The sequence below is a fragment of the Microcoleus sp. Pol12B3 genome, assembly GCF_036701355.1.
Taxonomy (GTDB): domain Bacteria; phylum Cyanobacteriota; class Cyanobacteriia; order Cyanobacteriales; family Microcoleaceae; genus Microcoleus.
Genome location: NZ_JAUBQS010000007.1, coordinates 57,672 through 167,995, shown reverse-complemented (window position 1 = coordinate 167,995; position 110,324 = coordinate 57,672). Strand labels below are relative to the sequence as shown.

General features: G+C 45.7%; 84 protein-coding genes, 2 tRNA genes, 3 pseudogenes and 1 other annotated feature (1 of these 90 only partly in view). Of the genes and pseudogenes, 31 read left to right on the top strand and 58 right to left on the bottom strand.

Annotated elements, in window-relative coordinates; translation table 11 throughout:
• Window positions 1-163, bottom strand: a pseudogene (locus QUA53_RS05770) (IS701 family transposase); the annotation flags it as partial.
• Window positions 164-346: 183 nt separating this feature from the next.
• Between QUA53_RS05770 and QUA53_RS05765 the strand changes: the two are divergent.
• Window positions 347-1,447 (top strand): precorrin-8X methylmutase, encoded by a 1,101-nt coding sequence (locus QUA53_RS05765; protein WP_333095428.1) that lies wholly within the window; start codon window positions 347-349, stop codon window positions 1,445-1,447.
• Between the two features lie 332 nt (window positions 1,448-1,779).
• Here the strand turns inward: QUA53_RS05765 and QUA53_RS05760 are convergent, their stop codons facing one another.
• From QUA53_RS05760 to QUA53_RS05730, 7 genes are all read right to left on the bottom strand, one after another.
• The gene (locus tag QUA53_RS05760) at window positions 1,780-2,316 is read right to left on the bottom strand and encodes an MgtC/SapB family protein (RefSeq protein WP_333095429.1); all 537 of its coding nucleotides are present in this window, start codon (window positions 2,314-2,316) and stop codon (window positions 1,780-1,782) included.
• A gap of 268 nt (window positions 2,317-2,584) precedes the next feature.
• A complete protein-coding gene (locus QUA53_RS05755; RefSeq protein ID WP_333095430.1) occupies window positions 2,585-4,702 on the bottom strand; it encodes a DNA-binding protein in 2,118 nt (705 codons plus the stop codon).
• Between the two features lie 264 nt (window positions 4,703-4,966).
• On the bottom strand, window positions 4,967-6,736 hold the full coding sequence (locus tag QUA53_RS05750; RefSeq protein ID WP_333095431.1) for an NACHT C-terminal helical domain 2-containing protein: 1,770 nt from the start codon (window positions 6,734-6,736) through the stop codon (window positions 4,967-4,969).
• A gap of 349 nt (window positions 6,737-7,085) precedes the next feature.
• Window positions 7,086-7,778: a hypothetical protein gene (locus QUA53_RS05745; protein ID WP_333095432.1), complete on the bottom strand. Its 693-nt coding sequence runs from the start codon at window positions 7,776-7,778 to the stop codon at window positions 7,086-7,088.
• A gap of 149 nt (window positions 7,779-7,927) precedes the next feature.
• Window positions 7,928-8,599 carry a hypothetical protein gene (locus tag QUA53_RS05740; RefSeq protein ID WP_333095433.1) on the bottom strand — a complete coding sequence of 224 codons (672 nt, stop codon included), beginning with the start codon at window positions 8,597-8,599 and terminating at the stop codon, window positions 7,928-7,930.
• Window positions 8,600-8,773: 174 nt separating this feature from the next.
• Window positions 8,774-9,541 carry a PP2C family serine/threonine-protein phosphatase gene (locus tag QUA53_RS05735; protein ID WP_333095435.1) on the bottom strand — a complete coding sequence of 256 codons (768 nt, stop codon included), beginning with the start codon at window positions 9,539-9,541 and terminating at the stop codon, window positions 8,774-8,776.
• A 175-nt stretch (window positions 9,542-9,716) separates the two neighbouring features.
• Complete coding sequence (locus tag QUA53_RS05730) at window positions 9,717-10,379, bottom strand: VWA domain-containing protein (protein ID WP_333095436.1); 663 nt, start codon at window positions 10,377-10,379, stop codon at window positions 9,717-9,719.
• A 244-nt stretch (window positions 10,380-10,623) separates the two neighbouring features.
• Here QUA53_RS05730 and QUA53_RS05725 point away from each other — a divergent pair, with 244 nt between their 5' ends.
• Window positions 10,624-11,226 carry a Uma2 family endonuclease gene (locus QUA53_RS05725; protein WP_333095437.1) on the top strand — a complete coding sequence of 201 codons (603 nt, stop codon included), beginning with the start codon at window positions 10,624-10,626 and terminating at the stop codon, window positions 11,224-11,226.
• 52 nt (window positions 11,227-11,278) lie between these two features.
• Complete coding sequence (locus tag QUA53_RS05720) at window positions 11,279-11,533, top strand: DUF6737 family protein (RefSeq protein ID WP_333095439.1); 255 nt, start codon at window positions 11,279-11,281, stop codon at window positions 11,531-11,533.
• 100 nt (window positions 11,534-11,633) lie between these two features.
• On the opposite strand, the gene carB is transcribed toward QUA53_RS05720, so the two are convergent.
• From carB to QUA53_RS05705, 3 genes are all read right to left on the bottom strand, one after another.
• Window positions 11,634-14,945 carry a carbamoyl-phosphate synthase large subunit gene (carB, locus tag QUA53_RS05715; protein ID WP_333095440.1) on the bottom strand — a complete coding sequence of 1,104 codons (3,312 nt, stop codon included), beginning with the start codon at window positions 14,943-14,945 and terminating at the stop codon, window positions 11,634-11,636.
• A gap of 650 nt (window positions 14,946-15,595) precedes the next feature.
• The gene (locus QUA53_RS05710) at window positions 15,596-16,435 is read right to left on the bottom strand and encodes a glycosyltransferase (protein WP_333095442.1); all 840 of its coding nucleotides are present in this window, start codon (window positions 16,433-16,435) and stop codon (window positions 15,596-15,598) included.
• Window positions 16,436-16,615: 180 nt separating this feature from the next.
• Complete coding sequence (locus QUA53_RS05705; protein WP_333095443.1) at window positions 16,616-16,855, bottom strand: hypothetical protein; 240 nt, start codon at window positions 16,853-16,855, stop codon at window positions 16,616-16,618.
• Window positions 16,856-17,405: 550 nt separating this feature from the next.
• Here QUA53_RS05705 and QUA53_RS05700 point away from each other — a divergent pair.
• The 4 genes from QUA53_RS05700 to QUA53_RS05685 all read left to right on the top strand — a co-directional run bounded on the left by QUA53_RS05700 (window position 17,406) and on the right by QUA53_RS05685 (window position 20,849).
• Entirely contained in the window at window positions 17,406-17,663 is a 258-nt protein-coding gene (locus tag QUA53_RS05700; RefSeq protein WP_172192361.1) for a hypothetical protein, read from the top strand.
• A gap of 13 nt (window positions 17,664-17,676) precedes the next feature.
• Complete coding sequence (gene mltA / locus QUA53_RS05695) at window positions 17,677-18,879, top strand: murein transglycosylase A (RefSeq protein WP_445304916.1); 1,203 nt, start codon at window positions 17,677-17,679, stop codon at window positions 18,877-18,879.
• Window positions 18,880-19,032: 153 nt separating this feature from the next.
• Complete coding sequence (locus tag QUA53_RS05690; protein WP_333095447.1) at window positions 19,033-19,737, top strand: tetratricopeptide repeat protein; 705 nt, start codon at window positions 19,033-19,035, stop codon at window positions 19,735-19,737.
• A gap of 224 nt (window positions 19,738-19,961) precedes the next feature.
• Window positions 19,962-20,849 carry an ROK family protein gene (locus QUA53_RS05685; RefSeq protein WP_333095448.1) on the top strand — a complete coding sequence of 296 codons (888 nt, stop codon included), beginning with the start codon at window positions 19,962-19,964 and terminating at the stop codon, window positions 20,847-20,849.
• 190 nt (window positions 20,850-21,039) lie between these two features.
• On the opposite strand, the gene QUA53_RS05680 is transcribed toward QUA53_RS05685, so the two are convergent.
• From QUA53_RS05680 to QUA53_RS05665, 4 genes and pseudogenes are all read right to left on the bottom strand, one after another.
• Window positions 21,040-21,462, bottom strand: coding sequence for a hypothetical protein (locus tag QUA53_RS05680; RefSeq protein ID WP_333095449.1), 423 nt, complete (start codon window positions 21,460-21,462; stop codon window positions 21,040-21,042).
• 456 nt (window positions 21,463-21,918) lie between these two features.
• Complete coding sequence (locus QUA53_RS05675; protein ID WP_333095452.1) at window positions 21,919-23,577, bottom strand: CTP synthase; 1,659 nt, start codon at window positions 23,575-23,577, stop codon at window positions 21,919-21,921.
• 106 nt (window positions 23,578-23,683) lie between these two features.
• Window positions 23,684-23,875, bottom strand: a complete 192-nt coding sequence (locus QUA53_RS05670) for a DUF4351 domain-containing protein (RefSeq protein ID WP_333248736.1) — start codon at window positions 23,873-23,875, stop codon at window positions 23,684-23,686.
• Window positions 23,876-23,950: 75 nt separating this feature from the next.
• A pseudogene (locus tag QUA53_RS05665) lies at window positions 23,951-24,595 on the bottom strand (Rpn family recombination-promoting nuclease/putative transposase); the annotation flags it as partial.
• Between the two features lie 371 nt (window positions 24,596-24,966).
• Between QUA53_RS05665 and QUA53_RS05660 the strand changes: the two are divergent.
• The 3 genes from QUA53_RS05660 (at window position 24,967) to cutA (ending at window position 29,223) form a co-directional block, all read left to right on the top strand.
• Entirely contained in the window at window positions 24,967-27,477 is a 2,511-nt protein-coding gene (locus QUA53_RS05660; RefSeq protein ID WP_333095453.1) for a VIT domain-containing protein, read from the top strand.
• 252 nt (window positions 27,478-27,729) lie between these two features.
• Window positions 27,730-28,629 carry a pentapeptide repeat-containing protein gene (locus QUA53_RS05655; RefSeq protein ID WP_333095454.1) on the top strand — a complete coding sequence of 300 codons (900 nt, stop codon included), beginning with the start codon at window positions 27,730-27,732 and terminating at the stop codon, window positions 28,627-28,629.
• A 273-nt stretch (window positions 28,630-28,902) separates the two neighbouring features.
• A complete protein-coding gene (gene cutA, locus QUA53_RS05650; RefSeq protein ID WP_333095455.1) occupies window positions 28,903-29,223 on the top strand; it encodes a divalent-cation tolerance protein CutA in 321 nt (106 codons plus the stop codon).
• Window positions 29,224-29,290: 67 nt separating this feature from the next.
• Here the strand turns inward: cutA and QUA53_RS05645 are convergent, their stop codons facing one another.
• Window positions 29,291-29,830: a DUF2231 domain-containing protein gene (locus QUA53_RS05645; RefSeq protein ID WP_333070813.1), complete on the bottom strand. Its 540-nt coding sequence runs from the start codon at window positions 29,828-29,830 to the stop codon at window positions 29,291-29,293.
• A 51-nt stretch (window positions 29,831-29,881) separates the two neighbouring features.
• Complete coding sequence (locus tag QUA53_RS05640; protein ID WP_333070811.1) at window positions 29,882-30,160, bottom strand: hypothetical protein; 279 nt, start codon at window positions 30,158-30,160, stop codon at window positions 29,882-29,884.
• Window positions 30,161-30,372: 212 nt separating this feature from the next.
• Here QUA53_RS05640 and QUA53_RS05635 point away from each other — a divergent pair, with 212 nt between their 5' ends.
• Window positions 30,373-31,572, top strand: coding sequence for an FAD-binding oxidoreductase (locus tag QUA53_RS05635; RefSeq protein ID WP_333095456.1), 1,200 nt, complete (start codon window positions 30,373-30,375; stop codon window positions 31,570-31,572).
• Window positions 31,573-31,586: 14 nt separating this feature from the next.
• Here QUA53_RS05635 and QUA53_RS05630 read toward each other — a convergent pair whose 3' ends face one another.
• The 7 genes from QUA53_RS05630 to QUA53_RS05600 form a co-directional block, all read right to left on the bottom strand.
• Window positions 31,587-32,705: an ATP-binding protein gene (locus QUA53_RS05630; RefSeq protein ID WP_333095457.1), complete on the bottom strand. Its 1,119-nt coding sequence runs from the start codon at window positions 32,703-32,705 to the stop codon at window positions 31,587-31,589.
• Between the two features lie 4 nt (window positions 32,706-32,709).
• On the bottom strand, window positions 32,710-36,417 hold the full coding sequence (locus QUA53_RS05625) for a PAS domain S-box protein (protein WP_333095458.1): 3,708 nt from the start codon (window positions 36,415-36,417) through the stop codon (window positions 32,710-32,712).
• Between the two features lie 83 nt (window positions 36,418-36,500).
• Window positions 36,501-39,287, bottom strand: coding sequence for an adenylate/guanylate cyclase domain-containing protein (locus tag QUA53_RS05620; RefSeq protein WP_333095459.1), 2,787 nt, complete (start codon window positions 39,285-39,287; stop codon window positions 36,501-36,503).
• A 57-nt stretch (window positions 39,288-39,344) separates the two neighbouring features.
• Window positions 39,345-40,901 (bottom strand): PAS domain-containing sensor histidine kinase, encoded by a 1,557-nt coding sequence (locus QUA53_RS05615; protein WP_333095460.1) that lies wholly within the window; start codon window positions 40,899-40,901, stop codon window positions 39,345-39,347.
• Entirely contained in the window at window positions 40,898-41,434 is a 537-nt protein-coding gene (locus QUA53_RS05610) for a Rab family GTPase (RefSeq protein ID WP_333095461.1), read from the bottom strand. The genes QUA53_RS05615 and QUA53_RS05610 overlap by 4 nt, the downstream gene beginning before the upstream one ends.
• A gap of 2 nt (window positions 41,435-41,436) precedes the next feature.
• Window positions 41,437-44,154: an OmpA family protein gene (locus QUA53_RS05605; RefSeq protein ID WP_333095462.1), complete on the bottom strand. Its 2,718-nt coding sequence runs from the start codon at window positions 44,152-44,154 to the stop codon at window positions 41,437-41,439.
• Window positions 44,155-44,160: 6 nt separating this feature from the next.
• Complete coding sequence (locus QUA53_RS05600; protein WP_333095463.1) at window positions 44,161-44,769, bottom strand: hypothetical protein; 609 nt, start codon at window positions 44,767-44,769, stop codon at window positions 44,161-44,163.
• A gap of 1,121 nt (window positions 44,770-45,890) precedes the next feature.
• Between QUA53_RS05600 and alaS the strand changes: the two genes are divergently transcribed.
• Window positions 45,891-48,542: an alanine--tRNA ligase gene (gene alaS, locus QUA53_RS05595; RefSeq protein ID WP_333095465.1), complete on the top strand. Its 2,652-nt coding sequence runs from the start codon at window positions 45,891-45,893 to the stop codon at window positions 48,540-48,542.
• Between the two features lie 213 nt (window positions 48,543-48,755).
• Here the strand turns inward: alaS and moeB are convergent, their stop codons facing one another.
• The 8 genes from moeB to QUA53_RS05555 all read right to left on the bottom strand — a co-directional run bounded on the left by moeB (window position 48,756) and on the right by QUA53_RS05555 (window position 55,827).
• Complete coding sequence (gene moeB / locus QUA53_RS05590; RefSeq protein ID WP_190743852.1) at window positions 48,756-49,928, bottom strand: molybdopterin-synthase adenylyltransferase MoeB; 1,173 nt, start codon at window positions 49,926-49,928, stop codon at window positions 48,756-48,758.
• Between the two features lie 79 nt (window positions 49,929-50,007).
• Window positions 50,008-50,487: a M67 family metallopeptidase gene (locus QUA53_RS05585; protein WP_333095468.1), complete on the bottom strand. Its 480-nt coding sequence runs from the start codon at window positions 50,485-50,487 to the stop codon at window positions 50,008-50,010.
• Window positions 50,488-50,815: 328 nt separating this feature from the next.
• Entirely contained in the window at window positions 50,816-51,043 is a 228-nt protein-coding gene (locus QUA53_RS05580) for an indolepyruvate ferredoxin oxidoreductase subunit alpha (protein ID WP_015174956.1), read from the bottom strand.
• Window positions 51,044-51,187: 144 nt separating this feature from the next.
• Window positions 51,188-52,423, bottom strand: a complete 1,236-nt coding sequence (locus tag QUA53_RS05575) for an ATP phosphoribosyltransferase regulatory subunit (protein WP_333095469.1) — start codon at window positions 52,421-52,423, stop codon at window positions 51,188-51,190.
• A gap of 442 nt (window positions 52,424-52,865) precedes the next feature.
• Window positions 52,866-53,783: a tetratricopeptide repeat protein gene (locus QUA53_RS05570; RefSeq protein WP_333095470.1), complete on the bottom strand. Its 918-nt coding sequence runs from the start codon at window positions 53,781-53,783 to the stop codon at window positions 52,866-52,868.
• Between the two features lie 101 nt (window positions 53,784-53,884).
• Window positions 53,885-54,700 carry an inositol monophosphatase family protein gene (locus tag QUA53_RS05565; RefSeq protein WP_333095471.1) on the bottom strand — a complete coding sequence of 272 codons (816 nt, stop codon included), beginning with the start codon at window positions 54,698-54,700 and terminating at the stop codon, window positions 53,885-53,887.
• A gap of 208 nt (window positions 54,701-54,908) precedes the next feature.
• Complete coding sequence (locus tag QUA53_RS05560; protein WP_333095472.1) at window positions 54,909-55,424, bottom strand: thermonuclease family protein; 516 nt, start codon at window positions 55,422-55,424, stop codon at window positions 54,909-54,911.
• 34 nt (window positions 55,425-55,458) lie between these two features.
• Complete coding sequence (locus tag QUA53_RS05555) at window positions 55,459-55,827, bottom strand: 2Fe-2S iron-sulfur cluster-binding protein (RefSeq protein WP_333040827.1); 369 nt, start codon at window positions 55,825-55,827, stop codon at window positions 55,459-55,461.
• Between the two features lie 217 nt (window positions 55,828-56,044).
• Between QUA53_RS05555 and QUA53_RS05550 the strand changes: the two genes are divergently transcribed.
• A tRNA-Ser gene (locus tag QUA53_RS05550) sits at window positions 56,045-56,129 on the top strand.
• A 463-nt stretch (window positions 56,130-56,592) separates the two neighbouring features.
• Here the strand turns inward: QUA53_RS05550 and QUA53_RS05545 are convergent.
• The 3 genes from QUA53_RS05545 to QUA53_RS05535 all read right to left on the bottom strand — a co-directional run bounded on the left by QUA53_RS05545 (window position 56,593) and on the right by QUA53_RS05535 (window position 57,603).
• Window positions 56,593-56,991 carry a transcriptional regulator gene (locus QUA53_RS05545; RefSeq protein ID WP_333095473.1) on the bottom strand — a complete coding sequence of 133 codons (399 nt, stop codon included), beginning with the start codon at window positions 56,989-56,991 and terminating at the stop codon, window positions 56,593-56,595.
• Window positions 56,975-57,274 carry a type II toxin-antitoxin system HigB family toxin gene (locus QUA53_RS05540; RefSeq protein WP_333095474.1) on the bottom strand — a complete coding sequence of 100 codons (300 nt, stop codon included), beginning with the start codon at window positions 57,272-57,274 and terminating at the stop codon, window positions 56,975-56,977. Before QUA53_RS05540 ends, QUA53_RS05545 begins: the two co-directional genes overlap by 17 nt.
• Window positions 57,275-57,480: 206 nt before the next feature.
• Complete coding sequence (locus QUA53_RS05535) at window positions 57,481-57,603, bottom strand: hypothetical protein (RefSeq protein WP_333095475.1); 123 nt, start codon at window positions 57,601-57,603, stop codon at window positions 57,481-57,483.
• Window positions 57,604-57,877: 274 nt separating this feature from the next.
• Here QUA53_RS05535 and QUA53_RS05530 point away from each other — a divergent pair, with 274 nt between their 5' ends.
• Together QUA53_RS05530 and QUA53_RS05525 are read left to right on the top strand one after the other, a co-directional pair.
• Window positions 57,878-59,545 (top strand): ribbon-helix-helix protein, CopG family, encoded by a 1,668-nt coding sequence (locus QUA53_RS05530; protein WP_333248731.1) that lies wholly within the window; start codon window positions 57,878-57,880, stop codon window positions 59,543-59,545.
• Between the two features lie 179 nt (window positions 59,546-59,724).
• On the top strand, window positions 59,725-61,341 hold the full coding sequence (locus QUA53_RS05525) for an NAD(P)-binding protein (RefSeq protein WP_333095479.1): 1,617 nt from the start codon (window positions 59,725-59,727) through the stop codon (window positions 61,339-61,341).
• Window positions 61,342-61,502: 161 nt separating this feature from the next.
• Here QUA53_RS05525 and rplL read toward each other — a convergent pair whose 3' ends face one another.
• The 6 genes from rplL to secE form a co-directional block, all read right to left on the bottom strand.
• Window positions 61,503-61,895 (bottom strand): 50S ribosomal protein L7/L12, encoded by a 393-nt coding sequence (gene rplL, locus QUA53_RS05520; RefSeq protein WP_333037133.1) that lies wholly within the window; start codon window positions 61,893-61,895, stop codon window positions 61,503-61,505.
• 138 nt (window positions 61,896-62,033) lie between these two features.
• The gene (gene rplJ / locus QUA53_RS05515; protein ID WP_333095480.1) at window positions 62,034-62,630 is read right to left on the bottom strand and encodes a 50S ribosomal protein L10; all 597 of its coding nucleotides are present in this window, start codon (window positions 62,628-62,630) and stop codon (window positions 62,034-62,036) included.
• Between the two features lie 29 nt (window positions 62,631-62,659).
• Window positions 62,660-62,832: a sequence feature (ribosomal protein L10 leader region), on the bottom strand.
• A 110-nt stretch (window positions 62,833-62,942) separates the two neighbouring features.
• Window positions 62,943-63,656 carry a 50S ribosomal protein L1 gene (rplA, locus tag QUA53_RS05510; protein ID WP_333095482.1) on the bottom strand — a complete coding sequence of 238 codons (714 nt, stop codon included), beginning with the start codon at window positions 63,654-63,656 and terminating at the stop codon, window positions 62,943-62,945.
• A gap of 225 nt (window positions 63,657-63,881) precedes the next feature.
• Window positions 63,882-64,307: a 50S ribosomal protein L11 gene (rplK, locus tag QUA53_RS05505; protein WP_194061482.1), complete on the bottom strand. Its 426-nt coding sequence runs from the start codon at window positions 64,305-64,307 to the stop codon at window positions 63,882-63,884.
• Between the two features lie 3 nt (window positions 64,308-64,310).
• Window positions 64,311-64,949 (bottom strand): transcription termination/antitermination protein NusG, encoded by a 639-nt coding sequence (gene nusG, locus QUA53_RS05500; protein ID WP_333070762.1) that lies wholly within the window; start codon window positions 64,947-64,949, stop codon window positions 64,311-64,313.
• Window positions 64,946-65,179: a preprotein translocase subunit SecE gene (gene secE / locus QUA53_RS05495; RefSeq protein ID WP_333095484.1), complete on the bottom strand. Its 234-nt coding sequence runs from the start codon at window positions 65,177-65,179 to the stop codon at window positions 64,946-64,948. Before secE ends, nusG begins: the two co-directional genes overlap by 4 nt.
• Window positions 65,180-65,250: 71 nt before the next feature.
• Between secE and QUA53_RS05490 the strand changes: the two genes are divergently transcribed.
• Window positions 65,251-65,445, top strand: a complete 195-nt coding sequence (locus tag QUA53_RS05490; protein ID WP_333070757.1) for a hypothetical protein — start codon at window positions 65,251-65,253, stop codon at window positions 65,443-65,445.
• 58 nt (window positions 65,446-65,503) lie between these two features.
• On the opposite strand, the gene QUA53_RS05485 is transcribed toward QUA53_RS05490, so the two are convergent.
• Window positions 65,504-65,576: transfer RNA gene (locus QUA53_RS05485), tRNA-Trp, on the bottom strand.
• A 133-nt stretch (window positions 65,577-65,709) separates the two neighbouring features.
• The gene (gene rplS, locus QUA53_RS05480) at window positions 65,710-66,093 is read right to left on the bottom strand and encodes a 50S ribosomal protein L19 (RefSeq protein WP_333037136.1); all 384 of its coding nucleotides are present in this window, start codon (window positions 66,091-66,093) and stop codon (window positions 65,710-65,712) included.
• A gap of 40 nt (window positions 66,094-66,133) precedes the next feature.
• On the opposite strand from rplS, the gene QUA53_RS05475 reads away from it, so the two are divergent.
• The 3 genes from QUA53_RS05475 (at window position 66,134) to QUA53_RS05465 (ending at window position 69,831) form a co-directional block, all read left to right on the top strand.
• The gene (locus QUA53_RS05475) at window positions 66,134-67,513 is read left to right on the top strand and encodes an inorganic phosphate transporter (protein ID WP_445304917.1); all 1,380 of its coding nucleotides are present in this window, start codon (window positions 66,134-66,136) and stop codon (window positions 67,511-67,513) included.
• A 525-nt stretch (window positions 67,514-68,038) separates the two neighbouring features.
• The gene (locus QUA53_RS05470) at window positions 68,039-69,100 is read left to right on the top strand and encodes an IS630 family transposase (RefSeq protein WP_333095486.1); all 1,062 of its coding nucleotides are present in this window, start codon (window positions 68,039-68,041) and stop codon (window positions 69,098-69,100) included.
• 95 nt (window positions 69,101-69,195) lie between these two features.
• Window positions 69,196-69,831, top strand: a complete 636-nt coding sequence (locus QUA53_RS05465) for a hypothetical protein (RefSeq protein WP_333095487.1) — start codon at window positions 69,196-69,198, stop codon at window positions 69,829-69,831.
• Between the two features lie 465 nt (window positions 69,832-70,296).
• Here the strand turns inward: QUA53_RS05465 and QUA53_RS05460 are convergent, their stop codons facing one another.
• Window positions 70,297-74,403, bottom strand: a complete 4,107-nt coding sequence (locus QUA53_RS05460; protein ID WP_333095488.1) for an amino acid adenylation domain-containing protein — start codon at window positions 74,401-74,403, stop codon at window positions 70,297-70,299.
• A gap of 118 nt (window positions 74,404-74,521) precedes the next feature.
• Window positions 74,522-79,321: an amino acid adenylation domain-containing protein gene (locus QUA53_RS05455; RefSeq protein WP_333095490.1), complete on the bottom strand. Its 4,800-nt coding sequence runs from the start codon at window positions 79,319-79,321 to the stop codon at window positions 74,522-74,524.
• Window positions 79,322-79,484: 163 nt separating this feature from the next.
• Here QUA53_RS05455 and QUA53_RS05450 point away from each other — a divergent pair, with 163 nt between their 5' ends.
• Window positions 79,485-80,585 (top strand): alpha/beta hydrolase, encoded by a 1,101-nt coding sequence (locus tag QUA53_RS05450; protein ID WP_333248728.1) that lies wholly within the window; start codon window positions 79,485-79,487, stop codon window positions 80,583-80,585.
• 148 nt (window positions 80,586-80,733) lie between these two features.
• Here QUA53_RS05450 and QUA53_RS05445 read toward each other — a convergent pair whose 3' ends face one another.
• Window positions 80,734-84,069, bottom strand: coding sequence for a non-ribosomal peptide synthetase (locus QUA53_RS05445; protein WP_445304920.1), 3,336 nt, complete (start codon window positions 84,067-84,069; stop codon window positions 80,734-80,736).
• A 538-nt stretch (window positions 84,070-84,607) separates the two neighbouring features.
• Between QUA53_RS05445 and QUA53_RS05440 the strand changes: the two genes are divergently transcribed.
• Window positions 84,608-86,386, top strand: a complete 1,779-nt coding sequence (locus QUA53_RS05440; protein ID WP_333095493.1) for an EamA family transporter — start codon at window positions 84,608-84,610, stop codon at window positions 86,384-86,386.
• Window positions 86,387-86,549: 163 nt separating this feature from the next.
• Here QUA53_RS05440 and QUA53_RS05435 read toward each other — a convergent pair whose 3' ends face one another.
• From QUA53_RS05435 to QUA53_RS05425, 3 genes are all read right to left on the bottom strand, one after another.
• Window positions 86,550-88,580: a bifunctional serine/threonine-protein kinase/formylglycine-generating enzyme family protein gene (locus QUA53_RS05435; RefSeq protein WP_333095494.1), complete on the bottom strand. Its 2,031-nt coding sequence runs from the start codon at window positions 88,578-88,580 to the stop codon at window positions 86,550-86,552.
• A gap of 640 nt (window positions 88,581-89,220) precedes the next feature.
• Window positions 89,221-89,649 carry an MAPEG family protein gene (locus QUA53_RS05430; protein ID WP_333095495.1) on the bottom strand — a complete coding sequence of 143 codons (429 nt, stop codon included), beginning with the start codon at window positions 89,647-89,649 and terminating at the stop codon, window positions 89,221-89,223.
• The gene (locus QUA53_RS05425) at window positions 89,650-90,081 is read right to left on the bottom strand and encodes a DUF6220 domain-containing protein (RefSeq protein ID WP_333095496.1); all 432 of its coding nucleotides are present in this window, start codon (window positions 90,079-90,081) and stop codon (window positions 89,650-89,652) included.
• A 92-nt stretch (window positions 90,082-90,173) separates the two neighbouring features.
• Between QUA53_RS05425 and QUA53_RS05420 the strand changes: the two genes are divergently transcribed.
• Window positions 90,174-90,920 carry a LuxR C-terminal-related transcriptional regulator gene (locus tag QUA53_RS05420; RefSeq protein ID WP_333219198.1) on the top strand — a complete coding sequence of 249 codons (747 nt, stop codon included), beginning with the start codon at window positions 90,174-90,176 and terminating at the stop codon, window positions 90,918-90,920.
• A 107-nt stretch (window positions 90,921-91,027) separates the two neighbouring features.
• Here QUA53_RS05420 and QUA53_RS05415 read toward each other — a convergent pair whose 3' ends face one another.
• From QUA53_RS05415 to QUA53_RS05405, 3 genes are all read right to left on the bottom strand, one after another.
• Window positions 91,028-92,101 (bottom strand): M14 family metallopeptidase, encoded by a 1,074-nt coding sequence (locus QUA53_RS05415; RefSeq protein ID WP_333095499.1) that lies wholly within the window; start codon window positions 92,099-92,101, stop codon window positions 91,028-91,030.
• A gap of 260 nt (window positions 92,102-92,361) precedes the next feature.
• Window positions 92,362-92,685, bottom strand: a complete 324-nt coding sequence (locus QUA53_RS05410) for a hypothetical protein (protein WP_333146484.1) — start codon at window positions 92,683-92,685, stop codon at window positions 92,362-92,364.
• Window positions 92,686-93,342: 657 nt separating this feature from the next.
• Window positions 93,343-93,513 (bottom strand): hypothetical protein, encoded by a 171-nt coding sequence (locus tag QUA53_RS05405; protein WP_333095502.1) that lies wholly within the window; start codon window positions 93,511-93,513, stop codon window positions 93,343-93,345.
• A gap of 886 nt (window positions 93,514-94,399) precedes the next feature.
• Here QUA53_RS05405 and QUA53_RS05400 point away from each other — a divergent pair.
• On the top strand, window positions 94,400-100,090 hold the full coding sequence (locus tag QUA53_RS05400) for an AAA family ATPase (RefSeq protein WP_333095503.1): 5,691 nt from the start codon (window positions 94,400-94,402) through the stop codon (window positions 100,088-100,090).
• A 209-nt stretch (window positions 100,091-100,299) separates the two neighbouring features.
• Here the strand turns inward: QUA53_RS05400 and QUA53_RS05395 are convergent, their stop codons facing one another.
• From QUA53_RS05395 to cpeB, 6 genes are all read right to left on the bottom strand, one after another.
• Window positions 100,300-100,782, bottom strand: a complete 483-nt coding sequence (locus QUA53_RS05395) for a quercetin 2,3-dioxygenase (protein ID WP_333095504.1) — start codon at window positions 100,780-100,782, stop codon at window positions 100,300-100,302.
• A gap of 173 nt (window positions 100,783-100,955) precedes the next feature.
• The gene (locus QUA53_RS05390) at window positions 100,956-101,435 is read right to left on the bottom strand and encodes a GNAT family N-acetyltransferase (RefSeq protein WP_333095505.1); all 480 of its coding nucleotides are present in this window, start codon (window positions 101,433-101,435) and stop codon (window positions 100,956-100,958) included.
• 190 nt (window positions 101,436-101,625) lie between these two features.
• Complete coding sequence (locus QUA53_RS05385) at window positions 101,626-102,240, bottom strand: HEAT repeat domain-containing protein (protein WP_333095507.1); 615 nt, start codon at window positions 102,238-102,240, stop codon at window positions 101,626-101,628.
• Window positions 102,241-102,358: 118 nt separating this feature from the next.
• Entirely contained in the window at window positions 102,359-103,639 is a 1,281-nt protein-coding gene (locus QUA53_RS05380; protein WP_333095509.1) for a HEAT repeat domain-containing protein, read from the bottom strand.
• 172 nt (window positions 103,640-103,811) lie between these two features.
• Entirely contained in the window at window positions 103,812-104,306 is a 495-nt protein-coding gene (locus QUA53_RS05375; RefSeq protein ID WP_333067109.1) for a bleomycin hydrolase, read from the bottom strand.
• Between the two features lie 79 nt (window positions 104,307-104,385).
• Window positions 104,386-104,940, bottom strand: coding sequence for a C-phycoerythrin subunit beta (gene cpeB / locus QUA53_RS05370; protein WP_333067110.1), 555 nt, complete (start codon window positions 104,938-104,940; stop codon window positions 104,386-104,388).
• A gap of 234 nt (window positions 104,941-105,174) precedes the next feature.
• On the opposite strand from cpeB, the gene QUA53_RS05365 reads away from it, so the two are divergent.
• From QUA53_RS05365 to QUA53_RS05330, 8 genes and pseudogenes are all read left to right on the top strand, one after another.
• On the top strand, window positions 105,175-105,711 hold the full coding sequence (locus QUA53_RS05365) for a phycobiliprotein lyase (RefSeq protein WP_333095511.1): 537 nt from the start codon (window positions 105,175-105,177) through the stop codon (window positions 105,709-105,711).
• 50 nt (window positions 105,712-105,761) lie between these two features.
• On the top strand, window positions 105,762-106,364 hold the full coding sequence (locus QUA53_RS05360; RefSeq protein WP_333095512.1) for a chromophore lyase CpcT/CpeT: 603 nt from the start codon (window positions 105,762-105,764) through the stop codon (window positions 106,362-106,364).
• 226 nt (window positions 106,365-106,590) lie between these two features.
• Window positions 106,591-107,475 carry a phycobilisome linker polypeptide gene (locus tag QUA53_RS05355; protein ID WP_333067113.1) on the top strand — a complete coding sequence of 295 codons (885 nt, stop codon included), beginning with the start codon at window positions 106,591-106,593 and terminating at the stop codon, window positions 107,473-107,475.
• Window positions 107,476-107,586: 111 nt separating this feature from the next.
• Window positions 107,587-108,354, top strand: a complete 768-nt coding sequence (locus QUA53_RS05350; protein ID WP_333067114.1) for a phycobilisome rod-core linker polypeptide — start codon at window positions 107,587-107,589, stop codon at window positions 108,352-108,354.
• Window positions 108,355-108,710: 356 nt separating this feature from the next.
• Window positions 108,711-108,947, top strand: a pseudogene (locus QUA53_RS05345) (phycobilisome rod-core linker polypeptide); the annotation flags it as partial.
• 45 nt (window positions 108,948-108,992) lie between these two features.
• On the top strand, window positions 108,993-109,259 hold the full coding sequence (locus QUA53_RS05340) for a hypothetical protein (RefSeq protein WP_333095569.1): 267 nt from the start codon (window positions 108,993-108,995) through the stop codon (window positions 109,257-109,259).
• Window positions 109,260-109,275: 16 nt separating this feature from the next.
• Complete coding sequence (locus QUA53_RS05335) at window positions 109,276-109,344, top strand: phycobilisome linker polypeptide (RefSeq protein WP_333095563.1); 69 nt, start codon at window positions 109,276-109,278, stop codon at window positions 109,342-109,344.
• Window positions 109,345-109,898: 554 nt separating this feature from the next.
• Window positions 109,899-110,324 carry the 5' portion of a HEAT repeat domain-containing protein gene (locus tag QUA53_RS05330; RefSeq protein ID WP_333095515.1) on the top strand. The gene runs 231 nt beyond the window's last position, so 426 of the gene's 657 nt are visible here — the first part of the coding sequence; its start codon is at window positions 109,899-109,901; its stop codon lies off the right edge, out of view.

The following is a 110,324-nucleotide window of genomic DNA, read 5'->3' as shown; positions in this document are numbered from 1 at the left end:
TCGCGCTGGCACTTACTGTTTGAGAGAGAAACGGTAAACTTTGTCCTGTTGCTTCCAGAAATAGACCTAGCAAGGCTCGCAGACTTTTTTGTTGATATTTGCTTGGCATTAAATCCATCAAGGTATAGACTAATGCTTGAGCGTAATTAAGGATGGTTAACATTAACTTATTACATTGTTTATACGTCCTTTTTTTCACATTTTGGCACCAAATGCAAGGGCTAATTGAGAATGGTGCAAGATCTCAGTTTTAACCGACTTCTGCTATGAGACGGGAATTGATTCACTCCTAAGACTCTGGGTGAATCAGAAACCCAAATATACAATCCCAAAATCCCAAAATCCCATGCAACAATACCTGACAATCAAACAACTTACAGAAGCGGTAAAAGGCACAATTACCCCTCGGATGGTGCGGCATTATCACGCTTTGGGGCTGCTATCTCCGGCGGTGCGATCGACCTCTAACTACAGATTGTATACCCGCAGCGACGTGCAAAGACTCCAAAGAATAGTCGCACTCAAGCAGCAAGGCTTTCAACTGTCTCACATCCGCAAACTGTTAGAAAATGACGCGGATGCTTCCCCTGACGCGCTGATGGCGACTCTGCAACGGCAATATCTATCGGTTATTCAGCAAATTGTTCGCCTCCGAGAAACGGCTTCGGCGCTGGAAGGATTGCTGGGACGGGATATTTCCTGTCAAGCTGTGCAAGCCGACGCCCTGGCGCAATTAAGGCTGTTGCAGGCGGAAACTGAGGGGGGGTTGGATGAGTTGGAACAACTTTGGGAGGGTTGGGATGCGGGGGCCCACACTCACCCGGAGGATTTTGGGGAGTCGTTGCAGCATTTGTTGCCGGATTTGGCCGATCGCTCGGAAATTGAGGTAGACTTGCTTTCTAAACTGGTGTTAGCTTGCGGTGATTGTTCTCTGCTGCCGTTTGTGAAGTTGAGCGAAACGGCGATTAAATCGGCGCGGGAAGCTTTGAAAAATCAGTGTCAAATTGTGGCTGATGTGGCTCCTGTTTTTGCGGCTTTGGATCAAACTAGATTGGCGTATTTGGGAACAAGTATTGCAACTTTAATTGATGACCCGCACATCAATGCTGCGGCAGAAGCAGAACAGGAATTCTGGCAGCAGAGTGAGTGGTTTGATAAGTTGTTGAAACTGGAAAAAGGATGTATATTGGTGATAGGATATGCGCCGTCTGTGCTGATGGCGGTTTGCGATGCGATCGAGAATCGGCAACTACAACCGGCTTTGGTAGTTGGAATGCCGATCGGTTTTAGTCATTCTCCGGTGGCGAAACGGCGGTTAGTGCGATCGGGCGTTGCTTATATTACAACTGTGGGAACTTTTGGCGGCGGGTTGTTGGCGGCGGTTGCTTTGAATGCTTTGGTTGAGTCTTTGATTGAAAAGCCGAATTGTCACTGTCATCTCAAGTAAAAATTGGCTTGAGAAAAGCGTACAAATCAAATTCTCCTTTATCGGGATTTTTTGAGAGCGCAATTCTGGCTTAAAGCTTTGTTTAAAGAGTATGGCAAAAAGAAGTTTTTATATTCTAAGTATTACTCCGATTTCTCGGGGTTTAAGACAGCAATATCTGACTTAATTACTCAGGCTCCTATCACCCACAAACAACATTTAGATTCTCTTTTAACCTAAAAATTTCCGAGCTTAAAGCCAGAGCAATTAACCGCAAAAAGTCCTCAGCTACTCAGGATTGTGTTTGGCCGTGGTGAGTATATCTTGTACTTTTTGAAAGGGAAGTTTAGTTATTATGGCTGCCGATCTCGCGCTGAGGCTGCATCTTTGAGTAGTCTTTTTGGTTGGCTGTTAGCATAAGGACGAATCAAGGCGGACTTCTTAAGCCGTTTGACGCCACTCAAAACCAAGAGTGCAAACAGCGTTCCTATCAAACTCATCACCCACAAACCGCAGCCTGCCGCTGCACCTAATCCGGCAGCCAACCAAATAGTTGCTGCGGAAGTTAATCCTTTTACTTCAGCTTTACCCACTGGGTATTTAGTTTGTTGCAGAATGATTCCGCCCCCCAGAAAGCCTACCCCTGTGGCAACTCCTTGGATAGTTCGGCTCAAAGCATTGGAAGAGGAAAAGGTGCTGTCGCCATCCATCTGCAAAGGAATCATTACAAAGATAGCTGCGCCTAGACTCACAATCATAAAGGTTCTTAAACCTGCCGGTCTACCTGGCTGCTGGCGGTTCATGCCGATCGCGAAGCCTACCAGTAGTGCAGCCGTCAGCCTAAAGGTGACTGTTTGCCAATCGTTGGGGCTGAAAAAGATAGAACTCATTGCCTTTACTCCTACTTGAACTGGCTCTTCACGCGCACGCATTCCCAGGCGTGGCAGGCTGACTCAATGTAACTCCGGTTAGTCGCTAGATTTACTAGGGAATCTGGTTAATTTTAAGTTAAGACTAAGTTAAATTCAAGTAGAGATTCGGCTCGATGTGGGGCCCGGAAACGTCAAACGCTGGAACTCGCAAGCTTTGTTGAGGCGCTTGGCTAATAGCTTGCAGAGAAATATCTGCTGTTGCAAATTTACATCATTGCTTCTTCCTTCACCACTTCCCCAAAGCCCCCCAAACAGTACCCGAAACCACCCCCCAAATTGCCCCCAAACCAGCCCCCACGATCGCCCCCGCCACAGGTCCCAACTCCACCGGCACCCCAGCGCTAACAGCCGGAAACATCGCCGACACCAACGCCCCCAACACAGCACCCGCAAAAGTACCCAAAAAACTGCCCCAAATCGCCCCCAAAGCCCCACCCTTCACCCCCGAAGGCTGAAACGAAATCGGCAGCTTCGGCGAAAACCCGCACAAACCCAACAAACCCCCAGAAAGCACACCCCCAACAGAACCCACACCAGCCGCCACGATCGCCACACCCAGCAGCAAACCCGCAAACTCATCCACCGGCCGCATCTGGACATTGTACTGCTGCCAAACCACTAACCCAGACCCCAACAAAACACCAGCCAGAGTCCCCACAAACGAGCCCCAGACGGCCCCCAAATACGCTCCCCGCCGGCCCCACACCCTCCCCACAGGCAGCGCCAGAGGAGGCCGAAAACTCGCCCAAACACAGCCCCAGACAGCCCCAACCCCCGCCCCAGCCAAAATCCTCTCGCCGATTCCCGGATTGCTATTAATTGCCCCAAACACCGCACCGCCGATCGCCGCCAACAAAAAAGCCCCCCAAGCCGCCCCCACCAAAACTCCGCCCCACTTCCGCCAAATCTGATTCGGCGCCAAAGTAAAAACGCCCCACATCATCCCAAAAAAACAGCCCCAAATCGTACCAACAAAAATCGCCCCCAAAATAGCGGCGCCGCCCTCAGCTATTACCGAATAAATCCCCCCGATCGCCGCCAAACACAAACTGCCCCAAACACCTCCCCAAGCAGCATCCTGAAAAATGCGCTCAAACTTGCCCACAGGAACCCGAGGCGCCGGAGTCCGACTCCGAGAAGACATCGGCATAGGCAGCAGCGGCACTGCGTACTGGCCGAGGGGGCGCGGCAGCCCCGTGGAGGGCTGTTGCCGGCGCACTGCGGGCTGCATCGCGACGGGCGGCGGTTGGGGCTTTTTACGCTTGGTTTTCGCGGGCTGCAAGTGCAATCCGTTGCTGACTGCTTGCCGCGAAGGAAACGGATCGCGCCCTTTCAGGAGTTTTGCCCGATCGCACCAAGGGCACCGACTGAGGTGATTTCCGTATTTATGCTGACTGTTTTTGCTGCAAGTTATCAAAGCATCTTCCGCTTCCCGAATCGCATTCACCCAAGTTTTCGCATCCGGGCGCGCCGAAGGATTGCCGTGCCCTTCCTCAAAACAGCGGATGAACATCTGCCGCAGCCGCGGATGCAGCATCTCAAAAGGAGGCGCAGCCGGCATGGGGCGGTAGGGAATCCGCTTCGTACCTGTAGGGAAATGGCCCGATCGAATTCTCGCTTCCAAAGACGGCGGTTCATCGCTACCGAGATAAACTCCCGAAAACGGGTGCGTACCTTCCATCAGCAATTGAAAAATTAATACCGCTAAACCGAACAAATCGTGTTCTGGAGATCGATCGATATCGCGGAAAGTCTGCCCCTGCAACTCTGGCGGCGTAAACTCCGGTTTCCCCACGGGACACCGATAAACGTAACCCGTATAAGGATCGCGGACTTGAAACGAATCCGTGTCTACCAGCGTTACCAACGCCGTATCCGTCACCAGAATGTTCGACTCGTTTACGTCGCCGATGACGTAACCCCTGACGTGGAGGGCATTTACAGCCGAGGCAAGGTTTCTGGCGGTACGGTGGAGGTAAAGATAGCTAAATAGAGGTTTTTGTTCGCGCCTGGTTTTGGGAGTGTAGAAAGTGTGTACCGGCATCACTTTGTTGACGCGCGGCATCACAAAACCGACAATTTTTTCTCGCCCGCCCACAGTATGCAGCAAATCGATCGGCCAAGCAATGGAAGCGTGCCCGGGTTCCGCGATCGGCGCATCCGGCGGCATACTGAACATGACTGTGAGTTTGTCGCCGTCTTCGTCTGTCGGTTTGTGGTAGATTTTGGCTACAAGGGACGAGTCTTGGGCGATCGGGTAGATGCGACCTTCACCCCCACTGGCGATCGCAGTTTTGGTGTCGATCGCAATCAGTTGTCCGCTAAATTGGCGCTGCAACTGCATAGAATTCCGTTATGGGATACAGGATTTGGAAGCCATGACTCAATAAACTTGACTTGCCCATTAAATCTTACCTTTGTTATGACTTAGGCACCGGTGAGGAGAGACCGGGTTTTTCACCAAAAGACGTGTTGCCGACCGCAGATTCGGTAAAAAACCCGATGTCTTGGGGGGAAGTGGTTAAGCCCTTTTGATGTTAGTGGGATGGGCATCCCGCCCGTCCATCGATTAGTGGAATGGGCGTCTCGCCCGTCCGCGCTATCAAAATTAGATGTGAACCAGCTTCAAATCCACCGACAATAACAACATTTTATCCTCAATTTTTTGTCTGACGGCCGGTGTCACCTGACAATTATCGCTGTTGAGGCATTCCACCAGCAAGTTGTGGGCATAGTAATACTGTTTCAGCAGAGTTTTCTGTTGGGGGCGAAAGTCTCGATTGTAGTCCATCGCAGTTTTGAATTTTGCCAGCCAACAGCTACCGCACTCTTTGCGCCACTTTTTCCAGTTTTGCAAATCAGGCATCTCAGTCTGAAATTGTGCCAGCAGTTGTTTGAGTTCGGGTTCAATATCCAGGGCCCAAATGCCAACTAAAATACCCGCCACATCATTATTATCAAAAGCCAATTTCAGAGACTCGTTAACATCTGCAAATTCTACATTTTTTCCCGCCTTTACCAAACAATTCCGCAACTTGCGAACTTTCGATCTATCAAACTTCAGACTCGGATCGAGGACGCGAGTCAAAGCCAAATCGAGCACGCAAACTAAGGCAACATAAAAAGCGCGAATTTCGACTGGTTTGAAATTCCTTTGCACTAACTGAGACTTGTGATTTGCCCAGATTAGCAACTGCTGCAAGGTTTCATCTTTAGCCGCCATGCTGTCAATTTTTTGTTGCATCAGCAGCAAAAGTTCGTCAGCAGGTTGCAAAATGCTGACAACTCTCACAAATTCATTTTTCCACTTTTTGTCGGTAATTCGGCTGACTAATTCTGGCAGCGAGTCAGGGTTGGCACTGTCAATCACATATTCTGGTTGAGTTTCGCTTTCCTCTAGCAGTTCGTCAACTGCGCTTTTGATAAAGTTATCCACCAACCAGTCGCGGGTACGCGAGAAATTGCTCTCCAACTCTAGGTAATGGCTGCCTAATTTGGCCTTAAAGTCTTTGGGAAAAATCTTTTTAGCCACTAACATATTTTTCCAGCGAGTTAGCTGGCTGGCGTTGCGTTCGGGAAAGCGGTTGTACAAATAGTCGATCGCGATCGCCTCTAAAATATCCGTACCCAGGATTTCCCGACGCTTCACCTCGTTTTCTGGCCATATTTGTCGCGGTCGATTTGGATCCAGATGCTGGCTAACCGTTGGTTCAATCAAGTGTTCAATCAGCCAGTTTCCCCCACTGGAAAAATCGCGATCGAACTCCAAGTAAATCGCGGCAAACAAAGCCTCAAAACTTTCTGAAAAAGATCTAGTGTACTCGCTTTTGTCTGTTTCTTTCCCGTTCCGTACTAGCCAACTAAGTTCGTTTAATTTCAAGTTTTGTGTGAATTCTGCAGTTTTTTTTGAGTCTGCTAAACGAGCTTTTAAGGTTGAGATAGCATCTGGGTCGAGTTCTGGATGTTCACGGTAGAGGTAATCGGTAACAACGGCACCGAAAATCGCTCCCCCTAAGAGTGACAGCCGTTTGTACTTAACCTCTTGCCAAGCGGGAGACTCCTCGGGGCGATCGGAGTCATAGCTGGTAGAGTAACGGCAATTTAAGGCGATTTCCAGCAGTTTTGTCTGCTGAAAGCTGGGAATGTCGATCGCTGCTTTGACTGCTTCAATATCTACATTTTTATGTTTAATTCGCTCTAATTCTTCTTCACATTTACCCCACTTTTCCAACCAATCACCGCCCGCATCTTCCACATACAAATCTACAAAATCTACCCCGTAATTCATCCATTCATCCTGCATTTTTCTGGCTGCTTCCAGTTCTTCCCAGACTTTTTGCAAGTTATTTTCAACGGTGTGTGTACCTTGTACAGTCATAGTATTTGATTTTGATGTATTTTAATTTTATTTCCAACAATTTCACCCTGATTAAATCAAATCTCAATTCAATTTAGAGCGAGTTGGTAGTTATTTCACAAGATTGATTGCTGCGGTAAATCTTCCCATTGCTTAGCCTTCGTATCAAGCACCTGTTGGCACCGTCTGGCCGACTCCTCCCGGAAACCGAAAAGCGGAGGAAAAATCTTGGTCTGTTTTCCCTTTTCCAGAAGCAGGCTGGGGGTTAGGTTTTTGGCATTGTCGAAAATTGTGCAATATGTGAGTTAGTCAAATTTTTTTCACCGAGTTTTAAGCAGTCGAACTATTCTCAGCAGCAGATATGCTTGATTTACGGGAACTTGAGGTAACGACCTGCGGGTAAATTATCGCTATTATATAATGCAATGTTAACTAACTGGTTCAGGAAATTTGCATCGTTTTTATCATAACTTAAAAATAATCCTCTGTCAATCCCCCAATCTTGAAGAGTTTGTTGCCAATTCTGATATTTTTGTTCAGAGAATTCATCCGAAAGAGTTGTGACTTGAATGCAGAGTGGCTGCTGTTGGCGGCTGCTAACGATTGAATCGGTTGCCATAGAAAGATCTGCAACATATCGATACAAAACAGTGCCTTGGCGATCGACAATTCGGGCTGCGATCGCCCGAATCACAATATCATCTCCCGGATCGAATTTGCCGGCCTTGAGTTTTTGTTTCCAGATGTAAAATTTGCGATCGTTTTCGCTCAGCCATTTAGGAAACAGATAGCTGTACCAATACCTTTCCCCCGGAGTCATTAACTCAAACGCGGCTTGCTGTTCTCTTTCCGAAGGTAGAGATTGAACTGTTAGCCAAACCTGAGAATCTCGGATAAGCTGTAGCAAAAAAGCCATCACAAATTTTTTAGCCGTTAGCGAACCGGGTTTAACATCTTTCACCCAGCGATTGATTTCATCCAATCTTCTCGCCAAACTCGGATCTATTGGATCTGCTGCGCTAATTAGGGAGTTGAGCTTATCCTTAATCTCTTGTGCTTGCAAACGACGACCTACTGTACAAACTAAAGCAGAATTGTTGACACCTCGATTTTATTATAGAACCGCGCCAAATTTTCACCGCTCATTAGACATCTCCCAAAATTGTTGTGGGTAAGTATCCTGCCAGCCCTTAACTTTATTTGAGGAGATGTCTATTGAGTAGCTGCTGCTGATTCCCGCAGGCGCTGGTACAATAAAACAAAATAAACATTCATCAACGGCCCGGCTAAAAACCCCAGTAGATTAGCTGTAAGCTGATATGTTACGGATTTCCCCGTCGGATCGATTAATAGGCAAATCGATAGTATTGGCACAAAAACCACAAAAATTATCAGTAAGGCGGATCGAAATACCAACCACCAACGCCCTTTAGTTAATTCCCAACTGCTGCTAACACTGTCGAATGCCGAAGAGTTATCAATAACGGTAGCGTAAGATGAAAACATTAACCGATATGATACATAAACGCCGGGAATTATGAGTGCAATGAAGCCAGCGCACCCCAGTAGCAAACACATAATATAAACCGCAATTAGTTGTAGCAACCTTCTGTTTGCTTGATTGAAAGCCTGACCCACAGTTACTTGATTTTTTGTTAAATCTCGGTAACTGTAAAAAATCATAGCTCCAGACAATAAAGGAACTACCACGAACCAGTAGATAATATTTAAAGCAACACCTGCTGAACCTAGCTTGCCAAACCTATTGATCCCGACAAATATCAAAATTGGAGAGTTGATGAGCAACAGGGGAGCGTATCTATAACCTAGATTAGTAAAGGTTTCTCGCAATAGGCTTCTGGCACTAATTCGTGAAGCTGTCATAATTTTTATCCTGTTTTTTAAGTCGATTTGAACATATTAAATGGGCTTTAAAAATAAACATTATATGGGAGGGTAAGTGAGAATACTCATCAACTCTCTGGTATCTCACGCTCCTACGCTAAACCCGCCCGGACAAGATACTATTTTTGTTAGCCCTTACCTACTTAGACATTATTAATTAGAAAAAGTTGCTAACAATAATGTTAAGTCATCGTCGGTGCGTTCGGAAACGCGGGGCGATCGCAAAAATGACTCTAACTGCTGTTTCGCATCTTCCTCTTCTTTCCACTCGCCCGAAAACCGAAACAAGGGCGCAAAAAACGGCCCGTGGGGCGTGCCTTCGGGGATTTTGAGCGCTAGCATTTGCAAGCCGTCGGAAAAAACCGCTAAATGCCGGAGTTTTTCCCGCAGTACCTTAAATTGCGCTGTTTCTATAGCATTCGGCGAAATCAAAAAGATGGTTTCGTTGATGTATTCGCCGCAGGGAGGTACAGTCAGGGCGATCGCATTTCCTGCACTATCACCTGCTACCGCCGCACCGTCACCGATTTGAGCAACTGCGATTAATTCTGGCGTAGCAACAACAGCAATTAAAGTGCAGGCTAAATCTCTCGGCGCCACTGCCCGCACAGCCGCTTCTGCTTCCACCTGCGCCCGCGCGACTTGCAGTGATGCTGTCAAGAATACCTGCCATTCGTCGTCATTTTGAGGCAGCCTTTCCTGTTGCTGGCAAATCGTTTCGACAACCGCTTCCACAGCAATTTTTGCCCCAACTTCTGCGAGTGCTGCCGAACCCGCACCATCGGCAACCGCTGCCGCTAAAACACCATTTGGCAAGAGACGCCAGCAGTGGGCATCTTGACAAGGCTGCGATCTTTTTTCGTGGCTTGTACCTATCACCGATGCCGCTACAACTTGCCAATTAAAGGATGAATTCTGCATTAATAACTCTTTAACTCAAAACTTCGTAAATTCACAACTATGCAAAATCTGGACGGATTTATTTATCCCTAATTAGGTAGGGCGATGCACACGACACCTTACTTATTATGTAGGGAGATGCACACCGCACTTACCGCTGGTCACTTACTAATGACCAATGACTTCCAACTAATGACTAAACAGTTCCCCATCCGGGTGGTGGCAGTGCTACTTGTTCATCAATTTTTGAGTGAGAAACTCTCTGCATACTAGCCGACAGCCAGATGAACATCTCTCTAAAGTCTAATCCTCTCAATTTTACAGGCGTGCGCTCGACAATTTGCGCCAGACGGGTGATATTAGCACCTTCCACTCCGACAGCAAAAAATGCCACGCGTTTGTTAGTTTCTTCCTCTTTAATCCGCTGTGCTGCTATTTCCACAACATCGTCGGATTCGCCTTGAGGTTCGCCGTCGGTAATCATAAATACCCACGGGCGGTAGTAGGTAATGCCGTTATTGCGGTATTCGGATTTGCGGGCCGCAATGGTATCTAATGCTAGCTGAATGCCTGCGCCCATGTGGGTTTGTCCTTGAGCTGTCAGCAGTGGCGTCTCGAACTGGTCGGCGGTCACGAAGTCTTGCACGACTTTGATATTATTGTCAAATGAAATAATCGCGACTTCGACTCGCTTTTTAGCTAGTTCGTCTTTAATTAGGTCATTCCTAAAAATTTCCAGCCCCTCATTCAAGGCATCTATGGGTGCGCCTTGCATGGAGCCGGAGGTGTCCAGCAGGAGGACGCAGGGACAGCGCGGCTCTGGGTTTTCGGCAAATTCTACGGCTTCGTCTAGTCTCATGGTTCGGGGTTGACCTGGGAGTGGCTCGATTTCTAGGTTTGTTACTTTACTGTATCAAGTCAGTAACAAATTTAAGTGCAAATTGCTAGGGCGATCGCATTTTACCATTTACCTGAATCGATTTTTGATTTTTGATTGTATATTTTAGATTTGAGAATAGGATGTCTGCCGTCAAAAAAACAAATTTCTTCCTGCCTGTGGTAATATAGACTAATAGTATTACTGCCAAATAAGGATAAATCTTATGATTGCAACAGTCACGCAAAAATTAACCTTTGACCAATTCCTTGTAGAATGTCCAGAAGATGGACGCTATGAACTGGTAAATGGAGAAATTGTAAAGATTAATGCCACAAGAAATCATGATGATGTTGCTGATTTTACATCTGATTCATTTAAAGATGAAATCAAACGGCTAAGTTTAAATTACGTTGTCAAAAATACCGCCGTTATCAGAACTGTAACTAAAGCCGGAATCGAACAAGGGCGGAGACCGGATGTCAGCGTAATCGATCGCGATTTGTGGCGATCGCACCGTTCTGCTTATTCTGCCTTACGAGAACCAATTCAACTGGCAGTGGAAGTAACATCAACAAATTGGGAGGACGATTATATAGACAAATTGGACGAATATCGGCGCCTCGGAATTCCTGAGTATTGGATTCTCGATTATTTAGCAATTGGTAGCAGGGAATTTCTGGGAAATCCCAAAGTTCCAACTGTATTTGTTCACCTTTTAGATGCAGAGGGCAACTATCAAAGAAGCGCCTTTAAAGGCAGCGAACGAATTGTGTCGCGGACTTTTCCCGAATTAGCGCTGACCGCAGAAGAGGTGATGAATGTTTAACTTCCGTTAATCCAGCTAGCCAGACTATCATTCATAAAAAATTACTGAAAATATGAAATCTATTTCTGATAAAAAACTTTCCGCTCGAAAAGCTATTAGCCCTTGGACTTACAAACCTTGGTGGTGTCAGCCTTGGTCGATTCTTTTAACTGGTACTAGCCTGATTAGCGGTAGTTGGTTTTTATTAAAAACTGTTTGGATAACTGTTTTAGTCGCAATTCCTTTATTAGCCTGGATGGGTTTTTTCTTGTTAGTTTGGCCGAGGTTGATGATGTCTAGCGGAGTTTTGGATTCTCATCCAGATTAGGTTTTGGTGGTGCACACCCTATGTTTAGGTTTTGGTGGTGTGCACCCTATGTTGTGGGTAAGGTGTGCGGTGCACACCCTACCTTTGAGTGTTTCGCAGTCTAGGTTTGCGGGTAATAGTCTTGAATTGCTTTTACTTCCATCGGGTGGGATTTGAGCGATCGAATTCCCGCTGCTGTAGCTTTGGCACCGGCTATTGTCGTAATAATCGGGATTTTGTAAGTCAAAGCTGTGCGGCGGATAAAGATTCCGTCGGCCCGGGATTCTTCGCCCGAAGGTGTGGTGATAATTAGTTGAATTTTCTCATTCTTGATAGAATCCAACAAATTTGGCCGCCCTTCGTGCAGTTTCAATTCTAAATCTACCTCTAAACCTTGCTCTTGCAATACTTTGCGTGTTCCGTGAGTTGCGACTACTTTGAAACCCAATTCTAAGAATTCCTTGACAACGGGTACAACTGCTAGTTTGTCGCGCTCGCGCATCGAAACCAGCACGGTTCCAAACAGCGGCATCATTTGTCCGGCACCTAATTGAGCTTTGGCAAAGGCTTTGCCAAAATCGGTGTCAATTCCCATGACTTCGCCGGTCGATCGCATTTCTGGCCCTAACAAGGTATCAGTTCCCGGAAACTTAGCAAAGGGCAACACAGCTTCTTTTACCGAAACATGAGTGGGTATAATCTCTTCAGTAAAACCCAAAGCTTCTAGAGTTTTGCCAGACATGACTCGCGAGGCCATTTTTGCTAAGGGAACTCCGATCGCCTTTGACACAAAAGGCACTGTTCGAGAAGCTCGCGGATTAGCTTCCAAGATGAAAACTTGTTCCCCTTGAACAGCAAATTGAATATTCATCAACCCGATTACTTTCAGGGATTTTGCTAATTCTACAGTCCAGCGACGGATTGTTGCCAAAGCTGCGTCCGAAAGCGTTTGGTAAGGGATAGAACAAGCAGAGTCGCCGGAGTGGATTCCCGCTTCCTCGATGTGCTCCATAATACCGCCGATCGTCACATTGCCAGTAGCATCGGCGATCGCATCTACATCCACCTCGATCGCGTTCTCTAAGAACTTATCAATTAAAATCGGATGATCTGGTTCTACTAGCACGGCATAGGTCATGTAACGTTCCAATTCCGTATCGGAATAAACAATTTCCATGGCTCGCCCGCCTAACACGTAACTTGGCCGCACCACTACCGGATAACCGATCCGTTGAGCTACTATTAAAGCATCCTCAAAACTACGGGCTAAACCGTTAGCAGCTTGCTGAATATCCAACTCCCGCAGAATCTTTTCAAAGCGCTCCCTGTCTTCAGCAGTATCAATGGAATCCGGCGAAGTTCCCCAGATTTTTGTTTGTACGTCGGGGTGATTTTCCAGGGATTTTTGTAAAGGTAGCGCCAACTTCAGCGGAGTTTGTCCGCCAAACTGAATAATTATGCCCTCTGGATTTTCAGCTTCGATGATGTTGAGAACATCTTCTTTTGTTAGCGGTTCAAAATACAGGCGATCGCTCGTATCATAATCGGTCGAAACCGTTTCCGGGTTCGAGTTGACCATAATTGTCTCAAAGCCGTCTTCTCCTAAGGAATAGGAAGCGTGACAGCAGCAGTAATCAAACTCGATTCCCTGTCCGATCCGGTTCGGTCCGCCACCTAAAATCATCACTTTTCTTTTGGTAGAAGGCAAAACTTCCGACTCCGGCGTGAGACTGTGGCCTACAGGCGAAACTTTCTTTTCTTCATCGCCCAATTCCCAAATTGCCGCTCCCGCTTCGTAGGTGGAATAATAATACGGTGTAAACGCTTCAAATTCAGCGGCACAAGTATCGACTGTTTTGTAAACCGGAATTACGCCTAACTGTTTGCGATAAGCGCGAACTTGATCTTCCGGTGTTTTGGTGGCGTAAGCAATTTGGCGATCGCTAAAACCCAACTGCTTTACTTCAAACATTGTTTCTTTTGTCAACTGTTCCAACCGCGTTCGTTTCAAGAACTTCTCTGTTTCCAGCAATTCCTGCATTTTATCCAAAAACCAAGGGTCAATTCCTGTGAACTCGAAGATATCTTCCACCGACATTCCCATCATCATCGCGTGGCGAACTGTAAAAATGCGATCTGGATTTGGCGTCCGCAATCCGGCGCGAATTTGTTCCAAACTCGGCAACTTTTCCGGTTTGTCGCACCCGAAACCCGCGCGGCCTGTTTCCAATCCCCGCAGGGCTTTTTGGAAGGATTCGTTGAAGCTGCGTCCGATCGCCATTACCTCCCCAACAGACTTCATTTGCGTTGTCAGAGTCGGTTCGGAACCGGGGAACTTTTCAAAGGCAAATCGGGGAATCTTCGTCACCACGTAGTCAATTGTCGGCTCAAAAGACGCCGGAGTTTTCTTGGTGATATCGTTGGAAATTTCGTCTAGGGTGTAACCTACCGCTAATTTTGCCGCCATTTTTGCAATGGGGAAACCGGTGGCTTTCGAGGCCAAGGCGGAGGAACGGGAAACCCGAGGATTCATTTCAATAACGATGAAATCTCCGTTGACAGGATTGACGGCAAATTGAATATTAGAACCGCCGGTTTCAACTCCGATTTCGCGGATAATTTTCACCGAAGCATCCCGCAGGCGCTGATATTCTTTGTCTGTGAGAGTTTGCGCCGGGGCGACGGTGATAGAATCGCCGGTGTGGACGCCCATCGGGTCGAGATTCTCGATCGAACAAATAATCACCACATTATCTGCCAAATCCCGCATTACTTCGAGTTCGTACTCTTTCCAACCAATCAAAGATTGTTCGATCAAAATTTGCGATACTGGACTGGCATCAATCCCGCCTTGTGCCATTTCTTCAAACTCTTCTTGATTGTAAGAAATGCCACCTCCCGTGCCGCCCATTGTAAAAGCAGGACGAATAATTAACGGATAACTGCCGATTTGGTGACCAATTGCTTTGGCTTCGTCGAGAGTGTTTGCAATCCCCGAAGGGCAAACTGCAACCCCAATTCGCGCCATTGCTTCCTTAAATAATAGCCGATCTTCTGCCATTTCAATTGCTGGCAACTTAGCACCAATCAACTCGACTTTGTATTTTTCTAAAACGCCATTTTTAGCGACGGCGACTGCTAAATTTAGTGCTGTTTGACCCCCCATTGTCGGTAAAATTGCTTGAGGTCTTTCTTTAGCGATGATTTGTTCGAGGATGGCTGGCGTTAGAGGTTCGATGTAAATGCGATCGGCAGTTTCCGGATCGGTCATAATCGTTGCAGGGTTGGAATTCACCAACACTACTTCAAAACCTTCTTCTCGCAAAGCTTTGCAAGCTTGTGTCCCTGAATAGTCAAATTCGCACGCTTGACCGATAACAATTGGGCCGGAACCAATGAGAAGAATCTTTTTTAAGTCTTGACGACGGGGCATAGGTTCGTAATTGGTAATTGGACAAGGTTAAGGATTAATTTGACATTTTGCACCATTTTTCACAAGTAGGAGGCTGAAACCTCTCAACTTTCGCAGCTAGGGGAAGCCCCCCCGCGAAGAGTTTGATCGAAAAATGGTGAAAGATATCATCAAGTCCAAACTATTTTAATTGTTGTTGGTAAGATGGTGTTGTATAATACAAATCCTCTGGTAAAATGCTCTCAGCGTTCCGTTGCTGCTGGCTTAACCCGATGTACAAGGCTTCTGAGTCGATCGCACAGCCTGTTCTACCGCAGATAAATCTTTTGATGGGGAAACGCGCCGAATGTCTGTTCCACCAGAGCAAGAATTACGCAAAAACCGGGTTTTTTCACCAAAATACTTCGGAAACAGGCAGGAGGCCTGTTCCACCAAAGATGAATGTGCTTGAGAGGCGTTAGTCGTTGCCCCTTAAGCAATGATCGGGAAATAGGCATCCTGCCTCAAGTTACACCAGTTTCAAAAAATAATGCAACGGCAGGCCCGTGATCCAAAACCTGATAGTCATTAATTATCAGTCTTTCCCAATTTTTTAATCTCAAATCTCAAATCTCAAATCTCAAATCTCAAATCTCAAATCTCAAATCTCAAATCTCAAATCTCAAAAGGTATTACCTTAGTTTATTTTTGAGATAGCTCTTAATTTTTGTTATCGGTTCCCTCGCCCACGGTTCCCATCGTTTGTATTTTACATTTAGCCTCACAAGCCAATCGGAATTATTTTTAATTAGGCGCAGGTCATCCTTAAACGGCGTCTGAGACAACATCTCCAGCCATAATTTATTAGGTTGGGGGCTTTCCCAAGGTTTCGGACTGGATATAAAATGCATCACTCTAGTTGACATATCCTCCGTATTGTGGTTGTTCCATATCTGCTCTAATCGCTTCCACCTTCCCTTTAAAACCGAATTTGATGCCCCTTGGTCGCAATCGCACCAAAGGTTGATGCGAGCGTTTTCAAGCATTTTTTCAGACAGTTTTTCCTCTTCCCAAAGCTTCAGATTAAAAACTAAGAGACCTGCATTGAAATAAGGTTTTTTATCAGCCGGGTTGTTTGGATTTCCCCACACATTGAGCGCTGCAGCTACGGGCATTCCTTCAAAGTCTAAGTTCCACAGAGGATCTAAGCTGCCCAGAACTATCATGTCGCTGTCGAGCCAAATCAGTCTGTCTTTGACCTTGGTGTATTTGTCCGGTTCCAATCTCGCGTAAGTCAGCTTAGAACCCGACAGGGACAGCAATCCCCCGTAATTCGGCTTAACTTCTTCCCATTCAATCTCGTATTTGCAGCACTGTTGCAACTTTTCCTTTTGCTGTGTATTTATACCTGTTGATACCACAGTAACGTTGACAGGCAAATTCGGATCTTCGGTAACATTGAGTTCTATGGATTTCAGCAGGGCTGCTATCCCCAAAATGTAATTTTTATCGCCAATAATGGATATGTTCATTTCACTGATTGATGAAGGTTTATAGAAAATATAAATAGCATAATTTTTTTTTATCAAGGCAGATCGCCAGTTGATAGAACTTGGCAGAAACCGAGTTTCTGCACAAGCCCTACAAATTAAGGTTCCCACGGATCGAAGTGCCTTCGGTGACCGTCCGATGTGGATGTAACAGGCGAATTCTTAAGCTTTTCGGTGACGGCGAATGAATACGCTAATCACTTGTCCCGGCTTTGCACCTCGCTGGGGTGGGATCCAATCTCCGACGGCGGCAAATCCCAGTCGGTACAATGTGTGGATGGTGTCTAACACGGCTGCGCGGCAACCGACAACCGTTATCCGCACTACTTCCTGTTCCGATAATGCTGAGTCGTCATTTGGACGCGCGGAAAAGTTATCGTCAGGCACGAATTCCTGTGACATAATATGGTCTCCTGGTTTTTGGGTTTTCCTAGAAAACCAAAAACCCAGCCGCCCCGCACGTTAACACAGAGCAGGGTGGCTAGAGAGAGTGTTAAAATTCTCGATTAGCCTCCATACTGCTTACTCAGTTTGGCGGTTAGCTGTCCATTGCTGTTGGTAGCAGCTTTGGGCAGTGCAACTAGATTTTTGGGCGACGCGGGCTGCTTCCTGTTTGAGGAAAGCAGCCTTAATTTCACACCGTAGCCGCAATGGGGGGGCCGCCGTCAATAGATTTTAGATTGAGATTTTCCTGCAACAACTTTCCGGTCTCTCCCACCCTCCGCTTCTCCCCGTCTGTCCCTCTCCCTCCACCCAACCTACTAGATGAGGGAATGCGCCGAGGAAGGGGTAAAATATGGAATCGTTCCAAAAGCTTAAAATCAAAAAACTAAAATACAGATATGCCTAGAACACAAGTGCGAATATTCCTTGCACCTGCTGCTTGAGGGCAACCACATCAATTTTTGATTTTTGATTTTTGATTGTCCTCCAACAACTCTCTCCATCTCCTATGCCTAGAACACCCAGCGAATATTCCGTGCACCTGCTGCTTGAGGGCGGCCACCGCGAAGAAGTGCGTTTCGCAACGCTGCAAGATTTTCAAAAGTGGTACAGCAGTACGCTGGTGCCGAAACAAGATTCAAGAGAATTTCTTAACGTCCCGATCAAAAATATTCAAGGCGAATACATGGTAGTTCGGCCTACCAGCGTTCTGGCAATTCGCGTAGAACCGATATTTACTTCTAGCGTCGAACGATACGATGAATAAGGAAAATAATCAATTGAATAGGAAAGATTGGAAATTGAGCAAGATTTTTCGCTATCAGTTATTAGCCGTCGTCTGTTGCGTTTTGGCGATCGCTTTTTCGGTGCCCGCCGTTGCAGTTGCGCCACTGCAACCAATTAGTATAAATCAATTGCAAGCGGGCGATTCCGAGGATCTCGCCTTTGACGCTCAAATCTGGGGAGAAAATGGCAAACCGGGCGATCGGGAATTTCTGTTAAAGTCGATCGACAACAGCCTCCGCTATCTCGATACATCAGCCGCCGCCACTGCTTACAGCCGCTATCCAGTAGCAGGAGTTACGCGCGATCGAGTTCGGCGTTCTCTCGATCGATTTCGCCAATTAGTTGTCAGTTCGACAACTCCGGCACAACTCCAGGAATCGGTCAAGCGCGAATTTGTATTTTATAAATCCACGGGCAAAGACGGCAAAGGAACAGTCGCATTTACGGGTTATTTCGAGCCGACTTACGCAGCATCTCGCACGCCGAATTCCGAATACCGTTATCCCCTGTACCGGATGCCGCCAAACATGGCATCTTGGCCGAAACCTCACCCGACCAGATTGCAATTAGAAGGCGAAGATGCTTTGCAGGGAAGCAAAGGATTGTTGCGGGGATTAGAATTAGTTTGGTTGCGCGATCGATTTCAGGCATTTCTCGTGCACGTCCAAGGTTCTGCGAGATTGCAGCTAACAGATGGTAGCGTGATGACCGTCGGTTTTGCAGGCAAAACCAGTCACAGTTATACAGGAGTCGGGCGAGAATTAGTTAAAGACGGAAAGTTTACTTTAGAAGAGTTAAATTTGCCTAAACTCAAGGAATATTTCACTAATTTTCCGGCAGAGATGAACAAGTATTTGCCGAAAAATGAAAGCTTTGTATTCTTCCGGGATACTAACGGAGTTCCAGCTACAGGAAGCATTGGAGTGCCAGTAACTGCCGAAAGGTCGATCGCCACCGATAAAGCTTTAATGCCCCCTGGCGCACTAGCATTAATTAGTACAAAACTCCCTTATCCGAATGCGGCGGGACAACTCGAACAAAATGCGGTAAATCGGTACGTTTTGGATCAGGATACCGGCGGTGCAATCAAAGGCGCGGGGAGAGTTGACGTATTTATGGGAACGGGGAATTTAGCGGGCGATAGGGCCGGTTTTATCAACTCAACAGGAGAACTGTATTATCCGCTTTTAAAGTAGATTAATTCTACTTGATCTGATTGTTTACTGTGCGTTGCAATCCCGGACACGGCAATGCGCCGTGTCCCTACAGATATCGCCGACAATCAATATATAATCTATTTTTGATAATTGCTATAACATAGAAAATACCCCACCCTCTCAATCTTACAAATGCTCAACAAAATTCTGCAATTCTTCAAACGACTATTTCAGCGAATATTCGGAACCCCAACCCCATCCACCCCGCCGGGAAATACCGCCATCCGCCCAGCCTTAACTGACGCTGAATACGAGTCGAAATTCATGGAAATATTGGAAGGGGTGAATGCCGGCTGGAGTCGAGGGGATGTAGCGGGATTCTTAATCGCAAAACGCCTTAAAGATGGTGAATTGGCGGCTTGGTTGCGACGGTTTGGGCAAAGATTGTTAGAGGGCGAACATGATGAGACTGCTGCTGCGGATGCCGTGGCATCGCTTCAGGAATTGGCGCAGCGGCTGGTATTGTTAGGTAGAATTGCCAGCGGGGAATTGTCAGAGGTTGCCAGGCAAATTGGGCGGGAGATATTGACACGGTTTCCGCTGCCGGAGGTTGAGGAGGAGGATACAAAGGGGAGGGTGATTGAGGCGGTGTTTGTTGGGGATGGTTTGGGTTTTGGTGGGGAAGTGAACCGCAGAGGCGCTGAGGGTGCGGAGGCAGAATCGGAAGTTAATGTAGAGGCGAAAGCCTGGTGCGAGCGAGGGAATGAGCAGTATAATTTAGGAAGATTTGAAGAGGCGATCGCATCTTATAACCAGGCAATCGCTCTCCACCCAGACTATCACGATGCTTTGCACAACCGAGAGGTAGCGCAACGTAAGTTAGGCGAAATTAAATAGGCGAACTCGCTTGTATCCATAATTTTTTCTAGGTATTGCGATCGTTATGATACTATTAAGGATTAAGCGCAGTTTCCGTCGCTAATTATTATACACTAAAATAAGAGTTGGATGATTTTAATCCTCACTACAAACTTAATTGGTAAGGTGCACAATCCGTACCCTAAAATATGTTTATCCTATGAGGATTAATCCCAAATCCTTGCATCCAAAACCCACATCGAATGACACAAGTAATCGGCATTGACTTAGGCGGCACCGCAATTAAACTCGGCAGATTTAGCGAAGACGGCATTTGTCACCAATCCTTAACTGTCCCAACCCCTCAACCCGCAACGCCAGAAGCAGTTTTAGCTACAATGACCGATGCTATTTTACAACTGAATCCGGTCGAAAATGCTGTAAGTGCGATCGGCATTGGGACTCCAGGTCCTGCAGACGCCGCCGGTCGCCTAGCCAGAGTTGCAATTAATCTCAAAAACTGGCATAATGTCCCCCTCGCTGACTGGGTGGAAGCTAAAACCGGACTGCCGACCATATTAGCAAATGATGCCAACTGTGCCGGATTTGGAGAAGCTTGGTTGGGCGCAGGAAGGCACTTTAAAAACCTAATTTTAATAACTTTAGGTACAGGAGTCGGCGGTGCAGTTATCCTAGACGGCAAACTATTTGTAGGTCATCAAGGCGCGGCCGGAGAACTAGGATTGATTACTATAAATCCCGACGGCCCGGAGTGCAACAGCGGCAATCGCGGTTCTTTAGAACAGTATGTTTCGGTGCAGGCAATTCGCCGGGAAACTGGTTTAGAACCTATAGAATTAGCCAATTTAGCTAAGTCGGGAGATGCCCAAGCTTTAAAATATTGGCAAAATTACGGGCGCTATCTGGGTATCGGTTTGGCAAGTATAATTTATGTTTTAACGCCGGAAGCTATTATTATCGGCGGCGGAATTAGTGCAGGTGCAGAATTTTTCTTGCCGCAGGTTCAAGCCGAAATTCAGCAACGTGTACTGCCGAGTTCTCGCGAAGATTTACAGTTATTGGTTGCTGAATTGGGCAATCAAGCAGGCATGGTAGGGGCGGCAAAATTAGCTTGGCAGCTTGTTGAATAGTTAAAATTTTAAAACTCAGCGCATTTTACTGCGCTTTTTTCATATCTAAAATTAGGATGCAACCTAAGCACTTTAGCTAAAAAAAAATAAAATGAATGTGAGGAGTTACTAAACATAGTCTCCTTCATCTTTCATTGTTAGTGCTTCTAACTAAGGACTAATGACCAATGACTAATGACTAATAACTTCTTCATGGCAGTGATTGTCCAGTCGTCTTTTTAATGTAGTCCTGAATTTCTTGATAAGCGTCCGGGTTGCTTTGGCGCAGGATAATAATGTTAGTTGCGCTGTCTGGCAGGCAAAAGCTTAGCCGACCGTTTTGTTCGCAAGCAAAAGAGCTAATTCGACTCATATCGATCGCAAATTCTTTGCGGTCATAATGAATTTTAATCCACGAACCTCTAGAATTGCGATCGATGGTTTTTTTGAGGTAATCGAGAACTTGCTTGTAAGCCTCATAATTGCCTTGGGGATTGAGGATAATCGGCTGACTGCTATTAGGCAGCCAAAAGGTGAGACGCTTGTTATCCAGTTCGCTAGAAAAAGCACTAATAGTGTCAAGGTCAATTATGTATGTACTTTTCTCATAAGTAATTTTGCTCCAATAAGCCACAAAGCCTCCTCAAACCTGTGTTTCCTGGTATTTTAGGATAGTTTGACAACTCATACCATTTTAGATTTTAGATTTTAGATTTTAGATTGGGCATGACTGATGACTATCGGGATTGGGAACGTGCCTAAAGTTGCATTTTTTTGGGAAACTGGTATCGCCCTTGAAATCAAAGCTAAAAAGTTAAGTAAAAATATCAGCATTTTTACCTTCTGCCTTCTGCCTTTTGCCTTCTCCCTTCGGGTACTAGCCCCCCAATCCCTATGTTAGGGCTGGGGGATGAGGTTTTTCACTGGTTGAGAATGCTGCCCGATATCATGTCCGGTAAGTGGGACCCGAATCAAATCCGATTGTTGGGTTGGGCGGGTGATTGTCTGCCTGATTTGACTATTGTGTACTCTCACCCGCCCCTACAGACATCTAATATATCAGAACTAATCGATCGCACATGATACGAGATCAGTTTGCTGCAACTTTCTCGGCAACCAAGCCGCGACCCTCATCTTCTAAAACATCCTGCTTTCCCTGGATGCTAGCGGCCTGGATAAACCCTTGAAACAATGGGTGGGGGGCGCTAGGTCGAGATTGGAATTCGGGGTGAAATTGACTGGCTATGAAAAAGGGATGGTTCGGCAATTCGATCATTTCTACTAATCGGCCGTCTGGAGATGTACCGGAGACTGCATAACCTGATTCTAAGAAAAGATTGCGGTAGGCGTTGTTGAATTCGTACCGATGGCGGTGCCGTTCGTAAATCACTTCTTTCTGATAAAGTTTGAAAGCTAGGGTGTCTGGGTTGACGCGGCACGGATACAAACCCAGTCGCATTGTACCGCCCAAATCGACTACATCTTGCTGTTCTGGCAATAAATTAATTACCGGATTTGCTGTATCCGGGTTAAATTCAGCGCTGTTGGCATCCTTTAGTTGGGCGTTGTTGCGCGCCCATTCAATCACAGCACACTGCATCCCCAAACACAATCCCAAAAAGGGTATTTTATGGTGTTTAGCATATTCGATCGCCGCTATTTTGCCGTCAACTCCCCGAACCCCAAAACCTCCCGGTACAAGAATGCCGTTGATATCTTTGAGATAATTATCGAGGTTTCCCGATTCTAAATCTTCTGAGTTAATCCAGTGCAAATTCAGGTCGCAGCCGATCGCAATTGCCGCGTGCCGCAAAGCTTCGACCACCGAAAGATAAGCATCGTTTAACCGCACGTATTTGCCAACTAAAGCAATATCAATTTTGTGATTGGGACTGTAAAGCCTGTTGACTAAAGTTTGCCACTGATGCAAATCTGGCTGGCGATGTTCGAGTTGCAGCAAATTGAGCGTTTGTTGGGCTAAACCCTCCTCTTCCATCATCAGGGGTACTTCGTAGATACTTTTAGCATCTTGAGATGTGATGACACATTCTTCGGGTACGTTGCAGAATTCGGACAATTTCTGTTTCATGCCCAAAGACAGCGGGCGATCGCACCGACAGACTAAAATATCTGGTTGAATGCCGATCGACCGCAATTCCTTCACCGAATGCTGAGTCGGTTTAGTTTTCATCTCCCCAGCCGAAGGAATCCAAGGTATCAGCGTGACGTGCATATACACAACATTTTGCCGGCCGACATCCTTGCGAAACTGGCGAATTGCCTCCAAAAACGGCAAAGATTCAATATCTCCCACCGTTCCGCCGATTTCCGTAATCACGACATCGGGATTAGTATTTTTTGCTACCCGATGAATTCGCTCTTTAATCTCGTTAGTGATGTGCGGAATCACCTGCACCGTGCTCCCTTGATACTCACCGCGGCGTTCTTTGTTGATCACCGCTTGATAAATGGAACCCGTGGTGACGCTGTTGAGGCGCGACATGGAAGTATCGGTAAAACGCTCGTAGTGTCCCAAATCCAGGTCAGTTTCCGCACCGTCTTGTGTGACGAAGACTTCTCCGTGCTGAAACGGGCTCAGAGTGCCGGGGTCAACGTTAATATAGGGGTCTAGCTTCAAAATCGAGACTGAATAGTCCCGCGACTTCAATAGGCGGCCCAAGGAAGCACCGACAATTCCCTTGCCGATGCTGGAAACCACGCCGCCAGTCACAAACACAAATTTGCTCATAGGATTTTCGACTTTAGATGTTTCAATGTCAGGTCAGACTCAAATGTGACATAGGTAATCCATAAGGGCAACCACGGGGGATGGCCCCTACACCCATTTGACCAAATTATTGACGATTGTTATGTGCTTGCAACCAAGTTGTCAAATCTGACACACTGGCAAAGTCTAATAGTTCCTCTCCTAGATTCTCTAATTGCTGAGCGGATAACTCAGCGATGCTGGTTTTGATCTCCGGCGACAGCACGCCGACACTGCGCTCCAACTGACGAACAATTAATGTCACTTTTCCTTGTCGGATGCCTTGTTCGATGCCTTGTTCGATGCCTTGTCTGATTCCTTGTTCTATCCCGATTCTGGTAGCTTTGGTAATTGCACCGTGCTGGTCTTGAATAAAAATTTCTCGCCTTTCTAAATCTTCCAATTCATCAGGATCGAGATTTGCTTCATTGGCAATTGTAAAAGCTTTGCGGAGTTCCGGTACATTTCCCAACTCTTCCGGCACAGACCTTAACGTCCGAGCTGTTTTCATGAAATATATCCACTTATCAGTCAGAGTCTCTAATTCTGCTAAAGTCTTGTCAAATTTGGGCAACTCAACAAAAACAAATTCTAATTCATCCGCCAAATAATTGACCAATTTTTTTTTCTTTGATACAAAACCGCGAAATTACTGTGTCCAGATGCTCAAACATTGGGAAATCTGTAATCGTCAAGGCAATCACGGGATTTAATAGGTTGTAGTTTTCTCCGCTTTTCAATTGCACTGAGTAAGCTTTTGTAGCATTGTAAAAATTCGTTTTTCAAAGGATTCTACATTCAATACCTGCATTTCAATGATCGCAGTTTTGCTACCACTAATTTTAGCTTTGACATCCAAGTAAGTATCTTTGAATCCTTTAATTTTGGTAGCTAAATAAGGGTCAAGAATTTCTAAATATTCGATGACTGGCTGCGCTTCGTAGAGGATGGGATTTAAGAAGCTAATCAAAATATCTTTGCTGTCAGCAGAGCGGAAGATTTTTTAAAAGGCAAAGTCGGTTTTGGGGTTAATAAAATTCATGGCTTTTTCAATTTATTAGAGCTTGAGAGGTTGAGGTTAGAGTTATTTAATTATTTAACTATCATACAATTTTCTAGGTTGGAGTCGCGGACGATCGCCCCAACCGACATCACCCAAATAGGGATCGTGCGCCCGACAGCAGTCGCCCTGAGCAATCATGGCTTCGACAAAAGTTCCAGCGCCCAGTCCGCCCCTAGGTGAGTCAACGTAAAATCTAAAATCAGCCCTACGCCCTTGGTGATTTTTCCCAGAAAGCTAACTCAGGAACGTTTCGCGAAGCGTAAAGTCATGGTAAACATAGCACCTCAAGTCTGCTAAAAAAAACAGCTATGAAGTTTGTCTGCGTTCTATCCACTCAACGGTTGCTTTCTGCTGGTATCGCATTGCTCGCTGCGATCGAGTGTGGCGCGTGGCTCGCTCCAAATGCGGCGCGGGCAAAAGCTCCTGGGGAAAATTATTCGTCTGTGTCGCCGAAAATCCTCGCTAGTAACGATGTTAATTGCAATGGGGCGCGATCGCCCGAAACTAGCTGTCGAGTAGGCGGTTTGTTCGTCAAAACTCCCAATACGACTCAAGAACAAGTCTTTCCTCTCAAGCAGACTGAAGTTAAAGCCAAAATTGCTGGCAATATCTCCCGCGTAGAAGTTGTTCAGAAGTTTGAAAATCCTTTTCCCGAACCTATAGAAGCTGTTTATATATTTCCTTTGCCCGACGAAGCGGCAGTGGACGATATGGAAATTAAAATAGGCTCACGAATTATTAAAGCTGATATCAAACTGCGCGAGGAAGCTTTGGAAATTTACGAACGAGCCAGAAAGCAAGGCCGGACTGCTGGTTTGTTGGAACAAGAACGTGACAATATTTTTACTCAGTCTCTCGCTAATATCAAACCGGGAGAAAAAATTGAAGTTACGATTCGCTACACCGAAAGTCTCAAGTTTGCCGGCGGCGATTACGAATTTGTGTTTCCAATGGTGGTAGGGCCGCGCTATATTTCGGGAAATACGATCCCCCCCAACCCCCCCTTAGCAAGGGGGGGCTATAGTTCTGGTGCCGATCGCATTAACCCGCCTGTTTTGCCTCCGGGAACACGATCGGGTCACAATATCGCTGTTTCGGTAGAAATAGATGCCGGAGTTGCGATCGGCGATGTCCGCTCTACTTCCCATCAAATTACAACTGACCGCAGCGGCAATATTGTACAAGTCCAATTAGCCAATTCTGACACAATTCCCAATAAAGATTTAATTCTGCGCTATCGAGTCGCGGGCGAAAATACTCGCGCAACTATTTTGACTCAATCAGACAAGCGGGGCGGTCATTTTGCTACTTATTTGATTCCGGCTTTAAACTACAAAACTAATGAAATTGTACCCAAAGATGTCGTGTTTATGATGGATACTTCCGGTTCTCAACAGGGCGAACCGCTGGCAAAATCTAAGGAGTTGATGCGCCGCTTCATTCAAGGGCTGAATCCCAACGATACTTTTACTATTATTGATTTTGCAAACACTGCACAAGCGCTTTCAACAACTCCTTTAGCAAATACTACCGAAAATCGACAAAAAGCAATTAATTATATCGAAAAGTTGCAGGCTAACGGGGGCACTGAACTGCTTAACGGTATTCAAACAGTTATGAATTTTCCGGCGGCGGCAACGGGAAGGCTGCGGAGTATTGTACTAATTACTGACGGTTACATTGGTAATGAAAATGAAGTGCTGGCTCTGGTTCAGCGGAGTCTGAAACCGGGAAATCGACTTTATAGTTTTGGTGTCGGCGGTTCTGTGAATCGGTTTTTGATTAACCGTTTGGCGGAAATGGGAAGAGGCACGTCTCAGGTAATTCGTCAAGATGAACCGTCGGCAGAAGCGGCAGAAAAGTTTTTTCGTGAAATTAATAGTCCGGTATTGACTAATATTCAAATTAGTTGGGAAGGCATGGGGGAAAAACCGCAGATTTATCCGATCGCACCCCCAGACTTGTTTGCGAGTCAGCCACTGGTTTTGTTTGGCAAAAAGACCGATCGATCCCCCGGCCAACTTCGCATCCGCGGCACTCTTGCAGGTGGCAAAGCTTACGAGCAAGTTTTACCTGTTAATTTTGCTAAATCTGGCGGGCGGCAGCGGGAGTCAACTTCAGTCGCAGCAGGCGCTACGGATTTTGGCAATCCCGCGGTAGCTCAACTTTGGGGGCGATCGCGCATTAAAGATTTAATGAATCAAATGTTTGGTGGTGAGACTAAATCTCTGGTGGAAGCTGTGACTAATACTGCTCTGACTTATCGCTTGCTGTCGGAATACACGGCTTTTGTGGCTGTGAGCGAAGAAGTGCGAGTCGAACCTGATGGATCTCGTCACCGCGTGCAAGTGCCTGTGGAATTACCGCAGGGTGTCAGCTATGAGGGTATTTTCGAGTCCGAGGCGGCTGAGCCAACTAGAGGCGGCTCTCCCAGCATTACCTCGAATCGCCACTCGGCACCTGTGAGTCCACCTCCTGCTATGCCGCGGCAGCGAACTTACGGTGAGTTGCCAGCCCCGAAGCCTTTGGCTTATCGCATCCAAGTAGTTAGCGCCGAAGGGTTGGATGCCGGGGCGATCGCCGCTTTGACTCAATACCTGCAATCGCTTAATCTCCCGGCGGGGGTTAGCGGTGAAACGGTGTGGGAGTTATCGGTACAAGACGGCCGTGTTGCCCGAGTGGCGATAGATACTCAAACCTCGACGCTGCAAGCAACAGACGCCGTAGAGACTCTCAAGAGATCCCTGAGTTCCTGGCAACCTCCTGCAGGGTTCAAAGGCACGCTGCGCCTGAAGTTGCGAATTACGGTCGATCCTTAAGCAATGACTATCTATATCAAGAAACATTAACTTTTACTTCAAAAATACCGAAAGCGCGATCGCTACCCCGTGGAAGATATAAAATCTTTATTAAGAGATTGCCTTTAAACAGAAAGTGATGTTAATGAAATTTATACCGTTTGAGGCAAACGCTAAAACAGTTTCCTTTCTGAAACAGTTTCCTTTCTGAAACAACCTTAACAGTAAAGATTTCTGGATCGAAACCCCCAATCATAGAAGGTATGATGCCCTATGGAAGTTAGTGAACTGCTCAACAATTACGAAAAAGGACAAAGAGACTTTACTGGAGCCGATCTCAGCGGGAAAAACCTCAGCGGAGCAATCTTAATCGGAGTCAACCTTTCGCAAGCTAATCTTTCCGGGGCGAACCTCAGCAGGGCGTTTCTCACCAAAGCAACACTCAACGATGCACAGATGCAAAGAACAAATCTGACTTTTGCCAAAATGGGCGAAACCCAACTTTCAGGTGCAGATTTGACAAAAGCTAATTTGAGTGGAGCTTTTTTGGTAAAAGCAAAATTGCCCAGAGTAAGGTTAAGCGGCGCAACTTTAACTAGCGCAAACCTGCGGGGCGCTGTATTGTGGAATGCTAATTTGTGCAGCGCCGACTTGCAATTAGTTAACTTGCTGGGCGCGAATCTGACGGCAGCTAATTTTAACTGGGCCAACCTTTACGGTGCAAGGCTCAATAGTGCAAAACTTTTTGGAGCTCAATTAACCGGAGTCAGTCTGCGGCGAGCGCAGTTGACAGGGGTGAATCTCTGCGGTGTAGATTTAAGCGGCATTAACGTGAGCGAAGCTAAACTCATGGGAGCTAATTTGGAAGGCTCGAATTTGGTGGGGGCGAATTTCAGCGCGGCTCAGTTGCGTGGGGTGAAGTTGGCGGGTGCAAACTTAACCGGCGCTAAGTTGAGGGGAAGTTGTTTGAGAGGGGCAAATCTGAATTGGGCAAAGTTGTGTCAAGCTGATTTGATGGCTGCAGATTTGAGCGAGGCGACGTTAGTAGGAGCTAATTTAGATAATGCTTTGTTGGCGGGAGCTATTTTGCCGGAATCTACTAGGCGCTATTTTTCTTTAGCTGGGGCTGGCAGAGTCAATTCTTGGGAAGTGACGGAAATTAAAAATGGGTAATGGGAAAGGGGGAATTTGGAAGTGGGGAATTGGTAATTGCGTATCTGAATTGGGTTTTTGAGCGGGCATCCCGCCCAACCCCTACTCCCCCCAATAATTTCCTCCAACTTGACTGTAAAATTTAGATGCGACACGATCGATTAAATCCGGTAACTAGAATTATTAAAAGTGGTAGATATCCTCGCCGGAAAGGGCATTGCCCTGTAGCTACAAAGAATTACGCTCAAGGTTTTCTGTTGAAATCAATTCTTTAATCTCAAATCTAAAATCGCTATGACTGTTAATTTTGGGGTGGTGCTGGTAACTGTGGCATCGGAGGCGGAGGCGGAGAATCTCGCTAAAAATTTAGTTGAACACAAGCTGGCTGCTTGTGTGAGTTTGTCGCCAATTCGCTCTATTTATACTTGGCAAGGCGAGATTCATGCCGGGTCAGAGTGGCAGTTGGTGATTAAAACTGATATGGCTAAATTTGAGGCTTTAAAAACAAAAGTTCAGGAACTCCATTCCTATGAAGTTCCCGAAATTATTGCTATTCCTATTATCGCTGGCAGTGATGCTTATCTCAATTGGCTGGGACAATCTTTAAGTTTGTAGTCAAGACTTTAGTCCTAAAGTGTCAAATGAAGAGGGACGAAAGCCCCTACTACAAATGGTCAGGAACCTAGGAATTATGACTGGTAGGGCCAATGACGCCGATTTTGTGGCGAAAACTTAGTTCGCCGCCGAACCAGCCTGTAATGCCCAGCAAGGTTGCAACGACGATCGATATTGCTAAACCTGTATATACGATCGGCTCAGCCGGATTACCTTGTCGCAACACCAGGTTAATCAGGGTAAGTACCATAACCGCCACATTGCCGCCCATGTGCAACCAGCCAGCACTGCGCTCGCGCACTCTTTTAACTTTGAAAAAATCTAAAAAGCCCGTGATTGCTGCCAAAATCCCCGCTGCAAAACCGACACCCATCAGCCAAACCGAAGCTCTCGCCCAAAACGGATCGCTTGTGAGCCAATAACCGATGTCCGTGCCCGCGGCTCCTACTAAAAAGGCGACCGGAAAGATGACGATGATGGGGTGGATGGGATGGCCTGCAACTGAAAGCGTACTCGTAATGCCGGCGTCACGATACTCTCTGTCGTCACTTTCTAGAATCGGCGGAATATTCGGATAGGGGGTACTATTTCTTTGATTTGTTTCCATGATTTCTAGCGATTAATTTTGTACAAAAAAGCCGTTTTTATTGGATTGAACTTAATCCCAAATCCGCTCGCCATTTTCGTCAACGCGGGCCTGCCGAATTACGTCAGAAATTTCGTCGGCGTCTTTGACGTGGTGCAAAGCTTTCTTTTCCCCATCGGGTTCTTCTACGATCACATAAGTTGGAACTGTAACAACATCGCCCGTGATGTCTGGCACGTGGTCTACCGCCAGTTGCTGGGCTTTTTCTTCGATGCTTTGCGGTTCGTCGGAAATGCGATCGCCCGGATTGACAGTGCGTTCCATATCTTTGCCTGGTTTGTCGATACTCATAAAAACCTCTCTGGTATTTCTAATTTTTTGCTGACTCTAATTCCTACTATTGAACGAAAAATATCTCTACGCAAACATCTCCCGACGGGTGGAAGTTTCAGTTATGCCGATCGCAGGCAGCCTCTTCCTGTAGGTAGAGGTTTTTCGGCTGGTTCGGAAAAAAACCTAAGCTAAAATCTAAGCATGATATTTTCCTTCCCTTTGAGTTGCCCATGAAAAGTTACGATTGGATTGTTGTCGGCGGTGGCATTACAGGTGCATCACTGAGTTACGAACTGGCCAAAAAAGGTTTTGTTGTGCTGCTTTTGGAACGAGATGCTGCCATGCAAAATGCTACTCGTTTTAGTTATGGTGGCTTGGCTTATTGGTCGGGGACGACTGATTTAACTCGCCAATTGTGTCAAGAAGGTATCGAACGCCACCGCAATTTATCGGCGGAATTAGATGCTGATACTGAGTTTCGCGAGTTGGATTTGTTGCTGACAATTGATGCGGGCAATGATGCCGAAAAAGTGGCGGCTAATTACGCGCATTTTGCGATTGTTCCGCAGCTTTTGAGTGTTGCAGAAGCTGGCGAGTTGGAACCTTTGCTGAATAAAAGTGCGATCGCCGGAGCTCTGACTGTGCGCCACGGTCACATTTCGCCGAGTGCCACAAATAAAGCTTATTGTCAAGGGTTTCTCCGGTTGGGAGGAACTATAGAATTTGCTGAAGTAATTGGGTTTATAGAAGAGGGAAACCGGATTTCGGGAGTCAAGACGGCGCAGGGAATTTATCGCTGTGAAAATACTGTGGTTTGTGCTGGAGGTTGGAGTCGGAGTTTGCTGAAGGTGGCTGGTGTTTCTGTGGGAGTTTATTTTACTCGCACCGAGATTTTGGAAACTGCACCTGTGGATTTGAAACTCAGGACTTTGGTGATGCCTGCGGTATTAAAACGTTTTGAATTGGAAGCTGAATCGAGTAGAATTGAGGTGGATTTTCTTTGGGATGAACCTGGTAAAGAGTTGCTGTCGCCGATTTTAGATTCGGGTGCAATTGGGTTTAATGATGGCAGTTTGCGGATCGGGCAATTGTCGCGCACTTTGAGCGATTTGAATGCTAAAGTCGATCGCGAAACCAGCGAAACGGCAATTCGTGCCGGAATCCGCAAGGTTTTGCCCGATTTGGCAGGTTTACCGGCAACTTGGCACGAGTGTAGTGTGGCATTTAGCGCTGATAATTTGCCTGTAGTAGGGCCGATTGCCGATCGCCCTGGATTGCACGTTTTTTCGGGTCTCAGCAATCCTTTGGTGATTGTACCTGCTTTGGCTGAGCGATTTGCGAATGCGGCGGGGGGAGAAGAAGATAGGGCGATCGGGCTTTTGTCTCCCAATAGATTTATCGCAGAAGGAAGAAGGAAGAAGGATAGATGACTAATGACTAATGACTACTGACTACTGACTAAAAAAGGCAGCGCGACAATAAATGTAGTACCTTTGTCGATCGCACTTTCCACGCTTATTGTACCGCCGTGCAGGTCAACTATGTGTTTGACAATGCAGAGTCCCAGACCCGATCCTTTAATCTTGCCTACATTAGCACCCCGTTCAAACTGCTGAAATAGTTTTCCTTGATATTCCGGTGTCATTCCAATTCCCTCATCTCGAACGCACAAAATTATTTGTTCGTTTTTGCAGCTTAAGTCTAAACATATATTGCCACCGTTTGGAGAATATTTAATGGCGTTTGAAAGCAGATTAGTCAGAAGGTGGTGCAGTAGTTTAGCATCGAGATTGGCGTGCAGCGGATTTGTGTGACTGCGGAAATGTACTAGGTGTTTGTCGGTGATGATAGGTTGCAGTTCTTCTAAAATAGACTTGCATAAGTCCGTAGCATTGATCTGATTTAAATTTAAGGAGATTTTACCTGATTCTGCTTTGCTAAGCATTAAAATATCTTCCAGCAAACTACTCATATTACTGACGGCTTTTTTAATGCGATCGACATTTTTATTGGTAGTTCCGGGGGTTTTATTCAATTCGCTATCTTCTAGCATTTCAGCCGATAACTGTATAGTAGTTAAAGGAGTGTTTAAATCGTGGTAAGCCATTGAAATAAAGCGCGCTCTATTTTCGCTTTTTTCTGCGGCTAATGCCATTATTTTTTTTAGACTAACTGCTTCTTGATGTTTGCTCAGCGCTATCTTGATTGTGGCGTGTAGTTCTCTTTGCTTAAAAGGTTTGAGGAGGTAGCCGTAAGAGCCAGTATTTTCGGCTCGCTGCAAAGTTGCGTCGTCGGCATAGGCAGTTGTATAGATAATTGGGATATCTAATTCTTGATTAATTATTACTGCTGTTTCTATGCCGTCAATGTCGCCTTTGATGACTATATCCATTAATATTAAATCAGGTTCCAATTCGCCGGCGCGATGAATGGCATCGGCTCCTGAAGAGACAATGCCTGCGATTTGATATCCTAAATTTTCTAATTTTTGGGCTAAACTTTTAGCAATTAAGAGTTCGTCTTCGACAATCAAAATATTAATTGCTTTTTCGGCCACATCCATAATTTTAAAACCTTTGGCAGTAGTTTAATTCATGAAATTTCAGGTGAAATGCTGTGCCAGTTTGTGTTAACAGTTCGATGCTTCCTTCTAACTGCTCAGTTAAAGTACAGACAACTTGAAAGCCCATTGAGTTAGTTTTCCGAAAATCTAAGTTTCGAGGAAAGCCGATGCCGTTATCCTTAACTAAGAGGTTGATTTCTCCATCGTCAGTTTGATAACATTCTACACTAACTGTACCACTCGTGGCATCAGGAAAAGCGTGTTTGAGCGTATTTGAAACCAATTCATTGGCAATTAAACCGCAGGGAGTAGCGGTTTCAAGATTTAGGGAAATTGGCTTAGCTAATACCTGCAACTTAATTTGGTTGTTGCTAATATTATAAGAGTGAAACAAGTTACTTACCAAATCTTCAAGATATTCGCCAAAATTAATTTGCGCTAAGTTAGTCGATCGGTACAGTTTTTCGTGAATCAGAGCCATAGAATAAAGGCGATTCTGACTTTCTTCAAACATTTTGCTTACTTGCGGGTCGGCAACTGTGTTCGATTGCAATTCTAACAGACTGGCAACTACGCAGAGGTTGTTTTTGACGCGGTGGTGAATTTCTTTAAGCAAAATTTCTTTTTCTCTGAGGGAGTTTTTCAAATTTGCTTCCGCTTGTTTGCGGTCGCTCAGTTCAGCTTGCAGTTGCTGGTAAAGTAGAGATTGCTGAATAGCGATCGCTAATTGATTCACCAACTGGTGAAATAAATTGATTTCCCATTCTAGCCACTCACGAGGACGATCGCATTGGTGGGCAATCAGCAATCCCCAAAGTTCGCTGTGCTGAATAATCGGCACTACTAACTTTGCCCTAACTTCAATCTGTTTCATAAACTCCGCCACACAATCTGTAAGGAAGGGAGAATCTAGTTCAGAGATCGCAGAAATTCGCCCTTGCAAATAAAGCTGATAACTTTCAGGCGGAAAAACCTCTTCGCCAAAATATCTATCCACGAGTTGGCTGCATCCTTCTGCCACCGCTTCAGCAATGACTCTGCCGCCGGTTTTGGGTAAAAGTTGATAAACCAAAACTCGATCGGCTAATAATACTTGCTGGAGTTCGGCAACCGTAGTGTTGAGAATTTCCTCTAATTGCAAAGACTGGCGGACGCGACGGGCGATCGCCTCGACGAGCCGTTCTCGCTCGAACTGCTGCTGCAGCGCTATTTCTGCGTATTTAGAATTGGTGATATCGGCGGCGTAACCAATAATTTCTATCGGAATGCTCCTGCTGTCAACCAATAGTTTCAGTTCCGTCCGCAGCCAGCGGTAAAGTCCGTCTCGGTGCAGAAAGCGGTACTCGCAAATGCAATTTTCGCCCTCGGACAAATTAGAAAAGTTTGCTAAAAATTGGAGCCGCTCTTCAGGGTGAATCCGGCTCGACCAAAATTTAGAATCTGCTAACAGTTCTTGGGGATCGTAGCCCATGATTGCCTTAACGTTGTCGCTAATGTAAGTAGTACAAAAATCTCCCGTGGGTGCGGCAGTAAAAATTACTGCAGGATTAGAAGCCAGTAAAAATTGCAGGCGTTCTTTTAATTGCTGAAATTCCATTTCTGCCCGCTTACGATAACTGATATCTTCGATCGCCCCCATGCTGTAGAGAGGAATGCCCTCGCGATCGCGGATCAGCGTCACCGTCAAGTTTGCCCACATCAGCTCGCCATTCTTCTTAATCAAGCGTTTTTCCGTTTGTAAACGAGAAATATTGCCGCAGATCAACTGCTTGACTTCCTCTACATCTGCTTGTAAATCTTCTGGATGCGTGAGTTCAGTAAAAGTCATGCTAGCCAACTCCGAATCGCTGTAGCCCAACATCTGGCGGTGAGCTTCATTCACTTTGATCGTGCGGTAGTCGCGCACGCTTGCCAAACCAATCGCGATCGGAGCATCGTCAAATAAGTTGCGAAACTTTTCCTCGCTCTTTTGCAGTGCAGCTTCTGCCTGTTTGCGAGCGGTAATGTCTCGGGCGACCCACATCACCCGATCGAGATCCAGCGGCGAAATAGTGGCATCAAACCAGAATAACTTGCAGCCAATTTCCATGCTGTATTCAACTCTGTGAGTTTGCCTAGATGCTAAGGTTTGGCGAATGTGACCCAGGGCAAAATTAGCTTCCGCTTCTGGGAAGATTTCGGCGAGGGTTTTGCCCAGCACTTCAGGAGCAGGTTTGTACAGCAGTTGGGGAGCAGTGGGGGCGATTTTGAGGTAGCGGCCGCTTGCGTCGAAAACCAGGACAATATCCGTCATCGCGTTAAACAGCGCCAGCAGTTCGGCTTCGGAGTTTTGAAGTTTTTCTTCGGTCAATTTGCGATCCGTAATGTCGGTGTCAGTGCCAGTCAGGCGGAAAGCCTTGCCAGAAGCCGATCGGATCGCGCTGCCGCGGGCAAGTATCCAGCAGGTGCTGCCGTCTTTACGCACCATCCGGTGTTCTACTTCATAAATTTCTGTTAAACCCTCTAGATAAGCATTTACTGCTTGGGCGACTGTAACTCGATCGTCGGGATGAACGTGAGATGCCCAATTTTCCATGCGGTTAGGAATCTCTGCGTCTTGATACCCCAACAAAGCTTTCAAAGACGGAGCAATATAGATTTCGTCGGTTTCCAAATTCCAGTCCCAAACCCCCACTTTGCCGGCCGATACTGCCATTTCGTACCATTGTGTCCGCTGCTGCACTCGCAGTTCTAACTCTGCATTGAGCTGCTGCAAAGCGATTTCTGCTTGTTTGCGATCCGTGACATCCCTGCCTGCAGCTTGATACTCGACGATTTGTCCGCTCTCGTCGAATATCGCCCGATCGATCCACTGGTGCCAGCGAATTTCCCCGCTCGGCAAAATTACTTGGTGCTCGCAGGTAAAAATAGGGTTGTCGGGAGACACAGAAGTATATTGCTGTTGAAAAATTTCTCGGTCTGCTTCTGGCAGCAGGGACATGAAGCATTTGCCGAGTAAGTCGAACGCCTGCAGGCCGAAATAACGGCAGTAAGCTTGATTGACAAAAGTTATTTTACCGTCTGGGAGGTAGCGGCAAATCAGTTCGGTTTGGTCTTCCACAATCGCCAGGTAGCGCGCCTCGCTTTGCCGCATGGCATTTTCGGCATTTTGGCGATCGCTGACTTTTTCGAGTTCACAATTGCCCTCTAACAGTTCGCATTGTTCCTGGAGTTTTGCCACTTCTTGATGCAGTGCCTCGATCCAGCTATACATTGCTGGGCGAATCCTTTTTTCGCTAACTATACCTACTGGCTGACCCCGTTCATCTACAATTGGCAAGCAATCGATCGAGTATTGACAAAATAGCTTGAATGCGGTAGTAAGATCTGTAAATTCTGATTCTTGTAAGACAATTAAATTCCGCGTCATTGCCTCGGCAACTTTCATGCCTTGCCATCCGTATTCGGAGGCGGCTAAGTTCAGCACATCTTCCGGGCTTAGCAGTCCGACTAGCTGATTTTCATCGACAACTAAGACGCAATTAATCGATGCTTGTACAGTTTCGTTTGAGTCGTGAAATGCAGGTGAATTAGGCATTGGACAAGGGTAGCTCGTCCGACGCATCAGGGCGATCGCCTCTGCGAGCGAAGTTGAGGACCCAACCGTTGCCGGGTGGCGATCGACAGCTTCGTCGGGCGATCGTAAATTGGCCGACAAATTAGCAAGTTGCATTAGTCTTGGTCAAAAAGAATTGTTAATTAACTTTAGCAATACTTTTAGTCATCAGCCAGAGGACTTATGACCGATGAGCTGCCTTATTTTATACCACCAATAAGCAGATAAGTTTTCATTTCCCCTTTGCCTTTAACTTCAATCATTCCTCGCTCCTGAAACAAATATTTGTGTCCCAATAAATTATAAGTAGTTTCGCTCACTTGAATCCGCCAAGGTAAACCGTGAGATTCCATGCGGGAAGCAATATTTACCGTGTCGCCCCAGAGATCGTAAATAAACTTCTTTATACCAATTACTCCTGCAACAACCGGGCCGCTGTGAATGCCGATACGGATGCTAAAATATTGATTATGCCTAGCATTAAATCGGGCTATTTCAGCTTGCATATCTAGGGCCATTTGGGCGCTCGCATCTGCGTGGTCTGCCCTGGGTTCAGGGAGTCCTCCTACTGCCATGTATGCGTCCCCGATGGTCTTAATTTTCTCTAAACCGTGCCGTTCGCACAAAAGGTCGAATCCTGAGAAAATCTTATTTAGGATCTCCACAAGGTCGATCGGATTCATGACAGCAGACAAAGCAGTAAACCCCACAATGTCGGCGAACAAAACAGTCACTTCCGGAAAGTATTCGGCAATAGTAGTTTCGTTTTGCTTGAGGCGTTCTGCTATTGCCTTGGGCAAGATATTTAACAGCAGCTTTTCTGATTTTTCTTGTTCTTCCCACAACGCATCTTCTGCTTGCTTGCGTTCCGTAATGTCGTGGTAACTCCAGACTCTCCCGATAATTTTATCTCCCAGCCGCTGCGGTTGCGAATAGCGTTCAAAAAACCTGCCGTCTTGAAATTCCAACAAATCGTAACTTTCGGCTTCTGGCTGATCGTAAAGCGATTCTATTCTCTCTTGGAATGCTTGGGGGTCTTTGAGTTGGTTTAGGACAAAGGCGATCGTTGTGGCGTCGTCTCGCAGCGCCATCACTTCGTTAGGTATGCGCCACATTTCCACAAATTCTCGATTGAAAGTGACTATTTTTCCGCTCCTGTCAGTAGCTAAAATACCGTCCGCAGTTGAATCAAAAGTTGCTTGCAGTAAGGACACAGATTTTGCTAGGGCGTCTTCGGCCATTTTTCGAGCAGTAATGTCTCGCAAAATAGCGCGAATAGCTACTAGCGAACCTGCGGCAAATTTACAGCTCATGCTGCCTTCTAGCAAAATTTTGTCGTGATATTTAGTAATAAAAATTACTTGAATAGAGTCTGGATATAATGTATTTTCCTTAGCAGTTTTATTGCTAATTGCTTGGTACAATATGTCCAGAGACTCTGGGGAACTGTTCGGATGAATGATATCAAAAACAGTCATTTGAGCAATTTCTGCTTCGGTGTAGCCCAGAGTTTCCCGCCAAGCTCGATTTACATACAAAAAATGACCGTCTGCTCCTATACTTTGAATTAAGTCAGTAGCATTTTCAAATAAGTCTCGCAGTTGTTCTTCGCTTTCCCGCAAAGCTATTTCCGCTTGTTTGCGCTTGATAAATTGACCGAGTTGGCTGCCGATGTTTGCCATTATCTGGAGCAATTCTTCATCAAAACACTGTACTTCGCGGCTGAAGAAAATCATCACACCCAACACAGACTTTGCAGAATTTTCAGGGTCGTAGTCGCCCCAAATTGGGAAACCAAAAGCTCCGTGCAGTCCTTCTTCAGCAGCGATTTCGCGGCGCATACAACTGTCGCTTTTTGCGACATCGGCAATCCACTGAGAGGAACCGCTGGCCCAAACGAAACCGGGTAAACCTTCGCCAAACGCACAAGTCATTTGTTCGGTAAATTCAGCAAATTTGGGGAGAGCAACTGAGCGTTTTGTCCAACTGGCGACGCAGCGAAGCAAATTGGGGTCGGAAACCGCAGTTATTCTCTTAGTTTCTGACAGCAGTTTTTCCCCAGCTTCTGGCATCCAAAGTTCGACGGTATCCCATCCCAAGCTGTCGCAAATTACAGGGAGAATTGCTGCTATAGCTTTTTTGATTGTTTCGGAGGCCGACAGGATGCGAGTGGTGATGTACTGAGTTAATTGTCGCTTGCGGGCCCGGTGTCTATCTGTGACATCGCGGCCGATGTACACGAAATCTTGAAGGGCGGGCCCAGAGCCAGAAACGCCTTTAATATCAGTCGAAATCGCCGTACAGGAAAACGAAACTGTGAGCTTTTCTCCGGTTTTTGCCGTGCAAATTACTTCGGCGTTAGTTTGCAATTGTTGAGGCTCCTGGCGGACTGCTTGCAAAGAGGAGCCAAAAGCAGCAAGAGCGTCTATTTGCTGGCCGACTAATTCTGATTCGCTGTAACCGAACAAATCTTGAGCCGCTTGATTGACTTTTTTAATCTTTCCCGAGGCTGTTGTTACCAACAAAACTTCGGCCATTGAAGTAATAATTTTTTCAACATAATTATTAGTAGCCGCTAACGTACTCAATAAAATATCCATTTCATTGGTAGCTTGCACTAGAGTTTGTTCTAAAGCCATCCTGTCGGTTACGTCCTCAAAAAATATAATTAATCTCTGATAATTCTCGTCATTGGTGAACTCGACGATATACATATCAAAATAAAGCCGCGAACCGTTTCCTAATAGCCGCGTGATTGCTTTTAATTCATAATTTGGCAAACGATTTTCAAAAATATCGATTAAAATTTCTTCAGTTCCCACTAATTCTGGAAAAGGAATGCGGACATCGTTGCCGGCGACTACTTCGTCGGGAGAGTCGGCAAACCGCTGCACTTGCGGAGAGATTTCTTGGATTAAAAAATTTTTATCCAGTGCTAGGTACTCCAAGTGGTGGGGAACTAACAGTTTTTTTAACAAGGTTTTCATGTGAGCTTTTTAGTAGTGAATGCGCCCTGTATATGGAATTATCGAAAATCCATCTATTTATCTCTGTTTCTCAAATGGAATTCTGACTATAAAGGTAGTGCCTGACCCTATCTGGCTGGAAAATTTGATTTGACCTCCGTGCAAATCTACACACTGCTTGACTATGGATAAACCCAGTCCTGTACCTGGTATTTTTCCGACATTTTTGGCTCGATAATAAGATTCAAAAAGTTGTTCTTGGTCTTCGAGAGGAATGCCAATGCCTGCGTCTTTAATTTTAAATGTAGCTTCTTTATTATTCTGACAACTTAATTCAAAATAAATATGGCTGTCGAGGGGCGAATATTTGATAGCATTTGACAGCAAATTTGTCAAGATGTGCCGCAGCAATTTTGGATCTAGTGCGGGCAACTGTTGCGTTTCCTGCGACTCGTTATCATTTTTTTGCGCGGGCGTAACTAATTCTTGATAAGTAAAGTTAATTGTATGATTTTTTCCATAACTAATTTTAATTGATTCTACTAACTCACTGCAAAAGTTTTTTAAGTCAACTGGTGCGGGATAGAATTCGAGTTTTCCGGCTTCGGCGCTGCTGAGCAACCGCAGATCATCTAATAGCTGAGCCATTTGTTGAGATGCTGATTTAACGTGTTGCAGGTATTTTTGTTTTTCCGCGTGGGTGATTTCGTCGCCGTAGTCTTGGAGGATTTTAGTAGCAAATAATACTGTACTTAGAGGATTGCCAAATTCGTGAGCAATCATCGAGAAAAAACGAGATTTTACCTGTCTGAGTTCTTGCTCTTTTGCCAAAGAGCCGCGAATTTCTATTTCTTGTTGTTTGCGTTCTGTGATGTCCCTGCCTATATAAATGAAATCGTAAAGTCCCTCTAGTTCGGTCTGAATTGCTGAACAGGAAAATTCTACCCAAATTTCTTCTCCTGCTTTAGTAGTGCAGACTATTTCTAGTTCTCTACGCAGCTCTTTCTGAGACAAAATATAGCGGTGGCGAGCTTGGTAAATTAATGTGTCTTCGAGTAATATTAAAGACAGGGGTTTGCCGATCAATTCTGCTTCGCTATACCCAACTAACCATTGGGCAGATTGATTGATTGTTTTGATAGTTCCTAATGTTGTTGTCACCAACAAAGCATCGCCCATCGACCGAATAACTTTATCTATATAGTCTTTAGAAGCGGCTAAGGCACTAACCAAAAGATTAGCTTCATTCGCCCTCTGAATCAACGATTGCTTCATCACCATCTTTTCGGTGGTATCTTCAATCAAAATTAGCAATTTACTTGGCACATCTTCTTGTTCTTCTTCATATTTGATAGCCAACATATCAAAGTATAAAGGGCGGTTCGGGTCGGTAAACCGAGCGATACCTTTGACTTCAAAACCCGGCAGCCGTCCCATAATGATAGACATAAGGATATTTTCAATGCCAATCAGTTCGGGAAAACTCAGGCGAGCATCTGCACCGGGTATAGCATCGCCTGGAATATCGGCATAATGCTGCACTTCTGCAGAGATTGCCTGAATGATAAAATGGTGATTGACTATAAAATACTGTGTTTGTCGCGGGCCTAACAGCTTTCTTAACAGTGGATTCATAATTGTTCTACCATTGTGTAAGCTAGTTTATAGAAAATTTCGTCAACGTCTTTGCCTGTTTTAGCAGATGTCGTGTAAACTGCTATTACTTTGTCTTGACATATCGAATGGGATATTTCCACTAGCAGCGCCAATTTTTCCTCGTCAATCAAGTCTACTTTGTTTAAAGCGACGATTATCGATCCTTTAGGATTGACTGAAGAAAAAAGCTGAATGTGTTCGGAGATTCGCTCAACAGTTTCGGATCGGCTGACATCGGCAACGATTAAAACACCGCTAGCTCCCTGCAAGTAAGTCGGTGCAATTCCTTTGAATTTTGTATGCCCTTCTAAGTCCCAAATCAGCAACTTTGCAGTCACGTTTTCCCGCTGTTTTACCCCTTCTAATTCTACGATTTTGCTGGAAATTTTTACTCCCACGGTGGAGAGGTATTGGTCGCTGAATTGCCGATCGACAAAACGGCGGATCAGGCTGGTTTTGCCAACGCCAAAATCGCCGATCATACACATTTTTTTAGATATAGTAACTGACATAATTATTTACTGTTTATGGTCTTAGTTATTGGTTCAAATACCACGCATCTGCTTAAAAGTCGCGGTTGGTTGGGTTCCACGTCGGCAGGAGGATTGGGGATGCCAACCGTTTGGAGGCGCTTTGGGTCAGCACCCTGCCACACTAAAGCATCTCGCACTGCTGCGGCACGCCTCAGCGACAACTGTTGATTTGTAGCAATTTCCCCAGTTCGATCGCTGTGCCCAATTATCTTAATCTGTTTTTGAGGATATTGATCGATGAATTTTTTGACACTGGCGATGATTTCTCCGTATGTAGGGTCTAATGTTGTCGTTCCTGGCTGGAAGTAAATGCGGCTTGTAATTTTCAGCGGCTCTAATTTAATCGTACTGATGACCGACTGAACACCGGGAATTTGCTTCAGGGACTGAGCTATTTTCTGTGCATCTGCACCGTCTCTAACGGTACCCTCTACAGTCACTTTACGATCGCCATACCGACTAGAAATAGAAACGCCATCTTTCTGGTTCAAAACGGCAGTAATCCGCTGCACTTCAGCCGCAGTCAAAACTGGATCGGGGGGGACATCTACAGCTATAATTCTATTATCTAATTGCAATTTCGGTGCAGTTGATGCGGCTATTTTTGCAGCTTGTGCCCGCAATTCTTGATTTGGCAACTTACCGCTTAGCTTTAAAGTTTTGCCATCAACTGCAACATCTAAGCGGTAAACTGCTAATTCTGGAGTCGAGGCTAAAGCTGCGATGGCATTTGCTTCGAGGCGACGCTCAACGCTGCTGCGGTACTGATAAATTCCCCAAGGTACTAAGATTAAGCTCAAGGTGGCTAAACTGATAGCCGCTAGGGCGATCGGGGGTTTTGTTGATTTTTCCCTTTGCAGCGGGTCGAATAAACTTTTTATGTACGGGTGCAGGGACTCAGGTATAGTACCGGGATCGCCGTTAAACTCGTGAATTAATTTAGCATAATTAAGAATGAGATTAGTAACGGTTTGTCGCAGTTTGTTGATGAAAAAGTTTGGCGGTTCTCCTTTGATCACGACTGCCATGTAGCAATATCCCGCTACTTCTAGCAGAATTTTTGAGTCGCCGTATTCAATTTGATTTAGTTCGGAAGATTCTCCCGGCTGCACGATGCACTCGTTAACAAAGCTGCGAATAGCTGTGAGCATTCCTGCTACCATTTCTGATTCTAACTGGTAGCTTTCTGAGTTTTGAAATTCGGAAATTATCAAGCCTGATGCTTTGTGAATTAAGAATGCTGCTTGGACGGTAAAGGGTACTGATTCTTGGAGGATTAATTCAGCTTCGGAGACTCCTTGTACTTTGGAGCTAATTTTTCTCTTCAATCCTTCAACGCTGATGGCATTTGACACTTTTTCATTGATTGTCTTGATAGCTTCTGCCATGTATCGGGAAATTGTACTGCCAATTACGGGATAGAGGGCATCCACCATAGAGTCGCGTTCGAGTTTTATTTGGGCTGTAATCGCTTTACCCATTTCCGGGGCGAGGGCCTGGGCGATCGACTCTTGGTCGAGGCGAATTTGCTCTTTAATTGCCAGACCAATTTCTGGGGCGATCGCGCGAGCAATATCCGCTGGCGAATTGACTATTTGTTGAGCAAGTGCGTCGGGAAGCAGCTCAGCTATTGCCGCACTCATTGCCGACTTATTTTCCTGAGTTTTTGCCCTAATCACTTCGTCAATAATTGGCCCGATCGCCTTGACAACTTCTTCTCTGGAGTCGGCAATTTTGCGGCTGAGAATTTCTGCGATCCAAGGCAGCATCAACTCAATCAACTCTTGGGGCTCGTAGATTTGGTGCTCCAATTTTCCTAATTTATCGTCGATTGTTGCCATCAGGTGGCGCACCCCGGGCAAATCGTTTTCTGCCAGCAGATTTTTGACTTGCTCGATATCTGATATTTTTGAGCCGAAAATCAGATTTTGCAGCGTTTCCATCGCGCTGTCGGCTTGATTTAAATCTTGTTTAATTTGGCTTAATATTTCTGTAGGCTGCGATATCGCGGTCGGCTGTTCTACCAAGTTTGGCATCGATTGAAGCGAAGCTACCACCGGATCTAAATATGCAGTTTCTGGTGACTCTGAGACTGGGGAAACTATGAAGTCATTGGAAACTTCCGAGGATTTTGACTCGGTTGGGGGAAGGGAAACATTTTGGAAATGCCGATCGAACCCGTGGGATTTTTGACCCTGTACTTCCTGTAGAGAATCTTTCATTGTCAAGTTAGACAATTCTGCTACAGGCTGTGACTCCTCCTCCAAATCCGGCTGGGCGATCGCGGAAACATCTATAGTTTTAGCGGAGGAATAGTCTTTTTCCAGTTCTGAAGTGTTGAGTTTGTGAGTAGCGAATAGCAAACTTTTAAACTCGTCTGCAACAGGCGGGGAATCGCCAGACTCCGGTTGGCGAGAGCCAGTTTCGGGTACACTCGCTGCAACTTCCTCTGGCTCTTGCTCAGAAATACCTAACAAATCCATCAACCCGCAGAGGGCCCCTGCTTGATTATTTTCGCCACTGCTGTCATCCTCGGACTGTGCATTTTGCTGGTTGGAACCAGCAATAATTTTGAGATCGACTAACAGATTCAGCAAGGGTTCTAGCTGGGTTGCTGCATCGGCAGCGGACTCATCAGGTTGAGAAACAAAACCCTCTAACTCATTTTCGTCAGCCGGATTTTCTTTCGGTAAAGCCATGCGTTGTTATCCGTTATGGTGGCGCTCCGGCAACAGAAATTCGGTATTTAACTTATTATCCGCAACGCCTTTAAGTTCGGGGACAAATTCTGTTCCTTTGAGCCTCATGCCCAGTTCAAACAGAATTTCTGCCATGTCGTCTCTAGAAACTTTAACATCTCTGAGCATAGAAAAGCGACGGTCTAGCTCTTCAAAAACCTGTGTTTTCAAAGTGCGGGTTTCTTCAGATAGTCGCTCTCTGGTTTGGGAGAATTCGTCGCGAAGCGAACGGGTTTGATTGTCAATAGCCTCGTCGAGGGCTTCAATGCTGCTGGAGAATTTTCGGTTAACGCGATCGACTTGCTGACGGATGTCTGCGCTTTCTTCTTGGGTGTTTGAGGTGAGCGATTTAACTTTCTTTTCTAACGCATCAACGGCAGCCCTCATTTCTCCTGAAAGAACTGTTTTTACTTGTTCGATGCGAGTTTGCATATCTTGCTGCATCATGGACAAGTCGGAATCTATTTTATCGAAGCGATTGTCGTATTCTCTAAGCTGCGCTCCAAAAATTATATCGCGAATCTGGTCGATATTTCCCAGCCGTTCCCGCATTTCTTCTTTAGTTATTTCGGCCATGCTTGTACCTAGAATCTCCGGAGATTGTGAGTTTAAGAACTGTGCTAGTGATTTACTACCGTTGTTGGTGGCACTAGCTTTTGTGAGTGGGCGGGCTTTTATTTTTTGAACTCTCACCCCTGCGTCGGGGATGGGATTTTTTAGAGTCTTGACTCTAAATATCCTGAGATCCAAATTGTTGAGCCTGGTCTTGTCACCAAAAATGGCGATTTGCTATCCTTGGCTTGCAGCAAGCTCATAGAAGCGTAGATTTTGCTGCTATACAGCACAGCGGGGTAGGTTTTAATGTCTTGTACTGACATCTTCAATGATATCGCATCTTGACAGTGCCTCATACCACAGCGCTTGATCCCCGGCAAAAAGCGGGGCGCGCGCTCCACGTGCCCTTATATATAATATATAACTCAAAAGCTGCACCGATCGCTCGCCGATCGGCTCCCAGGGATGTTGCCTTTGAGCACTAAGCATTTACACACCCGAACTCTGCCCACTTTCCCCCTCGAAGCCTCTCCTCCTGGGATCGCCCAAAAATTCATAGGGCCCGATCGACAGCGATCAGACCCAATAATATGAGAACTTTGTTTTTTCTAACAAACGAGATGTGTTTCCGATTGAGAACTGTTACTTACTAGGGTTTACAACTTGTGCAGCTTTACTTTTAATCAGCAACGACAACTAAGTCTTACTTGACTGCGGTTTGGCTTGACTGCTCTATCGGCATTTCGCCACTATTTCAAGTTGTGTTCGTTTAATTTCTGCTGCGCCTGGGAATCTAGACCGGAGACACCATGCCTATATCCTTGAACTTTCTTTCTAAATATAGCGACCTCCTTTCTCTTTCTGTCCCGGTGTCTATTATTAAGTTAGCACGACCTTTCCGAGCAGTAAAGCACTATTTGCAAAACTTGATAGGTCTTTACATTACTAAGTATAATGATATGAATCTCCAAATAGATGTAAGTTAGCACTCACGCACTCCTAACCAACAAACCGGGTTTTTCTACCGAGATTGAGGATTTTAAGCAAGTATTTTGGTAGAAAAACCGGGTTTCTGGACACCCGTGCGTAAGTCCTATAAATTCTATTGTTGCTACATCTTTACATACTTAAGTGTTTTTGTCATGTCTATTTCTCCTAAGTTTCTCAGTGGCAGCCAAATCCGCCAAACCTTCCTCGACTTTTATGCTCAGCGGGGACATAAGATATTGCCGAGTGCTTCTTTGGTTCCCGAAGATCCGACGGTGTTGCTGACGATCGCCGGAATGCTGCAATTCAAGCCGATATTCCTCGGACAGCGCGCCGCCGAATCACCGCGCGCCACGACTTCTCAAAAGTGCATCCGCACCAACGACATCGAAAATGTCGGCCGCACCGCGCGCCACCACACGTTTTTTGAGATGTTGGGCAACTTCAGTTTCGGGGATTATTTCAAGAAACAGGCGATCGCCTGGGCGTGGGAACTTTCCACCGAAGTTTTCGGTTTACCAGCTTCCAATTTGGTTGTTAGTGTTTTTCGAGAAGATGACGAAGCTTTTGCGATTTGGCGCGATGAAATTGGCATTCCGGGCGATCGCATTCAGCGCATGGGAGAAGATGACAATTTCTGGCAATCTGGCCCGACTGGCCCCTGCGGCCCGTGCTCGGAGATTTACTATGATTTTCACCCAGAGAGAGGCGACAATATTGACCTCGAAGATGATAGCAGGTTTATCGAATTCTACAACCTGGTTTTCATGCAGTACAATAAAGATGCAGAGGGCAATTTAACACCGCTGCAAAATCAAAATATTGATACTGGCATGGGACTGGAACGGATGGCGCAAATCCTCCAGAAAGTCCCCAATAATTACGAAACAGATTTGATTTTTCCGATCATTCAATCGGCGGCAGAAATTGCCGGAATTGATTACCACAATAGCGATGAAAAAGTTAAGGTTTCGCTGAAAGTAATTGGCGATCACATTCGGGCTGTGGTGCACATGATTGCGGACGAAATTCGCGCGTCCAATGTTGGTCGGGGTTACATTTTGCGCCGGTTGATTCGCCGGGTGGTGCGCCACGGGCGACTGATTGGAATTCAGGGCGAATTTACGGTGCGGGTGGCTGAAAGTGCGATCGCCCTTTCGGAAGCTGCTTATCCGAACGTGCGGCGGCGGGAAGCTCAAATTAAGGCGGAATTGGCAAGGGAAGAAGCGCAGTTTCTCAAGACTTTGGAACGCGGAGAGAAGCTGCTGGATGAAATTGTCGATCGCACCAAACAGCAAACCAACCAACAAATCAGCGGTAAAGATGCTTTCACTCTTTACGATACCTACGGTTTCCCCTTAGAACTAACTCAAGAAATTGCTGAAGAACAGGGAATTTCTGTGGATTTGGACGGCTTTGAAGCGGCGATGAAGGAACAGCAAATTCGCGCTAAAGATGCTCGCCAAACAATCGATTTAACCGTGCAGGGCTCTTTGGATAAGTTGGCTGAAACTATCCAGGGAACTGAGTTTGTCGGTTATGCTGAATTGTCGAGTTTAGCTGAGGTGGAAGTTATCTTGGTTGACGGCAAATCTGTGGAGGAAGCAGCCGCCGGTACCGAGGTACAAGTTGTTTTGAACCAAACGCCTTTTTATGCAGAATCCGGCGGACAGATTGGGGATAAAGGTTATTTGAAAAGCGGAGATAATGGTGATGGTTTGTTAGTAAGAGTTGATGATGTGAAGAAGGAATCGGATTTCTTCGTGCATTTCGGCTTTGTGGAACGGGGAACCCTGAGAGTTGGCGATAGTATTACTGCGAAAATTGACAATAGCAGTCGCCGCCGAATTCAGGCAAACCACACAGCAACTCACTTATTACAATCAGCTTTGCGGAAAATTGTGGACGATTCGATTTCGCAAGCTGGTTCGCTGGTATCGTCTGAGAGATTGCGGTTTGATTTCAATTCTCCGCGCGCTGTCACAGCAGAAGAGTTGCAGAAAATTGAGGATTTAGTTAATAGTTGGATTGCTGAAGCCCACGCTGCGGTCGTTGCAGAAATGCCGATCGCCCTTGCGAGAGAAAAAGGCGCGACTGCGATGTTTGGCGAGAAGTACGGCGATGTGGTGCGGGTTATCGATTTTCCCGGCGTTTCGATGGAATTGTGCGGCGGAACTCACGTCAGCAATACGGCAGAAATCGGGCTGTTTAAGATTGTTTCCGAAGCGGGGGTAGCGGCGGGAACTCGCAGGATTGAAGCGGTTTCGGGTCAAGCTGTTTTGGACTATTTGAATGTGCGCGATAAGGTGGTGCGCGATTTGGGCGATCGATTTAAGGCGAAGCCTGAAGAATTGCCGAACCGGATTACTAATTTGCAGAATGAGTTGAAGGATACTCAGAAACATTTGGCTGCTGTGAAGTCGGAATTGGCGATCGCGAAATCCGACCAATTACTAGCACAAGCTGAGGCGATAGGTGAATTCAATATCATTGTAGCTCAATTGGGTGATGTGGATACGGAAGCGCTGAAAACTGCGGCGGAAAGATTGCAGCAAAAGTTAGGAAATGCTGCGGTTGTTTTGGCCTCAATTCCTGAACCGGACAAGGTAAGTTTGGTGGCTGCTTTTAGTCCTGAAGTCAATAAGAAAGGATTGCAAGCTGGTAAGTTTATCGGGGGAATTGCTCAAATTTGCGGCGGAAAAGGCGGCGGGCGACCTAATTTGGCGCAAGCTGGGGGACGCGATGCAAGTAAGTTACAGGAAGCGTTGGAAAGTGCTCGGAATTTGTTGGTTGAAGGGTTGGGTTAATCTGGGTTTTCTGTAGGGACACGGCATTGCCGTGTCCTGCTTCCCTACTAAAGGTTAAGTTCCCCTTTTTTAAGGGGGAAATTTAGACGGTTCTGGAATCGACTGTGAACGAAAGATACAAAGGTTTTTTAGCGTAAGTTGACACTAATGACCCGAGTCTACTCGCTTGTATCTCGTGATATTAGCTAAACCCGCCCCAGAAAAAGATTGAGCTTAATATTGAGGTACAGATGGGTCTACTTCTTCACTCCAAGCAGTAATCCCGCCCTTAACATTAATCCCCTCAATTCCCGCTTCCTTCAAAATCCCCAAAGCCTTCGCAGAACGTCCGCCCATTTTGCAGTGTGCAATCAAGCGGTGGCCGTTCAACAATTCCTTGACCTTGGCAACACCTGCGCCGTGTTCGATATCTGGCAAAGGAACCAAAACCGACCCAGGAATTTGACAAATTTGATACTCGTTGGGATTGCGAACATCCAACAATACAAAATCCTTGGCACCGCTGTCGATTAACTCTTTAAGTTCCGTGACAGTCATCTCAGGAATTTGCGTTTGCTGACTTGCTTCCTGGGCTTTTGCTTGAGGAATGCCGCAGAATTGTTCGTAATCGATTAACTTTTCAATTACCGGACGCACTGGATTCGGCCGCAGTTTCAATTGCCGGAACGTCATATCTAAGGCATTGTAAAGCAACAGTCTGCCGCTCAAAGTAGTGCCTTGACCCAAGATAATCTTGATAGCTTCCGTTGCTTGGATAGAACCGACAACTCCGCACAAAACGCCTAAAACGCCGCCTTCTGCACAAGAAGGAACCATCCCAGGAGGCGGGGGCTCCGGGTACAAATCGCGGTAATTCGGGCCGCCTTCGTAGTTGAAAACTGTTGCTTGTCCTTCAAATCGGAAGATGGAACCGTAGACGTTGGGCTTGTTTAAAAGCACGCAAACGTCGTTCATCAAATAGCGAGTCGGGAAGTTGTCGGTGCCGTCGATGATGATATCGTAAGGAGTGGCAATGTCGATCGCATTTTCCGAACTAACGCGAGTTTCGTACAAATCAACTTGACAAAAAGGATTAATTTCTAAAATCCGATTTTTAGCAGACTCAATCTTCGGTTTCCCCACCCAAGAAGTGCCGTGAATTACTTGCCGCTGCAAGTTGGAATGGTCTACAACATCAAAGTCTACAATCCCAATGCGGCCAACACCGGCGGCGGCTAAATACAGCAGCAGCGGCGAACCGAGACCTCCCGTACCGATGCAGAGCACGCTGGCAGCTTTGAGACGCTTCTGCCCTTCCAATCCAACTTCTGGCAGGATGAGGTGGCGAGAGTAGCGTTCGTATTCTTGTTTGTTGAGCTGGATCTCGTCCAGATTAGGATTTAGCATGATATTGTGTGTAGCGCAGATTTTGAATTATATCCTATCTGAATCTTTCGCATTTTTACGTGTTTGTAATTTTTACTAATTATTTCTTAATCTCTGTCGGTTCCAGTGCGAGAATTTCCTCTGCTTGAAAGTTCCCCTCTCCGTCAAGACTCCAACTGCGGAGGTCTTCCCAACAGCCTTGTCGGACTGACACAATGATGTAAGAGTATTGGGCCCAGGCTAATGTCCGATCGCACTCTGAGGGCACTGCGGGACAATCCGTATGGGAATGATATATGCCGATAATATCCAGAGTGCGATTGCGCCCGTGTTTCATCGCCCGCAACATATCTTCGGGCTTTATAGCATATCTGCGTCTTTCTGTCAATTCTTTTTCTTCAGGCCAATTTTCTTCAGCCTCAGAACTCCAAGCATTGTCAGTCTGCCAAACTTCTACCAAAGTTTTAACACCGCCAGTAACTCGACCGAGCAACAAACCGCAGCATTCTTCAGGATAAGTGCTTTCGGCGTGGGTGCGGATGGATAAAATGTGAGATTCGGAAAGTGCTATCGGTTGCATAGGATTTTAGTGTAGATTTTTTTGTAAAGTGCGATCGGGCTTTTTTTTAAACGAACCGCGAAGACGCGAAGGACACGTTCGGCGAAGCCGTTCCCGAAGGGTAGGAAGACAAGATAAGGGAAGAGAAAGAACTCACAAAAGTAACCTCATTAATTACCTGCACTTAGATCTCTAAACGTTAGATTTTTCCACTATTTCTCACTCCTCTTCTCTGTGTCCTCTGCGCCCTCTGTGGTTCATAAAAAAGTTACTGTAGGGTGCGCCGGGTCGCGCACCTTACCCCTTAGTTAATGTAGCTATTTAGCCCTCAATTGCAATCAAGTTGCAATTAAGAGGGAGTTTGCTGCAACTCAGGGCGTTCATCTGGAACGATCGCACCTTCGACAGGACACACCTGCAAACAAATACCGCAGTCAATACAGGTATCAAAATCAATCCAAAACCAATCAGTACCCTTGACATTTTTGCCGGGGCCAGGGTGAATACAAGCAACCGGACAAGCGCCAACGCAATCAGCAACTCCCTCGCAAATATTCGTAACAATAGTGTGTGCCATAGTGTTCTCTCAAAACATTTTAGGTAGATAGGGAATTAGCAATTAATAATTGGCCAAACCTTCTCTCAATCAGCAGGATACATAATATCATATCGGGTGATTTTTAACCAATTACTAACTACTAATTACCAATTACCACTTAGCCTAATTTACCGTTTCAATTGTTGGCAATCCTTCGGCATTTACCCAAGCAATTTGAGCAATTCGTCGATCGCGCGCGTATTCCCGCGCCGACTCTGCTGTCTCCCGACTCTCCAAATCTATTTCCACCCGAACTAGGTGAGTAGACTCTCGGAGTTTGCGAGCGTAAGCAAACGCGGCGGCACTAGCTTCAGGAGTTTGAGCCACAACCAACCAGTCGCTAGCTGGTGTCTGGCTGGGCAATTGCCCCTCTGTGAGCAAAACTTGGTGCAACTCTTCAATATTCAGACAAAACCCAATGCCGGGGGAATTTTGCCCTAGGGGATCGAACAGTCCCAACAGTTGGTCGTAACGTCCCCCTTGTCCTAAAACTCGCTGTCCTGTCTTACTGCTGCTGACAACTTCAAACACAATTCCAGTGTAATAGTCAAATGTTTGAATTAAACTCAAATCGAGGTGAATGTGAGATTTGAGATTGGGAATTTTTGACTGGCATTGGTGCAGCAATTCGATCGCCGATTTGAGATTATTTAACGCGGCTTGCTGCGGCAGATCTAAATCCAGCTTGGCAACAATTGGCAACACCTCTTCTGGGCGGCCGCGCAAGTCAAATAACAGCAGTGCTCTTTCTCGCAATTCGGTTGACAGCGGCAAAGTTTCCAAGGCAATTCGATCGAGATTGGCGATCGCCCCCCGAACCTTCTGGCGCACGTTTGGCGGAAACGATTCTAGCAATGTTGCAGTCAAGCCCGCTTCTCCCAAAACCAAATGCCAGTCATCAATTCCCAAGCTCTGCAAGCACTCAGACAGCAGCAGCAGCACTTCCGCATCCGCAACCGCCCCCCCCGCGCCCAGCAGCTCTACCCCAGCTTGATAGAACTCCTGTTGCCCGCCTGAGCCAGTATCTGGGCCTTTGCGGAACACGTTAGCGTTGTAGTAGAGGCGCTGAGGCTGCCAGCGAGTCCCTGCCATCCGCATTGCAGCCGCGCGGGCGATGGATGCTGTCAATTCCGGCCGCAAACCAAGTTCTCCATCCTCGGCGTCTTGCAATTGAATTAAGGTCGATCGGTCGATCGCGCCCCCAGCCATCAATGTCTCCAGCCTTTCTAGAGTAGAGGTAATAATCCGGTGATAGCCCCAGCGGTGAAAAACCTGCTGCAAGCGCCGTTCGATCGAAATTTTTTGAGCAACGTCAAGGGGCAATAAATCTCTTGCACCGGATGGGGGTTGGTGAACCATATCAATTTTAGATTTTAGACTTTAGAAGATTTTAGATTGGGCTTAGAAGCTTAGCTTTATGGACGGTGTTAAAGTCTAACGAGGCAAGCTTAACAGTTGACTTTAACAAATTAAGGTGTCATATCAATTTTAGATTTTAGATTTTAGGTTGGGCCTATAAGCTTAGCTTTAGGAGACGGTGTTAAAGTCCAAGCAGGCAAGCTTAACATTCAACTTTAACAAATTAATGCCTCATAGCGTTTTCGTGGGCATGGCAATAATCATTTTCCCCGTCAGTGCAAGCGTCCCGCTCTTTCTGGAGCATCTGCTCTCGCCGGACGATCGCACTGACGGTATAATTCCTAGTTACCGGATTTGATCTCACCAAGTTTTGATCGAGCTCACTCCACTGCTGTGCAGTTCACCATTTTCTCAAAATTCAAGACTCACAAATCACAACTTCTCACTTCTTCTTCCCGCCAAACAAACTTGCAAAAAATCCTGGTTTTTCGTCACTTTTTTTAGCCTTTGCGGAAACTTGTTCCAGCTTTTTCTTAACCTCCAAAGCCGTCGGTTCTTCAGGATTTGATGCCAAAGCTTTGTTCATCTCAAGTTTCGCCATTGTGGCTTGATTTTGTTCCAGGTAACACATTGCTAATAAAGCGTGAGCCTTGCTGTGTTTTGGCTGGCGCTTCACGGCTTCTTTCAACTCTAAAATTGCTTTGGCGTAACTTTTGCTGTCCATGAATCCTTGAGCTCGGCGGCAATAGGCTTCAGTCTGCGGGTCTTCGACTTTGGGCAGAGGTGGAGTTGGGGTTGGAATTGCGGTTGGGGTTGGGGTTGGGGTTGGGGTTGGGGTTGCATCTTTTATGGGTGAAGCAGGTGTAACCGCACCACCGCCAAGGCGCTCTTTTCGCAGCAGGTAAACCATGTTGAGTTCGCTAATTTGAGCGATCGCATCTTCGGTTTCCTTAACTGATTCGTACTGCTTGAGAGCGAGTTTGCTAACTGCTGTTTTGTAAGCTTCTTCCCAATTTTGAGCGGTAGCTAACTGTTTGGCTGCTTCGCTTTCAATTTGCATTTTCGCCTGTTCTTTAACGACGCGCTTGGCGATGGCTGCTAATAGCAGGCTGTATTCTTTGCGATCGCTTTCCTTGGAAAATTTGTTGTAAGCCGGATTGACTACTTTTGACAAAAATTGGTTAGCCCAATCTTTATCGGCTTGGCTTTCAAAAGAGCAAGTATCCGAATGCAAGCGGCGGGCGATTTTCATGTAGCGCTTGCGGATGTCGTTAAACTCGGCGTCTAAGGGAATTCCCAAAATTGCGTGCTGATCTGTAAACTCATACTTGAACAGCCCTTTTGTCATTTCAAAAGACATAACTTTTACTCTTCCTTTCCTGGCTTTTCACTATTCTTTAATGTAGCTTGAGTCAAGGGGTTGTGACCCCCGTACTACCCCCGATCTATTGCTGGGGGGCGCTACTTCCAAGAAGATAAGGGAGGAACCGCTAGCAGTGCGCTGCTGAGTTCGGCGTGTATTTTGCCGTTTGTTGCCAAAACCCGACCGGAGTTCATCTCAAATGCACTGCCGTCATAAGCTGTAACTTGACCTCCGGCTTCGGAGACGATGAGTACACCTGCTGCTACGTCCCAAGGGGAGAGTCCCCGTTCCCAGTATCCGTCCGATCGCCCCATCGCGAGGTGTGCGAGGTCTAGGGATGCCGAACCGCTGCGCCGCACGCCTTGGGTGAGGTGGGTGAGGTGACAAAATTCGGCATAGTTATTGTCTGCTGTTTCGCGCCGATCGTATGCAAAGCCAGTGACTAGCAAGCTGGTTCTCAATTCTGAGATTTGGGAAACTTCGATCGGCGAACGGTTGCAGGTTGCTCCCAATCCCTTGCCTGCGCGAAACAATTCGTTATGAAAAGGGTCGTAAATTACTCCAATTTGTGGTATGCCGTCGATTAACAGCCCGATCGACACGGCCCAAAAAGGATATTGGTGAGCATAATTGGTTGTGCCGTCCAAAGGGTCGATCGCCCACAGGTATTTGCTGGTGGCATCTCCTAATTTGCCGGATTCTTCGGCGAGGATGCCGTGGTCGGGTACGTGGCGGCCGAGAATTTCTAAAATGACGGCTTCTGAGGCTTTGTCGGCTTCTGTGACTAAATCGCCCGATCGGCCTTTTTCTTGAATTTTTTCTAATTTGCCGCAGAAAGATTTCAGGACGGAACCGGCGGCTAGGGCTGCTTCGGTGGCTATTTCTAAGAAGTTTTGCAGTTGAGTGTCTGTCATTGGGAAGAGGGAAGTACGAACCGCGAAAACGCGAAGGACACGAAAGAAGATGGAAGATGGAAGAGTCAAGAATAACTGGTTCCTAGGCTTTGCCTGGGAACCTATATCTAGAGGCTCTGCCTCGGCTGAAAAAAATGGAGGCAGAGCCTCCGGATCTTCGTTCCCAGGCAGAGCCTAGGAACGAGTGGACATGACTACTGACTAATGACTATTGCCGATTTTGCTGGCGAAATTCTGCGGGAGTTTGGCGCAATGCTCGTTCTGGATTCCACAGGCCTTTACCCATGAGTCTCGCCCATTCTTGAGCGTTGATGAGTCGCTGCTGATATTTGGTGTTGCGCGATCGCACTGAGGCCAGGGCATAACCTTCTTTGATTAGCTGTTCGTTGAGCAAATTTTTATCTTGCCACAAGTAGGCTAGTTTGCGATCGAACTGGTCTTTCTCTTCGATGTCGGATTCTAACAATACCTGTTTTCCCGTAGTTAGCTGTTCTAGTCTTTGTTTGGCTGCTTCTCCCCAAGGCTGCTGTTTTAAATCCGGTGCATCAATACCAATCAGCCTGATTTGTTCTAATAAGGCTATTTTGTCGGCTGTACTGATAACTTCGATTGTTTGCCCGCTGATGGCCCTTTCTACTTTGGCGATCGTACCTTGGGGCATTTCTGGTTTTTGGCAGCTAGCTAACAACAGACAAAGGGCGATCGCACATAACCGATAAAGCATGGATAATTGGTAGTTGATTATTTATCAAATTGCCTTATTCTTCATCCAACGGCAAACCGGCTTTAACTTTACCTTTGCCAAAGTAGCGGCCGAATTGCAGTTCGTACACTTCGTCTTCGTCTTGCGTCTCTACCTCAATGTTGGAACGGGGATAGCTGACGCACAGCAGGGCATACCCTTCTTTTTGCAGTTCCACAGAAAGCCCCATTGCTTCTGGCTGGTGCAGTTCCCCCGAATTGACGCGCACCGCACAGGCGGTACAAGCGCCGTTGCGGCAGGAAAAGGGCAATTCTACTCCTTGGTTTTCGGCGCTTTGCAGGATGTAGCGGTCTTCGGGTACTCGCACGGTGTGGCGATCGCCTGTCTGTCTGTTATGAATTTTAATTGTGTAAGAGTTAGTCATGGAATTTTAGATTTTAGATTTTAGATTTTAGATTGGCGTTGGCGGGGCAAGAAGATCCTTGAAATGAATGGGTTTGCGACCCACAGAGGAGAACCCAAACCTGCCCGTTTCACACCCTACCCATATTAAACAGCAAATTTATGCCGTTACCCCTTCCCAAATCAGATTTGTTCTGCTAAGATAGCTTAGCTGTGGCTAAATGAATGAATTTAGCCCTGGAGAGGTGGCCGAGCGGTTGAAGGCGCACGCCTGGAAAGTGTGTTTAGGGCAACTTAACGAGGGTTCGAATCCCTCCCTCTCCGTTAAACAAGCTGTTTAGGCAAAAAAATAGCTTGCAACAAAAATCTCTGATATGAGATAAATATTTTGATTAGAGCGAGATCCCTTGAATTTTTTTATAAAAATCAAGGGATCTCGCTTTTATATTTTTAAGTGTAAATTACGGGCGATCGGACGGAGAATAAACGCCCAGATCTAATGCCAATAGTAGAAAACCATAGTGACCTACACCAATCGCCAGCGATATGCTCTAAGAGCGTCACTTAATTGTTTTTTCCAACTTTATCTTGGAACTAATCATACCTTAATTCCGCAACGCCCATCGGTAATATTCAGGGACGGCTGGCCTAGAGCCAGATGCCTCTGGAATGGGCATCTGGCATCGGGCATGGGTAATAGTTACTGGTTACTGGTTAGTAGTTTTTCTAATCACAAATAACCAATGCCATATTCGCAATCCCCAATTTCCCATGCCCAATTTCCAAATTAAATAAACAAGCTAGGTGAGATTTTAAAATAATCGCCTAGTGCCTTAGCTTGTGCCTTGCTAATCGCTCTTTTCCCATTCACAACCTCAGACACCACACCGCTCGATCCAATGATACCTACCAAGTCCGCTTGACGGGTGCCGCTGGATTTCATGATGTGTTGCAAAATCTCGTGAGGCTCCGATTTGTCGATCGGATAATTTTCTCTCTCGTAAACTTCAACCAGCGTGACTAACAACTTGTATAAAGCTCTCTCCTCTGGAGTGAGGTTTTTAGCAAACGTTAGCCGTTCTGCCACTGCCAGGAGGCGATCGTATTCCTCTTCACTTTCGATCGCCATAGGAGCGATTTCTGCAAGCAATTTGCTATAAGTGGCTCCATCAAAAGTAAGGATCATTTTTCCATTTGTCTTTGTCGTATTCAGCGTGGGTTAGGAAATATTTGTATAAAATAGTTTGCTCCTCGTAGTTGATGCCGACAATCAGGCGATATTCGTTGCCTTTGATATTAAATACTGTGAAGTTCCCTACTGCTTCGGCATCCCAGTAAATCTTGCGAACATTCTCCCAATTCTGCCATTCTGCTTGCTTTACAGTTGCATTCCAGCTATCAATTTGATTTTTGACATCGGGATACTGGGCAGCATCATTACGGAGCTTGCGGATCGAGATTAGGTGCATTGGTTGTTCTTGGATTTCTTTTTTTGTTTTGCATAGTGATAGCTAATTGTTGACAGTTTTGGTTCCATACTATGCTTCATCCTCTCATTTTGAGAGGAAAACGTCAAGGTCCGATCGAGTAAAAATTCTTTAACCCACTCCAAGTGGGTTGTGTCTGTTTAGGCGCGGCTGGAAACCGCAGGCTTTGTCTTTTATCCCACTCTTGCTCACCCGACTCGATCCTCATCGTGTAAAAAAGCTTCTAGCAGCGTGGTTCGGGCGATCGCATGGAAGTTGTGGAAACTCGCCTTTTTGCAGCGTTCAAAGACTATCTGGCCTCTTATTGGCATTTGGTCGATCGCGCCGAACCGGTGAAATCGGGCGCAAAGTTAGATAGTATCTAACAAGCTCAACTGTTATATCTGCGGTATTGTGCCGAAAAAAAAACCGTGCCAGGGAATCTTCACGGGGTTCTACGGCGAGGAATCGACCGAAGGGTATATTCACGAATTTTTGTTCAATTGGGAACAGAAGCTGGCACAATTGGTAAGTAACAAGAATTAATTTTAATAGAAACTTCAGCCACTACACTTATTAGTGTAGGTTGGCATGAGGAAAATGCCAATGGTCAAAAAAAATCGCAATGTAGTTAGTTCCAATTCAGAAAGTAAAGTCAAAGTCGGACTTTCGCTGACTTCTTCTAGTGCCGATCGATTAAACGTGATCGCTCGCAAGCTCGGAATATCAAGGTCAGAACTCCTAGAACGCTTGGCACAAGGCGCTCTGGATATTTCTAAGGACAAGACGGAAGTTACTGTCACTTGGAAAAAAGGTGAAGAAACGCAGGTAGATTCCCCCGACTTGCAAGGGGAAACAGCCGAAGAAAGCGAAATTAATGAGGCTGTAACGGCAGAAACTCTATCGGACTCGGTGAGTGTAAAGCCAAATCCGTTGCAAGAAAGTTACGAAAGTTTACAGCAGCAGTTGAGTGAACGCGAAAGTTCGATCGCTTCTTTGCAGCAGCAATTAGCTGCCGAAAAGCAAAATCTCGAAAGCCAATTGCAAGAAACAGTAGCCAAGTCAAGTTACGAAAGTTTACAGCAGCAGTTGACTGAACGCGAAAGTTCGCTCGCTTCTTTGCAGCAGCAATTAGCTACCGAAAAGCAAAATCTCGAAAGCCAATTGCAGGACACAGTAGCCAAGTCAAGTTACGAAAGTTTACAGCAGCAGTTGACTGAACGCGAAAGTTCGCTCGCTTCTTTGCAGCAGCAATTCGCTACTGAAAAGCAAAATCTCGAAAGCCAGTTGCAGGACACAGTAGCCAAGTCAAGTTACGAAAGTTTACAGCAGCAGTTGACTGAACGCGAAAGTTCGCTCGCTTCTTTGCAGCAGCAATTCGCTACTGAAAAGCAAAATCTCGAAAGCCAGTTGCAGGACACAGTAGCCAAGTCAAGTTACGAAAGTTTACAGCAGCAGTTGACTGAACGCGAAAGTTCGCTCGCTTCTTTGCAGCAGCAATTGGCCGAAAGAGAACACCGGGAATACGAGTTTCAGCAACAGCTAGGCGAAAAATCCAGTGCTCTGGAATCTTTGCAGCAGCAATTGGCCGAAAGAGAACACCGGGAACACGAGTTTCAGCAACAGCTAGGCGAAAAATCCAGTGCTCTGGAATCTTTGCAGCAACAGCTAGGTGAAAAATCCAGTGATCTGGAATCTTTGCAGCAGCAATTGGCCGAAAGAGAACACCGGGAACACGAGTTTCAGCAACAGCTAGGCGAAAAATCCAGTGCTCTGGAATCTTTGCAGCAACAGCTAGGCGAAAAATCCAGTGCTCTGGAATCTTTGCAGCAGCAATTGGCCGAAAGAGAACACCGGGAACACGAGTTTCAGCAACAGCTAGGCGAAAAATCCAGTGCTCTGGAATCTTTGCAGCAGCAACTAGGCGAAAAATCCAGTGTTCTGGAATCTTTGCAGCAGCAATTCGCCACCGAAAAGCAAAATCTCGAAAGCCAATTCCAGGAAACCGTGTCGAAGTCGAGTTACGAATCTTTGCAGCACGAGTTAGCAGAAAAGTCAAGTGCGATCGGCGACTTCCAAGTTAAACTAATCAAGTTGCAATATCTGGAAAATGAATTGAGTCAGAGTGCGGCGATACAGCGAAATTACGACGCTTTGCAGCAACAGTCTCAAGAACAGCTAAGAACCATCAAAGCTTTACGGGAACAGCTAGCTCAAATGCAGGCTGTGGCGGGGATTGGCGAAGCTTATCTCAACAAGTGGCGCCGTCAGTGATTCTCTCATCAACACGGCCCAGTCTAACGCTCCGGGTGCCCCCGGAGCACCTTACCCCTAAAACGTCCTCTAAACTCGGCCTCCTTCCTCTTGTAGCGATAGATTTCAACCTGCCGCTACAAGAGCTTTTTATTGCAAAATACGAGCATAATATTAAGAAATATTACAATAAATAAATTATGAGAGGCGATCGCACCCCTGAGAGCAAATCCAATCCTGCAGACACTAAGGGCCGCGTCACGGTAATTGGAGGCGGAATCGGCGGGCTGACAGCAGCAGCCCTGCTAGCCCGCAGAGGATACAAAGTGCGAGTCTTAGACCAGGCGATCGTCCCCGGAGGATGCGCTTCCACCTTCAAACGCAAAGGCTTTACCTTCGATGTCGGCGCCACGCAGGTTGCAGGATTGGAACCCGGAGGCATTCACCACCGCATTTTCTCAGAATTAAATATAGAACTTCCCGCAGCGACACCCTGCGATCCCGCTTGTGCGGTGTTTTTGCCGGGAGAAACCGCACCGATTAGCGTGTGGCGAGATCCGCAAAAGTGGCAGGAAGAAAGGCAGCGGCAGTTTCCTGGAAGCGAACCTTTTTGGCAATTATTGTCTGCATTGTTCAAAGCTAGCTGGAAATTTCAAGGGCGGGACCCTGTTTTACCGCCCAGAAACTTCTGGGATTTCTGGCAATTAATTCAAGCTGTTCGCCCCGATACTTTAATTACTTTGCCTTTCACTTTTATGACAGTGGGAGATGCTTTGCGGCTGTGTGGGTTGGGCGACAATTTGCGCTTGAAAACTTTTCTAGATTTGCAGTTAAAATTGTATTCTCAAGTTGATACCGAAGAAACGGCGCTACTTTACGCGGCGACAGCTTTAGGAGTTTCGCAAGAGCCGCAAGGATTGTATCATCTACAAGGAAGTATGCAGGTATTGAGCGATCGACTTGTAGAGGCGATCGAACGAGACGGCGGCCAAGTCTTATTGCGGCATACAGTTGAAAGTATTGTCACCGCCAACGGCAAAGCCACCGCTACAGTGATTCGCAATCAAAAAACAGGCGAAGTTTGGACAGAAACAGCCGATCGCATTGTTGCCAACGTGACCGCGCAAAATTTAGTAAAATTGTTGTCAGGCGAGCCGATTGTCGCAAATTTAACAGATAATTTATCCGTTAAATCAGATACTTCAGAGACAACAAACAAACTCCCAGATCAAATGGCAGGCTACAAATATCGAGTTGATAAATTGCCGCCCGCATCCGGTGCATTTGTCATATATTTGGGAGTGCATGAAAGCGCAATTCCGGCAAATTGTCCGCCGCACCTTCAGTTTCTCTACGATTACGACGGCGAGATTGGGGAGAATAATTCATTATTTGTTTCAGTCAGCCATCCAGGTGATGGCAGAGCACCAAAGGGAATGGCGACAATTATCGCTTCCTCATTTACTGATACTCGAATGTGGTGGAATTCGGTTGATTATGAAGGATTAAAGCAAAAATATACCGCAGGGGCGATCGCACGTTTGAGCGAATATTTCAATTTGACGCCAGAGTCGATCGTACACCAAGAAGCCGCCACACCCCGCACCTTTGCCCGCTACACAGCGAGAGATCGAGGAGTTGTCGGCGGCATCGGCCAGCGAATACCAACCTTCGGCCCCTTCGGATTTGCCAATCGCACACCAATTAAAAACTTGTGGTTAGTAGGCGACTCCACCCATCCCGGAGAAGGAACTGCGGGTGTGTCCTATTCTGCTTTAACAGTCGTGCGACAGATGGAAGCCGTGTCTAAAATCTAAGAGGACAGCGCACTCCCGCCGTTTCTGTACGAAAAAAAAAATTAATCGCGCGAGAGATGTAACTATCGCGCGATTAATTTTAGGGAATAGTTAACGGTTAACAATTAACTGTTAACCATCATTCCGGTGTCACCGGAATTGATATCAACTACATTCTCTGACTACTTGATAGAAATCTTTGCGCCCACAGCTTCAAGCTGTTTCTTCATTTCTTCAGCAGCTTCCTTAGCAATAGCTTCCTTAACTGCTTTCGGTGCGGCTTCTACCAAGTCTTTCGCTTCCTTCAGACCCAGACCAGTAATTGCGCGGACTTCCTTCAGAATGGCGATTTTCTTGTCAGCAGGAACTTCTTCCAGCATGACAGTAAATTCGGTTTGCTCTTCTACGGGTTCAGCAGCGGCTCCACCACCTGTACCGGGCATCATCATCATGCCGCCTACAGGAGCAGCAGCGCTGACGCCGAAAGCTTCTTCAATTTGCTTGACCAATTCAGAAGCTTCGAGCAAAGTCAGAGACTTAAGTTTTTCCAAGATTTCATCAGTTGCAGTAGACATTCGTTAAACTCCTAGTTCAATTGTAGGTTTGGGATTTCGGATTTGAGATTTGCTCATTCATCATTAGTTTTTCGTCTCCAGTCTTCTATCTATTGCTAAATACTAATGACTGAGGACTCATGACTAATTACTCATGCCTTACACAGATGCGCTTTCTGCTTCTGCTTCTGGTTGCGCTTCTGCTTGTGCTTCTGCTGCTACTTCTGCTGAACCGCCGTCTTTTTCAGCATAAGCTTTAAGACCGCGAGCGATCGAAGTAGGAACTTGATTGATACCCACAGCCAACTTGGTTGCGACACCGTTGATAGCGCCAGCAATTTGAGCCATGAGTTGTTCTTTCGACGGCAGATCGGCTAATGCTTTAACATCAGCTTCTTTCAGTACCCGTCCTTCCATTACGCCGCCGCGAAGTTCTGTCTTCTTAGAGACTTTTTGGAATTCTTGGTAAGCTTTAATCGCGCCGCCAATATCTTCTTGCACGAACAGAAACGCCGACGTACCGGTCAGCAATTCCTGTATCGGCTGCCAGGTTTCGTTGCCTTCAACAGCAATTCGCATCAGCGTGTTTTTTGCCACTTGGCAACTGCTGCCTTTCGGACGCAAACGCCGACGCAAATCTGTGATTTCAGCAACAGTTAAGCCCGTGTAGTCAATCACGATCGCCAGTTGAGATTCGCTCAAGGTTTGCTTGAGGTCTGCAATAATCTCATTTTTTACTGCTAAACTTTTGCCCATACTTATTTCACCTCCTTTTAGGATCGAAAACTGCCCACCAAAAACCCCGACCTTAGAGCCGGGGCAGAGAATTAAAAATTAACAAGTCAGAATTAAAAATAGAAAATTTCTAATCTTTGAGTCTTGAGTTTTTATTTCTTCAGCCTCGGCAGGAAATTAAGCGGTCGGCACCTGCGGTCTTCAGCTTATTGATTTTTGATTAGGCTATCACCAGAAGGCAGAGATTAGCAAGGGTCTGGCGTAAGTCTTGTGAGAGATTTACACAGACAGCCGAAGCTGTCTTTTACCTTCTGCCTTCTGCTTAATTCTGTACTAGGCAGCGTCAATTTTTGTATCGCGCAGAGCACTGATATCGACTTCGATCGACGGGCCCATTGTTGCGGATACGTACAAACTTCGCCAGTAGCGACCTTTAGCACCAGAAGGACGGTTGCGATCAACAGTTTCTTGCAAAGCATGAAGGTTGACCAGCAAATCTTCCGCTGAGAAAGCTGCCTTGCCAAACATAACATGAACGATGCCAGTTCGATCGGCACGGAATTCTAGTTTACCACCTTTAAACTCGTTGATCGCCTGAGCAATGTCAGTCGTCACCGTCCCACCTTTCGGAGAAGGCATCAAACCGCGCGGGCCCAACAACCGACCCAATTTTGCCACCAACGGCATCACGTCTGGGGTAGCAATCAGGCAATCGAAGTCCATCATGCCTTTCTGAATTTCATCAATCAACTCTTCCGAACCAGCAATATCCGCGCCGGCATTCAGAGCTTCTTTAACTTTTTCGCCCTTAGCAATCACCGCAATTCTGACTACTTGACCAGTTCCTTTTGGTAGCGATACAGTTGTCCGCAACTGTTGGTCAGTATATTTCGGGTCAATTCCCAAACGGATGTGAGCTTCAGCAGATTCGCCAAACTTAGCGGTTGCTGTTTCTTTCAAAAGTTGCAGAGCTTCCAGCGGTAGATAAGGTCTGTCTTCAACTTTCTTTTGAAGTTCTTGCAGTCTTCGCGATACTTTCTTTGCCATTGTTATCTCCTGGGGTCAGTCGATTTTAGATTTTAGATTTTAGATTTTAGATTGAACTTATCAGCCAATCCGATCTCTAAAATTTGTTCGGTTCGATTCTTAGCGAAGCTTTGCTTCTCCCCCTGAATCGATCGATTTTGGATTTTGGATTTTGGATTTTATATTGAAGATTTGAGCTTCAACACGGGGAATTACCCATTGCCAACTGTCAACTGACAACTGACTTTAATCCGCGATCGCCACGCCCATATTTTTAGCCGTTCCTGCCACAATTTTCATAGCAGCCTCAACATCATTAGCATTGAGGTCAGGCATTTTCGTTTCAGCGATTTCTCGTAACTGAGCCTGTGTAATTTTCCCTACTTGCTTGCGATTAGGTTCTCCCGAACCCTTAGCAATGCCAGCCGCTTTTTGAATCAAAACCGACGCCGGCGGGGTTTTGAGAATAAACGTAAAACTGCGGTCTTCAAAAACCGAAATTTCTACCGGAACCACTAGACCCGCTTGGTCTGCGGTTCTAGCATTGTACTCCTTGCAAAACATCATAATATTGACGCCGTGCTGACCCAGGGCTGGGCCGATCGGAGGAGCTGGGTTGGCTTTTCCCGCCGTAATCGCCAACTTAATTACTGCAACAACTTTCTTTGCCATTAGTTAGTTCTGTTTCTGAACCTGATTGAACTCCAATTCTACAGGCGTATCGCGCCCAAAAATCGAGAGTAAAACTTTGAGCTTGTTTCGTTCCGGGCTAACTTCAATCACATCACCTTCAAAATCCTTAAATGGCCCGGAAAGTACCACGACGTGGTCTCCAGTAGACATCGATACTTTGACAACTGGTTCTGATTCCTGAGCGTTTCTGAAGATCCGTTCTACTTCCGAATGACTCAGAGGTAGCGGTTTGACGTGACCCCTGCCGCGCCCGTAGCGGCGTTTCTGCTCGGCCCCGACAAAATTAATTACATTCGGGGTATTCTTGATCACCTGCCACGTATCCTCGTCCATAAACATACGGATGAGTACGTAGCCGGGAAAGATTTTTTCATCTGACTGCCGCCGGGAACCGTCTTTGCCGACTTTGATCGCCGGAGTTTGCGGAATTTCGACTTGAACGATGCGATCGGCAACATCCAAAGTTTGAATCCGCTGCTGCAAGTTTGCCTTCACCCGCTTTTCGCAGCCAGAGGCAACTTGAACAGCATACCAGCGAGCATCAATCTCCGGCACCTCTGGCGATGCTGCCTGTCCCGTCGCTTCTGTGGAATACTCAGATTCTTCTGATGCAAAAGTCATGGCCCAAACACCTTTCCCGCGCCCCAGTTAAAGAAGTTATCCACCAAATAAATCAAGCTTGCTGAGAGGATTACCATCAAAAGCACGGCAAAAGACTCGCTGATTAGCTGCTGCCGGCTCGGCCAAACCACTTTGTCGAGTTCTTCTCTAGTTTCCTTAAAAAAACTCGCAGGGTTAAACCCAGGCGCCGTTATTTCTTGAGTTTCTTGAGCTTCGTCTTTTTTCGCCACGATTTAATCCCCCTTGCGATTTTAGATTTTAGATTTTAGATGGTGTGAGTGGCCCGCGGCTCTCAGATTTTTTGACACTAACCACTTACGCTCAAGTCCAAAATCTCAAATCCAAAGCCACGACTTTTTTACAAGCCCAACCAATTAACGGCGTAAATGCCGATCGCCGAAACCGACTATCGAGAAGCCACACCGAGCATTTGTTGATGGCATTTTTTGCGAACCGCCCACAAAAATTAATTCTACCCGAAAGTTTGCGGTTTTGACTGTTGCCAGCCAATAGTCCGGGCGCTTTCGGGCAGAATTTAAAGTTTGGTGATTCAGCGCGCCCTGGAGGACTTGAACCCCCGACATCAGGTTTTGGAGACCTGCGTTCTACCAACTGAACTAAGAGCGCACAGGTGAGGTTGCTGAAATTCGCTTAACCTCTAGATTTCTATTTTAACACAGTGCGCTCGTAAATGGGAAACTTTTTTTTATTTTTTTCAATTTCCCATGAATCATGAACCAAGGGAAAGCTGGGTGCATTCCTACAGGGAGCGATCGAACCGCTGTTTGACGCGAGTAGCTTTGCCCACCCGATCGCGCAGGTAGTAAAGTTTTGCTCTGCGGACTTTCCCGCGGCGCATCACTTGGATCGTGGCTATGCGGGGCGAGTGAATCAAAAACACCCGTTCCACTCCGACGCCTTGAAACACGCGGCGGACGGTGATTGTTTCATTAATCCCGCCGTTACGCATGGCAATCACAGTCCCTTCGTAGGGCTGAACCCGTTCTTTGTTACCCTCTCTAATTTTCACGCCGACTCGCACTGTGTCGCCGACGTAAATTTCGGGAACTTGTTTATTGAGTTCTTGCTTGACTCTATCTATTTCTGCCGTTTCGATAGAACGGATTATTTCTGCGCCTTTCATCGGATTTACCAAAACTCACAATCCCTTATCATATATCGAAATGCCCGTTTTATGTCAAAAAATTTCTATGTTAGATACCTCTGGGGTCGTATTTCTGCAACTGGGGGCAATGGCTGCACTGGCCTTGTACGTCGCTGCAAACTTGGGGGCCAACGATGTCGCTAACTCGATGGGGACATCCGTAGGCTCGAAGGCGCTAACGCTGCGACAGGCAATAATTGTTGCAGGCATACTGGAGTTTTCCGGCGCAGTGCTGTTCGGGCAAGGAGTTTCCGAAACTCTCGCAACAGGAGTTGTGAATGCACAAGTGTTCGCGGCCAAACCGCAAGTATTTTTAATCGGGATGGTGTCAGTGCTGATAGCTTGTGGGATATGGCTGCAAATCGCTACCAGTAGAGGTTTGCCAGTTTCTTCATCCCATGCAGTGGTGGGCGCGATCGCGGGTTTTAGCTGTGTTGCAGCCGGAATTAATGCAGTTGATTGGGGAACCATCGGCACCATCTCCCTAACATGGGTGGCGACACCTGTTGCTAGCGGTGCTTTAGCCGCACTATTTTACAGTGTGGTGAAGTATTCGATTCTCGATCGACCCGATCCTCTATCTCAAATGCGCGAGTGGATACCTTGGCTGAGTGCAGCAATGCTGAGCGTATTTGGGATAATTGTACTGCCGTCTGTTGTGAATGTCGCTTTGGTGCAGACAGGAGCGATCGCCCTAGCGCACGATCGATTTGGCTGGAATCTTCCCATTCACGATATTGTCATTGGCATCGGGGCAATAGCTGCGATCGCGCTGACACTCAATAGCTGGAAAAAATTAGAATCAGTTGAGAACCAAGAAGGCAGAGGGGAGAAGGCAGAAGGAATAAGTACAAACTCCTCCCCCACTCCGAAACTCCGCCACTCTCCCATCGAGCAACAAATGGCGAGATTTCAAGTCTTGAGCGCGTGTTTTGTAGCATTTTCCCACGGTTCCAACGACGTAGGAAATGCAGTTGCTCCCCTAGCTGCGATCGCCTACATCCGGCGCACAGGTTCCTTTCCCTCAGAAGATTTCAGCGTTCCCCTGTGGATTTTAGTCGTCGGAGGCGCAGGAATAGTCATCGGTTTAACCATCTGGGGCAAAAATGTAATTGCCACAGTCGGCGAAAAGATCATCGAACTCCAACCAAGCGGCGGATTTTGCGCGGAATTAGCCACAGCCACCACAGTCTTGCTAGCATCCCGCTTCGGTTTGCCAGTTTCCACATCCCACGCTTTAGTGGGTGCAGTTGTCGGAGTCGGGCTGATTAAAGCTTGGAAAACAGTACGCTTGGAAACTTTGCTGTCAATTGGTTCGGCTTGGCTGGTGACAATTCCGATCGCAGCAGGTTTGGCTGCTATCATCTTCAGCATCGCGCAATCCATTGGGCAATTTTAGATTTTAGATTTTAGATTGAGGCATTTCAGAACAGTCATCTGTCAACAATCACGGATAGATGGTGCAACCGCAATTGATCTAACTCATCTGCGTTAATCTGAACTTCCCCCTGCAAATATACTTACACAGGCTCAAAAGCCTCTAACCACAAAGGTTTCAATTGTTGAGTAAAAAATGTGTACCCATCTAGATGATTGATATCTGTTTGCGCTCGGCAATTATATTGAATCTACAACAATTGAGGGCGAGATCCTGCGTCAGCTATTGCTTATCAATGGGTACAAAATTTGCGCTCAACAGTTGCATCCTTTGTAGAGTAAGAGTTTTAGGACTGTTAGTACATTTTTATGGGGGAAGTCCAGCTTAATGAAGCTGTACCGACTTCAAGCCTTGGGCTGGGAAAATTGAGAATTTACTGCTAGACAAATTACTATAGCAGTCCTAAATGAGTCGCAAAATTTTATAAATTATAATAATTAGGGAGTATAATAATACTTGTATACTGGAAATCGGCAAAAAAGCAATATGTCTGAGCAACACTATTTACAAGAATTAAGTGATTTTATAGATGGCAACCCCGACCCGATAGAACTGAAGCGAGCTTTAGCAGTAAGGATGTGGATTGAGGGCGTAACTGGTTCGGAAATTAAAAAAATATTAAATGTATCAGCAACATTTATCAGTCAATCCAAAATGAAATTTATCAAAAATGGAGTTGAAGAATTAAAGCTGAGGTATCAAGGGTCAAAAGCATATCTAAGTCCAGCGCAACGCCTAGAGATTGTCAATTACTTAAATACTCAAGAATATTTGAGCTTACAGGAGTTTCAGATATATATAGAAGACAAGTATGATGTTCGTTTCAAATCAAATCAAAGTTATTATACATTACTTGATGAAGCCAAGGTTAGCTGGAAGAAAACTCAAAAAAGTAATCCAAAAAAAAACGATGAATTGGTAAAAACAAAAAAGATAGAAATCGAAAAAGTTCTGGCAGAAAACCGCTTGGAGATAGAAGCTGGAAGACTTGTGGTGTATATGATTGATGAATGTCATCTGCTGTGGGGTGATGTTTGTGGATATGTTTGGGGAAAGAAGAATAAAAGAATAGAAGTACCCATGACAAATCAGAGAGAAAGGCAAACATATTTTGGTGCCCTCAACTATCAAACAAAAAAATTTTTTGTACAAGAATATGAAGCCGGAAATTCAAAGAATACAGTTTTGTTTGTCAAATACCTGCAAAATCTGAATAAAGGAGCTAGAATTTTAATATTTTGGGATGGGGCAAGTTATCATAAATATGCAGAAATGCGAGAGTATCTGGGCGAGGTAAATCAAGGTTTAGAAAAATCTGAATGGTTAATAACATGTGAATTATTTGCCCCGAATGCACCTGAGCAAAACCCTGTAGAAGATATTTGGCTTCAAGGCAAAAAATTTTTGAGAGAACATTGGTATTTATGTAAATCTTTCCCACTTATTAAAAAATTATTTATGCTGGTAACTCATTGTCAGATTTTTGATTTTTCCAAATTATATATGTATGACTTTTTTGTTGAAAACCCTGAATTAATACCAACTTAATCATGATTAGTGAAACCCGATTAGTTTGCAACTGATTTAGGATTGCTATAGACACCTAAAAAGAAATATCTATAACAACTAGACAGGTGCTAAACATGATAGACAGAGTACAAATTAATTTGAGATTGGACGGCAAGCAGGAATTACTCGAAACCATTAAGAAAGTAGCAGCAGCAGAGGGTTTAAGCCCCCATGCTTGGGTAGTTAAGACATTGGAGCAAGCGACCGTTAACCCTACGCTACAATCTCAACCAATTGCCCAAAGTCCCACAATCCCAGATAGAGAGCCGATACTAGATCGCAACTTAGACATAATGCTAGACACTAAATTAGTGGCTAAGTTCGCGGCGCTTGAGGAACCGCTGTGGGAAATTGAAAACCTGAGTAATAACGGCGATGAATCACTCAGGCAAGAATTAGAGGCGGAAATTTGCAGATTGGTTGCTCAATTTACTAACGCAGAGTGGGAAAAATTAATAGAGTTGCGAACCCAGTCGCAGCCATTGTGGGAGAAAATTACCCCCGAGGATGCTCAGAAAATGCGAGACATAGCTCTGGTTTGGTGGCGTCAACTCTACCCGGACCAAATGGGGGAGCTCTTTGAGGAAATGTATGGTCGGCAAGAGCCAGGGACTAAGTATACTGTGGCCACTATTACCAAGTGGTTGCAAGGAGAAGTCGTTGAAGTCCGTGATCGCATTACTCAGCTCATACGTCTCCGGGAAAGTTGACTACAGCATCTCTTATTTTGATATCCCCGCCTAGAACTGGACTTCCCCCATAAAAATGTACTAACAGTCCTAAAACTCTTACTCTACAAAGGATGCAACTGTTGAGCGCAAAATTTGTACCCATTTATAAGCAATAGCTGACGCAGGATCTCGCCCTCAATTGTTGTAGATTCAATATAATTGCCGAGCGCAAACAGATATCAATCATCTAGATGGGTACACATTTTTTACTCAACAATTGAAACCTTTGTGGTTAGAGGCTTTTGAGCCTGTGTAAGTATATTTGCAGGGGGAAGTTCAGGTTAATCTGTGTTTATCTGCCCTCATCTGCGGTTAAAAAAAGAGAATGTATTAACCGCAGATGACAACGGATTGACGCTGATTCACGCAGATGAAGATCAGATTCAGGACTAATAGTAATTTCCCACATCAAACCCGGTTTCGACACACAAGCACGCGGGCCACTCAATCAATTAATTCCTCCTCCAAGCAATGCTTCAGCTTTTGAGCCAGCACCTCAACGTTAGGCTTTCTCAACATAGTCAGGTGATTCCCAGGAACGCTAATCACCTCTACTTTTTCCGTGGTTAATTCACTCCAGCCAAGAGTCGGATCTTGATGACTCATGCTTAGCTTTTCCCTCGATCTAAACAGAGTAATTCGCTGCGGATAAATTTTCGGTCGATAGCTGAGAGTTGCTTGACTGTTAGCCTGAAATACAGTAAACATCGAGGGGATTGCCAGCTCGCGCCAGCTCCGTTCTTTTGACTCCTGAGATAGGATGCTAACCATAACGGCCTGTTTCCAATTCCAGCGATGCAAAAAATTAGCTGCCAAATTAAGCATCTTATTTAATTTCGGAAATTTGGCCGCAATACCGCCACTTTGAACATTTTCTGCAGCAGCCACCAAGCGAAAATAATCTACTACAAAAGGCCAGATAGAGCGCGAAACAGTCGTCAGAATAAACTTGCAACCGTCCCAAAAAGAAGGTTTGTTAGCAGAAACCGGCGCTAAAGTATCCAACACAGCAAGTAAAGCCACTTCATCCCCCGCTGCGAGCAACTGTTGAGCCATCTCAAAAGCCACCAAACCTCCAAAAGACCAACCTCCTAAAAAATAAGGCCCTTTTGGTTGAACTGTACGCAAGGCTGCGATGTAGTCAGCCGCCATGTCTTCAATCCTAGTTAACGGAGAAGTTTCGCCGTCAATACCCTTTGGTTGCAGCCCGTAAAACGGTTGATTTTCTCCTAGCTGAAATGCTAACTCGACATAAGGAAATACGACGCCAAAGATGGGATGGACGCAGAAGAACGGGGGATTTTTACCGCGAGGTTTAATTGCAACTAAAGGCGACCATTCCAGAGAATTTGTTTCTGAAGATAGCGAATCTGCTAAACCTTCAATTGTCGGATTTAAAAAAAGAGCAGATAGCGGCAATTCGCGCTCAAATTGCTGGTTAATCTCATTAATGAGGCGGATTGCCAGCAGGGAATCTCCACCCAAATCGAAAAAGTTATCGCCAATGCCAACGCACTCTGCGTTGAGGATTGCGGCCCAAATTTTGGCGAGGGTTGACTCGGTTGGTGTGCGAGGTGCAATGCAGCTTTTATCTACTGAATAGCTAGTTAGATTTGTCGGTGCAGGTAGGCGCAGGCGGTCAATTTTGCCATTAGGAGTTAGGGGCAGAAAATCCATCGCCACAAAAGCACTGGGAATCATGTAATGGGGCAGTTGTTGTTTGAGAAAATTGCGTATTTCCCTGGGATTAAGCGTCTGATTGTGATTGGGGACGACATAAGCAACTAGGCGTTTGTTGCCAGACAAATCATCCGCAGCAACCGCCGCTGTTGCTTTGACTGCTGGATGCTGAACCAGCAGCGCTTCAATTTCTCCCAATTCTATTCGATAACCGCGAATTTTTACCTGTTCGTCAGTGCGGCCTAAAAACTCTATATTGCCGTCGGGAAGATAGCGAGCTAAGTCACCAGTTTTATAAATTCGTTCTCCTGCTTTCTGGCTAAAGGGATTAGCAATAAATCGCTGGGTGGTTAATTCGGGGCGGTTCAGGTAGCCTCGCGCCAATCCGCTGCCGCCGATGTACAATTCACCGGGAATTCCCACGGGTACAGGCTGTAAATTTTTATCTAAAATATAGAGTTGAGTGTTAGCTATCGGGCGGCCGATTGGCGGTTTTTTGCGTGAAGCGAAGCTATCGGGCAGGGAATCGCCAATTTCGGCAAAACTTGACCAGACTGTCGCTTCTGTAGGGCCGTAAGCGTTAAAAAATCTGCGCCGGGAAGCCCAGCGTTTAACAATATCCGGGGAACAGGATTCGCCAGCACAGATGATTGTTTGCAGTGCGGGAAGTTGGGCGTTTGGAAGGACAGCTAGCAGCGAGGGCGGGAGGGTAGCGTGAGTAATAGCATTGTCCTGCAAAAATTGGATTAATGTTTGTCCGGGCAACAAAGATTCTTTCTTGGCACAGTAAAGTGTTGCTCCGGTTCCTAATGCCATGACAATCTCAAAGATTGAGGCATCAAAACTCAGGGATGCGAATTGCAAAATGCGGTGATTTGAGTTTAAGTTAAAAGCTTCTATTTGAGCTAGGGCTAAGTTGTAGAGTCCCCGATGTTTGATTAAAACGCCTTTGGGTTTTCCGGTTGAACCAGATGTGTAAATGACGTATGCTAGGTTTTCGGGTATGATATTTGTAGTTGGGTTTTTGGAACTTTGTCGGGCGATAATTTCTCTGTCGGAGTCCAAACACACTACTGAAAAAACTCCGTAATTTTCCGGCTGCGTCAAGTTTTTTGCTAAGTGCTGCTGAGTTACCAAAATCGACACCTGAGCATCTTCTAACATGAAGTTAAGCCGCTCTTGAGGATAAGTTGGATCTAAAGGCAGGTAGGCTGCGCCTGCTTTGATAATGCCTAGCAATCCGACGATCGCATCTAAGGAACGTTCGACACAAAGGCCCACTAAAACTTCTGGTGCTGCTCCCAATTGCTGCAAGTAATGTGCAAGTTGGTTGGCTCGGCTGTTGAGTTGGCTATAGGTTAACTGCTGGTTTTCAAAGACGGCGGCGACAGCATGGGGCGATCTCGCGACTCGCTCTTCAAATAGCTGATGGAAACACTGGTTTTGCGGATAATCTCTCTGAGTGTCATTCCAATCGATTAATAATTGCTGGTATTCTGGCGCTGTCAGCAAAGCCAAGTCGCTGAGGTGCTGTTTGGGATTGGCAACAATGGCTTCAAGCAGCGTTTGGAAATGTCCCGCCATGCGCGCAATTGTGGCGCTATCAAATAAGTCTGTGCTGTAGACAAATTGCCCTTGAATACTTCCTGCATCTTCCCACAAGTGGCACTCTAAATCTAGCTTGGCGGTTCCTGCGTCAAAGTCGATCGCCTCGAAAGCGATTCCCGGCAATTCTAGCGCTGCTACAGGAGTGTTTTGCAGGCTGAAACTGTGTTGAAATAGGGGGTTGCGGCTCAACTCGCGATCGGGGTGCATTTCCTCAACCAACTTCTCGAAGGGCAAATCTTGGTGAGCGTAGGCTGCCATTGCGACGTTTTTTACCCGATGCAATAGTTCCCGAAAAGTGGGGTTTCCTGATAAATCTGCACGCAGCACCAAACTGTTGACAAAAAAACCGATTAATGCTTCAATTTCGCTCTGGTTGCGATTGGCGATCGGCGTTCCTACTGCAATATCTACTTGTCCTGTATAGCGGTACAGCAAAGTTTGAAAAGCGGCTAGTAGAGTGATAAATAAAGTCGCGCTTTCTTGCTGGCTCAATGACTTTAGCGCCTCGCTCAAAGCAGGTGATAGTGTTATAAATTGTTTGGCGCCGCGGTAGGATGGAACGGCTGGCCTTCGCCTGTCTGTTGGTAGATTGAGTGTGGTAATTCCGTTTAACTGCTGCCGCCAATAAGCTAACTGGGTTTCTAATACTTCGCCCTGCAGCCATTGGTGTTGCCATTCTGCAAAGTCGGCGTACTGCACGGGCAGCGCTGGCAAGTGCGAGATCCCATTTTTTACAAATGCTGTGTAGAGCATTCCCAGCTCTCGAATTAGCACTCCAATCGACCAACCATCAGCCACAATATGATGTAAATTCAGCAACAATATATGTTCTGTTTCACTGAGTTGTAACAGCGTTACTTTGAATAACGGCCCGGCGGCTAAATCGAAAGGGCATTGTGCTGCATCGGTTGCGAGTTGCAGCGCTGCTGTTTCCTGCTGAGTTGGCGAGAGATTTTGTAAGTCGATTGTGGGAAGAGATACGGTTAAAAAGGGAGCAATAACTTGTACGAGTTCCCCTTCCAAAAGCGTAAAAGTAGTGCGTAAAGTTTCATGCCGCTGCACAATTTCATTGAAGGTTTGCTCTAAAAATATTAAGTTGAGCGAACCAGTTAAGCGGACCGCTGTTGAAACATTATAGAAAGGATTACCCGGTGCTAATTGATTGAGGAACCAAAGCCGCCGCTGAGCAAACGATGCTGGAAATACAAAAACTTCTGTTTCTTGCTGCATATTTATCGAAATTGCATCCTGTTCAACAGCCATCCTTTTCATTTACTTTCTAGATTCAACATCTTGCCCAACCCAAAAACCATCTTAAAATTATCTGCGTTTATCAGCGTTAATCTGCCCTTCATCTGCGGTTGCTCTATCAATCAAAAAATTATGCAATAGGTCCATTAAAAGACGATAGCTTCCGCCGCCGACTATCGCGCGAAATCGGCACTAAAGCCGGAGCATCACTTTTAGCATTCTTATCTTTCAAACTCTCAACAATCTTAGATAATTCTGAAATAGTCGGCGCTTCAAAAACCCGGCGCAAAGGTAACTCTACCGCGAAAGCATCTCGCACTCTCGAAACAAGCTGAGTCGCCAGCAGCGAATGGCCTCCCAATTCAAAGAAATTGTCCCGGATACCCACTCGCTTTATCCCCAAAACCTCAGCCCAAATTTTCACTAAAACTTCCTCAATAGAAGTATGAGGCGCAACATAACCGCCAGCCCATTCTAACTTAATCGGCTCCGGTACAGGCAAAGCGAGGCGATCGACCTTTCCGTTAGCCGTCACCGGTAGCGACTCCAGCACCACAAAAGCCGACGGAATCATATATTCCGGCAGTTTTTCTGCTAGATAAGCCTGCAACTGTGGCACTAATTTCCGCGCTGCTTTAGCTTGTAAGGGATTGTTAGCATAAGAGCGCCAAGGACGCAAGTTATCGCTTCTGGTTTCTGGCACAAAATCTCTGGTTTCGCCCCGTGCAAACACTACATCGTAGCGCCCCTGACTGTCGGAATTAGACCAACTAATATTAACCTTATACGGAACTTCCAAAGCATACCACAATTCTGGATCTACTCCTAAATCCTCGACTTTTTCCACGGCTTTCTGCAACTGACCTGCTGTTGGAAATTTATCGACAACAGACAGCAATTCTGTCGCCTTAACTGCTGCCGTTACCCGCGCATTAGGCACATTAGCAATTCTTAAAACATCGAGTTGATTTTGCAATAATATTTGTTGCACCTTGGTAACAGTCAGATTCTGATTTTCAGCCGACCAATCCAGCCGTTTCGATTCCCCTTGTGCCGGGGATTGGGGGGGATTTGTTTCCGACGCAATATGCAGAATAGCATTGTACCGAAAATCAGTTAACTCATTGTGATAACTACCGCGAATTAATTGAATCTCTACGCCACTAATCTGCGGAAAGCGCTGCTTTAATGCGCTAAAGAAATCGGGTTCAATAACTAACTCTGTTTCTTGAAAAATTTGCATTTGTACTCGCTGCTGCAACTGTTCGCCAGCGAGAGAAGGTTCGGCTTGATACAGTTGTACCGAAGCGTGGAAAGCTGCCAGCAACGGCAAGCTGCGCACATCTCCGATGAATATAAAGCCACCGGGGGCAGTTGCTTTCACCGCACCTTCTAGCACCTGCACCAGATAGTCGATATTCGGGAAATATTGCACGACAGAGTTGAGAATTACCGCGTCAAAAGCTGCTGTCTCTACTCCTGCAAAGTCTGTCGCCATTTTCTGAAGCAGGGTTACATTAGCTAACTGTTGATTTGCCAAGTGCTGCCGAATATAGTTGAGCGAAATAGGTGAAAAGTCTGTTCCGCAATATTGAGTACAGCGAGGGGCAATTTGGAACAGCAACAAACCTGTGCCGCAGCCAATTTCCAACACTCGGCTAGGCTGCAAAGCTAAAATTTGGGCAGCTTGATTGTTCGCCCAGTCGCGCACCTGTTCTGCTGGGATTGGCTGATTAGTATAACTGCTATTCCAGCCGACAATATTAAAGGTTGGATCTGAGTCAACAGCAGGTTGATTGTAAGTTTCATTGTAGAGCATTTGCCACTGCAAAACCTGTTCATCCTGCAATTGCATTATTTGGTTTTTTTCGCTGGCACTGCTATATTCAGGCTTCAGGGCAATATAAGCTACTAAACGTTTATCTCCCTGTCCATCTTCCGAAGCTATTGCTACAGTTTGCTGCACGGCTGGATGTTGAGTTAATACTGTCTCGATTTCTCCTAATTCGATGCGGAAACCGCGAATTTTTACTTGTTCGTCGATGCGTCCTAAAAATTCAAGGTTGCGATCGCCTCTGTAGCGCACTAAGTCGCCGGTCTTGTAAATTCGCTCTCCTGAATTTGGTTTAAAAGGATTGGAAATAAATCGTTCTGCGGTTAAATCTGGGCGGTTGAGGTAGCCGCGAGCGAGTCCGTTTCCGCCAATGTACAATTCGCCAACAACGCCGATCGCCACTGGCTGCAAATATTTGTCTAATATGTAGATTTGAGTGTTAGCAATGGGGCGACCAATTGTCGGGGCGATGCCTGTTTGCTCTGTTACAGAAATATAACCGGAAGTTGTGACGACGGTATTCTCGGTTGGGCCGTAATTATTTACTAGCTTAAATGGATGGGATTTTAAAGGATGTTGTTGCAGTTTTTCGCCGCCTGCGAGCAAGATTCGCAACGCTGTTGTTTGAGGCCAATCTAATAGCAAAACTTTCTCGGCTAAAGGTGTTGGCAAAAAGCTAATTGCGATCGCGTTTGATACTAACCAGTTTTGCAGTTTTTCAGGATCTCGCCTGATGTCATCTTCTGGAAAGTAGATGCTAGATCCCGCGGCGAGATAAGGCCAAATTTCCCACCCGCAAGCATCAAAGCCGATCGCTGCAATTTGCGTTGCTCGATCGCCCGCTGACACCCCAAACTCTCTTTGATGCCAAAAAACGAGATTTAACAAGCTCCCGTGCTCAATTTCCACTCCTTTCGGCTTTCCCGTGGACCCGGAGGTGTAAATCGCGTAAACCAGATTTTCGGCTGTCGCTGCGCTGGTGGGATTGTCGGCGATTTCTTGGGAAATCATCTCCCAGTCTGTGTCTAAACAAACTATCTGTAAATTGGGCGATCGCAATTTCTCTATCCATTGCTGCTGAGTTAACACAACAGATAATTGAGCATCTTTTAGCATAAAGCTCGATCGCTCAGCAGGATAGCTCGGATCTAAAATTAAGTAAGCTCCTCCCGCTTTCAGGATACCCAACATCCCCACGATCAGATCGAGCGATCGCCCGCAGCAAAGCCCGACTAAAACTTCTGCCCCAACCCCCATTTTTTGCAGATAACGTGCTAGTTGGTTGCTGCGGAGATTTAGCTCTCCATAGGTGACTCGCTCCTCTCCAAATACCAGCGCCACCGCATCCGGTGTCCGATCGGCCTGCATTTCAAATAGCTGATGGATGCACAAATCTTGCGGATAATCTGCCTGAGTATTGTTGCATTCAACTAACAAATGATCGCGCTCTTGGGCGCTCAAATATTGCAAGTTGGCTATGCGCTGTTCGGGATTTGTCACAATGCTTTCTAACAAGGCTTGAAAATGCCCGATCAGGCGGCTAATCGTAGCTTCATCAAATAAATCGGCGCTGTAAATAACCATGCCGCTGATACCCTCCGAGCTATCAACCCACAGCTTATTGCTGGGCGATTGGTTGCTTCCCGAGCTGTTGGGCGATCGCTCCCACAAATGAAACTCCAAATCAAACCGCGCTGTACCCACATCTAACTGCTGCGGGCTGAGTGTTAATTCTGGCAATTCTAACCGATTCCCCGGCGCGTTTTGCAGCGCAAACGCCACCTGAAATAAAGGATTTTGGTTCAACGCGCGATCGGGGTGCAGTTCTTCTACTAACTTCTCAAACGGCAAATCTTGGTGAGCGTAAGCTCCTAATGCTACCTCTTTGACTCGGTTTAAAAGTTCCCGAAAAGTTGGATTTCCCGACAAATCTGTACGCAGCACCAAACTGTTGACAAAAAAACCGATTAATGCTTCAATTTCACTGCGGTTGCGATTGGCGATCGGCGAACCTACAACAATATCTTCTTGCTGGGCGTAATGGTAAAGCAACGTTTTAAAAGCTGCCAGCATTGTCATAAACAGCGTCACTCCTTCGCGCTGGATCAACGTTTCTAAAGCCTCGCTCAGTTGTTTTGGCAGTTGCAAAAATTGCCTTTTGCCCCGATAACTTTGAATTGCTGGCCGGGGTCTATCCGCAGGCAAATTTAGCATAGAAATGCCGTTTAACTGCTGTCTCCAGTAAGCAAGCTGCCTTTCTAAAACTTCCCCTTGCAGCCATTCGCGCTGCCATTTTGCAAAATCAGCATACTGGATCGACAAAGCTGGTAAAGGCGAAGGTTTTTCGCTAGCAAATGCCGTGTAAAGTGCGCCTAATTCCTGAATTAGCACTCCGATAGACCAACCGTCGGAGACAATGTGGTGCATATTCAGCATTAGTAAATATTCGGCATCATCTAAGTGCAATAATGTGACTCGCAGCAACAAGTCATTGGACAAATTGAAAGAGCGTTGAGCTTCCTGGGCGGTGAGCCGGTTTGCTTCAGTTTGTCGAGATTCCTTTGGCAAGTTTCGCAAGTCCACTACATTAATCGGAAGGTGGAAAGCAGCAGCTATTCTCTGAACAGGTTGCCCCGAAACTACTGCTAAAGTCGTGCGTAAAGCTTCGTGACGGCGCACAATTTCATTGAAGGTTTGTTGCAGCGCCGAAAAATTGAGCGAACCTGTCAAACGCAAGGCTGCGGGAACATTATAGAAGGGATTGTTCGGGACTAATTGGTCGAGAAACCACAAGCGCTGCTGTGCAAAGGACAGCGGTAGATTTCCTTCTCGCCCCACCGGAACAATCGGTGTAGGAGTGAAACTAGAAGTACGATTAGCTGCTTTTAAAAATGAAACTATTTCGGCTTTTTTATGAGAAATTTTGGCTCGTAGTTCGGGTGTAATAATTCCTTCGGGAGCGTTGCAGCGCAGGATCTCGCCCTCAACAAAAATATTAATATCTAGACTGCGAAGGTAAGATAAAAACTCAACTAACTCCACCGTGACAGAATCTCTGGCATTTGGCGATGAACTCGATATTTTTGGCTCTGGCATTTTGAGTCATCCTGTGATTACTTTGGCAAATATATAAAATAAATTCTACCAGCGCACAAATTAAGAGCTTAACTTACCGCTTGCTTACTGTGGCCTAACCTGAGTATGATTCTGTTTGAATCCGCAACCCAAATTCTACCCAAGGTTTCAGCTTATGCCGTTCATGCCCTTCAATTTTCTGTTTCTATGGCTGCTGGGACTGCTGTCCCTCGGGGTACTTGGCGGAGGTATATACATTATTTACGAATGGTACATCGGCGAACTTGTAGGGATTTCCTACTTAGTCAGCGGAGTCTTGATGCTTCTTTGGTCTGTTGGCGGCCGCTTTATCAGTTTGCCCCTGTTCCGCCACCCCGGTGCTGACGAACCCAAGCCCACGCGGACGGGTACGGTTGAGCGAGTAGAGAGGCCTGATGGCACTATTTTACAAGTAGAATTCTACGGCCCAGAGGACGGACAGCCGATTATCCTCTCTCATGGTTGGGGGCCGAACAGTATGGTTTGGTATTACGCGAAACGGCAACTAAGCGATCGCTACCGAGTGATTGTTTGGGATCTTCCAGGTTTAGGAAAATCCACTCGACCAAAAAACAGCGACTACTCCCTAGAAAAATTTGCCCGCGATCTCGAAGCCGTCATTGCCATAGCAGGAAATAAACCTGTTATCCTACTCGGACACAGCATGGGCGGCATGATTTCTCTAACATTCAGTCGGCTTTTCCCAGAACTTCTCGGTAGTCGAGTAGCTGGTTTAATTCTGGTAGATACGACTTATACTAATCCCGTCAAAACCGCTATTTTTAGCGGTTTATTACGCGCTTTGCAGAAGCCGCTGCTCCAACCTATGCTCTACCTCACCATAGCTCTTGAACCGATTATGTGGGGAATGACTTGGCTGAGCTATCTCAATGGTTCACTGTACATCAGTGTAGAAGTATCGGGATTTAAAGGCACTGAAACGCGCGGTCAATTAGAGTTCTCAGCTTTCTTATCAGCCTTGGGTTCTCCCGGTGTTCTCGCTCGCGGCACACTGGGAATGCTCAATTTTGAGGAAACAAAAACTTTGCCATCCATTGACATTCCTGTGTTGGTGATCTGCGGCGATTCAGATATCGCCACTACCCCCCCAGCTAGCCTGCGAATGAAAGCAGAATTACCTCAAGCAGAGCTAGTTACTATAAAGCGAGGAGGACACATGGCATTAATTGAGCACAACCAGCAGTTTGCAGAAGCTGTCAGGGCATTCTGCACTGAAATTTCGTGACTAAAAATGTGAGTTAAAACTGAGATATTGCAGCATTCTCAAGAACAGGCAAGATGCCTGTTCCACAAGACATTAAGTTTTTTGTGGGGTGGGCGTCCCGCCCGCCCTTGAAAAACTATTACACAGCACCGATTTATTTGCGCCAACCTTAAAATTTCACATCTTCGCGCTCATTTTCGTCTGTTCTAGGAGTATCCAAACCTTTCGCAGCCCAGCGCATTGTCTCAATGTATTTTGCCAGACTCGCTACAGTCGGAGCCTCAAACAAATTGCTGACCGATAACTCGACTTGCAAAGCGTCTCGGATGCGAGAAATCAACTGAGTTGCTAGCAGGGAATGCCCGCCTAGCTCAAAGAAATTATCGTAGATACTAACCTGCTGTTTTCCCAAAACTTTAGCCCAAATTTTCCCGATCGCATTTTCGAGTTCAGTCCGAGGCGCTACATAATTTTCTGTTATATCCTCGCTGTCTGTATCTATATCAGGCAAGGCGCGGCGGTCTACTTTGCCATTAGGCGTCAGCGGCATATTCTCCAACACTGCATAACTTGCAGGAACCATATATCCTGGTAACTTTTCTTTCAAAAATTGGCGCAAGTCACTTGACTTTAGATTGTGAATTCCTGATTTTTCATTGATGCCGTCAGGAATAACATAAGCTACCAAATGTTTATCGTCTGGGATGTCTTCCCTCACAATTACTACTGCTTCGCGCACTTGTGGATGCTGGCACAAAGCCGCTTCAATTTCTCCCAATTCGATGCGGTAGCCGCGAATTTTTACTTGGTCATCAACGCGACCTAAAAACTCGATGTTGCCGTCAGCTAAGTAGCGACCTAAATCACCTGTTTTATAAAGGGTAGAACCAGATTTATTGCTAAAAGGATTAGGAATGAATGCAGCAGCAGTTAAATCTGGCTGGTTGAGGTAGCCTTTCGCCAATCCGTCACCGCCGACGTACAATTGACCTATAACACCGATCGCCACCGGCTGCAAATCCGCATCGAGGAGATAAATTTGCGTGTTGGCGATCGGGCGGCCGATGGGGATAGATGTTGCGGTTTCGGGTACGTCTTGCACGCAATAATAAGCCGAAAATGTGGTATTTTCTGTAGGCCCGTAAACGTGAATTAATTTAGTGCTTGGCTTTTGTTGGAGAACTTTTTTAACCCATCTCATATCGACCGCCTCTCCGCCAAACAGCAAGCAGCGCAGCGAATTAAAAGCTTGCGGTAAAACTCTAGCAATTTGTTGGAATAAGGCAGTTGTTAAAAACAAAACTGTGATGCCTTCTTGGCGCAATTCTAAGGCTAAATCGTGGGGCGAAAGGGTAATATTTGTGCTAATTCCCACGAGTTGAGCGCCGTTGAGCAAGGCTCCCCAAATCTCGAATGTGGCTGCATCGAATGAAGCGTTTGATGCTTGGGCAATTTTATCGGTAGGTTCTATTTTTATATAGTTGGTGTTGAGTACCAGCCGATTTACTGCTTTGTGGGTGACAGCAACTCCCTTGGGTTTTCCTGTTGAGCCAGATGTGTAAATAACGTAAGCTAGGTTGTCTGCTGTTACGGTGTTGGCGGGATTTTCCGCGCTTTCTTTGGCTATGTGTTCCCAATCGCGATCGAAGTAAATCACCGAGTTTGAGAAGTCTCGGAAATTCTCAATTAATTTATCTTGAATTAGCAAGACTTTAACTTGAGCATCTTCCAGCATCAAGTTTAGCCGATCGCGCGGATAGCTCGGATCTAACGGTAGGTAGGCTCCTCCCGCTTTCAGTATAGCCAACATCCCCACAATTAGGTCGATCGATCGTTCTGCACAAAGCCCCACTAAAACCTCCGCCCCCACGCCCAGTTTTTGTAGGTAGCGCGCCAGTTGGTTGCTGCGACTGTTGAGTTCTCTGTAAGTCAGGTGCTGGCCCTCGAAAGTTAGGGCGACATCCTCCAGATGCTGCTGGGCCCGCTCTTCAAATAACTGATGAATGCACTTATTTTGAGGATAATCTGTCCGAGTATCGTTCCATTCTCTGAATAATTGATTCACTTCATCCTCGCTCAATAAAGGTAAGTTAGCGATTCTTTGTTCTGGATTAGTCACAATGCTTTCCAGCAGCGTTTTAAAATGCCTCAGCATTCGGGCGATCGTAACTTCATCAAATAAATCTGTATTGTACACAGCTACGCCTCTGAGCCCTTCCGAATCTTCCCACTGTTCGCCGTATCTGCTCCTAAAATTCTCCGAAGCTTCCCACAAATGCAGCTCTAAATCAAAGCGCGTTGTTTGAGTTTCCAAATGAAAAGAACTCAACTTTAATCCTGGCAATTCTAGCTCGTCCACCGGCCCATTTTGCAGACCAAATACCACCTGAAACAGCGGGTGGCGATTCAACGACCGCTCTGGGTGCAATTCCTCGACTAGCTTCTCAAAAGGCAAATCTTGGTGAGCGTAAGCTCCCAGAGTTACTTCCCGCACCCGGCCCAAAAAATCTCGAAATGTCGGGTTTCCCGAGCAGTTTGTTCGCAGCACTAAAGTATTGACAAAAAAACCTATTAATGTTTCAATTTCCCTGCGGTTGCGATTGGCGATCGGCGCACCTACAACAATATCTTCTTGTTGCGAGTAGCGGTAAAGCAAAGTTTGAAATGCTGCGAGCACAGTCATAAATAAAGTCGCTCCTTCTCGCTGCGAGAGCGCTACAAGTGCATCCTTCAAGTTTTTTGGCAGTTCTAAATATTGAGTTTTTCCGCGATAATTTTGCCGAGCTGGTGCAGGGCGATCGGTCGGCAAATTTAACACAGAAATCCCGTGCAATTGCTGCCGCCAATAAGCTAGCTGAGTTTCTAATACTTCACCTTGCAGCCATTCGCGCTGCCACTCGGCAAAGTCGGCATATTGAAGCGATAATTCTGGCAGGGGAGATGGCTGTTGATTTATCAAAGCTGTATAGATAGCCTCCAGTTCTCGAATTAGCACCCCGATCGACCAATCATCGGAGGCTATGTGGTGCATATTTAGCAAGAGAATATGCTCGGTCTCTGTCAGCCGCAGGATGGTGACTCGCATCAGCGGCCCGGTGGATAAATTGAAAGGGCGAAGAGATTCTGCTGCGGAGAGTTTTTTTGCTTCTGTTTGCCGTTGTGCAGGCGACAAATCTTGCAAGTTTAATACTTTTAAATTAGTCTTGAAAGCCGGAGAGATTATCTGCACTGGTTGACCTGATACCTCTGCAAAAGTGGTTCGCAAAGTTTCGTGTCGCTGCACTATTTCGTTGAAGGTTTGCTCTAAGGCTGTTAAGTTGAGGGAACCAGTTAAGCGCAGTGCTGTTACTACATTATAGAAAGGGTTTTCCGGTGCGAATTGGTCGAGAAACCACAAGCGCTGCTGGGCAAATGAGGCGGGAAAGACAAAGACTTCGCCTTCTGAGGAAATATTCAGTTTTTCTATATCCTTTGTAAAGGAATTGTCATAAATTTCGGAGGCCATATCTGTTGCTCTTGGGGGATGAGATGTGTTAATTTTTGGATGGCGCGGGGGTGGCTTTTTCAGGGTGCGATCGCCTCTTAAACCTTTCGCGAGCAAAAGATCGGAACTGTTAAAATCATAAACCTGGGTGCGGGAGTGCGGCACAAAGGCGGGCAAAAGAAACCGGATTTCTGGCCGCAGCATCAAGTTATCCATTGAGGGGCTAGGAGTGCGACCCCCCAATCAAATTTAGTCGCGGAACGGGCTCTTAGGCTTGTGATTCGAGTGCAATCGGGTGAGTTAGATGCGAGAATTACCTGGAGCAATCCGTGAAGAGGTCATGCTGTAGTATGATTTCTAATTGCACAAAGTGTTCTTGGGGCGATTCCCTACCGGATAGCTTTGCTTCACGCAATTTTCTCACATTTGTAGCTTAGCGACTACTATTGATTCAACAGTGTCTGCAATCTTTTAGAGCCACTCACTAGAAATTGCGACCTGATTTGTCACAATACTTAAGAACACTGAACGTGCAGTTTAAATTAGAGGTTATAGGCTAATGGCGCAGCGGAACGTATACTCGTCAAAGGACGAGCCAGAGGATGCACAATCAGCAGAAGAAGTTCTCCACTCAGTAATGCAAGAACTGGACGCTTTGCATCAAAATGTCAAAGGTCAGTTAAATCAAGACATTACTCGGCTGCAAACTGAAAAAAATCACCTGATTGAAGATATTGAAGACCTCCGGGAGCAATATCGCAAATTGCAGTCTCAGCAAATGGAATCTCTGTCTGGACGATACATTCAGCAGCAGCAATTGTGGCTGAAGCAGTTGGCTCAAGTTTTGGCTCACAATTTGCAGGATTTGTTGGTGCAGCGGTTCAACGAACTCAGCGCTAACTCGGGAAATTCTCTCAGCAGCCCGATTCCCAGCGGCGAGTTCCCGATACCCCTGCCGCCGAGCAACTACGACGAACGAGCCTCGCAGTTGCTGGCGGCGCTGGATGAAAGGATCGATCGCAGTTTCCAGATGCTGGAACAAGATTTAACCAGTTACGAAAGCGAGCTTTCCGTGCGGCTCAACAACATGAAAACCCTGGAAATGCAAGGGGAAGAGCTGTTACAAAATCTCGTAAACCGCATCAGGGAAGAACTCGAAGAAGAAGAAGAATATCTTGAGAATCCTTTCGATGCTCAAGATTCCTATGTCGAGGAATCAACTAATTCTGTTAATTCTGTCCGCCCGCAACTTCTGCAGCCAACACCTGTGGAAACGCCGCGAGAACCCGTGCCACAGCCTTCTTCAGCGCCACCGACGGCACCCGCTAAAGTAGCTTCTCAAGTGCAGACAGGTTTGGTGCTGGCTTTGTCTTCGGCGGTGGTATTGTCGCTATTTAATGTTTGTTTGAGAATTCTGATTAAAAGCAAAAATCCTCGGATGGTTTTTGGGTTGTTTGAATTTCCGGGGGTGGTGACTCCAGGTTTTGGAAATTCTTTGTTGATTTTGTTGATGCGGCTGATCGTGGTGATGGCTTTGATGCCGATATTGGCGACATTTCTGTATCCTTCTGTGTGGAAAGATATTAGACGGTTGTTCCAGTCGGGCGATCGAGCTTTGTGGAGTAAAGTTTTAGGAAGCGCATTTTTTCTGTTTTTGTCTCAGGTTTTGATTTATTTGGCGATCGGCAATATTCCAGCCGGGATTGCGATTACGATTTTCTTTATTTATCCGATCGTCACCGTACTGGGTTCTTGGATCTTGTTTGGCTCTCGTCCCAGCACAGTCGGCTTTTCGGCGATAGTCGGGATTACGGCAGGTCTGATTTTAGCTGGGTGGCCGAGTTTTGCGGCCCCAGCTCCGGGCGGTGGCAATGTCGGGGTGGGAGTCGCGGCTGCACTGGCTTCTGGGATTACCTTTGCAGGTTACGTATTGCTGACGCAAATGGCCGCGGGCAAGCTGCACCCAATTCCTTTTAGTTTAGTTAATTTCGCCGCGATTTTTGTATTTTCCGCCCTGAGTTTGTGGGTGCCGCTGTCGGACAATTTTGCTCCTAAAATCGACCAAAATGTTTGGCCTGGTTTGATTGTGGGAGGCGTTGTTTTAGGGGTGCTGACGCTGTTTAGCTATCTTTTGAATAATTTTGCCATCCGCTTTGCGGGGGCCGCCTTAGCGTCAGTAATTGGCACTTTGGGGCCGGCAATGACCGCACTCTTCGGGTTTCTAATTATCAATGAGAAGTTGCAGCCTGTGGCAATTCTCGGCATGGCTGTGGTGACGTTGAGCGTGGCTGCTATGAGTGTGGAACGCATAATGGCTCCTCAGAAGAAGGCTAGTTAAGGCTTGAATTTGGGCGCTCGTCCATTCCCAAACCCGGTTTCTTGAAGAAACCGGGTTTGGGAATGGCGAGACAAGATCGATAGGCTTATTGCATAAATCTTTGATTAATAGGGAAACCGTAGAGGCATTTCAAGATAGGAGAAGGAATGCCTACAATTGGAGTCTAAACAACAGAAAGAACCACTCGAAAACCCACAATACTAGCCTTGCAATCCGGCTGATATCTGAGGCGACACGCGCTGCGACAATTCGGAGGATGATCGTTCCAAGAACCCCCCCGCAACAACCTCAGCGATGAGTCCCCGTCAGACTCCCAAACGCTACCATCAGCAGGCGCACCGTTATAATTATTGTGCCAAGAATCCGCGCACCATTCCCAAACATTTCCGTGGAAATCGTACAATCCGAAAGCATTAGGTTTAAAACTGCCAACATCTGTCGTTTGAAAGCGATAAATTCCCTTCGGCGCTTCAGCGTAATTAGAACTTCCGTTGTAATTTGCTAAGTCGCTGGTAATCGTTTCCCCAAAGTGAAACGGTGTCATAGTTTCCCCCCGGCAAGCATATTCCCATTGGGCTTCGCTAGGCAAGCAATAATTATGACCAGTTTTGCGAGAAAGTCGATCGCAAAACTCCACAGCCTCGTACCAAGATACATTTTCTACAGGTCGATTTGCACCTTTAAAACGGGCAGCATCGGGATTGAGAAATATTTTAATTTCCGGCAGCGCTGCAACTGCTGTCCACTGGGCCTGAGTGACTGGAAATTTGCCAATATAGAAAGATGCTAAAGTGACTGGGTGCTGGGGTTTTTCGTCGCTGTCACCCCGATTTTTTGGGGAACCCATGAGGAAAGTACCGCCAGGAACAGATACCATTTCCAGCACTGTACTGCTACCAAGATGTTCTTCAAAAAAACGCGCTTTGCCCCTGTTAACATTAGTTTCCTTCCCGCGCTTGTCTACTGTCACCACCTGAAATTCAAAAGTGCTTTTGGCAGCGGTAATTCTCTGCGAGGCAGTGTTACGAGGCGGATTGGTGTTGGATTTTTGCCTGGGATTGACAGAGATATTACTATTGATTTGACTGCTGTGATTGAGAGGAATATTTAAAGCAAGTGGCCCTCCCTTTGTCACGGAAGAATTTAAAGCAAGTGGCCCTCCCTTTGTCACGGAAGAATTTAAAGCAAGTGGTCCTCCCTTGACAAAAGGCGGTTGGGGAGGTAAAGAATAGAGATTTAAAGCTTTGATTACTTCATCAGCAGATTGATATCTATTTTTGAGATAATCTTGAATTAACTTATCTAAAATGTTTGTCAACTCGCTGCTGACTTTTGTACCGACTGGCAATCGTTCTCTCCAAATCCAGCCGCCATTTATCGGGTCATAAAGGTCATCGGAACCGTCAATTTTTGGCAAGCATTGAGTTAGCAGTCTCAGGCAAGTTATTCCCAAACTGTACAAATCGCTTCCGGGGAAAACTTGACCGCGCATTTGTTCTATCGGCGAATATCCGGGCGTTCCTACCGTCGTGCCTACTTTGCTCATCAGGGAGCCCGTCACTTGTTTGGAAATGCCGAAATCTATCAAAACTAACTCTCCCCGCCCTCCCCTTCGGAAAGCTGAATTCCGAAAATTTCCCGCCTTTGGCAGGGATGAGCTAACAGAGGTGCGCCGCCGCATGATATTCTCAAGTTTGATGTCTCGGTGAATGACATGGCGATCGTGCACAAATTTCAAAATCGGCAAAATATCTGCCAGTAACTGCCAAATTTTTTCTTCGCTAAAAACACCCTGCTGAGTTAATTCAGCCAGTAAAGTTTGCCCCTCAATCAACTCTTGTACTAAATAAAGTCGCTTGTCTTGCTCAAAATAAGCAATTAATCGAGGAATTTGGGGATGTTCGCCGAGTTCATAAAGTCGTTTCGCTTCTTGCTGAAACAATTCTGCAGCTTTTTCAAGTGCTGAGGTTCCTTGAAATTGCGGTACAAACTGCTTGATTACGCAGGGATCGTCCATGCGATCCGTATCTACCGCTTCATAAGTTCTGCCAAATCCCCCTTCGCCCAACAGTCGAATCACGCGGTAGCGGTTTCTGAAGAGAGGCGTGAGGTCGGATTGGCCGCAACTTTGACAGAATTTAGAATTGTCGGGATTGAAAGGATTGGAGCAACTTGGATTAGAACAGTAGAACATATCTGGGAAGAAATGATCTGGTTAAAGTTATGATATCATGTCGTGTTGATTTGTTAGTTGATATTCGGGTGGTAATTTATAATCGGTAATCGGTAATCGGCAATCGTTAATAGGTGGGTATTACCCCTCATTTGTGCGTTCCGAAGATATTCTGACTTGGGAATTATAACTTCCTGACTCGCTCACGATTCTTTAACGCCGGTATTCCTCGCCACATTCGCAAATCAACTGACATCAATCCCTAGATTTCTTAAACATCTGGTGAATCAGATGACATCCGCAGCCTCTCGCATCAAAGCAAAAACCCTAGAATTATCTGCTAAATGTTAGAAAGCAGGTATCAAGATATTTAGAGATAAATCCCGATCGCACTTTTGGCATGGATCTTCCTGTGAGTTCCAGACACCTGCCACATTCCGTTTAATACACGCTTAAACTGGGAGTAAACTGCGATCGGCTGATATATCTAAACTTATAGTTATTGGGGCAATCAATAATCTGTTCACAGATGCCAGTATGTTACAGCTCGGCGATCGCCCAAACCAAAAAGCGATCGCACTCTCCGTATAAAAATAAGACTATAAACTAACAGAGCGATCGCACCGAATTGAAGAGCGATCGATCTACGGTAATAGCGTACCTACGTGCCAAAGTGGATAATGGCTGCGCGGATCGCGATGAACCACACCGCGAGCGTGGCAAATAGGTAAAGGTAGAACCGAAGTATGATGAGATTGAATGTGCAATGGACAGCACTATGCAATGTGCGAAACACAACGAAGACCCACGCGGCGTTTACATACACTGTATCCACCTGCTTTGTGATGAAGAGGTATAGGACAAGTGCATAGAAAAGCATCGGAATCTCGAACAGATTTTTTAGGTTATCCGATGGATTGGATACGCTTGGTGGCGAGATTTGTGCCAGTGCGCCCGCTACAGCAAAATCCTTTTGACCGAGCTTTCTACTGGTGATAAAACTGATACGGCGGATGTACATATACACCCAGACTACGAGTGTAAGAAACACTGTGGCAAAGAAGGGAGTGAAGATGGCATCTTGCGTCATTTATACCTCTAAAATTTGATTTTTTTGATAGTTGCTGGACGATAAAGTGCGCGATATGTGATGTACAAGGCTTGAAGAAACATAGAGTAACGTAAATCCAATTAGAGGATGAAGTATCTCTAGGTGAAGAGGAATTTTGAGATGAATGCTGGCAAATTGTAGTCCAAGCAGCACTGGCAAACTTGCGGCGAGATGTCGTATTCTACGTGAGAATGGGGCGATAAACGACCATCCCAGTAATACTAATGACAGTCCACTGTACCCTCGCACTAGCCAAACATGAATATTCCACCATGCAGGATTATTGAAGTAGGCAACTCCAACCGTCAATAACTGAGCAATTAAGCAGACATTAAAGACTATTGAAGTCGCATAAAAGCCGATCGGCATCCAAGGTGTAGGAGCGCGGTCGATTTCCAAATCTGTTGTCATGTCAATTTGTTTTTGAGACTATAACGGTAATATAATTCGAGTATTGCAATGCTTCTAGACCTCGATCGGGTACTCTTTTTGACACCATGAGCATGACAAGTCCCTTGCAGCTTTTATTTGAAGCGATCGACCAGGTGAAGGATGAACAAGAGCTGCGATCGCAAATCGTGCCCAAAATCGGTGAGTATTTTGCAGCTAAACGATCTGGAATCTTTTTCTTCGATCGACTTCCTTTAGCAGATAGCAATTTTCAGAAAACATTAAAAGTTGCGCTATCGATCGAACATAATCCTGTTGCACGTTATTTAGTGGAGCGCCATGCTCCTGTCCATGAAGCATTAGTGACATCATCACCCAAGGTTTGGACAATAATTTGTCCCCGCCCCGATCATTGGCACGTGATGGCGGGGCCGATTGTCAGTCGCGGTCAATTAATGGGTGTAGTGGGTTGTACGCGCGATCGGTCAATGCCCGCCTTTGATACACAAAATCTAGCGGATTTGAGTGCCATCTGTTTGCATTTGTCTGTTTGGGCTGCAACAGTGCGCGAAGCTAAGCTATCCGGTAGGGCATCGCAACACCAACCTTTCAAGAGCTCACGCCTAACGCCTCGTGAATTGCAAATTGCCGAATTGGTTGCTTTGGGGCGAACCAACGCAGGAATCGGGAGGGAACTTTGGATTACTGAGAACTCAGTGAAGCAAGCTTTGAAGCGAATGTTCCGTAAGCTTGAGGTTTCGTCTCGTGCAGAAATGGTTGCACAGCTTTCAGCGACCAAATATAATTTGCCAAGTGCAAAAAGCTCTCCATCCAACTTGATGCAGAACACCCACCAATAAACTTAACGCTAGAAACCATGAGAGCGATCGCATTGAATTGAAGAGCGATCGCTCTACTGGTATTTTTAATGTATTGAGTATTGCGATCGCTTATCGTCGCAACTCCTTCAGTCCATCAACGCTCGTTTACAAACATCAAGTCCTTGAGTTAAGCATTGTTCTCGCCACTTGCGAGATCTGGGTGCAAACATTTCTACCAACTGGTTTTTTGTCCATTCATAGTTCTGGTCTGACTTACCCCACCAGTAAGCGCGATTCTCCGCCCGCAATGCCTTCAAGACTTTAATCGTTGAGTAAGTGCCAAATTCTGCAGTTAGTAAATCATAGCGACACTCTGGTAGAAGAGCTTGGCACCAAGTTTTTAATCCACCGCGAATTGGATATGACACACCTTCTGTATTGTTCGGTTCTATTGTTTCTGCTCCAAATCGTTGAGCTAGTCTTGAACAAGATTCTGATGTTGCAGATCCGTCAAACAAAAGCTTATAAGTTCCCCAGCGCCCTAAACCTGTGTGGAAATCAATATGCACTACCTCAGAAGCATTACCAATCCATTGGGGCAAATTGCTAGCTAGAATCTCTTGAGTTTTGGATGGAGCATGACCGCCAAAAAACAGCCCCTTTGGAAAATCGTATTGCCCTACAGGAAAAGTGTTTTTCAAACTCGTCATTCCATATCTCCAAATTAGCCAAAGAGCTTGAAAAATATAAGGTTCAAAGCGTGATGGCGACGACGTTGGATTTAGAAAGGAATTGAATTTAGGATAAAGCTTTGGGCTGCCATCAAAAAATTCTTCAGATAATAAAAAGTTACGGTTTAAGTCTATGTTGTTTTCATTCCAACGTCGTCGCCATGCAAAACCATAAGGATTCAGAGCATGAATAAATATAACCTTAAAATCAGGTGACAACGATCTGAGAAGTTGGTGATTTTCTAACAAGGTAAGTTGAATTGCAGAGCCCAGAAAGCCTTCTACTCCATGCAAGCCACTAGAAATGACTACACATCGTCGTGGGTTGGAAGAACCACCGATAGCCACATCAATAGTTAATTCTTCACCAGTTGGACTAACCCGATCGATTGGATAGGCAGTGTGCTGATAACCGACAGATGAAGATGCTGCTCGAAATCGCTCTCGTGCCGTAATGTAGTTGGGTGAAAATGCTTCTGAATAGCTCATAAATCTTGATTGCCCACCAGTAAGCTTACAACTATGGTTCAACAAATAACTCAGAGCTTATAACTATTAATTATACTGTAGTTGCTGTCTAACACTTCGATCGCCCAAACCAATATCACACTACCCATAGGACAATAAGGCTAGAAACTCAGAGAGCGATCGCACCGAATTAAAGAGCGGTCGCCCCCACGTAATTTTGAAGTATTGGGTTTTGCGATCGAGTGTGGGAGACTACCATTCATCAAATGAATGATTAAATATTATTTTGTAGTTTGGGGCAGCAATTGATTTAGTGCACCACACAAGTATCGCTTCACCGTGTCTTTACTTGCACCCACCCCACTGGGAAGGGTAAAGATCATCTCAACATTTAATAGATTGCCGTCCATTGAGGCAAATACATCAATTGGCAAAGCACGTTGAAATGCTGTGGCGGGATTTTCAGCTTTCATTACACCTAAGTTCATATCCGTGCTGAGAGTCTTGATTCCCTCGCGGGCCAAAATTGGTCGTAATTGGGAAAATGCTCTCTCTATCGATAACCCCTCAACCTGAACACGTGCAGAAAAGGCGGCACCATTCAAAAAGTCCCCCTTTTTTTGAAAGCTTTCCTCACAGGTTGTGGCAACAGCGGGGGTAGCTAAACATATGAGAGCTAGAGTCAAGACAAGTAATCGCATATTAGCTTACTTATAATAATGAAACAATCATCAAGATCGTGATGCACCATTATAGGATAATTTGGCAAGTAATGCAAATGCCTTCGATGGTTTTTAGTATGAGTTGCAGTCCGGTTAGTATTTGCTGTTATTCTAGAACTAGAGCAACTAGAAGAATTAAGGGTAAAAACTAAAAGGGCGATCGTACTTAATAAAAAATCGATTTAATCTGTGGTAACATTTAAATTGTCTCTCAAAACAATTAAAGTCTTGTGGGGATTAGGGTCTGGGCATCTCTCCCGCCCTGAATATACAATTTAAATGCGTGACAGCTTCAGGCTGGATGCTCATTTCTCAACAACATTTCGCTCACTTCATGTAGGTTTGTTTGTAGCTCATCTAAAGTTATTCGGGAGAATTGGCTCTCTTAAAAATCGGTAATATAGGCTACAGATAAACCAGTCTCATGCTCTTCCGCTCGACCGGACTGAAGGTTCTGATTAAGTTAAACTTAAACAGCTTGACTTCCAAGCAAAATCGAATCAAACTAAGTTTAGCATCTATCAACCACTCTACGTAAAATCATTTAGATAGACGCTCCATGACACCAGCTAGAGAGCGAGCAATATTAATATATCCAATACGGCTCTCCAAAAGTCTAGCATTTAGATATTTCGCAATCACATAATCCGCAGCGTATAAACCATTTTCATCAACTTTATAGTCCCCTGTTTTTTTATCAATGATGACCATCTTGCCAACATTTTCTTCTAAGTCAATTTAGGGGTGGAGGCTGCTTTCATACAAATGTTTCGCACGACGCGGGACTTCTGCACGACTCACAAGGATTATTTACATACATTCCATTTTTGGTAATTTTTGATACTGGTACGGAAGTAACCTGTATTACGAGAATTCACCATGTTTCTGGAGCTAGTTGTTAGGTTTTATCTGCGTGATACATAGTCAGTGGCGCTGCAAGTTTGGCAGCAGCGTCGGGAGAACGAGTATTTGCTGGTTCCGATCCGGATCACCTTTAACTTATTTCATAATCGCATCTTGCTCGCTTACAGACTAGGTGTTCAACTTAGCGATGATCGGACGCTCAAGTAACTAAGTTCTGGCTAGCACACCCTTACAATAGACCTCTTAAAAAAGTACGCAAGGCGATCACGAGCTGTACACTGTTAAAATCAACGATCGCACCCGGTCGAATTGCTGCAAATATGTTGTAGTACGATATATAATCCTAAGTTAGAATAATTCAGGCTCAGACACATAATCAGCTACTGGGATGTAAAAAACCTAAAGTCTCAAAAAACTTGAAGCCTCTGTGCCGAGTACGTCCAGAGAACTTTAAACAGATGCTTTAGGTAGTGCGATCGCATAATGTATCTGGATGTGCTTGTCCAAGCCCCAATTCTTGCTTCTCCAACTCCAGCAGAGGTATTATAATTATAATTAAACATTAGATCGTGATGCACATTAGCATTGAATGAGCGGAGAAAATATTGGCACTTGCTAACAAGCTCATTCCCTGCTCGTTTGAATTTTCCCAACAGACCCTCCAACATCGCTGTCTCATATTCTCATCCATCAATTCCACATCCGAATAATCGAACTAATCGAAAAAACGAATATGAAAACCACGCTGCCCGGTTACAAACTCTTATCGTTGCCCCTTCATGAAGGGGTCAATACAGTTATTTATCGCGGCGTTAGGGAGTCCGAGCTAACTCCGGTTATAGTAAAAACCCTTAAAGCCGAGTATCCCACAATAGAAGAAATCGCGCGGTTGAGGCATGAATATAAAATCCTCGCAACTCTGGACATGGCAGGGATTGTCAAAGCTCACTCTTTGGAAAAGCATAATAACGGTCTGGCGCTAATATTAGAAGATTTTGGGGGAAAATCTCTGAAAAACCTAATGGTAGCTAAACACCTTGAAATAAGCGAATTTCTAAGTCTGGCAATTCATTTAGCCGAGACCCTAGCTCAACTGCATGAAAATAAGATTATCCATAAAGATATTAAACCGCAGAATATCATTATCAACTCCAAAACAGATAAAATTAAAATCATAGATTTTAGCATTTCCACTTACCTAGAGCGAGAAAACCAGATCCTCAGCAATCCCAACTTGCTAGAAGGCACCCTTGCCTATATGTCCCCAGAGCAAACCGGGCGGATGAATCGCTCAATTGACTACCGCACCGACTTTTACTCATTAGGGGTCACTTTTTATGAAATTCTGACTGGAAAGCTGCCGCATCAAGCCAGCGACCCCCTGGAATTAATTCACTGCCATATCGCTAAAAGACCAGTGCCACCCCATGAGCATATCGCTGAGATTCCCCAAGCGATTTCTGACATCGTAATGAAATTATTAGCCAAAACCGCTGAAGACAGATACCAAAGCGCCCTGGGGCTAAAAGCTGACCTAGAAATGTGCCGTCATCAACTGCAAACCCATGGGAAAATTGGCAACTTCTCAATCGGTAAGAGGGATAAATTTGGACAATTTCTTATCCCGCAAAAACTCTATGGCCGCGAGCAAGAAGTAGCCACTTTGATGGAAGCCTTTGAGCGAGTCTCCGGCGGAAACAGCGAAATGATGCTAGTGAGCGGCTACTCAGGAATTGGCAAATCTTCCTTAGTGAATGAAGTTCAAAAACCCATTCTTCGGCAGCGCGGCTATTTTATTTCGGGTAAATTTGACCAATTAAAGCGAAATATTCCTTATGCTTCTTTGATTCAAGCTTTCGCCGGCTTGATGCGGCATCTGTTAACAGAAAGTTCGGAAAAACTAGCGATTTGGAAACAGCAACTTTTAGAAGCTTTAGGCTCAAATGGCCAAGTCATAGTAGATGTCATTCCCGAAGTCGAACTGATTGTCGGGCCTCAAGGAGCGGTTCCGCAATTGGGGTCATCTGAATCCGAGAATCGCTTTAATCGCGTGTTTAAAGAATTCATTCATATATTTACTAAACCCTCACACCCGCTCGTCGTCTTTTTGGATGACTTACAGTGGGCAGATTCGGCATCGCTCAAGTTGATTCATCTGCTTATTTGTGACCCGGACAGCCAATATTTACTGCTGATGGGAGCCTATCGAGATAACGAAGTAAGTCCGACGCATCCGTTGATGCTAACGTTGGATGAGATTCAAAAAAATGGGGCGGTTGTAAATAATATCACTCTCCATCCTTTGGATATTGGCAACGCCAGCTTGCTGGTAGCCGATACCCTGAATGAGTCTTCTGTTGCGAGAAACCGGGTTTCTGAATTGGCCGAGCTACTTTTCAATAAAACCCAGGGCAATCCTTTCTTCTTGACTCAGATGTTCGCTACTCTGCATCAAGAAAAGCTATTGACCTTTGATTTCAGTGCTGGGTGCTGGCATTGGTCATTGAACCAAATTCAAGCGGTAGGCATCACGGATTATAATGTCGTCGAACTGATTGCCCGAAATATTCAAAAACTACCGGAGGAGACACAGGATGTCTTAAAATTAGCAGCCTGTATAGGAGACAAATTTAATTTAGACGTTCTGGCTATTGTCAAGGAAAAATCTCAGTCGGAAACGGCAACTGATTTGTGGGAAGCACTTCAGGCTGGCTTGGTTTTGCCCCTGAGCGAAGCCTACAAAATCCCTCTCGTTTTTACCTCCGATGAAATGAGCAGGGAAGTAAAGGAGAGAATAGCTTTAGATTCTCCTCTGCTATCATCCTCACCTGCCCCTTTGCCTTACAGCCATAACGCGCCTATCGCTTACAAATTTCTCCATGACCGCGTGCAGCAAGCGGCGTATTCTCTTATTCCGGAATCTCAGAAACAACAAACCCACTTTAAAATTGGTGAACTGCTACTAGAGCATACTCCAGCAGAGGAGATTGAAGAAAATATCTTTGAGATTGTCAATCAGTTAAATGTTGGGGCTGACTTCATCACCAATCAGGCAAAAAAAGATCGTCTAGCCCGATTAAATTTGATAGCAGGCAAAAAAGCTAAGGCAGCAACAGCTTATGAAACTTCCGCCAGACAACTACGGGTGGGGCTAGAACTCCTCAGGGAAGATAGCTGGGAAACTCAGTATGACCTGACGTTTTCTCTGTATGCGGAAGCGGCGGCGGTGGAATTTCTAAATATTAACTTCGAGCGCGCAAAAATGCTGTCTGAGGAGGCTCTCAAGCACGCGAAAACTCTGCTCGAAAAAGTCAAAGTTTATGAAATCCAAATGCAGTTTTATTCCTTGCAAAACCAGATGCAAGTCGCGTTAGATATCGGGCTGCAAGTTCTGGGTATGCTGGGTGTCTCCCTTTGTCCAGAGCCTCCACAAGAGATGAATACTGAGGCCTTAGCTCATCTGCCAGAAATGACGGATCTCAATAAGCGGATTGCTATGGGGATATTATGGAAATCCGCCCCTCTTGCTCATCATGTGACTCCTGCCTTATTTCCCGAATTCCCATTTACAATGATTCATCTTTGTATTCAATATGGTAATTCACCCCAAGCTGCTTCCGGCTATGGGATTTATGGCTTATTTTTGTGCGGGCCTCTGGGTGAAATTGAGGTAGGATATCGATTTGGACAGCTAGCTTTAAATTTGTTGGCTCGATTTGATGCCAAGGAAATCAAATCTCACGTCTATGTAGTTTTTAATGCTCATATTAGACACTGGAAAGAGCATGGGAAAGAAACCTTAGCACCATTGCTTGAGGGCATTAAAAGCGGTTTGGAAACAGGAGATTTAGAATATGTTGGTTATAATTCTATCTACTATTGCGATCATATACTTTTTACAGGCCAACCGCTGGAGTTTGTGGGTCAGAAGCAGGTGCAATACCTTAATTTACTTCTAAATCTTAAACAAGATTCCCATATTCGTTATTTAAAAACATGGAGACTAATGGTATTACAATTACTCGCCGCCCCTGAAGAAGAATATATGATAAAAGGCGAAGTTTTGAATGAAGAAGAAATCCTGCAACAGTCAATTGCCGACAATAAACATATGTTTATTTTTGTTGCTCACCTGACAAAATTAATTCGATTTTACTTGTTGAAAGATTACGCTCAGTCAGTGAAAAGCGCCCGCGAATCAGAAAAATACAAAGAAGGTGTACCTGGGCTGATGAGTAGTGTCGAACACAATTTCTATTATTCTATGGCTCTGCTAGCTCAATATTCAGAAGTTCCCAGCAGCGAACAAGAAGAATTCTTGAAGCAAGTGGCGAAAAATCAGGAAAAAATGCAGGAATGGGCTGTACATGGGCCGATGAATTATCAACACAAGTACGAGTTAGTGGAGGCAGAAAAAGCACGAGTCTTAGGAAAAATTGGCAAAGCGATGGAGTATTATGACGCTAGCATTCAAGGAGCCAGAGAACAGGGATACATTCAGGAAGAAGCCCTAGCTAATGAACGCGCTGCCGAGTTTTATTTCTCTCGCGGCCGGGAGAAGATAGCGGAGATTTATTTGACGGATGCTTACTATGGCTATGTTCGCTGGGGAGCGAAGGCAAAAGTGCAGGATTTATCAGAAGAATATCCTGAATTTTTCTCGCGAATACTGACGAAAGAAGCCCCCAGCTTCGACGTATCGCGGACGACCAGCTCGACGACTACGGGGAGTTTTGCAGCACTGGATTTAGCCTCTGTGATGAAATCTTCTCAAGCTATTTCTGGCGAAATTGTTCTGGAAAGTCTGCTTTCTAAGTTATTGAAAATTGCGATGGAGAATGCTGGGGCTGAAAAAAGCTACTTAATTTTAGAAAAAGATGGTCAACTGGTGGTAGAAGGCACGGCAAGCATAGATAATGATGAGGTCCTAGTGCTGCAATCCACCCCGATAGAAACTACTCAGAAATTGCCCTTTTCTATTCTCAATTATGTGGCTAGAACTCAGCAAAATGTGGTCTTAAATGATGCCAGTCGGGAGGGACTTTTTACCATGGATCGCTATATCGTCAACGCCCAACCGAAGTCGATTTTATGTATGCCAGTCGTCCATAAAGGAAAGCTCATTGGTCTGCTTTACTTGGAAAATAATCTGACAAGGAGTGCGTTTACTCCCGATCGTCTGGAAGTTTTAACTGTGCTCTGTTCTCAAGCGGCGATTTCCCTGGAAAATGCCCGACTCTATGCCAATTTGTCTGAGGCGACTGACAACCTGAAACAAGCCAATGAGCAATTAGAAGATTACAGCCGGACTTTAGAACATAAAGTGGAAGAGAGGACGCAGGAACTAAAGGAAAAAAATCTGCTCCTGAGGCAGGAAATTCGCGATCGCGTGCAGATAGAGCAAGCTCTGCGAATATCAGAAGCGCAATTAAAAAAACAAGCCGAACAATTAGAGCTTTCTTTCCAAGAACTCAAGCGCACCCAGACCCAGCTAATTCAGACGGAGAAAATGTCCTCCCTCGGACAGATGGTGGCCGGGGTGGCCCACGAAATTAATAACCCGATTAACTTCATATATGGCAACCTGAGTCACGTTAGGACATACAGTGAAGACATACTAGGACTGGTGAAACTCTATCAAGAACAATACCCCTATCCTACAGCAGCGATTGTTGAGGATATTGAGGCAATCGAATTAGATTTCTTGATGGAAGACTTACCCAAAGTGCTGGATTCGATGAAGGTGGGGGCAGACCGAATTCGCGAAATAGTCCTCTCCCTGCGAAACTTCTCGCGACTGGATGAAGCGGAAATGAAAGAGGTCGATATCCATGAGGGCATCGATAACAGCCTACTGATTTTGCAGCACCGACTGCAAGCTAAATTAGACCAGCCTGCTATTCAAATAATTAAAGAGTACGGCCCGCTGCCGCTGGTGGAGTGCTATGCCGGCCAACTGAACCAGGTGTTTGTAAATTTACTGGCGAATGCGATTGACACTCTCAATGACCAAAGGGGGCCGCGCACGATCGCAATTCGCACCTCAGTGGGGTATGGGGAAGAAGAAAAATCCCCGATTTCCAATCCCCCCCTTGCCGAAAGCTCTACAATTTCTTCGGTTGAGGTGGATTCCCACAACCTCGCCCCGACCCGGAAAGCTCCCCAATTTGTTGTGATTCGCATTTGCGACAATGGCCCTGGTATGACAGAGGAAGTAAACCGGCGGTTGTTCGACCCGTTCTTCACGACGAAACCCGTAGGGAAGGGCACGGGTCTGGGGCTGTCAATCAGCTACCAGATTGTGGTAGAAAAACACCGCGGACAGTTGAAGTGTGTTTCTCATCCCGGTGAGGGGGCAGAGTTCATCATTCAGATTCCTATTCGACAGGCTTATCAAAAATTGGCTTTGCAAAGCCAAACCTGATGAGTAGTTGTTATTGGTATTTCCATTCGTCTCTCTACAGGACTAAGTTGGAGGTATAGAATGCGATCGCAAATTAGATTTCAACCGGGGAATCTAGAACTCACACTTCACCGTCCAAGGATTGGTCGTACCCGCAATCTCTCTTCAGTTCCAATTAGAATCTCCAACGATTAGCCTTTATTTGATTACAACCTGTAGCTTATAAGGACTTACGCTTCAGGGGGTAAGATTGTGAGTCCATATTTGGGTGCAGTCGCTAGCAGTTTATCGATCGCAGCTTGATCCGGCACAGGTGGATTGAGCGGATCGGCTACAGGTCTCCCAACTTCAGCAAAAAACATCTCCAAACCAGCAGGTGTTATCCAACACAACATTCGCGCTCGCGCCGTTCCAGTATTTTTTAAACTGTGTTTTTGTCCCCTGGGAGAATGTAAGAACGTACCGGGTGTTGCCAAAATAGTTTGGTCATCTAAGCGAAACTCGACTTCACCCTCAAGAACGTAAAACGCTTCATCTTCACGGCTATGAATATGGGGAGGCGTACCGACATCAGGATTACATAAAATCTCAATCAGCGCATATTGCCCCTGAGTGTTCTGCCCCAATGCCTTGAACGTGACAGCATCACCGGCAACTGTCAAAACATCGCCTTCGTGAGGCATCATGACTATTCCTTGTTGGTTTAAAGTCATCTGAGCTCCTCGTTTCTGCTATACGAGCGGTGTACAAGTAGAGTTTTCGATTTGAATTTAGTGGAATTACCGCCTAGTTTTGGGGCTATTTGAATTACCACTTCACTCATAAGAGCGGGCGATCGCATTAAGTTGAAGTATACAATGCGCGAGCGAAATCAACACATCTGCACTTAGAGCTTCTTGAAGTATCTGGCGACTGGGAATAGCTCGAAGCCCACCTTTTCATAGGTGTGACGGGCTCTTTGATGACCTGGATCGCCCCCAGTCTCAACCATAGCAATAGACATCCCCGCATCTTTCATCCAACCGAGAGCGAATTCTATTAAAGCACTACCAATGCCGCGACCTTGAAAGTCTGGATCGACAGCAACCATGTAGATTTCACCCATGCTGTCCTCTGAGTGTAGTTTCACAGCTACAAAGCCCACAGTAGAACCTGCATCGATCGCAACCCATACATTCGTGTCTTCCGCAGCACAGACATCCTCCACAGCTTTTTGCTGGCTCACACGCCAATGATTGGGATAGAATGCTTGGTAAACATCAGCGTTCATCGCCTTCTGAATCGAATCAAAGACCGGAGTCCAGGCCCTAAGTGAAAGACGAATAACAGCATCAAGGTGGCAAGGGTCGTAGGGTTCAATTTGCATTCCCACATGAACTCCTGTTAACTCTGAAAGCTGGCGTTGTTGAATAGAGGTATGAATTTAAGATTTCCCAATACCTATAAGCGAAAAGTTGATTCATACCGTGAATCAGCAAAGCCCAAAGTTTTATCATAGCTTAGTCTGCTGCAAGTGCTGTGTGCGCTCAAGAGTAGTGCTAAAAATCTCACTAAATCTAACTATCTGCACGCTTGTAATTAATCACTAAATCTAACCGGGATAAAGAACTTGTCGCTGATTCCCGCACATAAGAATCCACCGATTCATCATTCGCAAATGTGGTCAGAACTTCTACACAACGTCGATCGCCCAGCGAAGCAAGAGCATTCACGATCGCCACCTGTACCGCCACATTATCCGTTGTTTTGAGCGACTCCACCAAAATCTCAAAAGCAGAGGAACCCATCTGCCCCAAGGCCATCACTGAAGCAATATTAACCACAGGATTCGGATCGTCGATCGCCTTTTTTAATCCCTGCAAGCCTGCTTCAGGAAACGGCAACTCTGGATAATTAATCGCAATTTGTGCCAATACCTTCGCCGCACTCCCTCGCACAGTCACATTATCACTGTTTAACAATGCGTCCACCACCGATGGCACGGCATCTTCACCAATCACGCCCAAAGCTTTTACGGCCGCCCGACGATAGGTGACATCTTCTTCATCTAAAATGCCCACCAGTCGAGAAATTGTATTTTCATCGCGGGAATCGGCAATTTCAAACATTGCCCGATCGCGCAGATGAGGATTCGGGTGTTTTAGTTGTTCAAACAAAGCATCTGTTGTCATGGTTTTGGTGGTTTTATAGCAGTTGACAGTTGATAGTTGACAGTTGTATGGCGGTTCAAGCGCGTGGTGAGGTATGCCCTATGCCCTATGCCCTATGTCCTATGCCCTATTAAGATAATTAGGATGTTACCGAAGTATGAGCATCTACTTTAGCTCTAACCAACCAATCTTGGTCAGCCGCAGCAATTTCATAACCGCTGACATCACCAAGTTTTTCTAGTGCCATTAATGCAGCATACTTCAAATCCCAGATTTTAGTTTTCAGACAGGCTTTCAATTCTGGAATAGCACGTTGTTCTCCCAGTTCCCCCAGGGCGATCGCTGCCGCTGCACGGGATTTCTGAAACTGCGGTTGGGGGTGATGCAAAGCTTCCAATAACAAATCGTAGGCTGGAGAATGTTTTAACCAACCAAACAATTTTACCACATGAAAATGCGCTCCATAGTCATTATTTGCTTCTTCAGCAAATGTAGCAAACAGGGCGGCTGGTGCGTCCTCTGAGTAATTTTTCAGTATCGTTTTAGCTGCTAAATAGCAACGTCCAAAATCTGTTTCGTATAATTGGCGAATCAAAAACGGTAAGTCGGGTAATTTTTCATAACTATGCACTAGATCTAAATCTGCTGGATAATCTCTTAATGTTTGTTCCAAATGGGGTTTAATAGTAGCAAATGTCAGGAAGTTGTCAGCAATTCCTGCTTCGGCTAACATCCTAATTCCTCTGAGGCGAAAGACTAAAGATACCGGACATCTGGCAATATTTGGAATTGCATCGTAGTAACGCGCATCTATCAAATCCTGAATAGATAATCTGCGCCCAAGGACATTTTTGTGCTGCAACATCGCGACAACTTTTCCCATTTGAGAAAAGTCTCTGGTTAAGCGACAAATTGCGGCGATCGCAGCACTAGCAGTCGGCGGATCAGTATCATCGACAAACCTGCGAATTCTGGCTACGGCTGGCTGATAATCTAATTTAGTTAGGGTGTGGATAATTACCCGGTAGGTTTGTCCCGGTTTGTCCAGCAATTGAGCAACTTCTGCTAAAATATCCGGATCTTGAGTGCCAATTTCGCCGATCGCCCAAACAGCATTTTCCACCGTGTAGCAGTCATCATCCGCCAGACAGGTGCGAATCACCGGCAATGCTTGCACAGCTTGCAGTCTTCCTAATGTTTCCACCGATTTGCGCCGCACAATCCGGTTTTCCAGCACCGGATCGGTTTGTTGTACTGCTCGCATCAGTGCTGCGATCGATCGATCGCTTGAGAAATTGATCAAGTGGGAAGCAGCTATGTAGCGGGAATCCTCTTCGCCGATTTGGGCTTGGGGCGTATCTAAAAGTGCGATCGCCTGGTCTTCCGTTAAATTAAAAAAACTAAAAAAGCGTTTATCCATAAAATTAGCAGTCTGCAATAACTATAATATGATATGCCTATTAAAATACAATAACAAGCCTAGGAATTCTTTACCCTTACCTCACCAAAATTGGTAAAGCAATGAGCCAAGAGTTCCTAGACTTGTCGGGGTATCAACTACCCACTTGCGACATTACAAACCTGCCAATTAATTAGGACAGGGAGTTGATCGCGTAGTCGAGGAGAGCATTGTACTCGGTCAAAGCTTGAGCGGACATATCGCGAGGAGCGCAACCGCGATTGCGAGCAAAGCTTAATGCTTCAACGTAAGGAGCAGTCGGCAAGCCCAAAGCACGATAAACTTCGCGTTGACCAGCAATACCCCATTCGTCCAGAGGGCCTGTGCCGCCAACAACTAAGCAGTATTGGACCAAGCGCAGGTAGTGCTTGATGTCACGATGGCATTTTGCTTTGAAAGTATCGGTGGAGTTAGCTTGACCGGATTCGTTCAAGTAAGGATACTTTTTGATGCAAGCATCATAAGCTTCTTTAGCAACTGCGTCGAGGTTGTTGCCTAGTTTTTCTGCAGCTTCTAAACGAGCAGCAGAGCGTTGAATAGAACCTTGAACTGATTCTAAATCTGAGGTGCTAGGGAAGCGGCCTGCTGCATCAGCAGAGGCAATAGCTGTGGTGAGAACTGATTTCATTTCCTAAAACTCCTAAAGTGATTTTGATGACAGTGAGCGTAGTTTCAATTTTGCTGAGCCAATTGCGATTAGCAATGGACTAGCTCAGTGCAGAAATGATGCGATCGAAGTAGCTGGAAGCTTCAGCAACGAGGCTAGCACAACGATCTTCTACTACAGGACTGCCCATTTTGCGGAGCTTAGCACCAGCAAATTTTTCGCTAGGATTGTCTTGGATGTGAGCAGCGGCTTGAGCCTTCATGATTTGAACGGCACGCACGGTGGAGGTGGTGGGCACGCCCAAAGCTGCGTAGGTTTCTTTCAAACCATTCAAGCAACGGTCATCAAGAACAGAAGCATCACCAGCCAACAAAGCGTAGGTTACATAGCGCAAAATGATTTCTGCATCGCGCAAGCAAGCAGCCATGCGGCGGTTAGGATAGCAGTTACCACCAGCTTGAATCAAGCCTTGGTTTTCGCAGATCATACCGGCAACAGCATCAGAAACCATGCAGCTAGCATTGCTGGCGATCGCGTTTACAGCATCCAAGCGTCGGTTGCCGTTGGCAACGAAAGCTCTCAGGGCACTAATATCACCGACGGTGGAGGTGCTGGCATCGGCTGCAACTACAGCTCTTGAAAAAGCGTCAAGCATTGAGTTCTCCTTAACTTAGAAAAATTATTTCTGATCTCAGTTGGTCAACTTGGTGACGAACTTAATGGTTTTGAATATATCTCTGGGGTGTTGCCTCTGTCTCATTCCTGAGAAACAAAGTAACAATTTGTTACTTTTGTCGCTAAAAGCACTTTTTTTTCGTGGACAGGGGCGCAAAAAGTGGAGTTCTGAAGACAAGAATATTTTGGCTCTTGCCCCTGTACAATATTTTCCATGAACCATATTAAGCAGTTTGTTGAAAATTCTCTAGGACGGTGGCGATCCCAGCGCAGCGCCCATCATTTGACTTTCAGACACTTTGAAGCTGTGCAGTCAGTCATTGATATCGTTGCTATCTCACCGGGCGATCGGGCAGTAATGGAACTCTGTCAATTGTATAATGTTGACCCATCCCAAGCAGTAATGCCTTTTCAAATGAGTTGGGAGGGTGAGTCAGATTGGGATGAGAATTCTGAGGTTAAGGGGAGTTGTATTCTTGTACCAATCCCCGATCCAAATGTACCTAATCGAGGTAAGTTATTACGAGATCAAGGTTATGCTGAAACTATTGCCGCAGCAGGTGACTATCACATCACAGAGGATGGAACTTTTGTGCTTTTGACTAGCTACGAACACGCCGCAGCGGAAGAAAAAATCTGGTTTGCTAATCCTAATTTACGGTTTCGTGTTTCCCTAATTAAAACCAGTGGAGGAAGTGGGGTAGTAACGGCATCATTTTCCTCAGAGATTCGTTCGCTGTCAGGGAATTAGTGAATTGCTAATTGCTATTAATCAACTTTATTCTACCTTCTTCTTAGCATATGAATTCAGTTAAAAGCAATGATTTAATCACTTTAGCTCAGTGGATGGCTGGGGATTTTAGTAACTATCAACAATCCTTTGATAACCCACAACAATTTGCCCATATTCGGATATTTTTTCGTCCCTTACCCTTTGAATTTTTCAATGCCATTGGCTTTTACTCTGAACAGGTTTACGACCACGATCTGTGGACTCCCTATCGTCAGGGAGTTCATCGCTTAATTGACCAGGGGGATCAGATTTATATTGAAAATTATAGCCTCCAAGACCCCATACAGTATGCCGGAGCCGCACGAGAATTAAGCATTCTCAAAACTATTAAACCAGATAGTCTGCAACGACGCTATCACTGTTCCATGATTTTTAAACGAGACGGCGAAATGTTTCGAGGCGGTGTGGAACCAGGAAACCTTTGTCTCATCGAAAAAAGAGGTTGTTCCACCTACCTAGTCAGTGATGTCGAAATTACAGAAACAACTTGGAGGAGCCTCGATCGAGGTCTGGACGTAAATACCCATCAACAGGTTTGGGGGTCGGCTTTTGGCTCTCTACAGTTTGAAAAGCGTCAAAGTTTTGCTACTGAGTTACCTCACATCGTATAACTTATCGGCTTAATAATTTCAAGTCACATTCGCCATATATTACAATTTTGTATTTTGTAATACAGAATAAATATTGCAATAAAAGACTCCGAACCCAGATTTCCACCTCTTTTTGTAGTACAAATAAGCTCCCCGATCGGATTTTATGTTAAGTTATGTAAAGTTTTTTAATATAACGTCTAAGTATGGTAGTTTCTCATGTAATACAATCGTGGAGAGTTTTTAAATGGTTTTTGGACCTGCATCTCGACTTGGAGTCAGTTTATTTGAAGAAACACCTCGTTTAGAACTAATTCCAGGACGTTCACAAGAAGAAGTAGAAACCATTATTAATGCCGTTTATCGGCAAGTTTTGGGTAATGCTTACGTCATGGAAAGTGAACGAGCGACGATTCCTGAATCCCAATTCAAAAGTGGTGAATTCAGTGTGCGCGAATTTGTCCGCGCTCTGGCAAAATCAGACGCTTACCGCTCTCGCTTTTTTGATACTTGTCCTCGCTATCGGTTTATTGAACTCAATTTCAAACATCTTCTAGGTCGGGCTCCTGATGGCTTAGAAGAAATGAGGGCACATAGCACCATTCTAGATACTGAAGGCTTCGAGGCAGAAATTGATTCTTACCTCGACAGTGATGAATACCAAAATGCCTACGGGGAAAATATCGTTCCCTATTTCCGAGGCTACAAAACCCAGCCAGGACAAAATATGGTTGGGTTTACTCATATGTTTGCTCTCTTGCGCGGAGCTTCCAGTAGCGACCTCAAGGGCAGTCTTTCTGGAAAAACCCCTGTTCTGAATAAATTCGTGATTCAGCAAACCCCCCTACCCATAGTTCCCCCTTCAGGTGGTGCAGTTGGAGATGGTTGGGCATTCCAAGAGTCTGGTATCAATTCACGTACTCGTGCTGGATTAGGCGCCTCAGCAGAAGGCAAAGTTTATCGCATTACGGTGACTGGATATCGTTCTTCAGCAACGACTGTGATGAACCGAGTTTCTAAATTTCGCTCTAGCAATCAAGCCTATCTCGTACCATTTGATAGGCTCTCGCAAGAATATCAACGCATCCACAAACAAGGCGGCGTAATTTCCAGCATCACTGCTGTCAACTAACAACCGCTCAAACTTCTGCCTTAACGACTTGGGGAATTATCTCCCTGAGCGTGTCTTTCGCAATCCCTAATTCTCTGTTTTGAAGCGTTATTTATTCTTAGGAGAAACTCCATGAGTGTCGTTTTAGATGCGCCAGTAGAACTTTGGCCTACCAGCAGCTCAGATGATAAACAGGCAATAATTCGCGCTGTTTACAAGCAAGTATTGGGCAATCCCCATGTCATGGAAAGTGAACGCCTGACTATTGCAGAATCCAAGTTGTGCGATGGCACGATAACGGTACGAGAATTTGTCCGCGCTGTGGCTAAATCTGACTTTTATCGCAGTCGGTATTTTGAATCCTGCGCTCCTTACCGCTTTGTCGAGCTAAACTTCAAACATTTGTTGGGTCGCGCTCCTTTAGCTCAAGAGGAACTTTCGGAGCATATTTGTCGGTGTACGCAAGAAGGCTACGAGGCAGAAATTGATTCTTATCTCGATAGTCCAGAATATCAGGAAAAATTTGGCGAGAATACAGTCCCTTATTATCAAGGGGCAAAAAGTCAAGTAGGACAAAAGCAAGTCGGCTACAATCGCACCCTTTCCCTGTATCAAGGTTATGCAGGAGTTGATAGTGCTTTTACCGCTTCTCGCTTAGTAGATTTTGTGGCTGGTAATAGCGGTAACAAGATTACTTTACCAACAACAGGCGGTCGGATCAGTGCTTACAAAGATGCTACCGAAAAGACATTTAAGATTTTAGTCAAGGGGTCTAAGTTTGATAGTCCTCGCCGACTAAGTAACACTGAATATCTTGTATCCGGTGGGAATATGACTCCGCAAATTCAGCGCATTCATCGTGCAGGTGGCAAAATTGTCAGCATCACAGAAGTTGCTTGAGGCATAGAGTGATTAGCGGGTAGAGAAGTAGTAAAAAATTACTTCTCTATCCCTCTCTGAAACAAGCGCGATTTTTATCTTATCACCCTCCCAATTATGAAAGCGATAACGATAAAAACAGATAGTTTTTCTCTGCCTCTATAACAGATGTGTTCGGCTCTGTAAAGCTATTTCAGCCAACAGTAACTTTTTTTACACTCTCAATCAAACTTTAATTAACGTTAGGACAAAAAATGTTCAGTTTAACAGCCACTTTCGTCAGTGACCCAGCAGAAATGTGCTCCAATGCAACGGAAGACGATTTACAAGTCGTTATTCGTGCTGCTTAGCGACAGGTGTTAGGAAATGCTGACCTGATGGAAAGTCAGCGTCTCACCAGTGCTGACTCATTGCTTCGCAATGGTGATATTACGGTGAGTGAATTTGTCAGACAAGTGGCAAAATCAGACCTGTATCAGTCTCTATTTTTTAACACAAATTCTACCTATCGGTTCATCGAGTTAAACTGCAAGCATTTACTTGTCGCGCTCCTTTAGATTTCCGATCGCGTCCAAATTTGTAACGGTCAAGGCTATGAAGTCGAAATCGATTCTTATATCGATAGTGACGAGTATACCCAGAATTTTGGCGAGAATATTGTGCCTTATCCTCGGAGCATTCGCAGCCAAACTGGTATCCAGAATTTCTGGTTTAATTGGATGCTTTCTTTGGTGGGAGGAGCAGCTACTAGCGATAGCAGTAATCAAGCTCAATTAATTGCTACGGTTGTGAGCAATCTGCCTCAGAAAATTCAAATTTATAGCGTTGGTACCAGTGGAGCCTCTAGCACAAATGGTAAACTTTTTCGGATTAATGCTGCTAAGTCTGGTGGTGCTAAGGTCAGAGTGAGCAAGATTCAGTTATGAAGTCAGCTATGCTCAAATGTCTAAGCAAATTAAAAATATTCATAAAATGGGAGGGAAAATTATCAGTATTACTAAAGTTGGCTAAATCGGCCTAGACTTCACCTTTGTATTCGTTTCAGTTTGGTATCTTCTGCTTGCTCAACAGCGAGTTTATTATTCGCTCTTTTTCTTCTATATAACACTTGAAATAAAAATAAATCACTCAGTTTTCAAGCTGAGGATCTGAAAGATGCTACCCCCAATAGCTTGTAAAAAAATTCAGGCTTGGATCAGAAGTCGTCACCTAATTTTTTCCGGTCAATTGCTAGTTTTTGAAACTTTAGACTATCCAGCAGTTGAGCGATTTGAGGAATGTGTTAACAGTCTAGGAGGGTGCTTAATTTCTGTTGAACCAGCCAAACGACTTTGGATGGGAAACCATCGACAAGTGATTCTCTATCAGGCTAAAGCCAGTTTGCATACACCTCATCATGAACTGCGACAATATTGGTTCAAGTACGGCTGTTTTCAAACTCGATTCGATCAAAGAGCTTAGCTATAACAACCGCCAAGGTTATTAATTATTAAAATATCATTGGTTATTTGCATAATTATGAACTTTTTGGTTAAAATAGAGAAAAATTATACTTTGTTGTGGTTATGGATATTCATGAAATCGAAACGTCTCTGAACAATCCTGATTTTCAGTATCGACTCAAGGCAGTTGCAGCTCTCAAGGATTATCAAGCAGAGATTGCCGTTCCCTTGCTTAAGGGCAAACTCGATGACCCGGAATTCTTAGTACGTTCCTTTGTCAGCCGGGCGTTTGGGACGCAACAAACCGCTGAATCCTTCGCCGCATTGCTCCAAATCATGAAATTTGATAACACGCCGAATGTGCGAGCTGAGGCTGCTAATTCTCTGTCGCTGTTTGGTCGATGTGCTGCATCTCATTTAGTCTCGACTTTTTTTCAGGATGACCACTGGTTGGTTCGTCGTAGTATTCTGGCGGTTTTGGTTGATATGGAGTGCGAAAACGAACTCTTTGAGGTCTGTATGGAAGCTTTAGCTGGCGAAGATATGACC

What these genes read in the sequence shown, in the direction of transcription:
- QUA53_RS05710 (WP_333095442.1), bottom strand. Translation starts at nt 16,435, where the DNA reads ATGAACATATCCATTATTGGCGATAAAAATTACATTTTGGGGATAGCA.
- QUA53_RS05355 (WP_333067113.1), top strand. Translation starts at nt 106,591, where the DNA reads ATGGTTTTTGGACCTGCATCTCGACTTGGAGTCAGTTTATTTGAAGAA.
- QUA53_RS05735 (WP_333095435.1), bottom strand. Translation starts at nt 9,541, where the DNA reads ATGCAGAATTCATCCTTTAATTGGCAAGTTGTAGCGGCATCGGTGATA.
- QUA53_RS05655 (WP_333095454.1), top strand. Translation starts at nt 27,730, where the DNA reads ATGGAAGTTAGTGAACTGCTCAACAATTACGAAAAAGGACAAAGAGAC.
- cutA (WP_333095455.1), top strand. Translation starts at nt 28,903, where the DNA reads ATGACTGTTAATTTTGGGGTGGTGCTGGTAACTGTGGCATCGGAGGCG.
- QUA53_RS05625 (WP_333095458.1), bottom strand. Translation starts at nt 36,417, where the DNA reads ATGCAACTTGCTAATTTGTCGGCCAATTTACGATCGCCCGACGAAGCT.
- QUA53_RS05705 (WP_333095443.1), bottom strand. Translation starts at nt 16,855, where the DNA reads ATGTCACAGGAATTCGTGCCTGACGATAACTTTTCCGCGCGTCCAAAT.
- QUA53_RS05545 (WP_333095473.1), bottom strand. Translation starts at nt 56,991, where the DNA reads ATGATCCTTACTTTTGATGGAGCCACTTATAGCAAATTGCTTGCAGAA.
- QUA53_RS05730 (WP_333095436.1), bottom strand. Translation starts at nt 10,379, where the DNA reads ATGAGACTAGACGAAGCCGTAGAATTTGCCGAAAACCCAGAGCCGCGC.
- rplA (WP_333095482.1), bottom strand. Translation starts at nt 63,656, where the DNA reads ATGGCAAAGAAAGTATCGCGAAGACTGCAAGAACTTCAAAAGAAAGTT.
- QUA53_RS05525 (WP_333095479.1), top strand. Translation starts at nt 59,725, where the DNA reads ATGAGAGGCGATCGCACCCCTGAGAGCAAATCCAATCCTGCAGACACT.
- QUA53_RS05450 (WP_333248728.1), top strand. Translation starts at nt 79,485, where the DNA reads ATGCCCTTCAATTTTCTGTTTCTATGGCTGCTGGGACTGCTGTCCCTC.
- QUA53_RS05430 (WP_333095495.1), bottom strand. Translation starts at nt 89,649, where the DNA reads ATGACGCAAGATGCCATCTTCACTCCCTTCTTTGCCACAGTGTTTCTT.
- QUA53_RS05555 (WP_333040827.1), bottom strand. Translation starts at nt 55,827, where the DNA reads ATGACTAACTCTTACACAATTAAAATTCATAACAGACAGACAGGCGAT.
- rplS (WP_333037136.1), bottom strand. Translation starts at nt 66,093, where the DNA reads ATGAAAGGCGCAGAAATAATCCGTTCTATCGAAACGGCAGAAATAGAT.
- QUA53_RS05360 (WP_333095512.1), top strand. Translation starts at nt 105,762, where the DNA reads ATGAATTCAGTTAAAAGCAATGATTTAATCACTTTAGCTCAGTGGATG.
- QUA53_RS05640 (WP_333070811.1), bottom strand. Translation starts at nt 30,160, where the DNA reads ATGAGTATCGACAAACCAGGCAAAGATATGGAACGCACTGTCAATCCG.
- QUA53_RS05635 (WP_333095456.1), top strand. Translation starts at nt 30,373, where the DNA reads ATGAAAAGTTACGATTGGATTGTTGTCGGCGGTGGCATTACAGGTGCA.
- QUA53_RS05620 (WP_333095459.1), bottom strand. Translation starts at nt 39,287, where the DNA reads ATGAAAACCTTGTTAAAAAAACTGTTAGTTCCCCACCACTTGGAGTAC.
- QUA53_RS05610 (WP_333095461.1), bottom strand. Translation starts at nt 41,434, where the DNA reads ATGTCAGTTACTATATCTAAAAAAATGTGTATGATCGGCGATTTTGGC.
- QUA53_RS05645 (WP_333070813.1), bottom strand. Translation starts at nt 29,830, where the DNA reads ATGGAAACAAATCAAAGAAATAGTACCCCCTATCCGAATATTCCGCCG.
- QUA53_RS05420 (WP_333219198.1), top strand. Translation starts at nt 90,174, where the DNA reads ATGACAAGTCCCTTGCAGCTTTTATTTGAAGCGATCGACCAGGTGAAG.
- rplJ (WP_333095480.1), bottom strand. Translation starts at nt 62,630, where the DNA reads ATGGGCAAAAGTTTAGCAGTAAAAAATGAGATTATTGCAGACCTCAAG.
- QUA53_RS05415 (WP_333095499.1), bottom strand. Translation starts at nt 92,101, where the DNA reads ATGAGCTATTCAGAAGCATTTTCACCCAACTACATTACGGCACGAGAG.
- moeB (WP_190743852.1), bottom strand. Translation starts at nt 49,928, where the DNA reads ATGCTAAATCCTAATCTGGACGAGATCCAGCTCAACAAACAAGAATAC.
- QUA53_RS05455 (WP_333095490.1), bottom strand. Translation starts at nt 79,321, where the DNA reads ATGCCAGAGCCAAAAATATCGAGTTCATCGCCAAATGCCAGAGATTCT.
- QUA53_RS05440 (WP_333095493.1), top strand. Translation starts at nt 84,608, where the DNA reads ATGGCGCAGCGGAACGTATACTCGTCAAAGGACGAGCCAGAGGATGCA.
- QUA53_RS05470 (WP_333095486.1), top strand. Translation starts at nt 68,039, where the DNA reads ATGTCTGAGCAACACTATTTACAAGAATTAAGTGATTTTATAGATGGC.
- rplL (WP_333037133.1), bottom strand. Translation starts at nt 61,895, where the DNA reads ATGTCTACTGCAACTGATGAAATCTTGGAAAAACTTAAGTCTCTGACT.
- QUA53_RS05660 (WP_333095453.1), top strand. Translation starts at nt 24,967, where the DNA reads ATGAAGTTTGTCTGCGTTCTATCCACTCAACGGTTGCTTTCTGCTGGT.
- QUA53_RS05765 (WP_333095428.1), top strand. Translation starts at nt 347, where the DNA reads ATGCAACAATACCTGACAATCAAACAACTTACAGAAGCGGTAAAAGGC.
- QUA53_RS05465 (WP_333095487.1), top strand. Translation starts at nt 69,196, where the DNA reads ATGATAGACAGAGTACAAATTAATTTGAGATTGGACGGCAAGCAGGAA.
- QUA53_RS05390 (WP_333095505.1), bottom strand. Translation starts at nt 101,435, where the DNA reads ATGCAAATTGAACCCTACGACCCTTGCCACCTTGATGCTGTTATTCGT.
- rplK (WP_194061482.1), bottom strand. Translation starts at nt 64,307, where the DNA reads ATGGCAAAGAAAGTTGTTGCAGTAATTAAGTTGGCGATTACGGCGGGA.
- QUA53_RS05405 (WP_333095502.1), bottom strand. Translation starts at nt 93,513, where the DNA reads ATGGTCATCATTGATAAAAAAACAGGGGACTATAAAGTTGATGAAAAT.
- QUA53_RS05585 (WP_333095468.1), bottom strand. Translation starts at nt 50,487, where the DNA reads ATGCAACCGATAGCACTTTCCGAATCTCACATTTTATCCATCCGCACC.
- QUA53_RS05720 (WP_333095439.1), top strand. Translation starts at nt 11,279, where the DNA reads ATGAAATCTATTTCTGATAAAAAACTTTCCGCTCGAAAAGCTATTAGC.
- QUA53_RS05380 (WP_333095509.1), bottom strand. Translation starts at nt 103,639, where the DNA reads ATGGATAAACGCTTTTTTAGTTTTTTTAATTTAACGGAAGACCAGGCG.
- QUA53_RS05560 (WP_333095472.1), bottom strand. Translation starts at nt 55,424, where the DNA reads ATGCTTTATCGGTTATGTGCGATCGCCCTTTGTCTGTTGTTAGCTAGC.
- QUA53_RS05760 (WP_333095429.1), bottom strand. Translation starts at nt 2,316, where the DNA reads ATGAGTTCTATCTTTTTCAGCCCCAACGATTGGCAAACAGTCACCTTT.
- QUA53_RS05685 (WP_333095448.1), top strand. Translation starts at nt 19,962, where the DNA reads ATGACACAAGTAATCGGCATTGACTTAGGCGGCACCGCAATTAAACTC.
- cpeB (WP_333067110.1), bottom strand. Translation starts at nt 104,940, where the DNA reads ATGCTTGACGCTTTTTCAAGAGCTGTAGTTGCAGCCGATGCCAGCACC.
- QUA53_RS05700 (WP_172192361.1), top strand. Translation starts at nt 17,406, where the DNA reads ATGCCTAGAACACCCAGCGAATATTCCGTGCACCTGCTGCTTGAGGGC.
- QUA53_RS05725 (WP_333095437.1), top strand. Translation starts at nt 10,624, where the DNA reads ATGATTGCAACAGTCACGCAAAAATTAACCTTTGACCAATTCCTTGTA.
- QUA53_RS05530 (WP_333248731.1), top strand. Translation starts at nt 57,878, where the DNA reads ATGGTCAAAAAAAATCGCAATGTAGTTAGTTCCAATTCAGAAAGTAAA.
- QUA53_RS05615 (WP_333095460.1), bottom strand. Translation starts at nt 40,901, where the DNA reads ATGAATCCACTGTTAAGAAAGCTGTTAGGCCCGCGACAAACACAGTAT.
- QUA53_RS05565 (WP_333095471.1), bottom strand. Translation starts at nt 54,700, where the DNA reads ATGACAGACACTCAACTGCAAAACTTCTTAGAAATAGCCACCGAAGCA.
- QUA53_RS05475 (WP_445304917.1), top strand. Translation starts at nt 66,134, where the DNA reads ATGCCCGTTTTATGTCAAAAAATTTCTATGTTAGATACCTCTGGGGTC.
- QUA53_RS05400 (WP_333095503.1), top strand. Translation starts at nt 94,400, where the DNA reads ATGAAAACCACGCTGCCCGGTTACAAACTCTTATCGTTGCCCCTTCAT.
- QUA53_RS05575 (WP_333095469.1), bottom strand. Translation starts at nt 52,423, where the DNA reads ATGGTTCACCAACCCCCATCCGGTGCAAGAGATTTATTGCCCCTTGAC.
- QUA53_RS05740 (WP_333095433.1), bottom strand. Translation starts at nt 8,599, where the DNA reads ATGACAGCTTCACGAATTAGTGCCAGAAGCCTATTGCGAGAAACCTTT.
- QUA53_RS05535 (WP_333095475.1), bottom strand. Translation starts at nt 57,603, where the DNA reads ATGCCAATAAGAGGCCAGATAGTCTTTGAACGCTGCAAAAAGGCGAGT.
- QUA53_RS05600 (WP_333095463.1), bottom strand. Translation starts at nt 44,769, where the DNA reads ATGGCCGAAATAACTAAAGAAGAAATGCGGGAACGGCTGGGAAATATC.
- QUA53_RS05750 (WP_333095431.1), bottom strand. Translation starts at nt 6,736, where the DNA reads ATGACTGTACAAGGTACACACACCGTTGAAAATAACTTGCAAAAAGTC.
- QUA53_RS05580 (WP_015174956.1), bottom strand. Translation starts at nt 51,043, where the DNA reads ATGGCACACACTATTGTTACGAATATTTGCGAGGGAGTTGCTGATTGC.
- QUA53_RS05435 (WP_333095494.1), bottom strand. Translation starts at nt 88,580, where the DNA reads ATGTTCTACTGTTCTAATCCAAGTTGCTCCAATCCTTTCAATCCCGAC.
- QUA53_RS05675 (WP_333095452.1), bottom strand. Translation starts at nt 23,577, where the DNA reads ATGAGCAAATTTGTGTTTGTGACTGGCGGCGTGGTTTCCAGCATCGGC.
- QUA53_RS05570 (WP_333095470.1), bottom strand. Translation starts at nt 53,783, where the DNA reads ATGTCTTTTGAAATGACAAAAGGGCTGTTCAAGTATGAGTTTACAGAT.
- QUA53_RS05445 (WP_445304920.1), bottom strand. Translation starts at nt 84,069, where the DNA reads ATGGCCTCCGAAATTTATGACAATTCCTTTACAAAGGATATAGAAAAA.
- QUA53_RS05460 (WP_333095488.1), bottom strand. Translation starts at nt 74,403, where the DNA reads ATGGCTGTTGAACAGGATGCAATTTCGATAAATATGCAGCAAGAAACA.
- QUA53_RS05540 (WP_333095474.1), bottom strand. Translation starts at nt 57,274, where the DNA reads ATGCACCTAATCTCGATCCGCAAGCTCCGTAATGATGCTGCCCAGTAT.
- QUA53_RS05605 (WP_333095462.1), bottom strand. Translation starts at nt 44,154, where the DNA reads ATGGCTTTACCGAAAGAAAATCCGGCTGACGAAAATGAGTTAGAGGGT.
- QUA53_RS05630 (WP_333095457.1), bottom strand. Translation starts at nt 32,705, where the DNA reads ATGGATGTGGCCGAAAAAGCAATTAATATTTTGATTGTCGAAGACGAA.
- alaS (WP_333095465.1), top strand. Translation starts at nt 45,891, where the DNA reads ATGTCTATTTCTCCTAAGTTTCTCAGTGGCAGCCAAATCCGCCAAACC.
- QUA53_RS05365 (WP_333095511.1), top strand. Translation starts at nt 105,175, where the DNA reads ATGAACCATATTAAGCAGTTTGTTGAAAATTCTCTAGGACGGTGGCGA.
- QUA53_RS05395 (WP_333095504.1), bottom strand. Translation starts at nt 100,782, where the DNA reads ATGACTTTAAACCAACAAGGAATAGTCATGATGCCTCACGAAGGCGAT.
- QUA53_RS05350 (WP_333067114.1), top strand. Translation starts at nt 107,587, where the DNA reads ATGAGTGTCGTTTTAGATGCGCCAGTAGAACTTTGGCCTACCAGCAGC.
- carB (WP_333095440.1), bottom strand. Translation starts at nt 14,945, where the DNA reads ATGCCCCGTCGTCAAGACTTAAAAAAGATTCTTCTCATTGGTTCCGGC.
- QUA53_RS05385 (WP_333095507.1), bottom strand. Translation starts at nt 102,240, where the DNA reads ATGACAACAGATGCTTTGTTTGAACAACTAAAACACCCGAATCCTCAT.
- QUA53_RS05755 (WP_333095430.1), bottom strand. Translation starts at nt 4,702, where the DNA reads ATGCAGTTGCAGCGCCAATTTAGCGGACAACTGATTGCGATCGACACC.
- nusG (WP_333070762.1), bottom strand. Translation starts at nt 64,949, where the DNA reads ATGACTTTTGCATCAGAAGAATCTGAGTATTCCACAGAAGCGACGGGA.
- QUA53_RS05690 (WP_333095447.1), top strand. Translation starts at nt 19,033, where the DNA reads ATGCTCAACAAAATTCTGCAATTCTTCAAACGACTATTTCAGCGAATA.
- QUA53_RS05375 (WP_333067109.1), bottom strand. Translation starts at nt 104,306, where the DNA reads ATGAAATCAGTTCTCACCACAGCTATTGCCTCTGCTGATGCAGCAGGC.
- QUA53_RS05425 (WP_333095496.1), bottom strand. Translation starts at nt 90,081, where the DNA reads ATGACAACAGATTTGGAAATCGACCGCGCTCCTACACCTTGGATGCCG.